Annotated in this window: 92 protein-coding genes, 3 tRNA genes and 3 pseudogenes; 86 read left to right on the plus strand and 12 right to left on the minus strand. The window is 71.7% G+C overall.

Going from position 1 to position 89,042, the window contains the following annotated elements; translation table 11 throughout:
* Positions 1-268: pseudogene (locus BIV57_RS01505) on the minus strand (hydrolase); the annotation flags it as partial.
* Positions 269-362: 94 nt separating this feature from the next.
* Between BIV57_RS01505 and BIV57_RS01510 the strand changes: the two are divergent.
* Positions 363-1,475, plus strand: a complete 1,113-nt coding sequence (locus BIV57_RS01510; RefSeq protein ID WP_071654837.1) for a DUF2330 domain-containing protein — start codon at positions 363-365, stop codon at positions 1,473-1,475.
* A gap of 17 nt (positions 1,476-1,492) precedes the next feature.
* Here BIV57_RS01510 and BIV57_RS01515 read toward each other — a convergent pair whose 3' ends face one another.
* Entirely contained in the window at positions 1,493-2,755 is a 1,263-nt protein-coding gene (locus BIV57_RS01515; protein ID WP_071654756.1) for an amidohydrolase family protein, read from the minus strand.
* Between the two features lie 251 nt (positions 2,756-3,006).
* On the opposite strand from BIV57_RS01515, the gene BIV57_RS01520 reads away from it, so the two are divergent.
* The 8 genes from BIV57_RS01520 (at position 3,007) to BIV57_RS01555 (ending at position 7,781) form a co-directional block, all read left to right on the plus strand.
* Positions 3,007-3,079, plus strand: a tRNA-Thr gene (locus BIV57_RS01520).
* A gap of 57 nt (positions 3,080-3,136) precedes the next feature.
* Positions 3,137-3,209: transfer RNA gene (locus BIV57_RS01525), tRNA-Met, on the plus strand.
* A gap of 85 nt (positions 3,210-3,294) precedes the next feature.
* Complete coding sequence (rpmG, locus tag BIV57_RS01530; protein WP_071654757.1) at positions 3,295-3,459, plus strand: 50S ribosomal protein L33; 165 nt, start codon at positions 3,295-3,297, stop codon at positions 3,457-3,459.
* Between the two features lie 133 nt (positions 3,460-3,592).
* Positions 3,593-4,042 carry a MaoC family dehydratase N-terminal domain-containing protein gene (locus BIV57_RS01535; protein WP_071654758.1) on the plus strand — a complete coding sequence of 150 codons (450 nt, stop codon included), beginning with the start codon at positions 3,593-3,595 and terminating at the stop codon, positions 4,040-4,042.
* 52 nt (positions 4,043-4,094) lie between these two features.
* Positions 4,095-4,526, plus strand: coding sequence for a MaoC family dehydratase (locus BIV57_RS01540; protein ID WP_071654759.1), 432 nt, complete (start codon positions 4,095-4,097; stop codon positions 4,524-4,526).
* 18 nt (positions 4,527-4,544) lie between these two features.
* A complete protein-coding gene (locus BIV57_RS01545; protein WP_071654838.1) occupies positions 4,545-5,624 on the plus strand; it encodes a UDP-N-acetylmuramate dehydrogenase in 1,080 nt (359 codons plus the stop codon).
* A 59-nt stretch (positions 5,625-5,683) separates the two neighbouring features.
* On the plus strand, positions 5,684-6,253 hold the full coding sequence (locus BIV57_RS01550) for a TetR/AcrR family transcriptional regulator (protein ID WP_079169930.1): 570 nt from the start codon (positions 5,684-5,686) through the stop codon (positions 6,251-6,253).
* A gap of 88 nt (positions 6,254-6,341) precedes the next feature.
* Positions 6,342-7,781 (plus strand): DHA2 family efflux MFS transporter permease subunit, encoded by a 1,440-nt coding sequence (locus BIV57_RS01555; protein WP_071654761.1) that lies wholly within the window; start codon positions 6,342-6,344, stop codon positions 7,779-7,781.
* A 102-nt stretch (positions 7,782-7,883) separates the two neighbouring features.
* Here BIV57_RS01555 and BIV57_RS01560 read toward each other — a convergent pair whose 3' ends face one another.
* Positions 7,884-8,942, minus strand: coding sequence for an adenosine deaminase (locus BIV57_RS01560; RefSeq protein ID WP_071654762.1), 1,059 nt, complete (start codon positions 8,940-8,942; stop codon positions 7,884-7,886).
* Positions 8,943-9,024: 82 nt separating this feature from the next.
* The gene (locus tag BIV57_RS01565) at positions 9,025-10,263 is read right to left on the minus strand and encodes a pyridoxal phosphate-dependent aminotransferase (RefSeq protein WP_071654763.1); all 1,239 of its coding nucleotides are present in this window, start codon (positions 10,261-10,263) and stop codon (positions 9,025-9,027) included.
* A gap of 202 nt (positions 10,264-10,465) precedes the next feature.
* On the opposite strand from BIV57_RS01565, the gene BIV57_RS01570 reads away from it, so the two are divergent.
* The 60 genes and pseudogenes from BIV57_RS01570 (at position 10,466) to BIV57_RS01865 (ending at position 61,018) form a co-directional block, all read left to right on the plus strand.
* Positions 10,466-10,538: transfer RNA gene (locus BIV57_RS01570), tRNA-Trp, on the plus strand.
* A gap of 105 nt (positions 10,539-10,643) precedes the next feature.
* Complete coding sequence (gene secE / locus BIV57_RS01575; RefSeq protein WP_071654764.1) at positions 10,644-10,934, plus strand: preprotein translocase subunit SecE; 291 nt, start codon at positions 10,644-10,646, stop codon at positions 10,932-10,934.
* A 175-nt stretch (positions 10,935-11,109) separates the two neighbouring features.
* Positions 11,110-12,066, plus strand: coding sequence for a transcription termination/antitermination protein NusG (gene nusG, locus BIV57_RS01580; protein ID WP_071654765.1), 957 nt, complete (start codon positions 11,110-11,112; stop codon positions 12,064-12,066).
* Positions 12,067-12,250: 184 nt separating this feature from the next.
* Positions 12,251-12,685 (plus strand): 50S ribosomal protein L11, encoded by a 435-nt coding sequence (gene rplK / locus BIV57_RS01585; RefSeq protein ID WP_071654766.1) that lies wholly within the window; start codon positions 12,251-12,253, stop codon positions 12,683-12,685.
* A gap of 85 nt (positions 12,686-12,770) precedes the next feature.
* The gene (rplA, locus tag BIV57_RS01590; RefSeq protein WP_071654767.1) at positions 12,771-13,493 is read left to right on the plus strand and encodes a 50S ribosomal protein L1; all 723 of its coding nucleotides are present in this window, start codon (positions 12,771-12,773) and stop codon (positions 13,491-13,493) included.
* Between the two features lie 169 nt (positions 13,494-13,662).
* Positions 13,663-14,580 carry an SCO4651 family lipoprotein gene (locus BIV57_RS01595; protein WP_071654768.1) on the plus strand — a complete coding sequence of 306 codons (918 nt, stop codon included), beginning with the start codon at positions 13,663-13,665 and terminating at the stop codon, positions 14,578-14,580.
* Positions 14,581-14,877: 297 nt separating this feature from the next.
* Positions 14,878-15,435 carry a 50S ribosomal protein L10 gene (rplJ, locus tag BIV57_RS01600; protein WP_071654769.1) on the plus strand — a complete coding sequence of 186 codons (558 nt, stop codon included), beginning with the start codon at positions 14,878-14,880 and terminating at the stop codon, positions 15,433-15,435.
* 87 nt (positions 15,436-15,522) lie between these two features.
* Positions 15,523-15,906, plus strand: a complete 384-nt coding sequence (gene rplL, locus BIV57_RS01605; protein WP_071654770.1) for a 50S ribosomal protein L7/L12 — start codon at positions 15,523-15,525, stop codon at positions 15,904-15,906.
* A 650-nt stretch (positions 15,907-16,556) separates the two neighbouring features.
* Positions 16,557-20,042, plus strand: a complete 3,486-nt coding sequence (rpoB, locus tag BIV57_RS01610; RefSeq protein ID WP_071654771.1) for a DNA-directed RNA polymerase subunit beta — start codon at positions 16,557-16,559, stop codon at positions 20,040-20,042.
* A gap of 108 nt (positions 20,043-20,150) precedes the next feature.
* Positions 20,151-24,044 carry a DNA-directed RNA polymerase subunit beta' gene (locus BIV57_RS01615; RefSeq protein ID WP_071654772.1) on the plus strand — a complete coding sequence of 1,298 codons (3,894 nt, stop codon included), beginning with the start codon at positions 20,151-20,153 and terminating at the stop codon, positions 24,042-24,044.
* 283 nt (positions 24,045-24,327) lie between these two features.
* Positions 24,328-24,831 (plus strand): DUF1707 and DUF4190 domain-containing protein, encoded by a 504-nt coding sequence (locus BIV57_RS01620; RefSeq protein WP_245797380.1) that lies wholly within the window; start codon positions 24,328-24,330, stop codon positions 24,829-24,831.
* A 299-nt stretch (positions 24,832-25,130) separates the two neighbouring features.
* A complete protein-coding gene (gene rpsL / locus BIV57_RS01625; protein ID WP_071654773.1) occupies positions 25,131-25,502 on the plus strand; it encodes a 30S ribosomal protein S12 in 372 nt (123 codons plus the stop codon).
* Between the two features lie 2 nt (positions 25,503-25,504).
* A complete protein-coding gene (gene rpsG / locus BIV57_RS01630) occupies positions 25,505-25,975 on the plus strand; it encodes a 30S ribosomal protein S7 (protein ID WP_071654774.1) in 471 nt (156 codons plus the stop codon).
* 40 nt (positions 25,976-26,015) lie between these two features.
* Positions 26,016-28,118 (plus strand): elongation factor G, encoded by a 2,103-nt coding sequence (gene fusA, locus BIV57_RS01635; RefSeq protein WP_071654775.1) that lies wholly within the window; start codon positions 26,016-26,018, stop codon positions 28,116-28,118.
* Positions 28,119-28,299: 181 nt separating this feature from the next.
* Positions 28,300-29,493 (plus strand): elongation factor Tu, encoded by a 1,194-nt coding sequence (gene tuf / locus BIV57_RS01640; RefSeq protein WP_071654776.1) that lies wholly within the window; start codon positions 28,300-28,302, stop codon positions 29,491-29,493.
* 433 nt (positions 29,494-29,926) lie between these two features.
* The gene (rpsJ, locus tag BIV57_RS01645) at positions 29,927-30,235 is read left to right on the plus strand and encodes a 30S ribosomal protein S10 (RefSeq protein ID WP_014144312.1); all 309 of its coding nucleotides are present in this window, start codon (positions 29,927-29,929) and stop codon (positions 30,233-30,235) included.
* An 11-nt stretch (positions 30,236-30,246) separates the two neighbouring features.
* Positions 30,247-30,891 carry a 50S ribosomal protein L3 gene (gene rplC, locus BIV57_RS01650; RefSeq protein WP_071654777.1) on the plus strand — a complete coding sequence of 215 codons (645 nt, stop codon included), beginning with the start codon at positions 30,247-30,249 and terminating at the stop codon, positions 30,889-30,891.
* A gap of 5 nt (positions 30,892-30,896) precedes the next feature.
* Entirely contained in the window at positions 30,897-31,586 is a 690-nt protein-coding gene (gene rplD, locus BIV57_RS01655; RefSeq protein ID WP_071654778.1) for a 50S ribosomal protein L4, read from the plus strand.
* The gene (rplW, locus tag BIV57_RS01660) at positions 31,583-31,915 is read left to right on the plus strand and encodes a 50S ribosomal protein L23 (protein ID WP_071654779.1); all 333 of its coding nucleotides are present in this window, start codon (positions 31,583-31,585) and stop codon (positions 31,913-31,915) included. The genes rplD and rplW overlap by 4 nt, the downstream gene beginning before the upstream one ends.
* A gap of 43 nt (positions 31,916-31,958) precedes the next feature.
* Complete coding sequence (gene rplB, locus BIV57_RS01665) at positions 31,959-32,795, plus strand: 50S ribosomal protein L2 (protein ID WP_071654780.1); 837 nt, start codon at positions 31,959-31,961, stop codon at positions 32,793-32,795.
* 9 nt (positions 32,796-32,804) lie between these two features.
* On the plus strand, positions 32,805-33,086 hold the full coding sequence (rpsS, locus tag BIV57_RS01670) for a 30S ribosomal protein S19 (RefSeq protein WP_071654781.1): 282 nt from the start codon (positions 32,805-32,807) through the stop codon (positions 33,084-33,086).
* Positions 33,087-33,128: 42 nt separating this feature from the next.
* The gene (rplV, locus tag BIV57_RS01675; RefSeq protein ID WP_071654782.1) at positions 33,129-33,497 is read left to right on the plus strand and encodes a 50S ribosomal protein L22; all 369 of its coding nucleotides are present in this window, start codon (positions 33,129-33,131) and stop codon (positions 33,495-33,497) included.
* Complete coding sequence (rpsC, locus tag BIV57_RS01680; protein WP_071654783.1) at positions 33,497-34,363, plus strand: 30S ribosomal protein S3; 867 nt, start codon at positions 33,497-33,499, stop codon at positions 34,361-34,363. The genes rplV and rpsC overlap by 1 nt, the downstream gene beginning before the upstream one ends.
* 5 nt (positions 34,364-34,368) lie before the next feature.
* Positions 34,369-34,788: a 50S ribosomal protein L16 gene (gene rplP / locus BIV57_RS01685; protein ID WP_071654784.1), complete on the plus strand. Its 420-nt coding sequence runs from the start codon at positions 34,369-34,371 to the stop codon at positions 34,786-34,788.
* Positions 34,788-35,015 carry a 50S ribosomal protein L29 gene (gene rpmC, locus BIV57_RS01690; RefSeq protein WP_071654785.1) on the plus strand — a complete coding sequence of 76 codons (228 nt, stop codon included), beginning with the start codon at positions 34,788-34,790 and terminating at the stop codon, positions 35,013-35,015. The genes rplP and rpmC overlap by 1 nt, the downstream gene beginning before the upstream one ends.
* On the plus strand, positions 35,012-35,299 hold the full coding sequence (gene rpsQ, locus BIV57_RS01695) for a 30S ribosomal protein S17 (RefSeq protein ID WP_071654786.1): 288 nt from the start codon (positions 35,012-35,014) through the stop codon (positions 35,297-35,299). The genes rpmC and rpsQ overlap by 4 nt, the downstream gene beginning before the upstream one ends.
* A gap of 82 nt (positions 35,300-35,381) precedes the next feature.
* The gene (gene rplN / locus BIV57_RS01700) at positions 35,382-35,750 is read left to right on the plus strand and encodes a 50S ribosomal protein L14 (protein ID WP_071654787.1); all 369 of its coding nucleotides are present in this window, start codon (positions 35,382-35,384) and stop codon (positions 35,748-35,750) included.
* Entirely contained in the window at positions 35,750-36,085 is a 336-nt protein-coding gene (gene rplX / locus BIV57_RS01705) for a 50S ribosomal protein L24 (RefSeq protein ID WP_071654788.1), read from the plus strand. Before rplN ends, rplX begins: the two co-directional genes overlap by 1 nt.
* Entirely contained in the window at positions 36,085-36,660 is a 576-nt protein-coding gene (gene rplE, locus BIV57_RS01710; protein ID WP_071654789.1) for a 50S ribosomal protein L5, read from the plus strand. Before rplX ends, rplE begins: the two co-directional genes overlap by 1 nt.
* A gap of 2 nt (positions 36,661-36,662) precedes the next feature.
* Positions 36,663-36,848, plus strand: coding sequence for a type Z 30S ribosomal protein S14 (locus BIV57_RS01715; RefSeq protein WP_071654790.1), 186 nt, complete (start codon positions 36,663-36,665; stop codon positions 36,846-36,848).
* A gap of 178 nt (positions 36,849-37,026) precedes the next feature.
* Positions 37,027-37,425 carry a 30S ribosomal protein S8 gene (rpsH, locus tag BIV57_RS01720; RefSeq protein WP_071654791.1) on the plus strand — a complete coding sequence of 133 codons (399 nt, stop codon included), beginning with the start codon at positions 37,027-37,029 and terminating at the stop codon, positions 37,423-37,425.
* A 24-nt stretch (positions 37,426-37,449) separates the two neighbouring features.
* On the plus strand, positions 37,450-37,989 hold the full coding sequence (gene rplF / locus BIV57_RS01725; RefSeq protein WP_071654792.1) for a 50S ribosomal protein L6: 540 nt from the start codon (positions 37,450-37,452) through the stop codon (positions 37,987-37,989).
* A 2-nt stretch (positions 37,990-37,991) separates the two neighbouring features.
* Positions 37,992-38,375 carry a 50S ribosomal protein L18 gene (gene rplR, locus BIV57_RS01730; RefSeq protein ID WP_071654793.1) on the plus strand — a complete coding sequence of 128 codons (384 nt, stop codon included), beginning with the start codon at positions 37,992-37,994 and terminating at the stop codon, positions 38,373-38,375.
* Between the two features lie 46 nt (positions 38,376-38,421).
* Positions 38,422-39,027: a 30S ribosomal protein S5 gene (gene rpsE, locus BIV57_RS01735; protein WP_071654794.1), complete on the plus strand. Its 606-nt coding sequence runs from the start codon at positions 38,422-38,424 to the stop codon at positions 39,025-39,027.
* 2 nt (positions 39,028-39,029) lie between these two features.
* Entirely contained in the window at positions 39,030-39,212 is a 183-nt protein-coding gene (gene rpmD, locus BIV57_RS01740) for a 50S ribosomal protein L30 (protein ID WP_071654795.1), read from the plus strand.
* 1 nt (position 39,213) lies between these two features.
* Positions 39,214-39,666 (plus strand): 50S ribosomal protein L15, encoded by a 453-nt coding sequence (rplO, locus tag BIV57_RS01745; RefSeq protein WP_071654796.1) that lies wholly within the window; start codon positions 39,214-39,216, stop codon positions 39,664-39,666.
* A 243-nt stretch (positions 39,667-39,909) separates the two neighbouring features.
* Positions 39,910-41,214 carry a preprotein translocase subunit SecY gene (secY, locus tag BIV57_RS01750; protein ID WP_071654797.1) on the plus strand — a complete coding sequence of 435 codons (1,305 nt, stop codon included), beginning with the start codon at positions 39,910-39,912 and terminating at the stop codon, positions 41,212-41,214.
* Positions 41,214-41,870 carry an adenylate kinase gene (locus BIV57_RS01755; RefSeq protein ID WP_071654798.1) on the plus strand — a complete coding sequence of 219 codons (657 nt, stop codon included), beginning with the start codon at positions 41,214-41,216 and terminating at the stop codon, positions 41,868-41,870. Before secY ends, BIV57_RS01755 begins: the two co-directional genes overlap by 1 nt.
* A gap of 91 nt (positions 41,871-41,961) precedes the next feature.
* Positions 41,962-42,804 carry a type I methionyl aminopeptidase gene (map, locus tag BIV57_RS01760; protein WP_071654799.1) on the plus strand — a complete coding sequence of 281 codons (843 nt, stop codon included), beginning with the start codon at positions 41,962-41,964 and terminating at the stop codon, positions 42,802-42,804.
* Between the two features lie 191 nt (positions 42,805-42,995).
* Complete coding sequence (gene infA / locus BIV57_RS01765) at positions 42,996-43,217, plus strand: translation initiation factor IF-1 (protein WP_003948620.1); 222 nt, start codon at positions 42,996-42,998, stop codon at positions 43,215-43,217.
* Positions 43,218-43,251: 34 nt separating this feature from the next.
* Positions 43,252-43,365 (plus strand): 50S ribosomal protein L36, encoded by a 114-nt coding sequence (gene rpmJ, locus BIV57_RS01770; RefSeq protein ID WP_003956441.1) that lies wholly within the window; start codon positions 43,252-43,254, stop codon positions 43,363-43,365.
* A gap of 197 nt (positions 43,366-43,562) precedes the next feature.
* Positions 43,563-43,943: a 30S ribosomal protein S13 gene (gene rpsM, locus BIV57_RS01775; RefSeq protein WP_071654800.1), complete on the plus strand. Its 381-nt coding sequence runs from the start codon at positions 43,563-43,565 to the stop codon at positions 43,941-43,943.
* 68 nt (positions 43,944-44,011) lie between these two features.
* The gene (gene rpsK / locus BIV57_RS01780) at positions 44,012-44,416 is read left to right on the plus strand and encodes a 30S ribosomal protein S11 (protein ID WP_071654801.1); all 405 of its coding nucleotides are present in this window, start codon (positions 44,012-44,014) and stop codon (positions 44,414-44,416) included.
* A gap of 32 nt (positions 44,417-44,448) precedes the next feature.
* Positions 44,449-45,075: a 30S ribosomal protein S4 gene (gene rpsD, locus BIV57_RS01785; RefSeq protein ID WP_071654802.1), complete on the plus strand. Its 627-nt coding sequence runs from the start codon at positions 44,449-44,451 to the stop codon at positions 45,073-45,075.
* 172 nt (positions 45,076-45,247) lie between these two features.
* Entirely contained in the window at positions 45,248-46,267 is a 1,020-nt protein-coding gene (locus tag BIV57_RS01790) for a DNA-directed RNA polymerase subunit alpha (protein ID WP_071654803.1), read from the plus strand.
* 116 nt (positions 46,268-46,383) lie between these two features.
* Entirely contained in the window at positions 46,384-46,863 is a 480-nt protein-coding gene (gene rplQ / locus BIV57_RS01795) for a 50S ribosomal protein L17 (protein ID WP_071654804.1), read from the plus strand.
* A gap of 93 nt (positions 46,864-46,956) precedes the next feature.
* Positions 46,957-47,778, plus strand: coding sequence for a tRNA pseudouridine(38-40) synthase TruA (gene truA / locus BIV57_RS01800; RefSeq protein WP_071654840.1), 822 nt, complete (start codon positions 46,957-46,959; stop codon positions 47,776-47,778).
* 108 nt (positions 47,779-47,886) lie between these two features.
* On the plus strand, positions 47,887-49,539 hold the full coding sequence (locus tag BIV57_RS01805; protein WP_071654805.1) for an ABC-F family ATP-binding cassette domain-containing protein: 1,653 nt from the start codon (positions 47,887-47,889) through the stop codon (positions 49,537-49,539).
* Positions 49,540-49,765: 226 nt separating this feature from the next.
* Positions 49,766-50,215 (plus strand): 50S ribosomal protein L13, encoded by a 450-nt coding sequence (gene rplM / locus BIV57_RS01810; RefSeq protein ID WP_071654806.1) that lies wholly within the window; start codon positions 49,766-49,768, stop codon positions 50,213-50,215.
* A 40-nt stretch (positions 50,216-50,255) separates the two neighbouring features.
* A complete protein-coding gene (gene rpsI / locus BIV57_RS01815; RefSeq protein WP_071654807.1) occupies positions 50,256-50,753 on the plus strand; it encodes a 30S ribosomal protein S9 in 498 nt (165 codons plus the stop codon).
* A gap of 106 nt (positions 50,754-50,859) precedes the next feature.
* The gene (gene glmM / locus BIV57_RS01820; RefSeq protein ID WP_071654808.1) at positions 50,860-52,221 is read left to right on the plus strand and encodes a phosphoglucosamine mutase; all 1,362 of its coding nucleotides are present in this window, start codon (positions 50,860-50,862) and stop codon (positions 52,219-52,221) included.
* A gap of 73 nt (positions 52,222-52,294) precedes the next feature.
* Entirely contained in the window at positions 52,295-52,903 is a 609-nt protein-coding gene (locus BIV57_RS01825) for a hypothetical protein (protein ID WP_139275380.1), read from the plus strand.
* 74 nt (positions 52,904-52,977) lie between these two features.
* Positions 52,978-54,855 (plus strand): glutamine--fructose-6-phosphate transaminase (isomerizing), encoded by a 1,878-nt coding sequence (glmS, locus tag BIV57_RS01830; RefSeq protein WP_071654810.1) that lies wholly within the window; start codon positions 52,978-52,980, stop codon positions 54,853-54,855.
* A gap of 49 nt (positions 54,856-54,904) precedes the next feature.
* Positions 54,905-56,485, plus strand: a complete 1,581-nt coding sequence (locus BIV57_RS01835; RefSeq protein WP_071654811.1) for an NAD(P)H-hydrate dehydratase — start codon at positions 54,905-54,907, stop codon at positions 56,483-56,485.
* A 125-nt stretch (positions 56,486-56,610) separates the two neighbouring features.
* Entirely contained in the window at positions 56,611-57,087 is a 477-nt protein-coding gene (locus BIV57_RS01840) for a L,D-transpeptidase (RefSeq protein ID WP_107409404.1), read from the plus strand.
* Between the two features lie 139 nt (positions 57,088-57,226).
* Positions 57,227-58,378, plus strand: coding sequence for an alanine racemase (gene alr / locus BIV57_RS01845; protein ID WP_071654841.1), 1,152 nt, complete (start codon positions 57,227-57,229; stop codon positions 58,376-58,378).
* A 26-nt stretch (positions 58,379-58,404) separates the two neighbouring features.
* Positions 58,405-58,674: pseudogene (locus tag BIV57_RS23795) on the plus strand (alanine racemase C-terminal domain-containing protein); the annotation flags it as partial.
* Positions 58,658-59,860: an alpha/beta fold hydrolase gene (locus BIV57_RS01855; RefSeq protein WP_071654814.1), complete on the plus strand. Its 1,203-nt coding sequence runs from the start codon at positions 58,658-58,660 to the stop codon at positions 59,858-59,860. The pseudogene BIV57_RS23795 and the gene BIV57_RS01855, both read left to right, overlap by 17 nt.
* On the plus strand, positions 59,835-60,446 hold the full coding sequence (gene tsaE, locus BIV57_RS01860) for a tRNA (adenosine(37)-N6)-threonylcarbamoyltransferase complex ATPase subunit type 1 TsaE (protein ID WP_079169932.1): 612 nt from the start codon (positions 59,835-59,837) through the stop codon (positions 60,444-60,446). The genes BIV57_RS01855 and tsaE overlap by 26 nt, the downstream gene beginning before the upstream one ends.
* The gene (locus BIV57_RS01865; protein ID WP_071654815.1) at positions 60,443-61,018 is read left to right on the plus strand and encodes a hypothetical protein; all 576 of its coding nucleotides are present in this window, start codon (positions 60,443-60,445) and stop codon (positions 61,016-61,018) included. Before tsaE ends, BIV57_RS01865 begins: the two co-directional genes overlap by 4 nt.
* Positions 61,019-61,022: 4 nt before the next feature.
* Here BIV57_RS01865 and BIV57_RS24815 read toward each other — a convergent pair whose 3' ends face one another.
* The gene (locus tag BIV57_RS24815) at positions 61,023-61,196 is read right to left on the minus strand and encodes a hypothetical protein (protein ID WP_175548629.1); all 174 of its coding nucleotides are present in this window, start codon (positions 61,194-61,196) and stop codon (positions 61,023-61,025) included.
* Positions 61,197-61,335: 139 nt separating this feature from the next.
* Between BIV57_RS24815 and tsaB the strand changes: the two genes are divergently transcribed.
* From tsaB to BIV57_RS01885, 4 genes are all read left to right on the plus strand, one after another.
* Positions 61,336-62,058 carry a tRNA (adenosine(37)-N6)-threonylcarbamoyltransferase complex dimerization subunit type 1 TsaB gene (gene tsaB / locus BIV57_RS01870; protein WP_071654816.1) on the plus strand — a complete coding sequence of 241 codons (723 nt, stop codon included), beginning with the start codon at positions 61,336-61,338 and terminating at the stop codon, positions 62,056-62,058.
* Between the two features lie 8 nt (positions 62,059-62,066).
* A complete protein-coding gene (gene rimI, locus BIV57_RS01875; protein WP_071654817.1) occupies positions 62,067-62,522 on the plus strand; it encodes a ribosomal protein S18-alanine N-acetyltransferase in 456 nt (151 codons plus the stop codon).
* A complete protein-coding gene (gene tsaD, locus BIV57_RS01880) occupies positions 62,515-63,672 on the plus strand; it encodes a tRNA (adenosine(37)-N6)-threonylcarbamoyltransferase complex transferase subunit TsaD (protein WP_071654818.1) in 1,158 nt (385 codons plus the stop codon). The genes rimI and tsaD overlap by 8 nt, the downstream gene beginning before the upstream one ends.
* 136 nt (positions 63,673-63,808) lie before the next feature.
* On the plus strand, positions 63,809-64,696 hold the full coding sequence (locus BIV57_RS01885) for a polysaccharide deacetylase family protein (RefSeq protein ID WP_071654819.1): 888 nt from the start codon (positions 63,809-63,811) through the stop codon (positions 64,694-64,696).
* A gap of 1 nt (position 64,697) precedes the next feature.
* Here the strand turns inward: BIV57_RS01885 and BIV57_RS01890 are convergent, their stop codons facing one another.
* On the minus strand, positions 64,698-65,936 hold the full coding sequence (locus BIV57_RS01890; protein WP_071654820.1) for a class I SAM-dependent methyltransferase: 1,239 nt from the start codon (positions 65,934-65,936) through the stop codon (positions 64,698-64,700).
* A gap of 265 nt (positions 65,937-66,201) precedes the next feature.
* On the opposite strand from BIV57_RS01890, the gene groES reads away from it, so the two are divergent.
* From groES to BIV57_RS01905, 3 genes are all read left to right on the plus strand, one after another.
* Positions 66,202-66,504 carry a co-chaperone GroES gene (gene groES / locus BIV57_RS01895; protein WP_071654821.1) on the plus strand — a complete coding sequence of 101 codons (303 nt, stop codon included), beginning with the start codon at positions 66,202-66,204 and terminating at the stop codon, positions 66,502-66,504.
* A gap of 116 nt (positions 66,505-66,620) precedes the next feature.
* On the plus strand, positions 66,621-68,258 hold the full coding sequence (groL, locus tag BIV57_RS01900; RefSeq protein WP_071654822.1) for a chaperonin GroEL: 1,638 nt from the start codon (positions 66,621-66,623) through the stop codon (positions 68,256-68,258).
* A 132-nt stretch (positions 68,259-68,390) separates the two neighbouring features.
* Positions 68,391-69,254 carry a DUF4097 family beta strand repeat-containing protein gene (locus tag BIV57_RS01905; RefSeq protein ID WP_071654823.1) on the plus strand — a complete coding sequence of 288 codons (864 nt, stop codon included), beginning with the start codon at positions 68,391-68,393 and terminating at the stop codon, positions 69,252-69,254.
* On the opposite strand, the gene BIV57_RS01910 is transcribed toward BIV57_RS01905, so the two are convergent.
* Positions 69,217-69,591: a WhiB family transcriptional regulator gene (locus BIV57_RS01910; RefSeq protein WP_071654824.1), complete on the minus strand. Its 375-nt coding sequence runs from the start codon at positions 69,589-69,591 to the stop codon at positions 69,217-69,219. The genes BIV57_RS01905 and BIV57_RS01910 overlap by 38 nt on opposite strands.
* 413 nt (positions 69,592-70,004) lie before the next feature.
* Between BIV57_RS01910 and BIV57_RS01915 the strand changes: the two genes are divergently transcribed.
* The 9 genes from BIV57_RS01915 to BIV57_RS01955 all read left to right on the plus strand — a co-directional run bounded on the left by BIV57_RS01915 (position 70,005) and on the right by BIV57_RS01955 (position 81,536).
* Complete coding sequence (locus BIV57_RS01915) at positions 70,005-70,616, plus strand: response regulator transcription factor (protein ID WP_071654825.1); 612 nt, start codon at positions 70,005-70,007, stop codon at positions 70,614-70,616.
* 219 nt (positions 70,617-70,835) lie between these two features.
* Positions 70,836-71,516: a sigma-70 family RNA polymerase sigma factor gene (locus BIV57_RS01920; protein ID WP_071654826.1), complete on the plus strand. Its 681-nt coding sequence runs from the start codon at positions 70,836-70,838 to the stop codon at positions 71,514-71,516.
* 151 nt (positions 71,517-71,667) lie between these two features.
* Positions 71,668-73,167: an IMP dehydrogenase gene (gene guaB, locus BIV57_RS01925; RefSeq protein WP_071654827.1), complete on the plus strand. Its 1,500-nt coding sequence runs from the start codon at positions 71,668-71,670 to the stop codon at positions 73,165-73,167.
* Positions 73,168-73,223: 56 nt separating this feature from the next.
* Entirely contained in the window at positions 73,224-74,339 is a 1,116-nt protein-coding gene (locus tag BIV57_RS01930; RefSeq protein WP_071654828.1) for a GuaB3 family IMP dehydrogenase-related protein, read from the plus strand.
* Between the two features lie 135 nt (positions 74,340-74,474).
* Complete coding sequence (locus tag BIV57_RS01935) at positions 74,475-76,184, plus strand: glycerol-3-phosphate dehydrogenase/oxidase (protein WP_071654843.1); 1,710 nt, start codon at positions 74,475-74,477, stop codon at positions 76,182-76,184.
* A 164-nt stretch (positions 76,185-76,348) separates the two neighbouring features.
* On the plus strand, positions 76,349-77,683 hold the full coding sequence (locus BIV57_RS26310; protein WP_071654829.1) for a serine/threonine-protein kinase: 1,335 nt from the start codon (positions 76,349-76,351) through the stop codon (positions 77,681-77,683).
* Positions 77,684-77,789: 106 nt separating this feature from the next.
* Positions 77,790-79,322 carry a protein kinase domain-containing protein gene (locus tag BIV57_RS24820; protein ID WP_071654830.1) on the plus strand — a complete coding sequence of 511 codons (1,533 nt, stop codon included), beginning with the start codon at positions 77,790-77,792 and terminating at the stop codon, positions 79,320-79,322.
* A gap of 67 nt (positions 79,323-79,389) precedes the next feature.
* Complete coding sequence (locus BIV57_RS01950; RefSeq protein ID WP_071654831.1) at positions 79,390-80,958, plus strand: serine/threonine-protein kinase; 1,569 nt, start codon at positions 79,390-79,392, stop codon at positions 80,956-80,958.
* Between the two features lie 269 nt (positions 80,959-81,227).
* Complete coding sequence (locus BIV57_RS01955) at positions 81,228-81,536, plus strand: chorismate mutase (protein WP_071654832.1); 309 nt, start codon at positions 81,228-81,230, stop codon at positions 81,534-81,536.
* Between the two features lie 504 nt (positions 81,537-82,040).
* Here the strand turns inward: BIV57_RS01955 and BIV57_RS01960 are convergent.
* Together BIV57_RS01960 and BIV57_RS01965 are read right to left on the minus strand one after the other, a co-directional pair.
* Entirely contained in the window at positions 82,041-83,648 is a 1,608-nt protein-coding gene (locus BIV57_RS01960) for a succinic semialdehyde dehydrogenase (protein ID WP_079169934.1), read from the minus strand.
* 156 nt (positions 83,649-83,804) lie between these two features.
* Positions 83,805-85,232, minus strand: a complete 1,428-nt coding sequence (locus BIV57_RS01965; RefSeq protein ID WP_245797381.1) for a dihydrolipoyl dehydrogenase family protein — start codon at positions 85,230-85,232, stop codon at positions 83,805-83,807.
* Positions 85,233-85,424: 192 nt separating this feature from the next.
* Here BIV57_RS01965 and guaA point away from each other — a divergent pair, with 192 nt between their 5' ends.
* Complete coding sequence (gene guaA, locus BIV57_RS01970; RefSeq protein ID WP_071654833.1) at positions 85,425-87,011, plus strand: glutamine-hydrolyzing GMP synthase; 1,587 nt, start codon at positions 85,425-85,427, stop codon at positions 87,009-87,011.
* A gap of 53 nt (positions 87,012-87,064) precedes the next feature.
* Here guaA and BIV57_RS01975 read toward each other — a convergent pair whose 3' ends face one another.
* From BIV57_RS01975 to BIV57_RS24825, 3 genes and pseudogenes are all read right to left on the minus strand, one after another.
* Positions 87,065-87,805, minus strand: a complete 741-nt coding sequence (locus tag BIV57_RS01975; RefSeq protein WP_071654834.1) for a hypothetical protein — start codon at positions 87,803-87,805, stop codon at positions 87,065-87,067.
* Entirely contained in the window at positions 87,802-88,470 is a 669-nt protein-coding gene (locus tag BIV57_RS01980; RefSeq protein WP_071654835.1) for a hypothetical protein, read from the minus strand. The genes BIV57_RS01975 and BIV57_RS01980 overlap by 4 nt, the downstream gene beginning before the upstream one ends.
* A 3-nt stretch (positions 88,471-88,473) precedes the next feature.
* Positions 88,474-89,042, minus strand: a pseudogene (locus tag BIV57_RS24825) (hypothetical protein); the annotation flags it as partial.

Genomic DNA, 89,042 nt, shown 5'->3' on the forward strand with positions numbered 1-89,042 from the left:
GCCACGCCGCATCCAACCGCGCCGGCGCCGGCGCGACCCGCTTGCCCGCCGTCCGCCAGGGCTGCTCCACCAGCGCCACCGCCACCCCCCGCGGCGGCAGCCCCTCCGCCAGGGCGGCCAGGTCCCGCGCCCCGATCCCGCCGCCCGCGCCGTGGCCCAGCGCCAGCACCACCCGCGTCCGCACGCCCTTCCGCGGACGGTGCCGGACCACCCGCCCGGGGCCCGCCGCCGTCTCCACCGTCACCTCGTCCACCACCGCGTCGACCATCCCCCCATCCTCCCCTCCGCGGAACCGATCCCCGCGACGCCACGTCAGACAGGCACGCACCACGCCCGTGCCGCCGCAGAACCCAGGGGGACCCATGCCACGCACGCACCGCCACCGACTCCTCAGAGCGGCGCTCACCCTCGCCCTGCTCACCGCCGCCCTCGTCACCGGCGGCCTCGCCAACCCGGCCTGGGCCTGCGGCTGCGGTGCCCTCGTGCCCGGCCCCGGACGGGTCATCAGCGTCGCCCAGGAGACCTCCGCCGTCGCCTGGAACGGGCGCCGCGAGGAGATCGTCATGGAGCTGAACGTCAACGGCACCGCGCCCGACGCCGGTTGGATCATGCCGACGCCCAGCACCGCCACCGTCTCCCTCGGCGACGACGCCCTCTTCGGCGCGCTCCAGCAGGCCTCCGAGCCGCAGTACCGCACCCGCCACTACTTCTGGCCGCGCTCCGGCGCGGACTGGCCCTTCGGCCTCGGCGGCGGCGATGACATGGCGTCCGGCTCGGCCGCGGCCGCCCCGCGCCCCGTCTCGGTGCTCTCCCGCCAGAAGCTCGGGCCGTTCGAGGTGACCCGGCTCGCCGCCACCGACTCCACCGCGCTGCAGAACTGGCTCACCCGCAACGGCTACAGCGAGTCGCCGCGGCTCGCCCAGGGCCTCAAGCCGTACGTGGCGCGGCACTGGCAGTACGTCGCCATCCGCCTCGCCCCGAAGGCGGACGGCAGCACCCTGGACGGCGGGCTCACCCCGCTGCGCATCGGCTTCGCCTCCCGCGAGCTGATCTACCCGATGCGCCTCTCCAGCCTCGCCTCCTCCACCCAGACGCTGCGGCTCTACCTGCTCACCCCGCACCGGATGACCCCCGGCGCGCTCGGCGGCGGGACGGCCACCACCGCCTTCGCGGGACGGCTGAACGCCTCGGACCTGCCCGCGGGCACCGTCACCGCGCCCGACCGGCCCTTCCTCACCACACTCGACCAGGTGATCCCGCAGCCCTGGCGGATCAAGGACGACCTGCACTTCCGCCAGGCGTCCGCGGACACCCCGTACCGGCAGACGATCTACACCGACCGGCTGCTGGAGTTCGCCGGGCTGCCGGCCTGGTTCGTCGTCCTCGGCGGGGCGGCGCTGCTCGGAGGCGCGCTCGCGGTCACCGTCGGCGCGCTCTACCTGGCCCGCCGCAGCCGCCGCCGGATCCGCGTCTGACGCGTCCGGACCCGCGGCTACCCGCCCGCCGACCCGCCGCCCTGCCGCGGCAGCGCCACCCCCACCGCGTCCGTGAACTCCCGCACCGCGCTGGTGCGGCTGACGATCCGCCCGGCGTGCACCACGATCCGGCTGCACGCCCCGGCGAGCGCCTCCCCGATGCCCTGCCCGCGCACCGCCAGCAGGTCCGCGGGGAAGCCCGCCTCCACCCGCACCTCGTCCAGGCCCAGCGCGGCCCGCGCCCCGCCGGCCACCGCCGCGTACGCCTCGTCCGGGCCCAACCGGCCCCCGGCCACCAGCTGGTAGGCGGAGAGCAGCGGGTCGGCCCGGCCCACCGGGTTGGCCGCGTCGCGGATCGCGCCGGCGCCCGCGGCCATCCCGACGCCGGCCGCGCGCAGCATCCGCACCGGCGCCGGGCCGTGCCCGGACATCCCGCAGCCGCCCTGCGGCAGGCAGACCACCCGCACCCCGGAGGCGGCCAGCCGGTGCCCCACCCGGCCCGCCACGTCCAGCGGCAGCCGCCCCAACTCGGCGGCCGGGCCGAGCGCCACCCGGCCGCGCAGCCCGCCGGCCATCGCCGCCACCCGGGTCAGCCGGGCCGGGTCGGCGCCGTCGGTGTGCAGGTCGACGCCGACGCCGAACTCGTCGGCGAGGCCGAGGACCACCTCGGCGTGGCCCACCGGGTCCGGGTCCAGGTCGGGGCAGCCGCCGACCACGTCGGCGCCCAGCTTGAGGGCGTCCCGCAGCAGCGCCCGGCCGTCCGCGCCGGACGGCCCGGTCAACACCCGGGGGACGGCGACCACCTGGAGCTTGGTCAGCCCGAAGAGCAGCCCGCGGGCCTTGACCGCGGCCTCCACCCCGCCCAGCCCGTGCAGCGCGTCGACCCGGACATGGGTGCGCACCGCGGTGGCGCCGTTGCCGAGGAACTCCAGCGCCGCTTCCACGATGCGGCGCAGCACCACCTCGAAGCTCTCGGAGGGGGCCTCGGGGGAGCCGGCGGTGTGCGCGAGCTCCAGATGGGCGTGCGGCTCGGCCGGGGCCGGCAGCAGCAGATAGCCCGTCAGATCGACGGAGCGGACGTCCTCGCCGAGCGCCGGCGCCGCGCCGCCGGAGACGCCGACCGCCTCGATGCGCCCCCCGCCGATCCGGACGTCCACCACGCGGCCGTCCGCCAGCCGAGCCCCCGTCAGCAGCAGCACCGGACCGGCCGGCGCTCCGCCTCCCGCTTCCACCGGGGCGCCGGCCTCCTCGTTCCCGCCGTGCGGGGAGCTCTCAGCCATCGGCGGCCCCTCACCCTGTCTCGTCACGCGACCTCGAAGCGATCAACGGCGCTCACGGTGAGCGTAGGCGCGGCGCCGCCGGGTTCCGGGCGACGCTCCGCCACGCGGCATAAGTCGTACCAAACGAGCGGAAAGTGGGCCGGTTCCGGAGGGCCGCGCGAGCCCCTCGCGTCGCGCCCTCCCCGTGCGTCCACGCCCCCCAAGAACGGATTTCACCTTCGGCGGCGAACCGTGTAATGTCTTCCTCGCTCGCCCCAATAGCTCAGTCGGCAGAGCGTCTCCATGGTAAGGAGAAGGTCTACGGTTCGATTCCGTATTGGGGCTCTGGACACACCGTTCCGTCCCCCGTCCTCGTGGCGGGGGAGGGGGCACGTGTTCCATGGCGGTGTAGCTCAGTCGGTAGAGCAAGCGGCTCATAATCGCTGTGTCACCGGTTCAAGTCCGGTCACCGCTACCCCGCGTAGCCGATTGTGGGGTTCATCCTCCGATCGGCTACTCTTGCGTGTTCGACCACCCATCTGTCCGAGGAAGGCACTCCAGTGGCTGCCACCGACGTCCGTCCCAAGATCACGCTGGCCTGCGTGGAGTGCAAGGAGCGGAACTACATCACCAAGAAGAACCGGCGCAACAACCCGGATCGTCTTGAGATGAAGAAGCACTGCCCGCGCTGCAACAAGCACACCGCGCACCGCGAGACCCGCTGATCTTTGCACCTACCGGTCCGTCCGTTGTGCCGTTCGCGTCACACCGCGGTCCGTCGATCAAGGCCGTCCCCGAACGGGGGCGGCCTCGTTCGCATGCCCGAGTTCACCGCCCTCTTCTAGGAGTCGAGACCCGATGCCCCTGGACACGTCCTTCATCGGGCGGACGTACCCGCCCCGCGCGCCCTACGAGGTCGGCGCCGAGAAGATCCGCGAGTTCGCCGCCGCGATCGGCGACGACAACCCGGTGGTGAACGACACCGAGGCCGCGAAGGCCGTCGGGCATCCCGACCTGATCGCCCCGCCGACGTTCCCGATCGTGCTGACGCTCGTCGAGGGCGAGCGGATCGCCAAGGACCCCGAACTCGGGCTCGACTACAGCAAGGTCGTGCACGGCGACCAGAAGTTCGTCTACACCCGCCCGGTGCGCGCCGGCGACCGCCTGCTCGTCACCACCCACATCGACAACATCCGCTCGATGGCGGGCAACGACATGCTGACCACGCGCAGCGAGGTCACCACCGACACCGGCGAGCACGTGGTCACCGCCTACTCGCTGCTGGTCGCCCGCGGCACCGCGGACTGACGGGCCGACCGCGACCACCAGCACGAGCTCCAGGGGAAGGACGCAGAACACCGTGACCACCACCGCACCCAAGTACGACGAGGTCGAGGTCGGCACCGAGCTGCCGGGCCGCACCGTCTCCGTCGCCCGCGCCGACCTGGTCCGCTACGCGGGCGCCTCCGGCGACTTCAACCCGATCCACTGGAACGAGCGGTTCGCCAAGGAGGTCGGGCTGCCGGACGTCATCGCGCACGGCATGTTCACCATGGCCCAGGCCGGCCGCGTCGTCACCGACTGGCTCGGCGACCCCGGCGCGCTGATCGAGTACGGCGTCCGCTTCACCAAGCCGGTCGTCGTCCCGGACGACGCCTCCGGCGCGGAGATCGCGCTGAGCGCCAAGGTCGCGGAGAAGCTCGACGACCGCCGCGTCCGCGTCGACATCACCGCCACCAGCGAGGGCAAGAAGGTCCTCGGCCAGGCCCGCGCCGTCGTCCAACTCACCTGAGGGCCGCCGAGGATGACCGTGCAGGCAACCGAGAACGCCCCCCTCGCCCCGCTCACCACGCTGCGCTGCGGCGGCCCCGCCCGCCGGCTGGTGGAGCCGGAGACCGACGCCGAGGTCGCCGAGGCGCTCGCCGACGCCGAGCGCCGCGGCGACCCGCTGCTGGTGCTCGGCGGCGGCAGCAACCTGGTGGTCGCGGAGTCCGGCTTCCCCGGCACCGTGCTGCGGCTGGCCACCCGCGGCATCGAGATCGACCGGTCGGCGGGCGTGCTGACCGCGGCGGCCGGCGAGCGCTGGACGGACGTGGTGGACGCCGCCGTCGACGCCGGCCTCGCCGGCATCGAGTGCCTCGCCGGCATCCCCGGCTCCGCGGGCGCCACCCCCATCCAGAACGTCGGCGCGTACGGCCAGGAGGTCGCCGAGACGGTGACCGAGGTCGTCGCCCTCGACCGGCGCACCGGCGCGACGGTCGCGGTCCCCGCCGCCGAGTGCCGCTTCGCCTACCGCGACAGCCTCTTCAAGCAGCTCGCCGCCGTCGGCGACCAGCGCTATGTGGTGCTGCGGGTGCGCTACGCGCTGCAGGACGCGGGCGGCCGGTCGGCGCCGATCGCCTACGACCAGACGGCCCGCGCCCTCGGCGTCGCGCTGGGCGACCAGGTCCCGCTCGGCACCGCCGCGGAGGCCGTCCTCGCCCTGCGCCGCAGCAAGAGCATGGTCCTCGACCCGGACGACCACGACTCCTGGAGCGCCGGCTCGTTCTTCACCAACCCCGTGGTGGACGGCCCCGGACGGGTGGCCTTCCTGGAGCGGGTCCGCACCCGGCTGGGCGCGGAGACCGCGGAGGCGGCCCCCAACTGGCCGGCCCCCGGCGGCCGCACCAAGCTCTCGGCGGCCTGGCTGATCGAGCGGGCCGGCTTCCCCAAGGGGTACGGCACCGGCCCGGCGGGCATCTCCACCAAGCACACCCTGGCGCTCACCAACCGCGGCGGCGCCACCGCCGAGGACGTCCTGGCGCTGGCCCGCGAGGTCCGCGACGGGGTGCGCGAGGCGTTCGGCGTGCAGCTGGTCAACGAGCCGGTGCTGGTCGGCGCCAAGCTCTGACGTGGTACACCGCCCGCGGGGGCTTGCCAAACTAGTAATAGCTCACTAACTTTCTAGGCATGGGAGCCGCCATGGTGCGCAAGAGCGCCGACGAGCGCCGCGCGGAGGTCGTCCGCGCGGCGGTCACCGCCTTCGCGCGCGGGGGCTACGCCGGCACCTCCACCGCGCAGATCGCCGACGCGGTCGGCGTCTCCCAGCCGTATCTGTTCCGCCTCTACAAGAACAAGAAGCAGCTGTTCCTCGCCGCGGAGCTGCACTGCCACACGCGGGTCCGCGATGTGCTGGCGCAGGCCGCCGAGGGCCGCACCGGCGAGGCCGCCGTCAAGGCGATGGGCCTGGCCTACGTCGAGCTGCTGCAGTCCGACAGCGCCCTGCTGCGCTTCCTCATCCAGGCGTACGCGGCGTGCGACGACGAGGAGATCCGGACCGCCGTCACCGACAACTGGACCCGGATGTGGCAGTTCGTGGCGGCGATGGCCGGCGCGGCGTCGCTGGAGGAGGTCCGGCCGATGATCCAGCAGGGGCTGGCCATCACCGTGATCGCGGCGATGAACCCGCCGGAGGGGCATCCGCTCTGGCTCTGCGTCGACGAGATCCGCACCCGTCTGAACGCCCTCGAAGGGAACTGAACCGCGGCGGCCCTGCGCCGGGCCGTTCTCTGTCCACCTAAGTTAGTGACCAATCACTACTTATAAGCCACCTTGACCTGGGGGATCCATGACCGCCACCGAACCCGGAGCCGTCGCGGCGACCACCGCCGACGCCGCCTCCCCGCCCTCCGGGGCCCGGCACCCCGGCCTCGTCTGGACGTTCGTCATCACCAGCCTCGCCGGCTTCATGGCCGGCCTCGACAACCTCGTCGTCGTCACCGCGCTGCCGGCCATCTCCAAGGACCTCGGCGCCCACCTCGGCGCCCTGGAGTGGACGGTCAACGGCTACACGCTGCCGTTCGCCACCCTGCTGCTGATCGGCGCCACCGCCGGCGAACGCTTCGGCCGGCGCCGGGTGTTCACCCTCGGGCTGGCGATCTTCACCCTCGCCTCCGCGGGCGCCGCACTCGCCGGCGGCAGCGGGACGCTGATCGCGGCGCGCGCCGTCCAGGGGGCGGGTGCGGCCCTGCTGATGCCGCTCTCCCTGACGATCCTCACCGCCGCTGCCCCGGCCAACCGGCGCGGCCTGGTCTTCGGCGGCTGGGGCGCCGTCAACGGGCTCTCCATCGCGGTCGGCCCGCTGGTCGGCGGCGCGCTGGTGGACCACGCCTCCTGGCACTGGATCTTCTGGCTGAACGTCCCGATCGGGCTGGTCCTGGTCCCGCTGGCCCGGCTGCGGCTCGCCGAGGGCCGCGGCCCGGCCCGCCGCCTCGACCTGCCGGGCGTCGCCCTCGCCGGCGCGGGCCTGTTCGGCCTGGTCTTCGGCATCGTCCGGGCCGACTCGCACGGCTGGACGAGCGCGGGCGTGCTCGGGCCGCTGATCGGCGGGGGAGTGCTGGTGATCGCCTTCCTGCTCTGGGAGCGGCGCGCGCCGCATCCGATGCTGCCGCTGCGGCTCTTCCGCGACCGCACCTTCACCTTCGCCAACGCGGCGACGCTGCTGATGATGTTCGGCATGTTCGGGGCGGTCTTCTGGCTCACCCAGTACCTGCAGAACATCCAGGGCTTCTCGCCGCAGGAGGCGGGGGTGCGGATGCTGCCGTGGACGGCGGTGCCGATGGTGGTCGCCCCGGTGGCGGGGGTGCTCGCCGACCGGATCGGCGGACGCCCGGTGATCGCGCTGGGCCTGCTGACGCAGGCGGTGGCGCTGGGCTGGCTCGCCCAGCTGGCCTCCCCGACGGCCGGCTACGGGCCGGAGGTGATCCCGCTGATCCTGGGCGGCATCGGCAACGCGCTCTTCTTCGCTCCGATGGCGGGGGTGGTGATGGGCACCGTCCCGGAGGCCGACCAGGGGATGGCGTCCGGCACCAACAACATGCTCCGCGAGCTCGGCGGTGCGCTCGGCGTCGCCGTCCTCAGCAGCGTCTTCGCCGCCCACGGGGCCCTCACCTCCCCGTCCCGGTTCGTCGACGGCCTCACCCCCACCGTCTGGACCGGCGCGGCGGTGGCCGCCCTGGCCGCCGCCACCATGCTCCTCGCCAGGCCCCGCCCCCGAGCCGGGGCCTGACGGCGAACGCCCCGGCCCCCCGCACCCCTTCGGACGCGCAGCGTCCGGGCGGGGTGCCGGGGCGGAGGGGCGGCGGACCGCGGCCGCCGCGGACCGCGACCGTCAGGACGAGCCGTCCACCCACTCGCCGATCCCCGCCAGCATCTCCGCCCGCAACGCGTCCGGCACCGCCGACCCCTCCACCGACTGCCGCGCCAGAACCCCCAGCTCGGCGTCCGAGAACCCGTGCACCTCCCGGGCGAGCGCATACTGCTCGGCCAGCCGCGACCCGAAAAGCAGCGGATCGTCCGCCCCCAGAGCGATCTTCACGCCCGCCTCGAACAGGGCCCGCAGCGGCACGTCCTCCGCCTTGTCGTACACGCCCAGCGCCACGTTCGACGCCGGACACACCTCGCACACCACCCCCGACTCCGCCAACCGCCGCACCAGCGCCGGATCCTCCGCCGAGCGCACCCCGTGCCCCACCCGCGCCGCGCCCAGGTCGTCCAGGCAGTCCCGGACGCTCTCCGGCCCGGCCAGCTCGCCCCCGTGCGGCACCGCCCGCAGCCCGCCCCGCCGGGCGATCGCGAACGCCCGGTCGAAGTCCCGCGCCATGCCGCGCCGTTCGTCGTTGGAGAGCCCGAACCCGACGACGCCCTCGTCCGCGTAGCGCACCGCGAGCCGCGCCAGTGTCCGCGCCTCCAGCGGGTGCTTCATCCGGTTCGCCGCGATCACCACGCCGATCCCCAGGCCGGTGTCCCGCTCCGCCGACCGCACCGCGTCCAGGACGATCTCCATGGTGGGCGTCAGCCCGCCCAGCCGGGTGGCGTACGAGGTCGGGTCGACCTGGATCTCCAGCCAGCGCGCCCCCGCCGCTACGTCCTCCTCCGCGGCCTCGCGCACCAGCCGGCGGATGTCGTCCGCCGTGCGCAGGCACGACCGCGCCGCGTCGTAGAGCCGCTGGAAGCGGAACCAGCCGCGCTCGTCGGTGGCCCGCAGCTTCGGCGGGGTGCCGGAGGAGAGCGCCTCCGGCAGCCGGATGCCGTAACGATCCGCCAGCTCCAGCAGGGTGCTGGTGCGCATCGAACCGGTGAAGTGCAGATGCAGATGGGCCTTCGGCAGCAGCCGGACGTCCTTCGGCGCGGCGGGGGAGGGAGGCGCGGGGGGCGAGGGTCGATCCATTCCAGGATCCTGCCGCACCGCACACCCTGCGCGTAACCGCATTCCCCGAACGAGCGCTTGCCCGAACAGCATTCCGCAGCCGCTACCCCTCCGACAGCAGCTTCCCGATCCGGGAGACGCCCTCCGCCAGGTCCTCGTCGCCCAGCGCGTACGACAGCCGCAGGTACCCCGGTGTGCCGAACGCCTCGCCCGGCACCACGGCCACCTCCGCCTCCTCCAAAATCACCTCGGCGAGCTCCAGCGACGTCGCCGGCCGCCGCCCGCGCAGCTCCCGCCCGAGCGCGGCCTTCACCGACGGGTAGGCGTAGAACGCCCCCTCGGGCACCGGGCACCGCACGCCCGGCACCTCGTTGAGCATCCGCACGATCGCCCGCCGCCGCCGGTCGAACGCGGCGCGCATCCGCGCCACCTCCGACTGGTCGCCCGTCAGCGCCTCCAGCGCCGCGGCCTGGGCGACGTTGTTCACGTTCGAGGTGGCGTGCGACTGCATGTTCGCCGCCGCCTTCACCACGTCCTTCGGGCCGATCAGCCACCCCACCCGCCAGCCCGTCATGGCGTAGGTCTTGGCGACGCCGTTGACGATCACCGTCCGGTCGGCGAGCTCCGGCACCTCGGCCGGCATCGAGGAGAACCGGGCGTCGCCGTAGACCAGGTGCTGGTAGATCTCGTCGGTGAGCACCCACAGCCCGTGCTCCGCCGCCCAGCGGCCGATCTCCGCGACATCCCGCGGCGCGTACACCGCGCCGGTCGGGTTGGACGGCGAGACGAAGAGCAGCACCTTGGTGCGCTCCGTGCGGGCCGCCTCCAACTGCTCGACGGAGACCCGGTACCCGGTGGTCTCGTCCGCGACCACCGGCACCGACACCCCGCCCGCCAGCGCGATCGACTCGGGGTAGGTGGTCCAGTACGGCGCCGGGACGATCACCTCGTCGCCCGGGTCCAGCAGCGCGGCGAACGCCTCGAAGATCGCCTGCTTGCCGCCGTTGGTCACCAGCACCTGGGACGGCTCCACCTCCGGCCCGCCGTTCCGCCTCGTCGCCACGGCGATCGCCTCGCGCAGCTCCGGCAGCCCCGCCGCGGGGGTGTAGCGGTGGAACCGCGGCTCCCGGCAGGCCCGCGCGGCGGCCTCCACGATCCGCTCCGGCGTCGGGAAGTCCGGCTCGCCCGCGCCGAACCCGATCACCGGGCGCCCGGCCGCCCGGAGCGCCTTGGCGCGGGCGTCCACCGCCAGCGTCGCGGACTCCGCGATCGCCGCCAGCCGCCCGGAGACCCGTCCCGCACCCGCTGCCGCACCCGCGCCGATTCCCGAAGCATCCGTCATACCCGCATCGTCCCCGCCGCGACCCGCCCCGGCAAAGCGGTTCGACCAACAGGCCGCCGACCCTTTACACTCGCCGTGGTGCCGAGGCTGCTTGTCCTCACATCCGCGTCACCCGCCCCGCCGGGGATGGCCAAACGGGCGCGCGGATGCTGTAACTTGTTCCGAGGCCAACCTGGCGAGCCGACATGGTCGGCCCACCCCAAGGGCAATAGCTCAATTGGTAGAGCACCGGTCTCCAAAACCGGCGGTTGGGGGTTCGAGTCCCTCTTGCCCTGCTACGCGCACTGTTCAGCAGCGCGCCCCGTCCACCCGGGCGGCCGCGCTCGCCGGATCGCGACACCCAGCGAATCTCGGCACGACCCGGATTCAGGTGAGGACCAGTGACGGAGACGATGGGCTCCACCGCGACGCCTGAGCACGACGGCCGCGGCGAGAAGTCCGACGACGGCAAGGGCGGACGGCGGCGCGATCGCCGCAAGCTCGGTCCGCTCGGCCGGTTCGCCCTGTTCAACCGTCAGATTGTCGCGGAGCTGCGCAAGGTCGTCTGGCCCAAGAAGCAGGAGCTTCGCCAGTACACGACGGTCGTCATCGTCTTCGTGATCGTCATGATCGGTCTCGTCTACGGGATCGACTACGGCTTCAGCAAGCTCACCTTCTGGATCTTCGGCTGATCCGGTTTCCCGCCCGGGCGCGCGGCACTGCCGTGCGCGCCCGTCCGGCGCCTGCGCGTCCAGTGCCCGGGGCCCCGATCGGCCGGACGGCGCCCGACGCGCCACCACAGCCACCCCGGACCCCGTACTCTTGAGCCCGACCCCCCTTTCGTTTCCCCAGGAAGAAGCAGTCACCGTGTCAGACCCGAGCCTGAACGACGAAGCCGCCGACGCCGCCGAGGCCGCTGCCGCCGCCGCGGAGACGGCCGGCGAGGCTCCCGCTTCGGACGAGGCCGCGGGCGACGACACCGAGGTCGAGATCGTCGAGTCGGCGGACGCCGAGGAGCCGGACGAGGCCGAGCTGGCCGACGCCGCCGCCGGCGGGGCCGCCGAGGAGTCCGCGCTGCACGTCGAGGACGGCGCCGAGCTCGAGGCCGAGGAGCAGTCCGACGAGGACGAGGACGGCGCCCCCGAGGACGGCGAGGAGGCCGCCGAGGCCGTCGTCGAGTCCGCGCCCGCCGAGCCCGTCGACCCCGCGGCCGAGTTCCGCGAGTCGCTCCGCTTCCTCCCCGGCGACTGGTACGTGATCCACACCTACGCCGGATACGAGAACCGCGTGAAGTCGAACCTCGAGACCCGCGCCGTCTCCCTCAACATGGAGGACTACATCTTCCAGGCCGAGGTGCCGCAGGAAGAGGTCGTCCAGATCAAGAACGGCGACCGCAAGACCGTCCGCCAGAACAAGCTGCCCGGCTACGTGCTGGTGCGCATGGAGCTGACGAACGAGTCCTGGGGCGTCGTCCGCAACACCCCGGGCGTCACCGGCTTCGTCGGCAACGCCTACGACCCGTACCCGCTCACGCTGGACGAGGTCGTCAAGATGCTGGCCCCCGAGGACGAGCAGCCCGCGGCTGCCGCCGCGGGCGGCGAGGGCGAGGCCGCCGAGGGCGGCGCGCAGCCCCGCAAGGTCGAGGTCCAGGTGCTCGACTTCGAGGTCGGCGACTCGGTCACCGTCACCGACGGTCCGTTCGCCACCCTCCAGGCGACCATCAACGAGATCAACCCCGACTCCAAGAAGGTCAAGGGCCTGGTCGAGATCTTCGGCCGGGAGACCCCGGTCGAGCTCTCCTTCGACCAGATCCAGAAGAACTGACGCGTCGCCCCCGGCGACGCTCCCGCAGACCTCTGCGAACCCCGGGTCAGGCCGGTCTTCGGACCGGCCTGACCTGCGCGGTTCCAAGGACGACCACCTTGTCCGTTAAGGTGGTCCGATGTGTCTCCGCCCGAATCGGACGGCGGGGACGATTCCCCTCTCAGAAGGACCCGGAGAGAGAGCAATGCCTCCCAAGAAGAAGAAGGTCACGGGGCTGATCAAGCTCCAGATCCAGGCCGGCGCCGCGAACCCGGCCCCGCCGGTCGGCCCCGCGCTGGGTCAGCACGGCGTCAACATCATGGAGTTCTGCAAGGCGTACAACGCGGCCACCGAGTCGCAGCGCGGCATGGTGATCCCGGTGGAGATCACGGTCTACGAGGACCGCTCCTTCACCTTCATCACCAAGACGCCGCCGGCCGCCAAGCTGATCCTCAAGGAAGCCGGGATCGAGAAGGGCTCCGGCGAGCCCCACACCAAGAAGGTCGGCACCATCTCGCGCGACAAGATCCGCGGGATCGCCGAGCTGAAGATGAAGGACCTCAACGCCAACGACCTGGACGCCGCCGAGAAGATCATCGCCGGCACCGCCCGCTCCATGGGCGTCACGGTCGAGAGCTGACGAAGCCCCCTCTTCAGTACCCGTGGCAGGGCCGCGCGCGGCCCGCATCCCACGACTCCTAGATCAAGACACACCAGGAGAAGCAGTGAAGCGCAGCAAGAACCTCCGCGCCGCCGACGCCAAGGTCGACCAGACGCGGCTCTACTCCCCGCTGGAGGCGGTCCGTCTCGCCAAGGAGACGACCTCCGTGAAGTTCGACGCGACCGTCGAGGTCGCCATGCGGCTGGGCGTCGACCCCCGCAAGGCCGACCAGATGGTCCGCAGCACCGTCTCCCTCCCCAACGGCACCGGCAAGACCGCCCGGGTCCTGGTCTTCGCCACCGGTGACCGTGCCGAGGCGGCGGAGGCCGCCGGCGCCGACATCGTCGGCGCCGACGAGCTCATCGCCGAGGTGCAGAACGGCCGTCTGGACTTCGACGCGGTCGTCGCCACGCCGGACATGATGGGCAAGGTCGGTCGCCTGGGCCGCGTGCTCGGCCCCCGCGGCCTGATGCCGAACCCGAAGACCGGCACCGTCACCCCGGACGTGGCCAAGGCCGTCACCGACATCAAGGGCGGCAAGATCGAGTTCCGCGTCGACCGGCACTCGAACCTCCACTTCATCATCGGGAAGGCGTCCTTCGACGAGAAGGCGCTGATCGAGAACTACGCGGCCGCGCTGGAGGAGATCCTCCGTGCCAAGCCGGCCGCGGCCAAGGGCCGTTACATCAAGAAGATCGCCGTCACGACGACGATGGGCCCCGGCATCCCGGTCGACCCGAACCGCACCCGCAACCTCGACGCCGAGGACGACGTCCTCGCGGTCTGACACGCGGCACGCAGCTGTACCGGCACCCCATCGGCCCGCATCGCGGGCGGGTGGGGTGCCCGCGTTTGGGGCGGCGCGCCCGGGGCAGCCGCCGCAGGGAAGGCAACCGTCCCACCCCGCCAGGAGTCGAACCGGCGACCACATCCGACTCACAGGGAGCCGAATCCCCATGCGTTCCCCTGATCTGCGCACCACCGCCGCTGCAGCGGCCACCGCCGCCCTCGCCGTCGCCCTCACCGCCTGCGGAGCCTCCGGCTCCGGCGGCCACGGCGCCATCCGCGGCGCCGGCGGGTCCGGCAGCCCGTCCGCGGCCAGGGCGGCCAAGGCGGCCCACCCGGCCGCCGCGAGCGCGGTCGTGCTGCGCACCGTCGCGGCCAACACCCGCAAGGCAGCCACCGCCCACGTCCGGATGACGATGTCCTCGCCCGGCCAGGCGGCCTCCGTCGGCTTCGCCGGGACGATGGGCTGGGGCGCCCGCAGCGGGACGGACGGCGCCTACACCGGCATCCCGGCGGCTCCGTTCCAGCAGCCGGACGGCAAGGTCTACGCCAGGTCCAGCGGCCTGGTCTTCTACTACAAGCTCTCGCCCGCCGCGGCCGCGAAGTCCGGCAAGCACTGGATGAAGTTGGACATGGCGGCCCTGGCGGCCCGCAGCGGCGCCTCGGGCCTCTCCTCCGGCCTGCAGAACCAGGTCGCCCAGGACCCGTCCGCCGATGTCGCGGCGCTCGCCACGGCCGGCGTCATCAAGGACCGCGGCACCACCACGCTCGACGGCCGGACCGTCCACGAGTACTCCGGGGACGTCCCCGCCTCCCGACTCGTCGCGGCCCGCCCCGGCCTGACGCCGGCCCAGCGCCGCGCCGAGCTGAAGGCGCTGACCGGGGCGGGCCTCACCAGCACCTCGGTCGACGTCTGGGTGAACGCCGACCACTACCCGGTCAAGCTGGACCAGACCGTGCACGGCAGCACCGCGCTCCGCATCGTCGCGACGTTCGACCACTACGGCACGGCCCTGGACACCACTCCGCCGCCGGCCTCCGACACGATCGACGCGAACCAGCAGCCCGCCGCCGGCTCGGGCGCCTGAGGCGGCAGAGGCACCCGAGGCACCGCCCCGGGCACGGATTTGCTCCGGCCCGGGGCCGTCCCGTACTCTGAGCAACGCCGAAGACCGCTGGTCATTGCCGAGCTCCCAAGCCCGGCAACCGAAGGTTCTGCCGAGGCAGGCGACCCGCGCAGGTGTGAACGAGGATCTCCCGCTTCCCGCAAGGGAATTGCGAGCCCGCCCCGTGCGCCCTGCGCCCGGGGCTTTCTGTTTTGTCTCAAGTGCACTTCCTTCCCGGCGCATTACCACCCCGCACACCCGGAAGGAGGCCGAGGCAAGATGGCGAACCCCGAGAAGGCCGCCGCGGTCAAGGAGCTGACGGAGCGCTTCCGCGGCTCGAACGCCGCCGTGCTGACCGAGTACCGCGGTCTCACCGTGGCCCAGCTCAAGGACCTGCGCCGCTCGCTCGGCGTGAACGCGCAGTACGCGGTGGTGAAGAACACGCTCACCAAGATCGCCGCCAATGAGGTGGGGATCTCCGAGTTCGACGCCGACCTCCAGGGCCCGACCGCGGTCGCGTTCGTCACCGGTGACCCGGTGGAGGCCGCGAAGAGCCTGCGTGACTTCGCCAAGGAGAACCCCGCCCTCGTCATCAAGGGCGGCTACCTCGACGGCAAGGGTCTCACCGCCGACGAGATCAAGAAGCTCGCGGACCTCGAGTCCCGCGAGGTGCTGCTCTCCAAGCTGGCCGGTGCCATGAAGGCTAAGCAGTCCCAGGCTGCCGCGCTCTTCCAGGCCCCGCTCTCGAAGTTCATCCGCACCGCGGAGGCGCTTCGTGCCAAGCAGGACGAGCAGGGCGGTGCCGGTTCGCCGGCGCCCGAGGCCGACGCGGAGTAACTGCCCCGCAAGGCCCAGCGGGCCCGACCGACGCCCGCCGCACACGACAAACCCGGCACCAGCCGAATAGCAGGAAGGACCGCCACCATGGCGAAGCTGTCGCAGGACGAGCTGCTGGCCCAGTTCGAGGAGATGACCCTGATCGAGCTCTCCGAGTTCGTGAAGGCGTTCGAGGACAAGTTCGACGTCACCGCCGCCGCGCCGGTCGCCGCCGTCGCCGCCGCCGTCCCGGGTGCGCCGGCCGAGGCCGCCGCCGAGCAGGACGAGTTCGACGTCATCCTCGAGTCGGCCGGCGACAAGAAGATCCAGGTCATCAAGGAGGTCCGCAGCCTGACCTCCCTCGGCCTGAAGGAGGCCAAGGACCTGGTGGACAACACCCCGAAGCCGGTCCTGGAGAAGGTCAAGAAGGAGGAGGCCGACAAGGCGAAGGAGTCCCTCGAGGGCGCCGGCGCCAAGGTCACCGTCAAGTGACCTCGCCTCGACTCTGAGCGAGCCTCCCCCGGGAGGCACCGCTTCGGCCCTGGGGCCCGCCATCACTCCGATGGCGGGCCCCAGGGCTTTCTGGCGCGGGCTCAAAGCCTGTAGTGTGATCGGCGCTTGTCCCGAAGGACGTCCCTCCTCCTCCCGGCGATTGCCTGGTCGGAGGGGTACCTCTTGACGAACAGGCACCGGCGCGCAATGTTATGGACGCCGGTGAAGGCGGTCCCGGGCAGCGCGGACCGCCGGACGCCCGGGGCCGCGGTCGGGGATCGCGGTCGACGGAGGTCGACCCGGTCGGCCGATCGCGGGCATGGAATCGGCTCGCGCTGGGCAGTACTCAAGCGGTCGGAACAACAACGGCGCCCCGACGGGGGCGCGACGAGCGAGACAGTGTGACGGAGGCAGCGATTCGGATCCCCGGATCCCGCTGGTGGACAACAGTGTGCTTTGTGGCTACACTGTCCCTTTGCGCTGCCTAATAGCTGTTTCGCGTCGTCGTCCGGACCGCCCTCCGGCGCTCGTGCGCGTCGCGGCTCTGCCCTGATTGTCGAGTGACACCCAACCGTCGGTCGTGTCCATCGATGCCCAGCGGCGGCTCAGGTACGCGCGTAGTGAGTCCGAGCCCTCGGAAGGACCCCCTCTTGGCCGCCTCGCGCAACGCCTCGACTGCCATCTCGACCAACGGCGCATCCACTGCACCGAAGCGTATTTCTTTCGCGAAGATCCGTGAGCCCCTGGAGGTGCCGAACCTCCTGGCCCTCCAGACCGAGAGCTTTGACTGGCTGCTCGGCAATGAAGCATGGAAGACCCGGGTCGAAACCGCCCTCGACTCCGGGCAGGACGTCCCCACCAAGTCCGGCCTCGAGGAGATCTTCGAGGAGATCTCCCCGATCGAGGACTTCAGCGGGTCGATGTCGCTGACGTTCCGCGACCACCGCTTCGAGCCGCCGAAGAACTCGATCGACGAGTGCAAGGAGCGCGACTTCACGTTCGCCGCCCCGCTCTTCGTCACGGCGGAGTTCACCAACAACGAGACCGGCGAGATCAAGAGCCAGACCGTCTTCATGGGCGACTTCCCGCTCATGACGAACAAGGGCACCTTCATCATCAACGGCACCGAGCGTGTCGTGGTGTCCCAGCTGGTCCGCTCGCCCGGCGTCTACTTCGACAAGCAGATCGACAAGACCTCCGACAAGGACGTCTTCAACGCCAAGGTCATCCCGTCCCGTGGCGCCTGGCTGGAGCTGGAGGTCGACAAGCGCGACACCGTCGGTGTCCGCATCGACCGCAAGCGCAAGCAGTCCGTCACGGTGCTGCTGAAGGCCCTCGGCTGGACGACCGACCAGATCCTGGAGGAGTTCGGCGAGTACGAGTCGATGCGCACCACCCTGGAGAAGGACCACACCCAGGGCCAGGACGACGCGCTCCTCGACATCTACCGCAAGCTCCGCCCGGGCGAGCCGCCGACGCGCGAGGCCGCCCAGACGCTGCTGGAGAACCTCTACTTCAACCCCAAGCGCTACGACCTGGCGAAGGTCGGCCGCTACAAGGTGAACAAGAAGCTCGGCGTCGAGCAGCCGCTCGACTCCAGCGTGCTCACCGTCGACGACGTCATCGCCACCATCAAGTACCTGGTGAAGCTGCACGCCGGCGAGACGGAGATGCCGGGTGCCGAGGGCCGCGAGATCGTCGTCGAGGCCGACGACATCGACCACTTCGGCAACCGCCGCATCCGCAACGTCGGCGAGCTGATCCAGAACCAGGTCCGCACGGGTCTCGCCCGTATGGAGCGCGTCGTGCGCGAGCGCATGACGACCCAGGACGTCGAGGCGATCACCCCGCAGACGCTGATCAACATCCGGCCGGTCGTCGCCTCCATCAAGGAGTTCTTCGGCACCAGCCAGCTGTCCCAGTTCATGGACCAGACCAACCCGGTCTCGGGCCTGACCCACAAGCGCCGCCTCAACGCGCTGGGCCCGGGCGGTCTCTCCCGCGAGCGGGCCGGCTTCGAGGTGCGCGACGTCCACCCGTCGCACTACGGCCGCATGTGCCCGATCGAGACGCCGGAAGGCCCGAACATCGGCCTGATCGGCTCGCTCGCCTCCTACGGCCGGATCAACCCGTTCGGCTTCATCGAGACCCCGTACCGCAAGGTCGTCGAGGGCCAGGTCACCGACGAGGTGCACTACCTGACCGCCGACGAGGAGGACCGGTTCATCGTCGCGCAGGCCAACGCGACGCTCACCGAGGACAACCGGTTCGCCGACGACCGCGTGCTGGTCCGCCGCCGCGGCGGCGAGGTCGACCTCGTCCCCGGCACCGACGTCAACTACATGGACGTCTCGCCGCGCCAGATGGTCTCCGTCGCCACGGCGATGATTCCGTTCCTGGAGCACGACGACGCCAACCGCGCCCTGATGGGCGCGAACATGATGCGCCAGGCCGTGCCGCTGCTGAAGGCGGAGTCCCCGCTGGTGGGCACCGGCATGGAGTACCGCGCCGCCGTCGACGCGGCCGACGTGGTCGCCGCCGAGAAGCCCGGTGTCGTCCAGGAGGTGTCGGCCGACTACGTCACCGTCGCCAACGACGACGCCACCTACACCACCTACCGGATCGCCAAGTTCCAGCGCTCCAACCAGGGCACCTCGTTCAACCAGAAGGTCCTGGTGGACGAGGGCAGCCGGGTGGTCGCCGGCCAGGTGCTGGCCGACGGCCCCTCCACCGACGAGGGCGAGATGGCCCTCGGCAAGAACCTGCTCGTCGCGTTCATGCCGTGGGAGGGCTACAACTACGAGGACGCGATCATCCTCTCCCAGCGCCTGGTGCAGGACGACGTCCTCTCCTCGATCCACATCGAGGAGCACGAGGTCGACGCCCGCGACACCAAGCTGGGCCCGGAGGAGATCACCCGGGACATCCCGAACGTCTCCGAGGAGGTCCTCGCCGACCTCGACGAGCGCGGGATCATCCGGATCGGCGCCGAGGTCGGCACCGGCGACATCCTGGTCGGCAAGGTCACGCCCAAGGGCGAGACGGAGCTGACCCCGGAGGAGCGCCTGCTGCGCGCCATCTTCGGCGAGAAGGCCCGCGAGGTCCGCGACACCTCCCTGAAGGTGCCGCACGGCGAAGAGGGCAAGGTCATCGGCGTCCGCGTCTTCGACCGCGAGGAGGGCGACGAGCTTCCCCCGGGTGTCAACCAGCTGGTGCGCGTCTACGTCGCGCAGAAGCGGAAGATCACCGACGGTGACAAGCTCGCCGGCCGCCACGGCAACAAGGGCGTCATCTCCAAGATCCTCCCGGTCGAGGACATGCCGTTCCTGCAGGACGGCACCCCGGTCGACATCGTCCTGAACCCGCTCGGTGTCCCGTCCCGCATGAACCCGGGCCAGGTCATGGAGCTGCACCTCGGCTGGCTGGCCAAGGCCGGCTGGCACGTCGAGGGCACGGACGAGGAGTGGCAGGCCCGTCTCCACGAGATCGGCGTCGCCCACTCCGACCCCGACACCAACGTCGCCACCCCCGTCTTCGACGGCGCGCGCGAGGACGAGCTGGCCGGCCTGCTGTCCAGCACCATCCCCAACCGCGACGGCGACCGGATGATGCAGCCCACCGGCAAGGCCCGGCTCTTCGACGGCCGCTCCGGCGAGCCGTTCCCGGACCCGATCTCGGTCGGCTACATGTACATCCTGAAGCTGCACCACCTGGTCGACGACAAGCTCCACGCCCGCTCCACCGGCCCGTACTCGATGATCACCCAGCAGCCGCTGGGCGGTAAGGCGCAGTTCGGCGGCCAGCGCTTCGGCGAGATGGAGGTCTGGGCGCTGGAGGCCTACGGCGCCGCCTACGCGCTGCAGGAGCTGCTCACCATCAAGTCCGACGACGTGACCGGCCGCGTGAAGGTCTACGAGGCCATCGTCAAGGGCGAGAACATCCCGGAGCCCGGCATCCCGGAGTCCTTCAAGGTGCTCATCAAGGAGATGCAGTCGCTGTGCCTCAACGTGGAGGTGCTGTCGTCCGACGGCATGTCCATCGAGATGCGCGACACCGACGAGGACGTCTTCCGCGCCGCGGAAGAGCTGGGTATCGACCTGTCCCGGCGCGAGCCGAGCAGCGTCGAAGAGGTCTGACGGGTCGGTAGGCCGGTCCGCCTCCCCACCCCGGGAGGCGGTCCGGCCGACCACCCCCTCCGACCCTGATCAGACCATCAGACACGACCCTGAGAGGGATTGACGAGAGTGCTCGACGTCAACTTCTTCGACGAGCTGCGGATCGGCCTGGCCACCGCTGACAACATTCGCCAGTGGTCCCACGGCGAGGTCAAGAAGCCCGAGACCATCAACTACCGCACCCTCAAGCCCGAGAAGGACGGCCTCTTCTGCGAGAAGATCTTCGGTCCGACTCGCGACTGGGAGTGCTACTGCGGCAAGTACAAGCGCGTCCGCTTCAAGGGCATCATCTGCGAGCGCTGCGGCGTCGAGGTCACTCGCGCCAAGGTGCGCCGTGAGCGGATGGGCCACATCGAGCTGGCCGCGCCCGTCACGCACATCTGGTACTTCAAGGGCGTTCCGTCGCGGCTGGGCTACCTGCTCGACCTCGCCCCCAAGGACCTCGAGAAGGTCATCTACTTCGCCGCCTACATGATCACGTGGGTGGACGACGAGCGCCGCCAGCGCGACCTGCCCTCCCTGGAGGCCCAGGTCTCCGTCGAGCGCCAGCAGGTCGAGCAGCGCCGCGACTCCGACCTGGAGGCCCGGCAGAAGAAGCTGGAGACCGACCTGGCCGCCCTCGAGGCCGAGGGTGCCAAGGCCGACCAGCGCCGCAAGGTGCGCGACGGCGCCGAGCGCGAGATGAAGCAGCTCCGCGACCGCGCCCAGCGCGAGCTCGACCGCCTCGACGAGGTGTGGAGCCGCTTCAAGTCCCTCAAGGTCCAGGACCTCGAGGGCGACGAGCTGCTCTACCGCGAGCTGCGCGACCGCTTCGGCACCTACTTCTCCGGGGCCATGGGCGCCGCGGCGCTGCAGAAGCGCCTGGAGTCCTTCGACCTCGACGAGGAGGCCGAGAAGCTCCGCGAGATCATCCGCACCGGCAAGGGCCAGAAGAAGACCCGCGCCCTGAAGCGGCTGAAGGTCGTCTCCGCGTTCCTGCAGACCCGCAACAGCCCGACCGGCATGGTGCTGGACTGCGTCCCGGTGATCCCGCCGGACCTGCGTCCGATGGTGCAGCTGGACGGCGGCCGCTTCGCGACCTCCGACCTGAACGACCTGTACCGCCGCGTCATCAACCGCAACAACCGCCTGAAGCGGCTTCTCGACCTCGGCGCGCCCGAGATCATCGTGAACAACGAGAAGCGCATGCTCCAGGAGGCCGTGGACGCGCTCTTCGACAACGGCCGGCGCGGCCGTCCGGTCACCGGGCCGGGCAACCGCCCGCTGAAGTCGCTGTCCGACATGCTCAAGGGCAAGCAGGGCCGGTTCCGCCAGAACCTGCTCGGCAAGCGCGTCGACTACTCGGCCCGTTCGGTCATCGTGGTCGGCCCGCAGCTGAAGCTGCACCAGTGCGGCATCCCCAAGGGCATGGCCCTGGAGCTGTTCAAGCCGTTCGTGATGAAGCGCCTGGTGGATCTCAACCACGCGCAGAACATCAAGTCGGCCAAGCGCATGGTGGAGCGGTCCCGCCCCGTGGTGTGGGATGTCCTCGAAGAGGTCATCGCCGAGCACCCGGTGCTGCTGAACCGCGCCCCCACGCTGCACCGCCTGGGCATCCAGGCCTTCGAGCCGCAGCTGGTCGAGGGCAAGGCCATCCAGATCCACCCGCTCGTCTGCACCGCCTTCAACGCGGACTTCGACGGCGACCAGATGGCCGTGCACCTGCCGCTGTCCGCGGAGGCCCAGGCCGAGGCCCGCATCCTGATGCTGTCCTCGAACAACATCCTGAAGCCGGCGGACGGCCGTCCGGTCACCATGCCCACCCAGGACATGGTGCTGGGGCTGTACTTCCTCACCATGGACCGGGACGAGCGCAACGGCGAGGGCCGCGCGTTCACCTCCGTCGCCGAGGCCCAGATGGCCTTCGACGCCGGCGGGCTCGACCTCCAGGCCCACATCGACCTCCGGCTGCCGGCGGGCACCGTCCCGCCGCGCGGCTTCGAGACCCCGGTCGACGAGGACGGCAACCCGACATGGCAGCCCGGTGAGGTGCTGCGGCTCAACACCACGCTGGGCCGCGCGCTCTTCAACGAGCTCCTGCCGGACGACTACCCGTTCATGGACCAGGAGATCGGCAAGAAGCAGCTCTCGCAGATCGTCAACGACCTGGCCGAGCGGTACCCCAAGGTCATGGTCGCGGCGACGCTGGACAACCTGAAGGCGGCCGGCTACCACTGGGCGACCCGCTCCGGCGTCACCATCGCGGTGTCGGACATCGTGGCGCCCGGCGAGAAGCCGGAGATCATCGCCGGCTACGAGGCCCAGGACGCCAAGGTCCAGAAGCAGTACGAGCGCGGTCTCATCACGCACGACGAGCGGTCCCAGGAGCTCATCGCCATCTGGACCAAGGCGACCAGCGAGGTCACCGAGGCCATGGAGAAGAACTTCCCCAAGACCAACCCGATCGCGATGATGGTGGGCTCGGGTGCCCGAGGCAACATGATGCAGATGCGTCAGATCGCCGGTATCCGAGGCCTGGTGTCCAACGCCAAGAACGAGACCATCCCGCGGCCGATCAAGTCGTCGCTGCGCGAGGGCCTCTCCGTGCTGGAGTACTTCATCGCCACGCACGGCGCCCGCAAGGGTCTGGCGGACACGGCTCTGCGTACCGCCGACTCCGGCTACCTGACGCGTCGTCTGGTCGACGTCTCGCAGGACGTGATCATCCGCGAGGAGGACTGCGGCACCGAGCGCGGCCTGCTCCTGAAGATCGCCGACAAGGGCGCCGACGGCCGCCTCGTCAAGGACGAGAACGTCGAGACGGCCGTGTACGCGCGCTGCCTCGCCGAGGACGTCGTGGTGGACGGCAAGGTCATCGCCCCCGCCAACGTCGACCTGGGCGACGTCCTGATGGACGAGCTGGTGGCCGCAGGCGTCGCCGAGGTGAAGGTCCGCTCCGTGCTGACCTGCGACTCGGCCGTCGGCACCTGCGCCCGCTGCTACGGCCGCTCGCTGGCCACCGGCAAGCTGGTGGACATCGGCGAGGCCGTCGGCATCATCGCGGCCCAGTCCATCGGTGAGCCCGGCACCCAGCTGACGATGCGTACCTTCCACACCGGTGGTGTGGCCGGTGACGACATCACGCAGGGTCTGCCCCGTGTCGTCGAGCTCTTCGAGGCGCGCACCCCCAAGGGTGTCGCCCCGATCAGCGAGGCGGCCGGCCGGGTCCGCATCGAGGAGACCGAGAAGACCCGCAAGGTCGTCGTCACCCCCGACGACGGCTCGGACGAGATCGCCTACCCGGTCTCCAAGCGCGGCCGTCTGCTCGTCGGCGAGGGCGACCACGTCGAGGTCGGCGAGAAGCTGCTCGTCGGCGCCACCAACCCGCACGACGTGCTGCGCATCCTCGGCCAGCGGGCCGTCCAGGTCCACCTGGTCGACGAGGTGCAGAACGTCTACCGGAACCAGGGCGTGTCGATCCACGACAAGCACATCGAGATCATCGTCCGGCAGATGCTCCGCCGGGTGACGATCATCGAGTCGGGCGACGCCGAGCTGCTCCCGGGCGAGCTGGTGGAGCGCACCCGCTTCGTCGCCGAGAACCAGCGTGTGGCCACGCAGGGCGGGCACCCGGCCTCCGGCCGCCCGCAGCTGATGGGTATCACCAAGGCGTCGCTGGCGACCGACTCCTGGCTCTCCGCGGCCTCCTTCCAGGAGACCACCCGGGTGCTCACCGAGGCGGCGATCCACGCCAAGTCGGACCCGCTGCTGGGCCTCAAGGAGAACGTCATCATCGGCAAGCTGATCCCGGCCGGCACCGGTCTTCCCCGGTACCGCAACATCCGGGTGGAGCCCACCGAGGAGGCGAAGGCCGCGATGTACTCGACCGTCGGCTACGACGACATCGGGTACTCGCCGTTCGGCTCCGGCTCCGGCCAGGCCGTCCCGCTGGAGGACTTCGACTACGGCCCCTACAACGGCTGACGAACCCCCGGCGCCGCGGGCCCGGTTCCCCTTCCGGGGAACCGGGCCCGTCCCGTTTTCGTCCATCAGAGAACAGCTGTCTGCGCAGGGGAGAGCCCGGGTAGCTCCAGTTCGGCCCACTGATCGCCGAACTCGACTCCCACTCGGGGCGAAAGTCCTGCAATATGGATGACGAACTCTTCTGGGCTGTACCGGACGAGGAGGTGGCGGGGTGCCTGTCGAACCGTGGCGCGGTGGCGCGCGACCGGAGTATGGGCCGCAGCCCTGGCAACAGGGCGGTGGCGTGCAGCCGTGGCAGTACGGGATGCGGGCCGCACAGGCCGATCGCGACCGCACGCTGGACCTCCTCAGAGCGGCGTACGGCGAGGGCCGGCTCGACGAGGCCGAGCACCAGCAGCGCACCGAGATGGTGCTGCGCGCGAAGACCTACGGCGAGCTCTCGCAGTTGGTCGCGGATTTGCCGCAGGGCCCGATGGGGATGCCGCCCATGCAGGCGGCGCCGACCCTGGGGCCGACGCAGGCGGTGCCGGGCACCTTCCGCCCGCTGCCGCCGCCGGCGAAGACCAACAGCATGGCGGTGGGCTCGCTGATCTGCGGGCTGGTCCAGCCGTTCACCTTCGGTGCCTCGGCGATCCCGGCCATCATCCTGGGCCACGCGTCCAAGTCGCAGATCCGCACCTCCGGCGAGGAGGGCGACGGCATGGCCACCGCCGGCCTCGTGCTGGGCTGGCTGGGCGTGGCGTTCTGGCTGATGGTGGCGTTCTTCGCGCTCGTCGTTCCGGGCTAACGCGTCGTCGAAATCCAATCATTTTGACCCGCGGGGCTTCGCTGGGTACCCTCTGTCTTTGTGCCTGGGGTGTCCCCGGGTCTTCTGTGTGTGCGAAAGCGGCTGGACCGGTCGAGCCACTCGACCTCGCCGTTGGAAGCACGTCATGGGAAACCGCATCGGACGGCTGCGTCAAAGATGGCGCGGCTGCCGCCGCAGCGCCCTGGTCGGCGCGACACTCCCGACCGCGTGGGCCGAAGCCAGGCGGAACGCACCAGGTTAGCTTCATCAGACGTGGCACGAGGAATACGGAGACGCGAGTGCCTACCATCCAGCAGCTGGTCCGCAAGGGCCGGCAGGACAAGGTCGACAAGAAGAGCACACCGGCGCTGAAGGGAAGCCCGCAGCGTCGGGGTACCTGCACCCGCGTCTACACGACGACGCCGAAGAAGCCGAACTCGGCTCTGCGGAAGGTCGCCCGTGTGAAGCTCACCTCGGGTATCGAGGTCACCGCCTACATCCCGGGCGAGGGCCACAACCTGCAGGAGCACTCCATCGTGCTGGTCCGCGGCGGTCGTGTGAAGGACCTGCCGGGTGTTCGCTACAAGATCATCCGTGGTTCGCTCGACACCCAGGGTGTCAAGAACCGCAAGCAGGCCCGCAGCCGCTACGGCGCCAAGAAGGAGAAGTAAGCATGCCTCGCAAGGGTCCTGCCCCGAAGCGCCCGGTCATCGTCGACCCGGTCTACAACTCCCCGCTCGTCACCTCGCTGGTGAACAAGGTGCTGCTGAACGGCAAGCGCTCCACCGCCGAGCGGATCGTGTACAACGCCCTGGAGGGCTGCCGCGAGAAGTCCGGCACCGACCCGGTGGTGACGCTCAAGCGCGCCCTGGAGAACGTGAAGCCGACCCTCGAGGTCAAGTCCCGCCGCGTCGGCGGTGCCACGTACCAGGTGCCGATCGAGGTCCGTCCGGGCCGCGCCACCACCCTGGCGCTGCGCTGGCTGGTCGGCTACTCGCGCGCCCGCCGCGAGAAGACCATGACCGAGCGCCTCATGAACGAGATCCTCGACGCCAGCAACGGCCTGGGTGCCGCTGTGAAGCGCCGCGAGGACACGCACAAGATGGCCGAGTCCAACAAGGCCTTCGCGCACTACCGCTGGTAGTCCCCCCGCAACGACGAGAACCGAGAGAAGACTGAGCCATATGGCCACCACTTCGCTTGACCTGGCCAAGGTCCGCAACATCGGGATCATGGCCCACATCGACGCGGGCAAGACGACCACCACCGAGCGGATCCTGTTCTACACCGGCGTCAGCTACAAGATCGGTGAGGTCCACGACGGCGCCGCCACGATGGACTGGATGGAGCAGGAGCAGGAGCGCGGCATCACCATCACGTCCGCCGCGACGACCTGCCACTGGCCGCTGAACAACGACGACTACACCATCAACATCATCGACACCCCGGGCCACGTCGACTTCACCGTCGAGGTGGAGCGTTCGCTGCGCGTCCTCGACGGTGCCGTCACGGTGTTCGACGGTGTCGCCGGCGTCGAGCCGCAGTCCGAGACGGTGTGGCGTCAGGCCGACCGCTACAACGTGCCGCGCATCTGCTTCGTCAACAAGCTGGACCGCGTGGGTGCCGAGTTCCACCGCTGCGTCGACATGATCGTCGACCGGCTGGGCGCCACCCCGCTGGTGATGCAGCTGCCGATCGGCGCCGAGGCGGACTTCAAGGGCGTCGTCGACCTGGTGAAGATGAAGGCCCTGGTGTGGTCCGACGACACCAAGCTCGGCGAGATGTACGAGACCGTCGAGATCCCGGACACCCACGCCGAGGCCGCCCAGGAGTGGCACGACAAGCTCATCGAGACGGTCTCCGAGGCCGACGAGGAGCTCATGGAGCTGTACCTCGAGGGCCAGGAGCCCACCGAGGAGCAGCTGTACGCGGGTATCCGCCGTGCCACCATCGCCGGCAACCTGACCCCCGTGTTCTGCGGCACCGCGTTCAAGAACAAGGGCGTCCAGCCCCTGCTCGACGCCGTGGTCCGCTACCTCCCGTCCCCCACGGACGTCGAGGGCGTCACCGGCCACAAGGTCGGCGACGAGGACACCGAGATCTTCCGCAAGGCGTCCGTGGACGAGCCGATGTCGGCTCTGGCGTTCAAGATCGCGAGCGACCCGCACCTCGGCAAGCTCACGTTCATCCGCGTCTACTCCGGCACGCTCAACGCGGGCACCGCGGTCCTCAACTCCGTCAAGGGGAAGAAGGAGCGCATCGGCAAGATCTACCGGATGCACGCGAACAAGCGTGAGGAGATCCCGAGCGTGGGTGCCGGCGACATCGTCGCCGTCATGGGTCTGAAGGACACCACGACCGGAGAGACCCTCAGCGACGCCGCGAACCCGGTGATCCTGGAGTCGATGAACTTCCCGGCCCCGGTCATCCAGGTCGCCATCGAGCCCAAGTCGAAGGGCGACCAGGAGAAGCTGGGCACCGCGATCCAGCGCCTGGCCGAGGAGGACCCGTCCTTCCAGGTCCACACGGACGAGGAGACCGGGCAGACCATCATCGCCGGCATGGGCGAGCTTCACCTCGACGTCCTGGTCGACCGCATGAAGCGGGAGTTCAAGGTCGAGGCGAACGTCGGCAAGCCGCAGGTGGCCTACCGCGAGACCATCCGCAAGGCGGTCGAGCGGATCGACTACACGCACAAGAAGCAGACTGGTGGTTCCGGCCAGTTCGCCAAGGTGCAGATCGCGATCGAGCCCCTCGAGGGCGACGGTTACGAATTCGAGAACAAGGTCACCGGTGGCCGCATCCCGCGGGAGTACATCCCGTCCGTGGACGCGGGCTGCCAGGAGGCCATGGAGTTCGGCGTGCTGGCCGGCTACCCGCTGACCGGCGTGAAGGTGACGCTGCTCGACGGCGCCTACCACGACGTCGACTCGTCCGAGCTCGCCTTCAAGATCGCCGGTTCCATGGCGTTCAAGGAGGGTGCCCGGAAGGCCAGCCCGGCTCTGCTCGAGCCGATGATGGCGGTCGAGGTGACGACGCCCGAGGACTACATGGGCGACGTCATCGGCGACATCAACTCCCGCCGTGGCCAGGTGCAGGCCATGGAGGAGCGCAGCGGCGCCCGGGTCGTCAAGGCCCTGGTTCCGCTCTCGGAGATGTTCGGCTACGTCGGCGACCTGCGCAGCAAGACCTCGGGACGGGCCAGCTACTCCATGCAGTTCGACTCCTACGCCGAGGTTCCGCGGAACGTCGCGGAGGAGATCATCGCGAAGGCCAAGGGCGAGTGATCGGCGCCCCGACCGGGTCCTCCCGGTCGGGGCACCCCTCCCGACCCCGTAGCCTGTAAAGCGGCATTCCTGGCAAACGGCGCGTATTCCGCGCGGCGCGAGCCGGGGGTGCCGGCCCCCACCCCGTTCTGACCAACTGTCGTCGTACGGCGCAGAAGAACCAGTCCACAGGAGGACCCCAGTGGCGAAGGCGAAGTTCGAGCGGACTAAGCCGCACGTCAACATCGGCACCATCGGTCACGTCGACCACGGTAAGACGACGCTGACCGCGGCGATCACCAAGGTGCTGCACGACGCGTACCCGGACCTGAACCCCTTCACGCCGTTCGACGAGATCGACAAGGCGCCGGAGGAGAAGCAGCGCGGCATCACGATCTCGATCGCGCATGTCGAGTACCAGACGGAGAACCGTCACTACGCGCACGTCGACTGCCCCGGTCACGCCGACTACATCAAGAACATGATCACCGGTGCCGCCCAGATGGACGGCGCGATCCTGGTGGTCGCGGCGACCGACGGCCCGATGCCGCAGACCAAGGAGCACGTGCTCCTGGCCCGCCAGTCCGGCGTGCCGTACATCGTGGTGGCCCTGAACAAGGCCGACATGGTGGACGACGAGGAGATCCTGGAGCTCGTCGAGCTCGAGGTGCGTGAGCTCCTCTCCGAGTACGAGTTCCCGGGCGACGACGCTCCGGTCGTCAAGATCTCCGCGCTGAAGGCGCTGGAGGGCGACGCCGAGTGGGGCAAGACCGTTCTCGACCTCATGAAGGCCGTCGACGAGACCGTTCCGACCCCGGAGCGCGACGTCGACAAGCCCTTCCTGATGCCGATCGAGGACGTCTTCACCATCACCGGTCGCGGTACGGTCGTCACCGGCCGTATCGAGCGCGGTGTGCTGAAGGTCAACGAGACCGTCGACATCGTCGGTATCAAGGAAGAGAAGACCACGACCACGGTCACGGGCATCGAGATGTTCCGGAAGCTGCTGGACGAGGGTCAGGCCGGTGAGAACGTCGGTCTGCTGCTTCGCGGTATCAAGCGCGAGGACGTGGAGCGCGGCCAGGTCGTCATCAAGCCGGGTTCGGTCACGCCGCACAACGACTTCGAGGCGTCCGTCTACATCCTGTCCAAGGACGAGGGTGGCCGTCACACGCCGTTCTTCAACAACTACCGTCCCCAGTTCTACTTCCGGACGACGGACGTGACCGGCGTGGTGACCCTCCCCGAGGGCACCGAGATGGTCATGCCGGGCGACAACACCAACATGACGGTCGCGCTGATCCAGCCGGTCGCCATGGAGGAGGGCCTGCGGTTCACCGTCCGCGAGGGCGGCCGCACCGTGGGCGCCGGCCAGGTCACCAAGATCCTCAAGTGACCTTGCGCGCCTAGCGCTTCAGAAGGGGTCCGCGGGTCCGCCCGCGGGCCCCTTCGGCGTTGCACGATCCCCCGATTGGCCAGGGGGGTGCCCGATATGGCACACTAACCAGGTTGCTCGGTTGAGCACCGATGTTGCGTGCCTCCCGTCGGGAGGGTCGGGAGCTAGTCCCGCAGTACTCGTCGTCCCCGCGCGGGGCGGAAGTACGGGAATCTCCCGGTGGAGCGCGAGCCGGTGCCTACCAGGCGCCCGGCGGGTGTCGATCCCGTCCGGTTCTCGCGGTTCGTCGATCGCACACCCCCTGCGGGGATTCTCCGTGTCCGGAGAGTTTTCCGGAAGGTTCGCGACACACCCGACCGCGTGGGTCGGAGAGGAGCGACGCTCCCCCCTCCGGGACCAGAGCGTTCACAAGAGACAGGACTACGAAGTAGCCATGGCGGGACAGAAGATCCGCATCAGGCTCAAGGCCTACGACCACGAGGTCATCGACTCCTCGGCGAAGAAGATCGTCGAGACGGTGACTCGTACGGGTGCGCAGGTCGCAGGCCCGGTGCCGCTGCCGACCGAGAAGAACGTGTACTGCGTCATCAAGTCCCCGCACAAGTACAAGGACTCGCGGGAGCACTTCGAGATGCGCACGCACAAGCGCCTCATTGACATCCTCGACCCCACGCCGAAGACCGTCGACTCGCTGATGCGGCTCGACCTCCCGGCCGGTGTCGACATCGAGATCAAGCTCTGAGGGCACGTCAGATGGCTAAGCAGATGAAGGGCGTCCTGGGCGAGAAGCTCGGCATGACCCAGGTCTGGGACGAGAACAACCGGATCGTTCCGGTGACCGTCGTCAAGGCCGGGCCCTGCGTCGTGACCCAGGTCCGCACCAACGACAGGGACGGCTACAGCGCCGTCCAGATCGCGTTCGGCGAGATCGACCCGCGCAAGGTGAACCAGCCCATGAAGGGCCACTTCGCCAAGGCCGACGTCACCCCGCGCCGCCACCTCGTGGAGCTGCGCACCGACGACGCCTCCGAGTACACCCTGGGCCAGGAAGTCACGGCCGAGGTGTTCGAGAGCGGCGTCAAGGTCGACGTGACCGGCAAGAGCAAGGGCAAGGGCTTCGCCGGCGTCATGAAGCGCCACGGCTTCGGCGGTCTCGGCGCCTCGCACGGCACCCAGGCCAAGCACCGCTCGCCCGGTTCCATCGGCGGATGCGCGACCCCCGGTCGCGTCTTCAAGGGCCTTCGCATGGCCGGCCGCATGGGCGGGGAGCGCGTCACCACCCAGAACCTGACCGTCCACGCGGTCGACGCGGAGAAGGGGCTGCTCCTCATCAAGGGCTCCGTTCCCGGGCCGAACGGTGGGCTGGTCCTGGTCCGCAGCGCCGCGAAGGGGGCCTGAAGGACATGAGCAGCATTGACGTTCTCTCGCCCGCCGGCGAGAAGTCCGGGACCGTCGAGCTCCCGGCCGAGATCTTCGACGCCAAGGTCAGCATCCCGCTGATCCACCAGGTCGTCGTCGCCCAGCTGGCCGCGGCCCGCCAGGGCACCCACAAGACGAAGACCCGCGGCGAGGTCCGAGGCGGCGGCAAGAAGCCGTACCGCCAGAAGGGCACCGGCCGCGCCCGCCAGGGCTCCGTCCGCGCCCCGCAGTTCGCCGGCGGTGGCGTCGTGCACGGCCCCCAGCCGCGCGACTACTCGCAGCGGACGCCCAAGAAGATGAAGGCCGCCGCGCTCCGCGGTGCCCTCACCGACCGGGCCCGCAACGACCGCATCCACGTGGTCACCGGCCTGCTGGAGGGCGACGCGCCCTCGACGAAGGCCGCGAAGTCCCTGCTGAAGAAGATCAGCGAGCGCAAGCACGTGCTGCTGGTCATCGAGCGGGACGACGAGCTGGCGACGCTGTCCGCGCGCAACCTCCCCGAGGTGCACGTGCTGGACGCCGGTCAGCTGAACACCTACGACGTGCTCGTCTCGGACGACGTCGTCTTCACCAAGGACGCGTTCGAGCGGTTCATCGCCGGCCCCGCCACGGGCAAGAGCGCGACCGCTACCGCTCGTTCCGGCGAGCTCGAGGCCGAAGGGAGCGCGGCATGAGCGAGTCCGCCGCGACCGCGGTGACCAGCAAGACGTTCACCGACCCGCGTGACGTGCTGCTCAAGCCGGTCATCTCCGAGAAGAGCTACGCGCTGATCGACGAGGGCAAGTACACCTTCCTCGTGGACACGCGCGCCAACAAGACCCAGGTGAGGCAGGCCGTCGAGGCCGTCTTCGGGGTCAAGGTGGCAGGCGTCAACACGATCAACCGGCAGGGCAAGCGCAAGCGCACCCGCACCGGCTACGGCAAGCGCAAGGACACCAAGCGCGCCATCGTGACGCTGGCTCCCGGCGAGACCATCGACATCTTCGGCGGTGCGACCTCCTGACGGAGGACGCTCCCGTCGATACGGACGAGGACTGAAAAAAGCCATGGGCATCCGCAAGTACAAGCCGACGACCCCGGGCCGTCGTGGTTCCAGCGTCGCCGACTTCGTCGAGATCACGCGGTCCGAGCCGGAGAAGTCGCTGGTCCGCCCCCTGCACAGCAAGGGCGGTCGCAACAACCACGGCCGTGTGACGGCTCGCCACCAGGGTGGCGGCCACAAGCGCGCTTACCGGGTGATCGACTTCCGTCGTCACGACAAGGACGGCGTGCCGGCGAAGGTCGCGCACATCGAGTACGACCCCAACCGCACCTCGCGCATCGCGCTCCTGCACTACGCGGACGGCGAGAAGCGCTACATCCTGGCTCCGGCCGGCCTCAAGCAGGGCGACCGGGTCGAGAACGGCCCCAGCGCCGACATCAAGCCGGGCAACAGCCTCCAGCTGCGGCACATGCCGATCGGTACGGTCATCCACGCCATCGAGCTCCGGCCCGGTGGCGGCGCGAAGATCGCCCGCTCGGCCGGCGCCGGTGTGCAGCTGCTGGCCCGTGAGGGCCAGTACGCGCACCTGCGCATGCCGTCCGGTGAGATCCGGCTGGTCGACGTCCGCTGCCGCGCCACTGTGGGCGAGGTCGGCAACGCCGAGCAGTCGAACATCAACTGGGGCAAGGCCGGCCGCATGCGCTGGAAGGGCAAGCGCCCGACCGTTCGTGGTGTGGTCATGAACCCGATCGACCACCCGCACGGTGGTGGCGAGGGCCGCACCTCCGGTGGCCGCCACCCGGTGAGCCCCTGGGGCAAGCCCGAGGGCCGGACGCGCAAGCCTAAGAAGGCGAGCAGCAAGTACATCGTCCGCCGCCGCAAGACGAACAAGAAGCGCTAGGAGCAGGCGATGCCGCGCAGTCTCAAGAAGGGGCCCTTCGTCGACGACCACCTGATCAAGAAGGTGGACACGCAGAACGACGCAGGCACCAAGAACGTCATCAAGACCTGGTCCCGCCGCTCCATGATCGTCCCGGCGATGCTGGGCCACACCCTCGCGGTGCACGACGGCCGGAAGCACATCCCGGTGTTCGTCACCGAGTCGATGGTCGGCCACAAGCTCGGCGAGTTCGCGCCGACCCGCACCTTCCGTGGGCACGACAAGGACGACCGCAAGTCGCGTCGCCGCTGACGGGCCGGAAGGTAAACGACTGAGATGAGCAAGGGAACAGCGATGGAAGCCAAGGCGCGGGCGCGGTACATCCGCGTCACGCCCATGAAGGCCCGCCGCGTCGTGGACCTGATTCGTGGCATGTCGGCCACCGAGGCGCAGGCTGTCCTGCGGTTCGCGCCGCAGGCCGCGAGCGAGACGGTCGGCAAGGTGCTGGACGCCGCGATTGCCAACGCCGGGCACAACTACAACATGGGCAACGCCGACGCTCTCTTTGTGAGCGAGGCGTATGTCGACGAGGGCCCGACCCTGAAGCGGATCCGTCCGCGCGCCCAGGGCCGTGCCTACCGCATCAACAAGCGGACGAGCCACATCACCATTGTTGTGGCCGAGAAGTCCGATGCTGCCGCTTCGAAGGGGAGGACCCGATAGTGGGGCAGAAGGTCAACCCGCACGGGTTCCGACTTGGCATCACCACGGACTTCAAGTCCCGGTGGTACGCCGACAAGCTGTACAAGGACTACGTCAAGGAAGACGTCGCGATCCGCCGCATGCTGACCAATGGCATGGAGCGGGCCGGCATCTCCAAGGTGGAGATCGAGCGCACCCGTGACCGGGTCCGCGTGGACGTCCACACCGCCCGGCCGGGCATCGTCATCGGCCGCCGCGGCGCCGAGGCCGACCGCATCCGGGGCAACCTGGAGAAGCTGACGGGCAAGCAGATCCAGTTCAACATCCTTGAGGTGAAGAACCCGGAGATCGACGCCCAGCTGGTCGCCCAGGGCGTTGCCGAGCAGCTGTCCTCGCGTGTCGCGTTCCGTCGCGCCATGCGCAAGGCGATGCAGTCGGCCATCAAGGCCGGCGCCAAGGGCATCAAGATCCAGTGCGGCGGCCGCCTCGGCGGCGCCGAGATGTCGCGCTCGGAGTTCTACCGCGAGGGCCGTGTGCCGCTGCACACGCTCCGTGCGAACGTCGAGTACGGCTTCTTCGAGGCCCGCACCACCTTCGGCCGCATCGGCGTGAAGGTGTGGATCTACAAGGGCGACGTGAAGAACCTGCGCGAGGTCCGCGAGGAGAACGCGGCCGCGCGCGCCGGCAACCGCCCGTCCCGTGACGGCGGCCGTGGCGGCCGCGGTGGCGGCGGCGGCGAGCGCGGTGGCCGCGGTGGTCGCGGTGGCGGCGGCGGTCGTCGTCCGCAGCAGGGTGGCAGTGCCGCCGGTGCCGAGGCGAAGGCCCCGGCTGCCGAGGCTGCTGCCGCTCCGGCCGCGGCCGAAACGAGCACCGGATCGGAGGCCTGACCCTCATGCTGATCCCTCGTAGGGTCAAGCACCGCAAGCAGCACCACCCGAAGCGCACCGGCATGGCGAAGGGCGGCACCGAGCTGGCCTTCGGCGAGTACGGCATCCAGGCGCTGACGGCTGCTTATGTGACCAACCGGCAGATCGAGGCCGCGCGTATCGCGATCACCCGGCACATTCGCCGTGGCGGCAAGGTGTGGATCAACATCTACCCGGACCGCCCGCTGACGAAGAAGCCGGCCGAGACCCGCATGGGTTCCGGTAAGGGCTCGCCCGAGTGGTGGGTCGCGAACGTCAAGCCCGGACGGGTGATGTTCGAGCTGTCGTTCCCGAACGAGAAGGTGGCTAAGGAGGCGCTGCTGCGTGCCTCCCACAAGCTTCCGATGAAGTGCCGGATCGTCCGGCGCGAGGCAGGTGAGTCGTGATGGCGGCCGGTACCAAGGCGTCCGAGCTGCGCGAGCTGGGCGACGAGGAGCTCGTGGCCAAGCTGCGTGAGGCCAAGGACGAGCTGTTCAAGCTCCGTTTCCAGGGTGCGACCGGTCAGCTGGAGAACAACAGCCGGCTGAAGGCCGTCCGCAAGGACATCGCCCGCATCTACACCCTGATGCGCGAGCGCGAGCTCGGCATCGTGACGGTGGAGAACGCCTCATGAGCGAGAAGACGGAAATGACTGAGAAGACTGCCGAGCGCGGGCGTCGCAAGGTCCGCGAGGGCCTGGTCGTCGGCGACAAGATGGACAAGACCGTTGTGGTCGCCGTCGAGGACCGGGTCAAGCACGCGCTGTACGGCAAGGTCATCCGCCGGACGAACAAGCTCAAGGCGCACGACGAGCAGAACGCCGCCGGGATCGGCGACCGGGTCCTCCTGATGGAGACCCGTCCGCTGTCCGCGACGAAGCGCTGGCGCGTCGTCGAGATCCTCGAGAAGGCCAAGTAATCAGTTCCGCCAGGCTCGGCGCGGGCCCCTGCTGCAACAGGGGCCGACAGCCGGGAACCAGCGCGACGATCAGGAGATAGACGTGATCCAGCAGGAGTCGCGGCTCAAGGTCGCCGACAACACGGGTGCCAAGGAGATTCTGTGCATCCGCGTTCTCGGCGGCTCGGGCCGGCGCTACGCGGGTATCGGTGACGTCATCGTGGCCACCGTCAAGGACGCGATCCCCGGTGGCAACGTGAAGAAGGGCGACGTCGTGAAGGCGGTCGTCGTGCGGACCGTCAAGGAGCGCCGGCGTGTCGACGGCTCCTACATCCGCTTCGACGAGAACGCCGCCGTCATCCTCAAGAACGACGGTGACCCCCGCGGTACCCGTATCTTCGGCCCGGTGGGCCGTGAGCTGCGCGAGAAGAAGTACATGAAGATCATCTCGCTTGCGCCGGAGGTGCTGTGATGCCGAAGACGCTCAAGGTGAAGAAGGGTGACCTGGTTCAGGTCATCACCGGCAAGGACAAGGGCAAGCAGGGCAAGATCATTCAGGCCTTCCCTGCCGACGACAAGGTCCTGGTCGAGGGTGTCAACCGGGTCAAGAAGCACACCAAGGTCGGTCAGACCGAGCGTGGTGCCAAGACCGGCGGCATCGTCACCACCGAGGCCCCGATCCACGTCAGCAACGTGATGCTGGTCGTGGAGAAGGACGGCAACAAGGTCCCGACGCGGATCGGTTACCGGTTCGACGAGGACGGCAACAAGATCCGGGTCGCCAAGCGGACCGGTGAGGACATCTGATGACTACTGCCACTGAGCCCCAGGCGAAGGTGACTCCCCGTCTGAAGCAGCGGTACCGCGCGGAGATCGCGGGCAAGCTGCTCGAGGAGTTCAAGTACGAGAACGTCATGCAGGTGCCCGGGCTGACCAAGATCGTGGTCAACATGGGTGTGGGCGACGCCGCCCGCGACTCCAAGTTGATCCAGGGCGCCATCACGGACCTGGCCACGATCACCGGTCAGAAGCCGGCCGTGACCAAGGCCCGTAAGTCGATCGCGCAGTTCAAGCTGCGCGAGGGGCAGCCCATCGGCGCCCATGTCACCCTGCGCGGTGACCGGATGTGGGAGTTCCTGGACCGCCTGCTCTCGCTGGCGCTTCCGCGCATCCGCGACTTCCGCGGGCTGTCGCCGAAGCAGTTCGACGGCAAGGGCAACTACACCTTCGGTCTGACCGAGCAGGTCATGTTCCACGAGATCGATCAGGACAAGATCGACCGCGTGCGGGGCATGGACATCACGGTCGTGACCACCGCTGAGAACGACGATGAGGGACGGGCCCTGCTGCGTCTCCTCGGCTTCCCGTTCAAGGAGAACTGACCGTGGCGAAGAAGGCCCTGATCTCTAAGGCCGCCCGCAAGCCGAAGTTCGGTGTGCGCGCGTACACCCGCTGCCAGCGCTGCGGGCGTCCGCACTCCGTGTACCGCAAGTTCGGCCTGTGCCGCGTGTGCCTTCGCCAGATGGCGCACCGGGGCGAGCTGCCGGGCGTGACCAAGAGCTCCTGGTAATTCCAGTAGCCCGCAAGTTGGGTGGCGGAGTGCACCCCTTCCGGTCCACTAGGCTGGAGGGGTTGGGCTCCGCCCCCCATGACCACTACTACGCCGTAGGTCCGGCGGTCAGCCGAGCGCGTTGCGCGCATCGACGAACTGCCAGTGGAAACCGCGGTGAGAGAGGCCGTAGGCCATCATGACCATGACTGACCCGATCGCAGACATGCTTACACGTCTGCGTAACGCCAACTCGGCGTACCACGACACCGTCTCGATGCCGTTCAGCAAGATCAAGTCGCACATCGGCGAGATCCTCCAGCAGGAGGGTTACATCACGGGCTGGAAGGTCGAGGACGCCGAGGTCGGCAAGAACCTCGTCGTCGAGCTGAAGTTCGGCCCGAACCGCGAGCGCTCGATCGCCGGCATCAAGCGGATCTCCAAGCCGGGCCTGCGGGTCTACGCAAAGTCCACCAACCTGCCGAAGGTCCTCGGCGGTCTCGGCGTCGCGATCATCTCGACGTCGCACGGCCTCCTGACCGACAAGCAGGCCGCCAAGAAGGGCGTGGGTGGGGAAGTCCTCGCCTACGTCTGGTAACAACGGGAAACGGAGGTACACGGCATGTCGCGCATCGGTCGGCTGCCCATCCCGGTTCCCGCCGGCGTGGACGTCACCATCGATGGCCGCACGGTCCAGGTGAAGGGCCCCAAGGGATCCCTCGCCCACACCGTCACCGCGCCCATCGACGTCGCGAAGGCTGAGGACGGCACCATCAGCGTGACCCGTCCCAACGACGAGCGTGAGAACCGGGCCCTGCACGGTCTGAACCGCACGCTGGTGGCGAACATGATCACCGGCGTGACCGCGGGATACCGCAAGACGCTCGAAATCAGCGGCGTCGGCTACCGCGTTCTGGCGAAGGGCTCCAACCTGGAGTTCTCGCTGGGCTACAGCCACACGATCACGGTGGAGCCGCCGGAGGGCATCACCTTCCAGGTCGAGACCCCCACCAAGCTCCATGTGGACGGAATCGACAAGCAGCGGGTCGGCGAGGTCGCCGCGAAGATCCGCAAGCTGCGGAAGCCCGACCCGTACAAGGCCAAGGGCGTCAAGTACGAGGGCGAAGTCATCCGCCGCAAGGTCGGAAAGGCTGGTAAGTAGTCATGGCGTTCGGTGTGAAGGTCGGCAAGGGCGACGCCAAGAAGGCGGTCTCCCGCAAGCGCCGGCACATCCGGGTGCGCAAGCGGGTGGCCGGAACGGCTGTGCGTCCCCGCCTGGTGGTTACCCGGTCCAACCGGCACATGGTTGCCCAGGTGATCGACGACGCCAAGGGTCACACCCTGGCGTCGGCGTCCTCGATGGACACGTCCATCCGAGGTGCCGAGGGCACGAAGAGCGACCAGGCCAAGCAGGTCGGGTCGCTGGTGGCGGAGCGGGCGAAGGCCGCGGGCGTCGAGTCCGTTGTCTTCGACCGCGGCGGCAACAAGTACACGGGCCGGGTGGCGGCGGTTGCCGACGCTGCCCGTGAGGCCGGGCTCAAGTTCTGAGCCGGTACGTCGCTAGGAATCCGATTACTCCAGGAAGGTAAGTCCAATGGCTGGACCCCAGCGCCGCGGCAGCGGCGCCGGCGGCGGCGAGCGACGCGACCGGCGGGACCGGCGGGACGGCGGCGCTGCCGCCGAGAAGACCGCTTACGTCGAGCGCGTCGTGAAGATCAACCGTGTCGCCAAGGTCGTCAAGGGTGGCCGTCGCTTCAGCTTCACCGCGCTGGTCGTGGTGGGCGACGGCGAGGGCACCGTCGGCATCGGCTACGGCAAGGCGAAGGAGGTGCCGGCCGCCATCGCCAAGGGTGTTGAGGAGGCCAAGAAGCACTTCTTCAAGGTGCCGCGGATCCAGGGCACCATCCCGCACCCGATCCAGGGCGAGGAGGCTGCGGGCGTCGTCCTGCTGAAGCCTGCTTCCCCCGGTACCGGTGTGATCGCGGGTGGCCCGGTGCGTGCCGTGCTCGAGTGCGCCGGCATCCACGACGTGCTGAGCAAGTCGCTCGGCTCGGACAACCCGATCAACATCGTGCACGCCACGGTGGCGGCGCTGAAGGGCCTCAACCGCCCCGAGGAGATCGCCGCTCGCCGCGGGCTGCCCCTTGAGGACGTCGCTCCCGCCGCCATGCTGCGGGCGCGCGCCGGGGCGGGTGCGTGACGATGTCCAAGCTGAAGATCACTCAGGTCAAGTCCGTGATCGGCGCGAAGCAGAACCACCGCGCCACGCTGCAGACCCTGGGTCTGAAGCGGATCAACGACTCGGTCGTGCGCGAGATTCGGCCGGAGGTCGTCGGCATGGTTCACACCGTGCGGCACCTCGTGACGGTCGAGGAGGTGGACTGACATGGCGGAGCAGAACCCGCTGAAGGTCCACGACCTGCGTCCGGCCCCCGGCGCCAAGACCGCCAAGACCCGTGTGGGTCGCGGTGAGGCGTCCAAGGGCAAGACTGCCGGTCGTGGTACCAAGGGCACGAAGGCCCGTTACCAGGTTCCGCAGCGCTTCGAGGGCGGGCAGATGCCGCTGCACATGCGGCTGCCCAAGCTCAAGGGCTTCAAGAACCCGGCCAAGGTCGAGTTCCAGGTCGTGAACCTCGACAAGCTGAGCGCCCTCTTCCCCGAGGGCGGCGAGGTCACTGTCGAGGGCCTCGTGGCCAAGGGCGCGGTCCGCAAGGACCGTCCCGTGAAGGTCCTCGGCACCGGCGAGATCACCGTCGCGCTGCAGGTGAAGGTCGATGCCTTCTCCGGCTCCGCGAAGGAGAAGATCGCTGCTGCCGGCGGTTCCGTCTCGGAGCGCTGAGCCTACGGCGTGGGGCGTCATCGGGTTGCGACCCGGTGGCGCCCCACGGTCGTTCCCGGCTTCGGGTGTTCGCCGTTTCGGGTGAGGTTCGCGGCCGGCTGACCGGTTCGCCCTTCTCACCCGCGCAGTTCCCCGCGCCCCTGCGGGGCGCCAACTAAGCTGACGCTGTTAAAGTCCCGACTGATCTGTCACCGAACCGACACGAACCTCCCGAGCTTCGGGCCGGGAGGCGCAGGAGGCACCGTGCTGACCGCGTTCGCCAAGGCGTTCAAAACGCCCGACCTGCGCAAGAAGCTGCTGTTCACCCTCGCGATCCTGGTGGTGTACCGGCTGGGGTGCAACATCCCCGCGCCCGGCGTGGACTTCCGGTACGTCAAGGAGTGCGTCTCGCAGGCCAGTACGTCCGGCGGTTCGCTGTTCGGCCTGGTGAACCTCTTCAGCGGCGGCGCGCTGCTGCAGCTGACCATCTTCGCGCTCGGCATCATGCCGTACATCACGGCGAGCATCATCCTGCAGCTGCTGACGGTGGTGATCCCGCGGCTGGAGGCCCTGAAGAAGGAGGGCCAGGCCGGCCAGACGAAGATCACCCAGTACACCCGGTACCTGACGCTCGCCCTCGGCGTGCTGCAGGCGACGGGCCTGGCGGCCACCGCGCGCTCCGGCAACCTCTTCAGCCAGTGCTCCGTGGGCTCCCAGGTGGTCTCCAGCCAGAGCTACATGACGATCGTGACCATGGTCGTCACGATGACCGCGGGCACCGCGATCATCATGTGGCTGGGCGAGCTGATCACCGACCGGGGCATCGGCAACGGCATGTCGATCCTGATGTTCACCTCGATCGCGGCCGGCTTCCCGGGGCAGATCTGGCAGATCAAGCAGCAGAAGGGCTGGCTGCCCTTCACGCTGGTCATCGTCCTCGGCCTGTGCCTCGTCGGCCTGGTGGTCTTCGTGGAGCAGGCGCAGCGGCGCATCCCGGTGCAGTACGCGAAGCGCATGATCGGGCGCCGCGCGTACGGCGGGACCTCGACGTACATCCCGCTGAAGGTCAATCAGGCGGGCGTCATCCCCGTCATCTTCGCGTCCTCGCTGCTGTACATCCCTGCGCTGGTGGTGCAGTTCAGCGGGTCGACCGCGTCCTGGGCGAACTGGGTCGAGCAGAACCTCACCAAGGGCGACCACCCCATCTACATGGTGATCTACTTCCTGCTGATCGTGTTCTTCGCCTTCTTCTACGTCGGCATCTCCTTCAACCCCGAAGAGGTTGCTGACAATATGAAGAAGTATGGTGGGTTCATTCCCGGGTACCGGGCGGGGCGTCAGACGGCGGAGTACCTGCAGTACGTGCTCACCAGGATCACCTGGCCTGGCTCGCTCTACCTGGGTCTGATCGCCCTCGTGCCGCTCGTGGCGCTCGTGGCGTTCAACGCGAACCAGAACTTCCCGTTCGGTGGCACCACGATCCTCATTCTGGTCGGTGTCGGCCTCGAGACGGTCAAGCAGATCGACAGCCAGCTACAGCAGCGCAGCTACGAAGGGTTCCTCCGCTGATGCGAATCGTCCTCGTCGGACCGCCCGGGGCAGGCAAGGGGACCCAGGCGCAGTACATCGCCAAGCACTTCTCCGTGCCGCATGTCTCCACCGGCGACCTCTTCCGCGGCAACATCGACCGCGAGACGGACCTGGGCAAGCAGGTCAAGGGCCTGCTGTCGGCCGGCGAGCTGGTGCCGGACGAGATCACCAACGCGATGGTGGAGAACCGGCTCGCCGAGGAGGACGCCCGCGGCGGCTTCCTGCTCGACGGCTTCCCCCGCAACCTCGGCCAGGCCGACTGGCTGGGCGACCTGCTGGCGGGTCAGGGCACCGCGCTCGACGTGGTCGTCGAGCTGCAGGTGCCGCAGGAGGAGATCGTCAAGCGGCTCTCCGGCCGCCGCACCTGCCGCTCCTGCGGCGAGGCCGCGCACGTCGTCTTCAACCCGCCGAAGACCCCCGGCGTCTGCGACAACTGCGGCGGCGAGCTCTACCAGCGCGACGACGACCGCGAGGACAAGGTGCAGCGGCGCCTGGAGGTCTACGCGGAGCAGACCGCCCCGATCGTCGGGTACTACCGCGAGAAGGGCCTCCTGGTGGAGGTCCCGGCAACGGGCGAGGTCGAGGCCGTGACGCAGCGCGCGCTGGCCGCGATCAAGGACCGGGCCGGCAACTGAGTGCAGTGACATGGCCGTGCGGAGGACCGCACGGCCCTCGGACGGCCCCGGCGGAATGCGCCGGGGCCGTCGTGGTCGAGAGGATGGCGCCATGTTGGGCGGCCGCAAGAGGATTCAGCTGAAGACCCCCGAGCAGGTGGCGAAGATGCGCGCCGCCGGCCTCGTCGTGGCGCGCGCGCTGGAGGCCGTCCGCGCGGCGGTGCGCCCCGGCGTGACGACGGCGCAGTTGGACGAGGTCGCCGCCAAGGTGATTCGAGACCACGGCGCGAAGTCCAACTTCCTGGGCTACTACGGGTATCCCGCGACGGTGTGCGCCTCCCCGAACGACACCATCGTGCACGGCATCCCCAACGACATCCCGCTGCAGGACGGCGACCTGCTGTCGGTCGACTGCGGCGCGATCGTGGACGGCTGGCACGGCGACTCGGCGATGACCGTGCCGGTCGGCGCCGCGGACGCGGAGTCGCTGGAGCTGAGCCGGGTCACCGAGGAGTCGATGTGGCGCGGCATCGCCGCGATGCGGGACGGCGGCCGGGTGTCGGACATCTCCCACGCGGTGGAGTCCTACGTCCGCTCGCAGACGCCGCCGGCCGGCCGCTCCTACGGGATCACCGAGGACTTCGGCGGGCACGGCATCGGCACCGCGATGCACATGGACCCGCACGTGCTGAACTACGGCCGCCCCGGCCAGGGCGCTCGGCTGCGCACCGGGATGTGCCTGGCGATCGAGCCGATGGTGACGCTGGGCACGGCCAAGCACGTCACGCTCGAGGACGAGTGGACGGTGAAGACCACCGACGGGTCGCGCGCGGCGCACTGGGAGCACAGCGTGGCGCTGACCCCGGAGGGGCTGCTGGTCCTGACGGCGTTCGACGGCGGCCGCGAGAAGCTTTCCGAGCTCGGCGCCACGGTGGCCCCGGACCCCGCGGCGTAGCGCTGAGCTGCCACGTTCGGCCCGGTTTCGGTTTTCCTGGGGCGCTGACGTACACTGCTGTGTCGGTCCATTCGCGACCGTTCACGATCCACCCCGCGGCTGGCTCCCGGAATCCGGGAGGGGGGCGTCGTGCGCGTCGTACCAGGGCCGGTATCCCGGTAGCCGAACCCGGAAGGGGTAGCACACACAACATGGCCAAGAAGCAAGGGGCCATCGAGATCGAGGGCACTGTCGTCGAGTCTCTCCCGAACGCCATGTTCAAGGTGGAGCTCCAGAACGGGCATCAGGTCCTCGCGCACATCAGCGGCAAGATGCGCATGCACTACATCCGCATCCTGCCCGACGACCGCGTCGTCGTTGAGCTGAGCCCGTACGACCTGACCCGTGGGCGCATCGTCTACCGGTACAAGTGATCCAGATTCGTCTGAGCCCGGAGTTGTCCATCTCATGAAGGTCAAGCCGAGCGTCAAGAAGATCTGCGACAAGTGCAAGGTGATCCGCCGTCACGGCCGGGTCATGGTCATCTGCGACAACCTGCGCCACAAGCAGCGCCAGGGCTGATCGCGGCTCCAGAGCCTTTCGCACCGCACATCTCGCGACGCGACATTTGAGCAAGCACGCAGCATCCCGACCCCCGTCGGCCCTTAGTCAGGTCGTCGGGACGCCACCCCCGGATCGAAGGCCGGGGACCCGCGGCGAAGGAAACGCCAGGGACCGGTGCTGCACCATACCTTCGTACGATTCACAGGAGCCATCAGATGGCACGCCTCGCCGGCGTTGACCTCCCCCGCGAGAAGCGGGTCGAGGTCGCCCTCACCTATGTCTTCGGTATCGGCCGCACGCGGTCCCAGGAGTCCCTGGCCGCCACCGGCGTCAGCCCGGACACCCGTGTCCGGGACCTCACCGAGGACGACCTGGTCAAGCTGAACAAGCACATCGAAGAGAACTACCGGATCGAGGGCGACCTGCGTCGCGAGATCCAGGCCGACATCCGCCGCAAGGTCGAGATCGGCTGCTACCAGGGCCTGCGGCACCGCCGCGGCCTGCCGGTGCACGGTCAGCGCACGCACACGAACGCGCGCACCCGCAAGGGCCCGAAGCGCGCGATCGCCGGTAAGAAGAAGCCGGGCAAGAAGTAGTCCTCAGCGGACAGCAGTTACCCGGTCCCCGCTGCAGGACCGACCACCTCCACAGGAGAAACCAGCACATGCCTCCGAAGAGCCGTACCGCCGGCGCCAAGAAGGTGCGCCGCAAGGAAAAGAAGAACGTCGCTCACGGGCACGCCCACATCAAGAGCACGTTCAACAACACGATCGTCTCGATCACCGACCCGCAGGGCAACGTGATCTCCTGGGCCTCGGCCGGGCACGTGGGCTTCAAGGGCTCGCGCAAGTCCACGCCGTTCGCCGCGCAGATGGCCGCCGAGAACGCGGCCCGTCGCGCGCAGGAGCACGGCATGCGCAAGGTCGACGTGTTCGTCAAGGGCCCGGGCTCGGGCCGTGAGACCGCCATCCGTTCGCTGCAGGCCACCGGCCTGGAGGTCGGGTCCATCCAGGACGTGACCCCCACGCCGCACAACGGCTGCCGCCCGCCCAAGCGCCGCCGCGTCTGAGCGCCTGAAGCGAATCTAGGAGAAGCGAAACCATGGCTCGTTACACCGGCGCTGACTGCAAGCGCTGCCGCCGCGAGAAGCAGAAGCTGTTCCTCAAGGGCGCCAAGTGCGAGAGCGCGAAGTGCCCGATCGAGATCCGTCCCTACCCCCCGGGTGAGCACGGCCGTAACCGGACCAAGGAGTCCGAGTACCAGCTGCAGATGCGCGAGAAGCAGAAGTGCGCGCGCATCTACGGCGTCCTGGAGCGCCAGTTCCGCGGCTACTACCAGGAGGCCAACCGCAAGCAGGGCAAGACCGGCGAGAACCTGCTGCGCATCCTGGAGTCCCGGCTCGACAACGTGATCTACCGCGCCGGCTTCGCCAAGTCGCGCGACCACGCCCGTCAGCTGGTCCGCCACGGGCACATCGTGCTCAACGGCACCAAGACCGACATCCCGTCGGCGCGCGTGACCGCCAACGACATCATCGAGGTGCGCGCGAAGTCGCACGAGATGACGCCGTTCGTCGTCGCCCGTGCGGAGGCCGGCGAGCGCCCGGTTCCGGCGTGGATCGAGGTCATCCCGAACAAGATGCGGATCCTGGTGCACAACCTGCCCGAGCGGCAGGTCATCGACACCCAGGTCCAGGAGCAGCTGATCGTCGAGCTCTACTCGAAGTAACGCGCTCCCCGCGGGGGGCTCCGCCCCCCGCACCCCCGGTTGCCGCCCTCGCCCCGGCACCCCGCCCGCGCGGCCCCGCCGCGCGGGACGGGGTCCGGGGCGTCGGGCGGTAGCATGGCCATAGCCCTCGGCGTCAAATAGCGGTCGCCGATGACATGGAGGAAACCTCTCAATGCTGATCTCTCAGCGCCCCACCCTGACCGAAGAGGTCGTCGACGAGTTCCGCTCCCGGTTCATCATCGAGCCGCTGGAGCCGGGCTTCGGCTACACCCTCGGCAACTCCCTGCGTCGTACGCTCCTCTCCTCGATCCCCGGTGCCGCCGTGACGAGCATCCGGATCGACGGCGTCCTGCACGAGTTCACCACCGTGCCGGGCGTCAAGGAGGACGTCACCGACCTGATCCTCAACATCAAGCAGCTGGTCGTCTCCTCGGAGCACGACGAGCCCGTGGTGATGTACCTGCGCAAGCAGGGCCCCGGCGAGGTCACCGCCGCGGACATCGCCCCGCCGGCCGGCGTCGAGGTCCACAACCCGGACCTGCACCTGGCCACGCTGAACGGCAAGGGCAAGCTGGAGATGGAGCTGACGGTCGAGCGCGGCCGCGGCTACGTCTCCGCCGTCCAGAACAAGCAGCAGGGCCAGGAGATCGGCCGCATCCCGGTCGACTCCATCTACAGCCCGGTGCTCAAGGTCACCTACAAGGTCGAGGCGACCCGCGTCGAGCAGCGCACCGACTTCGACAAGCTGGTCGTCGACGTCGAGACCAAGCAGGCCATGCGCCCCCGCGACGCCGTCGCGTCGGCCGGCCGCACGCTGGTCGAGCTGTTCGGCCTGGCCCACGAGCTCAACGTGGAGGCCGAGGGCATCAACCTGGGCCCGTCCCCGGTGGACGCGGCCCTCGCTGCCGACCTGGCGCTGCCGATCGAGGAGCTGGAGCTCACGGTCCGCTCCTACAACTGCCTCAAGCGCGAGGGCATCCACACCGTGGGTGAGCTCGTGGCCCGCTCCGAGGCGGACCTGCTCGACATCCGCAACTTCGGTGCGAAGTCGATCGACGAGGTCAAGGCGAAGCTGGCCGGCATGGGCCTGGCCCTCAAGGACAGCCCGCCCGGATTCGACCCGACCGCCGCTGCCGACAGCTTCGGCGGCGACGAGGGCGACTCGGGCTACGCCGAGACCGAGCAGTACTGATCGCCTGACGGCGGTCGGAACAGAGCCCCCGCGAGTGGCTGGACTGACACCGGTACCTGACACGGCCGGTGCAGCCCTGCGGGGGTAAAACAGCCAGAACACCAAGGAGAAGCACGATGCCTACCCCCACCAAGGGTCCCCGTCTCGGCGGCAGCCCGGCCCACGAGCGGCGCATCATGGCCAACCTGGCCACGCAGCTGTTCGAGCACGGCCGGATCACCACCACCGAGGCCAAGGCGAAGCGGCTGCGTCCGCTCGCCGAGAAGCTGATCACCAAGGCCAAGCGCGGTGACCTGCACGCTCGGCGCACGGTGCTGCAGACCATCACCGACAAGAGCGTGGTGCACACCCTCTTCGAGGAGATCGGCCCGCGGTACGAGAACCGTCCCGGCGGCTACACCCGCATCACCAAGATCGGCCCGCGTCGCGGCGACAACGCCCCGATGGCGGTCATCGAGCTGGTCGAGGCGCTGACGGTGCAGCAGTCGGCGGTCGGCGAGGCCGAGGCGGCGACCAAGCGGTCCGCGGCCGACGCCGAGGCGGCTCCGCAGGACGCGGCTCCGGAGGACGCCAAGCCGGCGGACGCCGAGGCCTGAGCCTGTAGGTAGTGGTGCGGCCCGCCTTCCCTTCGGGGGAGGCGGGCCGCTCCTCGTTCCCCGTTCGGAGGCAGTGTGGTGGGTGTGGAGACGGTGCGGGTACGGCTGGACCTGGGGTACGACGGGTCCGGCTTCTCCGGGTGGGCCCGGCAGAAGGACGGCCGGCGGACGGTCCAGCAGGAGCTGGAGGACGCCATCGGCATCGTGCTCCGGCTGGGCGGGCCCGTCGCGCTGACCGTCGCCGGGCGGACGGACGCTGGGGTGCATGCGCGCGGCCAGGTCGCGCACGTCGACCTGCCGGCCGAGGTGTGGGCCGAGCAGGAGGACGGCGACAAGCTCGTCAGGCGGCTCGCTGGGCGGCTGCCGGGGGATGTGCGGGTGTTCCGGGCGTCGGTCGCGCCGGAGGGCTTCGATGCCCGGTTCTCGGCGGTTTGGCGCCGGTATGCGTACCGGGTCTGCGACACCAACGCGGGGCCGGATCCGCTGATGCGGAATCAGGTGCTGTGGCACGACCGCCCGCTCGATCTGGAGCGGATGAACGCGGCCGCTTCGGAGCTGCTGGGGGAGCACGACTTCGCCGCGTACTGCAAGCGGCGGGAGGGCGCGACGACCATCAGGGAGCTGCTGGACGTGGGGTGGTCGCGGTCGCGGGAGGGCTATGCGGTGGCCACGGTGAAGGCGGACGCGTTCTGCCACAACATGGTGCGGGCGCTGGTGGGGGCGATGCTGTGCGTGGGGGACGGGCGGCGCGGCACGTCCTTCCCCGGTGAGGTGCTGCGGTCGGGGGAGCGGAACTCGGCGGTGAACGTGGTGCGGGCGCACGGGCTGGTGCTGGAGGAGGTCGGGTATCCGGCGGACGCGCTGCTGGCGGCGCGGGTGCGGGAGGCCCGGCGGATGCGGTCGCTGAGCGGCTGAGTCCGCCGCCCCTCGGCCCCGGCACCCCGCCCGAGGTGCGCGGGGGCGAGGGGCCCGTCGGTGGAAAACCGGTTTCGGGGTGGGGGAGATCGAACGAGAATCTTCGGCATGGGTCGCAGCGGGCATGTCGAGGTCTCTCACCTGGAGTACCACCTGCCGGACGGGCGGACGTTGTTCGACGACGCCTCGTTCCGGGTGGGCGAGGGGGTGACGGCCGCCTTGGTGGGGGCCAACGGGGCCGGGAAGACCACGCTGCTGCGGCTTCTCGCGGGCGACATCGAGCCGCACGGCGGCTCGGTGGTGGTCTCCGGCGGCCTGGGGGTGATGCGTCAGTTCATCGGCGTCACCGGGAATGCCCAGGGGCAGCTTCCCGCCGACGCGGGGGTGCGGGACCTGCTGGTCTCCGTCGCCCCGGAGCGGATCCGGCGGGCGGCGGCCGCGGTGGACGCCGCCGAGCTGGAGGTGATGGCGCGGGACGACGAGCCCGCCCAGCTGCGCTACGCGCAGGCCCTCGCCGACTGGTCGGACGCCGGCGGCTACGACGCCGAGGTGGTCTGGGACGCCTGCACCGAGGCAGCGCTGGGCGTCCCGTTCGAGCGGGCGCAGTGGCGCTCGCTGGGGACGCTCTCCGGCGGCGAGCAGAAGCGCCTCGTCCTGGAGGCCCTGCTGCGCGGCCCCGACGCGGTGCTGCTGCTGGACGAGCCGGACAACTACCTCGACGTCCCCGGCAAGCAGTGGCTGGAGGAGCAGCTTCGGGCGTCGTCCAAGACTGTGCTCTTCGTCTCCCACGACCGCGAGCTGCTGGCCCGCGCCGCCGACCGGATCGTGAGCGTGGAGGCGGGCCCGCCGAACAGCACGGTGTGGGTGCACGGCGGCGGCTTCGGCACCTTCCACCAGGCGCGCGAGGAGCGATTCGAGCGTTTCGACGAGCTGCGCCGGGTGTGGGACAAGAAACACACCCAGCTCAAGGAGCTGGTCGCGCGGCTCCGGCAGCAGGCCGCGAACAGCGCCGACATGGCGAGCCGCTACCACGCGGCGCAGACCCGGCTGCGGAAGTTCGAGGAGGCCGGCCCGCCGCAGGAGCGGCCGCGCAAGCAGGACATCAGAATGCGGCTCAAGGGCGGCCGCACCGGGGTGCGGGCCGTGATGTGCGAGCAGCTCGAACTCACCGGCCTGATGCGCCCGTTCGACCTCGAGGTGTTCTTCGGGGAGCGGGTGGCGGTGCTGGGCAGCAACGGCTCGGGCAAGTCGCACTTCCTGCGGCTGCTGGGCGGTGATCCGTCGGTGGCGCACACCGGGGAGCACCGGCTGGGGGCGCGGGTGGTGCCGGGACTCTTCGTCCAGTCGCACGCCCATCCGGAGCTGCACGGCAGGACGTTGGTCCAGGTCCTGTGGGAGGAGCATGCGATGGACCGGGGGCGCGCGATGTCCGCGCTGCGCCGCTACGAGCTGGACCAGCGCGGCGACCAGCCCTACGAGAAGCTCTCCGGCGGGCAGCAGGCGCGCTTCCAGATCCTGCTGCTGGAGCTGGGCGGGGCGACGGCGCTGCTGCTCGACGAGCCCACCGACAACCTGGACCTGGAGAGCGCCGAGGCGTTGCAGGAGGGGCTGGAGTCCTTCGAGGGAACGGTGATGGCGGTCACCCACGACCGCTGGTTCGCCCGGGGATTCGACCGGTTCCTGGTCTTCGACGAGGACGGCAGGGTGCGCGAGGCGGCCGAGCCGGTCTGGGACGTGGCTCGGGTCCGCCGGGCCCGGTAGTACGATGGTGGCCGGGCGGCAGGTCCGCCCGTACACCCGTTTTGACCACACCCGCTGTCGCCCGGTAGTCTGCCAGTTCGTTGTGCGTATTGGCTTGCTTGAGATGGGAAGTCGGTACGCCGGAGTTCCCCCCGAGTGCGGCGGCCGGCTCAGCCCGGTGCTCAGCCAGTGAATCGGGTGGACCCCAAGTAAGGACCCCACTCACTGAAAAGCGAAGGCTACGACCGTGCGCACGTACAGCCCTAAGCCCGGCGATGTCCAGCGTCAGTGGCACGTCATCGACGCGACCGACGTCGTGCTCGGCCGCCTGGCATCCCAGGCCGCCATTCTGCTCCGGGGCAAGCACAAGCCGGTGTACGCGCCGCACGTGGACGCCGGTGACTTCGTCATCATCGTCAACGCGGACAAGGTGCACCTGTCCGGCAACAAGCGGACGCAGAAGCTTGCCTACCGCCACTCCGGCTACCCGGGTGGTCTCCGGTCGGTCCGTTACGACGAGCTGCTGGAGAAGAACCCCGAGCGGGCCGTCGAGAAGGCGATCCGCGGCATGCTCCCGAAGAACTCCCTCGGTCGCCAGATGCTCTCGAAGCTGAAGGTGTACTCGGGTTCCGAGCACCCGCACGCCGCGCAGCAGCCGGTGCCCTACGAGATCAGCCAGCTCGCGCAGCAGGCGTGACGGCCACTACCCGAATCACAAGAAGCAGCTGAGGAGAACCGTGGCCGAGACCACTGTCGAGACCGTCTCCGAGGTCGTCGAGACCGTCGAGAGCGACGCGGCGCCGGAGAGCTACACCAGCGAGTCGCTGTCGTCCCGCTTCGGCGAGGCGCTGCCGGGTGCCGCGACGGGCCGCCGCAAGGAGGCCATCGCCCGCGTCCGCATCGTCCCGGGCTCCGGCCGTTGGAAGATCAACGGTCGCACCCTGGAGCAGTACTTCCCGAACAAGGTGCACCAGCAGATCGTGAACGAGCCGTTCAAGATCCTTGAGCTGGACGGCCGTTACGACATCATCGCCCGCATCAGCGGCGGTGGCACCTCCGGCCAGGCCGGCGCCCTGCGCCTCGGCGTGGCCCGTGCCCTGAACGACGCGGACGCGGACAACAACCGCGCCCCGCTGAAGAAGGCCGGCTTCCTGACCCGCGACGCGCGCGCCGTGGAGCGGAAGAAGGCCGGTCTGAAGAAGGCCCGCAAGGCTCCGCAGTACAGCAAGCGCTGACGACGCAGCAGCGTCGCCGGTTGGCGCCCCGGAGGCACGTATCGTGCCTCCGGGGCGCTTTCTTTTTTGGGCAACCGAGTCAGGCAAGTGGAGAAGGGAACCACCGGTGGGACGACTCTTCGGGACGGACGGCGTGCGCGGGCAGGCGAACGGGCTGCTGACGGCGGAGCTGGCGCTCGGCCTGTCGACGGCCGCGGCGCAGGTGCTGGGGGAGGCGGGGCGCTCGGGCAGCCACCGTCCGACCGCGGTGGTCGGGCGCGATCCGCGGGCCTCGGGCGAGTTCCTGGAGGCGGCGGTGGTCGCCGGCCTGGCCGGCGCGGGCGTGGACGTGCTGCGGGTGGGTGTGCTGCCGACGCCGGCGATCGCGCATCTGACGGCCGCTCTGGGGGCGGACTTCGGCGGGGTGCTTTCGGCGAGCCACAATCCGATGCCCGACAACGGCATCAAGTTCTTCGCCCGCGGCGGGCACAAGCTGGAGGACGAGCTGGAGGACGCCATCGAGGCGCGCTACCGGGAGCTCGCCGAGGGCAAGCCGTGGAACCGCCCGACCGGCGCCGATGTGGGCCGGGTCTCCGTCCACGACGAGGGGCTCGACACCTATGTCGCGCACCTGGTGGGCGTGCTGCCGAACCGGCTGGACGGGCTGAAGGTGGTGCTGGACGGCGCCAACGGCGCGGCCTCGCGGGTCTCGCCGGAGGCGTTCGCGCGGGCCGGCGCCGAGGTGGTGCCGATCTGCACGGACCCGGACGGCCTCAACATCAACGAGGGCTGCGGCTCGACGCACCTGGAGAAGCTGCAGGCCGCGGTGGTCGAGCAGGGCGCCGACCTGGGCATCGCGCACGACGGCGACGCGGACCGCTGCCTGGCGGTGGACGCCGAGGGCCGGGTCGTGGACGGCGACCAGATCATGGCGGTGCTCGCGGTGGGGATGCGGGACGCCGGCGCGCTGCGCCGGGACACCGTGGTGGCGACGGTGATGTCGAACCTCGGGTTCAAGCTGGCCATGCAGCGCGAGGGCATCCGCGTGGTGGAGACGGCGGTCGGCGACCGCTACGTCCTGGAGGAGATGCGGCGCTCCGGCTACGCGCTGGGCGGCGAGCAGTCCGGCCATGTGATCCTTCTCGACCATGCGACGACCGGGGACGGCACGCTGACCGGGCTGGCGCTGGCCGCGCGGGTGGCGGCGACCGGCCGCTCGCTGGCGGAGCTGGCGTCGGTGATGACGCGGCTGCCGCAGGTGATGGTGAACGTCCGGGGCGTGGACAAGGACCGCACGGCGGAGTCCGCGGAGATCGCCGCGGCGGTGGCCGGGGCCGAGGCGGAGCTGGGCGAGACCGGCCGGGTGCTGCTGCGTCCGTCGGGCACGGAGCCGCTGGTGCGGGTGATGGTGGAGGCCGCCGAGGAGGCGCATGCCGCGCTCATCGCCGAGCGGCTCGCCGCGGTGGTGCGCGCCTCGCTCGCCGTGTGAGTAACTGCACCTTCCGGGAAATCGGTGGGGCTCAGGCATTCCGTTGGCGGGGGCGATGGGCCAGGATCGGCGGTTGTCCAACGGCGATGGGGAGATGACGAAGATGGCGATCGGCAACGGCATGGATGTGGAGCCCGGACGGGTGGCCGAAGCCCGACAAGGCGCCTATACCACCACGGGAGTGCTCTTCCTGCTGTTTGCGGTGATTCAACTGGGCTGGACGGTCAAGGGAATCACCGATCTGAAGGACCACCCGGGGCCGAAGGACTATCTGCTGGCCCTGGGTGACCCCGCGTCCGGATACGCTCGCTATTTCCTCGGCTCCCCGGAGGACGTCGCCCTGTCGCTGGCGCTGCTGATCGTCGCCTTCGTGGCGTTCGCCAAGCGCCGGGCGGCGCGCGGCGCGGCCGTCGCGCTGGCCTTTGTGACGCTCTTTCTGGAGGCCCGCGGCCTGGTCGGATTGCACAACACGATGTACCGCAGCATCTTCCTGCACTCCGGCACCGAGAACATGCTGCGGGTGGCGACGTGGGGCGTCGGGGTGCTCTTTTCGGTGATCGTGCTGATCGTGATGCTGCGCGCCAGCGAGAGCTCGGAGATGGAGGCGATGGGGATGTCGCCCGGCGCGGCCTACGGCTCCTCCTCGGGCGGCTACAGCGACGGTCCCCAGACCCAGTGGTGACGCGGCATCCGCTGTCCCCTGTGTGGCGGCGGATGCTGACGGTGCGTCGGAGGTCATCCCCTTAGGCTGGCCCCATGTGCGGAATCGTGGGTTACACGGGCGCGGACGACGCGCTCGAAGTCGTGGTGAACGGGTTGAAACGGCTGGAGTACCGCGGGTACGACTCGGCCGGCGTCGCCCTTCAGACGCCCGATGACGACGGTACCCTCGCCGTCGCCAAGCGGGCCGGAAAGCTCGTCAATCTGGAGAAGGCCCTCCAGGAGGAACCCCTTCCGGCGGCGACCGCCGGTATCGGGCATACCCGATGGGCCACTCATGGCGCTCCGAATGACGCGAATGCGCACCCGCATGCGGATAATTCGGGGCGCTTCGCGGTCGTGCACAACGGGATCATCGAGAATTTCGCGGTACTGCGCACGGAATTGACGGACCGTGGGCATGAGCTGGTGTCCGAGACGGACACCGAGGTCGTGGCGCATCTGCTCGCCGAGGAGTCCCGGGACATGGCGGCGGCCGGAGCGGCCGCCGGCGGCCTCGCCGAGGCGATGCGCCGGGTCTGCCGGCGCCTGGAGGGCGCCTTCACCCTGGTCGCGGTGGACGCCGCCGAGCCGGGCGTGATCGTCGCCGCCCGCCGGAACTCCCCGCTGGTGGTCGGGCTGGGCGAGGGCGGGAACTTCCTCGCCTCGGACGTCGCCGCGTTCATCGCGTACACCCGCCGGGCCGTGGAGCTGGGCCAGGACCAGGTGGTGCGGCTCACCCCGGACGGCATGGAGGTGACCGGCTTCGACGGCGCGCCGGGCGAGGTCCGCGAGTACCACGTCGACTGGGACGCGTCGGCCGCCGAGAAGGGCGGCTACGACTACTTCATGCTCAAGGAGATCGCCGAGCAGCCGAAGGCGGTGGCCGACACCCTGCTGGGGCGGATCGGCGCGGACGGCCGGCTGACGCTCGACGAGATCCGCATCCCGGACCGGGCGCTGCGCGAGGCCGACAAGATCGTCATCGTGGGCTGCGGCACCGCCTTCCACGCCGGCCTGATCGCCAAGTACGCCATCGAGCACTGGACCCGCATCCCCTGCGAGGTCGAGCTGGCCAGCGAGTTCCGCTACCGGGACCCGATCCTGGACCGGCGCACGCTGGTGGTGGCGATCAGTCAGTCCGGCGAGACCATGGACACCCTGATGGCCCTTCGGCACGCGCGCGAGCAGGGCTCGCGGGTGCTGGCGATCTGCAACACCAACGGCTCGACGATCCCGCGGGAGTCCGACGCGGTGCTCTACACCCACGCCGGGCCGGAGGTCGCGGTGGCGTCCACCAAGGCGTTCCTCACCCAGCTGGTGGCCTGCTACCTGGTGGCGCTCTACCTGGGCCAGGTGCGGCAGACCAAGTGGGGCGACGAGATCGGCGCGGTGGTGCGTCAGCTCGCCGACAGCGGGCGCCTGGTGGAGCAGGTGCTGCACACCATGGAGCCGGTGCGGGAGCTGGCCAGGTCGCTCGCCGACGCGCGGTCGGTGCTCTTCCTGGGGCGGCATGTGGGCTACCCGGTGGCGCTGGAGGGCGCGCTGAAGCTCAAGGAGCTGGCGTACATGCACGCCGAGGGGTTCGCGGCGGGCGAGCTGAAGCACGGCCCGATCGCGCTGATCGAGGACGGGCTGCCGGTGGTGGTCGTGGTGCCGTCGCCGCAGGGGCGGTCGGTGCTGCACGACAAGATCGTCTCCAATATCCAGGAGGTCCGGGCGCGGGGTGCGCGCACGATCGTGGTGGCGGAGGAGGGCGACACCGCGGTGGAGCCGTACGCCGACCACCTGATCCGCGTCCCCGCGGTGCCGACGCTGCTGCAGCCGCTGGTGGCGACGGTGCCGCTGCAGGTCTTCGCGTGTGAGCTGGCGACCGCGAAGGGGCATGAGGTGGATCAGCCGCGGAATCTGGCGAAGTCGGTGACGGTGGAGTAGCACGGGCGGCGGGGACGCCCGCCGGGGCGGACGAGCGGAGGAGGCCGGGATGCGGGTCGCGCACAGCGTGGCGAAGGTGCGGGAGGCGGAGGAGGCGCTGATGGCGCGTCTTCCGGAGGGGGCGCTGATGCAGCGGGCGGCGGCCGGGCTGGCCGCCGTCTGCGCCCGGCTGCTGCGGGAGTCGGGGCGGGTGCGCGGCCGAGTGGTGGTGGTGCTCGCTGGCAGCGGCGGGAACGGCGGCGACGCGCTGTACGCGGGCGCGCGCCTCGCCGGGCGCGGCGCGGAGGTGCACGCCGTGCTGACCGCCCCGAAGCGCGCCCACCCCGGCGGCCTCGCGGCGCTGCGCGCGGCGGGCGGGCGGGTGGCGGAGCTGGGCGACGTCGACGGTGCCGCCGCGGCGGCGCTCCTCGGCCGGGCCGAGCTGGTGCTGGACGGGATCGTCGGGATCGGCGGCCGCGGCGGCCTGCGCGACGAGGTGATGCCGCTCGTCCGGGTCCTGCGCGGGGTGCGGCGTCCGCTGGTGGTGGCGGTGGACGTGCCCAGCGGCGTGGACGCCGACACCGGCGCCGTCGTCCCCGAGACCGCCGCCGCCGGCCCGGACGGGGAGCCGGCGGGGCTCGGGGCGCGGGCCGTGCGCGCGGATGTCACGGTCACCTTCGGGACCGGGAAGCCCGGGCTCTTCGTCGACCCCGGAGCGCAGCACGCCGGGGCGGTGGAGCTGGTCGACATCGGGCTGGAGCCGTGGCTCGGAGCCGCCGACCTGCTGATCCCTCAGCATGCCGACGTGGCCCGCCGGTTGCGCGGCATCGCGCCGCGCCCGGAGAGCGACAAGTACCGCCGCGGGGTCGTCGGCATCGCCGCCGGCTCGGCGCGCTACCCGGGCGCCGCGCTGCTCTCCGTGGCGGGCGCGGCGCGCGGCGGGGCGGGCGCGGTGCGCTACGCGGGCGCCGCGGCCCGCGAGGTGGTGCGGGCGCATCCCGAGACGCTCGTCTCGGACGGGCTGCCGGGCGGGGCGGGCCGGGTGCAGGCCTGGGTGGTCGGGCCCGGTCTGTCGCGGGACGAGCACGCGGCGCGGATCGTCGACGACGTGCTGGCGCTGGAGGCCGTCCTGCCGAAGCTCTTCGACGCGGACGCGCTGGCGCTGGTCGCCGAGCGCGGCCCGCAGGTGCTGCGCGGCCGCCACCCGAACGCGCTGCTCACCCCGCACGCGGGCGAGGCTGCGCGGCTGCTCGGCGAGGGCTGGTCGGCGGCCCGGGTGGAGGCCGAGCGGATCGCGGCGGTGCGCGAGCTGGCGGGGCGCTACGGCGTCGCGGTGCTGCTCAAGGGGTCGACGACGCTGCTGGCGGCGCCCGGCGACGGCCCCGTGCACGTCAACCCGACCGGGACGGGCTGGCTGGCGACGGCCGGCAGCGGGGACGTGCTCGCCGGCCTGGCGGGCGCGCAGCTCGCCGCCGGCGGGAGCGCGCTGGGGGCGGGCGCGACGGCGGCGTACCTGCACGGCCTCGCGGGCCGGCGGGCGGCTTTCGGGGACGGGGCCGTCGGAGCGCCGATCACGGCGGGGGACGTGGCCGCGGCGCTGCCGGAGGTGTGGCGTCAGGTCGTCAGCTCGGGGGCGTCGGACGGCGTCTGACGGAGTGCGGGGCGCCGCGGGGCGACGCATGGTGGAGTCCGCGGGCCGGCCTGCTGCGGGCCGGACGACTCCCTCAGGAAGGTGCGGCGATGCGGTGGTCTCGGTGGTCTCGGTGGTCTCGGTGGATGCGGCGGGGTGTCGGGGGCGGGCTGGCGGGGGCGGCGCTGGCCGTTGCCGCGGCGGGCGGTGCGCAGGCGGCGGCGCCGGCGGGCGCGCCGGCGTACGGCGGCGGGCGGTGTCCGACGCACATGGGGCGGATCGCCTGCGTCGACCTCGGCGCGCAGCGGATGTGGGTGCAGAACGGCTCGAAGCTGGTCTACGGTCCGGTGCCGATCCGGTCCGGGCGGGCGGCGTTCCCGACCCGGGACGGGCTCTTCCACGTGTACTGGCGGGACCGGCACCACTGGTCGACGATCTATCACGTCTCGATGCCGTACTCGCAGTTCTTCTCGGGCGGGCAGGCGTTCCACGCGGTGGCGATGCCGCTGTCGACCCCTCCGGGGTCGCACGGGTGCGTGAACATGACGTTCTCGGGTGCGCGGGGGCTGTGGAACGTGCTGCACCTGAAGGACCCGGTGTACGTGTGGGGCCACAAGCGCTGACCGCGCGGCGGCGGCGTCCGCGGGGCGTGGGCGGTGGCGGGGCGCGGTGACGGGGGCGTTGCCCGCTCAGGACCGGGCGGAGATCAGGGCGTGGAAGACTGGCGGGGTGGAGATTGGGAACGTCGCGCTGCCGCGCGGGATGAGGGCCGCCGCCACCGTCGAGCTGGACGCGATCCGGCAGAACGTCGCGGCCCTGCGCCGCCGCGCCGGCGGCCGTCCGCTGATGGCCGTGGTCAAGTCGGACGCCTACGGCCACGGCATGGTGCCCGCCGCGCGCGCCGCCCTGGAGGGCGGCGCGTCCTGGCTGGGCACGGCCGTCCCCGAGGAGGCGTTCGGGCTGCGCGCGGCCGGCGTCACCGCTCCCGTGCTGTGCTGGCTGTGGACGCCGGGAGGGCCGTTCCGCACCGCCGTCCAGAACGACGTCGACATCTCCGTCAGCGCCCGCTGGGCCCTCGACGAGGTGGTGGACGCGGCCCGCGAGGCCGGCCGTCCCGCCCGCGTCCACCTCAAGGCCGACACCGGTCTGGGCCGCAACGGCTGCATGCCGGCGGACTGGCCGGAGCTGGTCGCCGCGGTGCGCGCGGCCGAGGCCGAGGGCAGCGTGCGGGCCGTCGGCGTCTGGTCGCACTTCGCCGCCGCCGACGAGCCGGGCCACCCCTCGATCGCCGCGCAGCTCACCGCCTTCCGGGACGCCGTGGCCGCCGCCGAGGCGGCCGGGCTCCGCCCGGAGCTGCGGCACCTGGCCAACTCCCCGGCGACGCTGCTGCTGCCCGAGTCGCACTTCGACATGGTGCGGACCGGCATCGCCGTCTACGGCATCTCGCCGGTGCCCGACGAGGGCGGGCCGGCCGACTTCGGGCTGCGCCCCGCGATGACGCTCTCCGCGGCGCTCGCCAACGTCAAGGAGGCGCCGGCCGGGCACGGCGTCAGCTACGGCCACACATACCGGACGCCGGGCAGCACCACGCTCGGCCTGGTGCCCCTCGGCTACGCGGACGGCATCCCGCGGCACGCCAGCTCGGCCGGCCCGGTGCTGGTGGGCGGCAAACTGCGCACGGTTGCGGGGCGGGTGGCGATGGATCAGTTCGTGGTCGATCTGGGTGGGGATCTGCCCGTGGTGGGGGATGAGGCGGTGCTGTTCGGGCCGGGTGATCGGGGTGAGCCGACGGCGGAGGAGTGGGCGCGGGCGGCGGGGACGATCGCCTACGAGATCGTGACGCGTATCGGTGTCCGCGTCCCCCGCCGTTATGCGGGGCGGGGCCCTGCGGCTTCGGGGGAGGTGGGGTCGTGACCGCGGTGGTTCGTGGGGGTTCGGGGGGTCGCTCCCCGATGGGTCGCAGCGTCGTCGATCTGGGTGGGGATCTGCCCGTGGTGGGGGATGAGGCGGTGCTGTTCGGGCCGGGGGATCGGGGTGAGCCGACGGCGGAGGAGTGGGCGCGGGCGGCGGGGACGATCGCCTACGGGAGCGGCCTCCGCGCGGGTGGCGGGGTTGGTGGGCGGTGCCGCTACTTCGGCGGGCGGGCGGGGAACACTTCCAGCGGGACGACAGCAGGAATCGAACCGCTCGGGGATGGTCGCCGTGGGTGATGTGGTGCAAGGGAAGGTCGCGGGCGCGGTGGAGGCCGTTCGGCGGGCCGCCGACGGCAACCGCCGCCTCGGCCGGCTCGCCGGCAATGTGGGGCTCAACCTCGGTCTGGCCGTGGTCGGCGCCGCCGCGGGGGTGGCGGCCGAGCGGCTCACCGTGGGGCTGGTCACCCGCCGCCGGGCGCGCGCCGAGCTGGACGCGGTCGCGCCGTTCGGGACGCTCCGCGGCACGCCGCACCTGATCGAGGCGGACGACGGCACCGAGCTCTACGCCGAGGTCGAGGAGGCCGATCCGGCCGTCGCCGGCGAGGCCCCGGTGACCGTGGTCTTCAGCCACGGCTACTGCCTCGACCAGGACTCCTGGCACTTCCAGCGGGCCGCCCTGCGCGGCCGGGTCCGGATGGTCTTCTGGGACCAGCGCAGCCACGGCCGCTCCGGCCGCGGCCCGCTCGGCGACTCCCGCTTCGAGCGGCTCGCCCGCGATCTGCACGCCGTCGTCGGGGAGTTGGCGCCGGACGGCCCGCTGGTGCTCGCCGGCCACTCGATGGGCGGCATGACGGTGATGGCGCTCGCCGCCCACGACCCGGAGCTGTTCGCCGAGCGCGTCGCCGGGGTGGCGCTGCTGTCGACCACCGCCGGCCAGTGGGCCAGCACCACCCTGGGCCTGCCCGGCCCGGCCGGCAGGCTGGTGCTGCGCACAGCCCCCGCGGTGCTCAAGCTGCTGGGCCGCCAGCCGGCGCTGGTGGAGCGGGCGCGGCGGCTGAGCGCCGACGCGATCGCCCCGTTCGTCAAGCGCTACTCCTTCGCCTCGGACGTCGACCCTGCGGTGGCCCGGTTCGCCGAGCGGATGATCGAGGAGACGCCGGTGGACGTGGTGGCCGAGTTCCTCCCGGCCTTCTACGGCCACGACACCTCCGCCGCGCTGGAGGCCTTCGCGGGCATACCCGCGCTGGTGCTGCACGGCGACGGTGATCTGCTGGTGCCGCCCGACCAGGGCGCGGCCATCGCGGACGCGGTGCCGGGCGCCCGTTTCGTGCTGGTGGAGGAGGCCGGCCACCTGGTGCTGCTGGAGCGTCCCGCGCAGGTGGACGCGGAGCTGGTGGCGCTGATCGAGGACGCGTCGACGACCGTGGACGCCGAGCAGGAGAGGACGTCGGAGCAGGATGGAACAGGAGCGGCCCGCCGGTGAGCCCGGCGTTGCGGACGGTGTCGAGGACGGCGCCCGGCAGGCGGAACTGCGGGTGCCCGACCCGTCCGCGATGCGGGACCTCGGGCGGGAGCTGGCGGACGCGCTGCGCCCCGGCGACCTGGTGCTGCTGACCGGCGAGCTGGGCGCCGGCAAGACGACGCTGGCCCGCGGCGTGGGCGAGGGCCTGGACGTGCGCGGCGCGGTGACGTCCCCGACGTTCGTCATCGCCCGGGTTCACCCGCCGCTCGGCGACGGCCCGGCGCTGGTGCATGTGGACGCCTACCGCCTCGCCGGCGGCCTCGACGAGATGGAGGACCTGGACCTGGACGCCAGCCTTCCGGAGTCGGTGACGCTGGTGGAGTGGGGCGAGGGCCGCGTCGAGGAGCTGACCGACGACCGGCTGCACGTGATGATCGAGCGGGCGGTCGGCGCCGAGGCCGGCCCGGAGGGCGGCGACGACGTCCGCACGGTGCGCCTGCTGGGCGTCGGCGCGCGCTGGTCGGCGGGTGACGGCGCCGAGCGGCTGCGGCGCCTGGCACGATGGGCCCCGTCGGCGACAGCTTCGAGGAAGGGCGACCGGGGATGAGGATCGGGTCGGGCGCGATCGTGGCCGGGCTGACGGTGGCCGCGATGGCGGTCCTCGGCGGGCTCGCGTACCAGGCGCAGAGCTCCGCGCCCGACCGTGCGACGTACCCCAAGGCGGGCGCGAGCGCGTCGGCTTCGCCGGGGGCGTCCAAGGGCTCGGCGTCCAAGGGCGGTTCGCCGTCGCCCGCGCCGGTCGCCGTCCCGGCGGACTCGGGGACGGGCAAGCGGGTGGTGTATTCGCTGGGCCAGCACCGGGTGTGGCTCGTGAAGGCGGACGGCAAGGCGTCGACCGTCTTCGCGGTGGCGCCGAGCGGGGTGAGCCCGGGGGTGGGCCGCTACGCGGTGCAGTCCCGGTCGGAGGCGGTGACCGGCTCGGACGGCGTGCCGATCGAGCACGTGGTGCGGTTCACCGTGGTCAACGGCGTGACGATCGGCTTCAGCGCGGCCGTCAGCGGAGCCTCGCCGAACCCGGAGAAGGCCGCGAAGACGGGCGGCATCCGCGAGAAGCGCGCGGACGGGGCGAAGCTGTGGGAGTTCGCGCCGGTGGGCACGGGCGTCGTCGTTGTGCGCTGACCCGTCAGGCCGCGGGCTGCTTCTGCTCGCGCGCGCCACTTTCCGGGCGCGGCGGGGGTGTGGAGACGGTGCGGGCGGCGCGGTTGGCGGTGAGCAGCGTGCTGAGCCGGATTCCGGCGGGGGGCGTCGACGGCTCGGGTTCGGGCTGCTGGGGGCACTGGGGCGCGGTGCGGGGCATCGGGGCCTCCCTTCAAGTTAGGTCTACCTAACTTCTCTCATGGGACCATGCGATGGCGGGCCTGTGCAAGCTCTTGCCGACATTCTGTCGGAAAGCCGCGCCGTCCGGAATGGGTGCCTCGCGCCGTTAACCTGGTCGGGTGCTGCTGCTCGCCTTTGACACCGCCACCCCCGCTGTCACCGCCGCCGTCCACGACGGCGCGCGGGTGCTCGCCGAGCGGACCACCGTGGACGCCCGCCGCCACGGTGAGCTGCTCATCCCGTCGGTCGACGCCGTGCTGGACGAGGCCGGCGCCGGCCGCGCGGACCTGACCGGGATCGTGGTCGGCACCGGCCCCGGCCCCTACACCGGCCTGCGGGTGGGCCTGGTCACCGCCGCCGCGCTCGGCGACGCGCTGGGCATCCCCGTCCACGGGCTCTGCTCGCTGGACGGCCTGGCGCACGCCGCGCTGCGCGCCGGGCTGGCCGCCGAGGAGTTCCTGGTGGCGACGGACGCCCGCCGCAAGGAGGTCTACTGGGCCCGCTACACGGCGCGGCCCGACGGCACCGGCCTCGCCCCCGCGCTGCGCACCGAGGGCCCGTCGGTCGACCGCCCCGGCCAACTGCCCGAGGAGCTCGCCGTGCTGCCGTGCGTCGGCGCCGGGGCGGGGCTCTACCGGGACGGGGCACTCAACGGGTGGGGCACCGGCGCGCTCGGCGGGGACGACCGCATGCCGGTGCATCAGAGCGCCGCCGCGCTGGCGGAGTTGGGCGCCGAGGTGCTCGCCGCCGGCGGCGCGGGGTTCGTCGAGGCGCGGCCGATGTACCTGCGCCGTCCGGACGCCCAGGTGCCGGCCGGCTACAAGGCGGTGCTGCCGAGTTGATCCGGGAGATGCGCTGGTGGGACATCCCGGACGTGCTGGCGCTGGAGCGCGAGCTGTTCCCGGAGGATGCCTGGTCGGCGGGGATGTTCTGGTCGGAGCTGGCGGATGCGCGGCATCCGGCGGCCGGCCGCCGCTATCTGGTCGCCGAGGACGGCGGCGGGCGGATCGTCGGCTACGCCGGGCTCTGGTCCAACGGCGAGGAGGCGGACGTGCAGACCATCGCCACCGCCCGCGACCAGTGGGGCGGCGGCCTGGGCCCGGCGCTGCTGGAGGAGCTGCTCGCCGAGGCGGAGCGGCGCGGCTGCGGCCGCGTCCTGCTGGAGGTGCGCGTCGACAACAAGCGCGCCCAGCGGATGTACGAGCGCTACGGGTTCCGGCCGATCGGCGTGCGCCGCAACTACTACGTCGAGGCCGGCATGGACGCGCTGGTCATGCAGCTGAAGGGAAACGGATCCGATGGCTGACGAGCCGCTGGTGCTGGGCATCGAGACGTCCTGCGACGAGACCGGCGTGGGCATCGTCCGCGGGCACACGCTGCTCGCGGACGCGGTGGCCTCCAGCGTCGACGAGCACGCCCGCTTCGGCGGGGTGGTCCCCGAGGTGGCCAGCAGGGCGCACCTGGAGGCGATGGTGCCCACCGTGCGCCGCGCGCTGGACGAGGCCGGGGTGAAGGCCTCCGACCTGGACGGCATCTCCGTCACCGCGGGCCCGGGGCTCGCCGGGGCGCTGCTGGTGGGCGTCTCGGCGGCGAAGGCGTACGCCTACGCCCTGGGCAAGCCGCTCTACGGGGTGAACCACCTCGCCTCGCACATCTGCGTCGACCAGCTGGAGCACGGGCCGCTGCCCGAGCCGACGATGGCGCTGCTGGTCTCCGGAGGGCACTCCTCGCTGCTGCTCTCCCCGGACATCACCAGCGATGTGCGGCCGCTCGGCGCCACCATCGACGACGCGGCCGGCGAGGCCTTCGACAAGGTGGCGCGGGTGCTGGGGCTGGGCTTCCCGGGCGGCCCGGCGATCGACCGGCAGGCGCGGGAGGGCGACCCGGAGGCGATCCTCTTCCCGCGCGGGCTGACGGGCCCGCGCGACCCGGCGTTCGACTTCTCCTTCTCCGGGCTGAAGACCGCGGTGGCCCGCTGGGTGGAGGCCCGGCGGCGGGACGGCGAGCCGGTGCCGGTCGCCGATGTGGCCGCGTCCTTCCAGGAGGCGGTGGCGGACGTGCTGACCCGCAAGGCCGTCAAGGCGTGCAAGGAGCAGGGCGCCGGGCATCTGATGATCGGCGGCGGGGTGGCGGCCAACTCGCGGCTGCGGGCGATGGCCGAGCGCCGCTGCGAGGACGCCGGGATCGTGCTGCGGGTGCCGCGGCCGAAGCTGTGCACCGACAACGGGGCGATGGTGGCGGCGCTCGGCGCCGAGATGGTCGCCCGGGGGCGCACGCCCTCGGCGCTCGACCTGCCAGCCGACTCCTCGCTGCCGGTGACCGAGGTGTCGGTGCCGGACGCGTCCCTCGACGGCCACGGCCACGGGCACACGCACGGCCACACGCACGGTCATACGCACGACCACGTCCACGAGTTGAGCCGGCAGAACCTCTACGGGCAGCAGGACGGGAAGTAGCGTCCGCGGGGCCTTCGTCCGTGTCGCGCAATCACCTGAACGGCTAGTTCGGCGCCGTTCGGGGTGACCCGCCCGCGGCCGGTCGCGTTCTGGCTTTGGTAGCGGGGACAGCCAGGATGCGGACGGCGGAACGCGGATGCGGGGACGACACAGGTACATCGCGGGCATGGTGCGGGCGCGGCGCGCCTGGACCGCCGGGCTGGTGGCGCTGGCGGCCGGAATCATCACCGTCGCGCTGCTGCCCGGGCCCGGCCAGAAGGCCCCGGGGGCGCAGGTCGCCGCGGCGGGCCGTCCCACCGCGCCCGCCGACGGGGCGCCGGCGGCCGGCGGCGCGGCGCCGGGCAGCGCGGCCGCCTTCCGCGCCTGGCACCTCGACCCGCTGCCGCCGGCGCCGCCCGCCCCGACCACCCGGCCGGTCGTGCTGGGCGCCGGGATCCCGCCGGCCATCAGCCGGGTGCCGACCACCGACAAGGTGGTCTTCGTGACCATCGACGACGGGGCGGTGAAGGACCCGGAGTTCGTCCGGATGATGGGCGACCTGCGGATCCCGTTCACGATGTTCCTCACCGACGGGGTGATCCGCGGCGACTACGGCTACTTCGCGAAGCTGAAGCAGCTGGGCGGCCGGATCGAGAACCACACCATGACCCACGCCGACCTGCCGCACGTCCCGGACGACCGGCAGCGCGCCGAGATCTGCGACGAGCAGCAGAAGCTCTCCCAGGTGTACGGCGTGCGGCCGGAGTTGATGCGCCCCCCGTACGGCGCCTACGACGACGGCACCAAGCGGACGGCCCAGCAGTGCGGCATCAAGGCGCTGGTGCTGTGGCGGGAGACGATGCAGATCCAGTCGCTGCGCTACCAGCGCTCGGACGACCGGCTGCACCCCGGGGACATCGTGCTCGCCCACTTCCGCGGCCCGCGGGAGCTCAAGGGCCGGACGATGACGCAGATGATGGCGTCGCTGCTGCGGGAGATCGGCCGGCAGGGCTTCGCGGTGGCCCGCCTGGAGGACTACGTGTAGCTCAGCGCGCGGACCGGCCCGTGGCCCGATCCGCGGCGTCCGCGGCCGGCGCCCCGACCAGCATCGCGCGGTCGCCGGCGACCCGGGTGAGGAAGACCGTGGCCCGGTTGGGGCCGGACGGCTTCAGCTTCTTCAGCAGCTCCTCGGGGAGCACCGACGAGCCGCGCTTCTTCACCGTCACGGTGCCGGCGCCGCGCTCGCGCAGCAGCGCCTTCAGCCGCTTGATGTTGAACGGCAGCACATCGGTGATCTCGTAGGCGGCGGCGAAGGGGTGATCGGCCGTCAGGGTGTCCGAGGTGAAGTAGGCGATGGTCGGGTCGATCAGGGTGCCGCCGACCGGCTCGGCCGCCTCCGCGACGAGATGGGCGCGGATCACCGCGCCGTCCGGCTCGTAGAGGTAGCGGCGGACGGGCGCCGGCTCGGGGTCGGGCAGGCCGCGGGAGACGAGGGTCCGTCCGGACGGGAGCAGCGTCGCGGAGGGGCCGCGGCCGGCGTTTCCGCTGCCCGTGCCGGTGCCGAACCAGATCACCGCCTCCTTGACGTCGCCGCCGTCCGAGACCCACTCGGCGGCGGCCTCCTCCGGCACCGCCTCGTGCGGGATGCCCGGGGCCACCTTCAGCGCGGCGAGCGGCGCCTGACGGGCCGTCTCGACGGCCCAGGAGAACGGCGGGGAGTACGCCTCGGGGTCGAAGACGCGGCCGCGTCCGCCGCGCCGCGCCGGGTCGACGAAGACCGCGTCGCAGCCCTCCGTGGCGGGGTCGACGGCGGTGACGTCGGCGCAGCGCACCTCGATGAGGTCGGCGAGGCCGAGGGCGGCGGCGTTGGCCTCGGCGGCGGCGCAGGCGAGCGGGTCGCGGTCGACGGCGAGGACGGGGATGCCGGCGCGGGCCAGGGCGAGGGCGTCTCCGCCGATGCCGCAGCAGAGGTCGGCGACGCGGGTGGGGCGGAGGTCGGCGAGGCGGGCGGCGCGGTGGGCGGCGACGCTCGTACGGGTGGACTGCTCTACCCCGTTCGGGGTGAACCAGAGGCGGGCGGCGTCCTCGCCGAACTTGGCGGCGGCGCGCTGGCGGAGGCGCTCCTGGTGGAGGGCGGCGGTGACGAGGCTCGCGGGGTGGGTGCGGCGCAGCCGGGTGGCGAGGGCGAGTTCCTCGTCGGGGCGGTAGCCGGTGACGGCGTGCAGGACGGCGCGGCCGTCCTCGGTCAGGAGCTGCTTGAACTCGTCGATCTCCACGGGGTCCATTGTGGTTGCTGTTGCCGCCCCTGGGCGCCGGGGCCGGGGGCCGCGGGGTCGGCTTCGGGCGGCTGCGGGGGGCGGGGGAGGGGGCGGGATGCGGCGCGCGCTGGCACTCTGCTTGACCGAGTGCTAATGGTCGTCCTAGGCTCCGCATTGGCACCCTCGCAGTGAGAGTGCCAACGCGACGGGCAGGTTCGGCACCCGCGACGACGGACATGCCAGGTCGCCACCCAAGACATCCCGTGAGATCTCCGAAGGGGGAGGTCGGACCGTGACGACCACCAAGGTTGCCATCAAGCCGCTCGAGGACCGCATCGTCGTCCAGACCCTGGACGCCGAGGAGACCACCGCCTCTGGCCTGGTCATTCCGGACACCGCCAAGGAGAAGCCCCAGGAGGGCACCGTCCTGGCGACTGGTCCGGGGCGCTTCGAGGACGGCAAGCGCCTTCCGCTCGACGTGAAGGTCGGCGACGTCGTGCTCTACAGCAAGTACGGCGGCACCGAGGTCAAGTACAACGGCGAGGAGTACCTCGTCCTCTCGGCGCGCGACGTCCTCGCCGTCATCGAGAAGTAAGACCTCCCGTCTGCCCCGGGTGCGAGCCTCCTCCGATCCGGGGGAACCGCCCCGGGGCAGACGTGCATCCGAACCCGCACAGCAGCGCCCGTAGCGAGAGGACGAACGGCCCAGCCATGGCCAAGATTCTGCAGTTCGACGAGAGCGCCCGCCGCTCCCTGGAGCGCGGCGTCGACGCGCTCGCCAACACCGTGAAGGTGACGATCGGCCCCAAGGGCCGCAACGTCGTCATCGACAAGAAGTTCGGCGCGCCGACCATCACCAACGACGGCGTCACCATCGCCCGCGAGGTCGAGGTCTCCGACCCGTACGAGAACCTCGGCGCGCAGCTGGTGAAGGAGGTGGCGACCAAGACCAACGACATCGCGGGCGACGGCACCACCACCGCCACCGTGCTCGCCCAGGCCCTGGTCAAGGAGGGCCTGCGGAACGTCGCCGCCGGCGCCAACCCGTCCGCGGTCAAGAAGGGCATCGACGCCGCGGTCGCCGCGGTCTCCAAGAACCTCCACGAGCACGCCCGCGAGATCGAGGGCAAGGAGGACATCGCCGCCGTCGCCGCGCTGTCCGCCCAGGACCCGCAGGTCGGCGAGCTGATCGCGGAGGCCTTCGACAAGGTCGGCAAGGACGGTGTCATCACCGTCGAGGAGTCCCAGACCTTCGGCCTGGAGCTCGACTTCACCGAGGGCATGCAGTTCGACAAGGGCTACCTGTCCCCGTACTTCGTCACCGACCAGGAGCGCATGGAGGCCGTCCTCGACGACCCCTACATCCTGATCTTCGACGGCAAGATCTCCGCCATCCAGGACCTGCTCCCGGTGCTGGAGAAGGTCATCGGCGAGAGCTCCTCGAAGCCGCTGCTGGTCATCGCGGAGGACATCGAGGGCGAGGCCCTCTCCACGCTGGTCGTCAACAAGATCCGCGGCACCTTCAACGCCTGCGCGGTGAAGGCCCCCGGCTTCGGCGACCGCCGCAAGGCCATGCTCGGCGACATCGCCACCCTCACCGGCGGCACCGTGGTCTCCGAGGAGGTCGGCCTCAAGCTCGACCAGGTCGGGCTGGACGTGCTGGGCACCGCCCGCCGCGTCACCGTCACCAAGGACGACACCACGGTCGTCGACGGCGCCGGCGACAGCGCCGAGGTCCAGGGCCGGGTCAAGCAGATCAAGGCCGAGATCGAGGCCAGCGACTCCGACTGGGACCGCGAGAAGCTGCAGGAGCGCCTGGCCAAGCTGGCCGGCGGCGTCTGCGTCATCCGGGTCGGCGCCGCCACCGAGGTGGAGCTGAAGGAGAAGAAGCACCGCCTGGAGGACGCGATCTCCGCGACCCGTGCCGCGGTCGAGGAGGGCATCGTCTCCGGCGGCGGCTCCGCGCTGGTGCACGCGGCCAAGGGCCTGGAGAGCGGCCTCGGCCTCGCGGGCGACCAGGCGACCGGCGTCGAGATCGTGCGCCGCGCCGCCGTCGAGCCGCTGCGCTGGATCGCCGAGAACGCCGGCCAGGAGGGCTACGTCATCACCTCCAAGGTCGCCGACCTGGGCCCGAACGAGGGCTACAACGCGGCCACCGGTGAGTACGGCGACCTGGTGAAGCAGGGCGTCATCGACCCGGTGAAGGTGACGCGCTCCGCGCTGGAGAACGCGGCGTCCATCGCCTCGCTGCTGCTCACGACCGAGACGCTCGTCGTGGACAAGCCGGAGGAGGACGAGGACGAGGCCGGCCACGGCCACTCGCACGGCCCGGGCGGTCACTCGCACTGAGCGGGTCGCGCGCCGCGGGGTAGCTGTTGCCGCCCCTGTTCGGACTTCGGCGCCTCTGCACCCCGGCACCCCGTCCGGACGGCTTCGCCGTCCGCCGGATGGGGTGCCGGGGCCTTTTCGTAGGATGGGCGGGTGCGGAAGATGAGGGCGGCCTGCGCGGCCGGTGCGCTGGCGGTGGGCGCGGGGCTGCTCGCCGGCTGCTCGACCACCACCGACACCAACCACAAGCTCTTCGAGTTCAGCGGCAAGGAGCTGACCATCAGGACGGACAGCCCCGTCTCGGTGGTCCCCGCCACCGGGGGCCAGCCGCTGCACGTCAAGGAGACGCTGAAGGGCACCGGCAAGTCCAAGCCGGACCCGTCGATGTCGCTCCGGGGCGACACCCTCGGCCTCTACGGCCGCTGCCCGCGCGGCACCGGCAAGGTGGAGCTGCCGTGCGGCGCGACCTATGTGGTGGCGCTGCCCCCGGACGTCGCTCTGACGGTCCGCAGCAACCAGCAGCCGGTGCTGGTCAAGGACATCCGCACCGACATCGACGTGCAGACGTCGAACCAGCCGATCACCGTGGAGAACACCGCGCCCGGCACCAGCCTCCGGATGGTGAGCAGCAACGGCTGGCTGCAGGGGCAGGGGCTGCGCTCCTCCAAGGTGCGGGCGACCACCAGCAACAAGGTCGTCACGCTGAACTTCGCCGCTCCGCCGGACCAGGTGCGCACCAAGGTGAGCAACGACCGGGCGACCATCACGGTGCCCCGCGGCGGCCCGGACTACCGGGTGACGACCCATCTGGACTCGTACGGCAAGCGCTGCATCGAGGTGCCGCAGAACGCGAAGTCCGACCACACCGTCGACGTGACGACGACGCGCGGCAACGCGCGGGTCTTCGCCAGCACCCAGGTGGCGGCGAAGCCGGCCTGGCCGGCCGGGGCGATGGACGAGAACATGCCGGACGGGTGCCTCAATGCTGCGGAGAAGAAGGTCCGCGGACTGAAGTGAGCGCCGCGGCGGCGGCCGCCGGGGAGACCGGCGCCGACCCGGGGGCGCGGCGACTGCGGCGGCGGGCCCTGGCGTACATCTCCTCGCGCTCGTCCTCGGTGAGGCCTCCCCACACGCCGTAGGGCTCCTTGACGGCAAGGGCGTGGGCCGCGCACTGGGCCCGCACCGGGCACCGCATGCAGACCTCCTTGGCAGCCGTCTCGCGCGAGCTGCGGGCCGCGCCGCGCTCGCCTTCGGGGTGGAAGAAAAGAGAGCTGTCGACGCCGCGGCAGGCGGCGACGAGCTGCCAGTCCCACAGGTCGGCATTGGGCCCGGGGAGGCGGGAGAAGTCAGCCATCGGTGATCCCCTCGAGGGTGCTGATCGATGTTGGTAGTGACACTGGGGCAGGTTGCCCATATATGACCTGATGAAAATATGACTCATCAGACAAAAACGGACAAGGTTCCCGAAGGGTGAAGGTGGGCAGGTGTCGGTCGTGGCCCGTCCGAACACCGCTGAAGTCCGAGGGGCGCTGTTGTCCTGCCGGGGCTGCCGTGTCCTACGTGCGGGTGCACTCGTTGGGCCTATCGGCGAGCCTCGTAGCTGGGCTCGCAGGGATCCGTAACTCTTTCGAGTGACCCTCGTTGGAAGAGACGGAGACGGTCGGCGCCCGGCGTCCGGCCGTTCGGTGAAGGTACGTAGGTCTGGCTGTGTAACTGTGTGCAACCCAGGAGGCTCAACGTGACGCGGATCAGCTGGGGAGGGCGTCGATGACTTCCGTCCTCGTCTGCGACGATTCCCCCCTCGCACGGGAGGCGCTGCGGCGCGCCGTGGCGACCGTCCCCGGAGTGGAGCGGGTCACGACGGCGACCAACGGCGAAGAGGTGCTCCGCCGCTGGGCCACCGATCGGTCCGATCTGATCCTGATGGACGTTCGGATGCCCGGGCTCGGCGGCGTGGAGACCGTCCGCCGGCTGCTCTCGGCGGACCCCGGGGCCCGGATCATCATGCTGACGGTCGCCGAGGACCTCGACGGGGTGGCGCTCGCCGTCGCCGCCGGCGCCCGCGGCTACCTGCACAAGGACGCCTCGCGCGCCGAGCTGCGCGCGACGGTCGCCCAGGCGCTCGCCGACCCGACGTGGCGGCTCGCGCCGCGCCGGCTGCGCGCCGCCGAGATGGGCGCCGCGCCCACCCTGACGGCCCGTGAGATCCAGGTCCTGGAGGGCATGAGCCACGGCCGCAGCAACGCCGAGATCGGCCGCGAGCTGTTCCTCTCCGAGGACACCGTGAAGACGCACGCCCGGCGGCTGTTCAAGAAGCTCGGCGCGTCCGACCGCGCCCACGCGGTGGCGCTCGGCTTCCGCTGGGGCCTGGTCCGCTGACCCGGCTTCGATGACCGCGGTGACCGGCAGGTGGGCGGCGGGTGGGCCCACTCCCGGTTCCCGGGCGGAGGGCGCACCATGGATCCCATCGGCATGGGGTGCGGAGGTGCGCAGTGATCGGCGCAGGACACGCAGGACGGGGCCGCGGTGCGTAACGTTCCGATGCACAACTCCGAGCCGGATTCTTCGGTTCCCGCCTCGGCGAGGCACTATGGACCGATGCGCGAGGGAGACGGCGGCGACGGGGAGCCCGGTGACACTGGTGCGACCGGTGCCGCAGGGGTCGACGAGCGCACCCGCGAACTGGTGCAGCGCGCGGCCGCGGGCGACGACCAGGCGATGCACGAACTCCTCTCCCACGTCTACCCGCTGGTCGTCCGTTACTGCCGGGGCCGGCTCGGGCGGATGCCCGGCGCGGCGCGGCACTCCGTCGACGACGTCGCCCAGGAGGTGTGCATCGCCGTCCTGGTCGCGCTGCCGCGCTACCGCGACGAGGGCCGCCCGTTCGAGGCGTTCGTCTACGGCATCGCCGCGCACAAGGTCGCGGATCTGCAGCGGGCGGTGCTGAGGGGGCCGACGAGCGCGGCCGTCTCGGCGGACGAGCTGCCCGAGAAGCCGGACGAGGCGCTCGGCCCCGAGGAGCGCGCGCTGCTGTCCAGCGACGCCGCGTGGGCGCGCGAGCTGCTGGAGCTGCTTCCGGAGCATCAGCGGGAGCTGGTGCTGCTGCGGGTCGCGGTGGGGCTCAGCGCGGAGGAGACGGGGCAGGTGCTGGGGATGTCGCCGGGTGCGGTGCGGGTCGCCCAGCATCGGGCGCTGTCGCGCCTGCGCTCGCTCGCGGAGGAGGCGGCCGAGGCGGCGGGACGGGCGGGGGACGGGTCCGTCCGCGGGCTTTCCGCGTGAGGTTCGCTACAGCCCCCGGGCCGCTGCCCGCCCCTGACGGGGCGCCCGGTCCGGACCGCCCTTTCGGCCGATAGGATGGAGCTCCCGTCCGGTTTATCCGTTGTACGGGGTGGCCGTCCGCGCACCTGCGAAACTCCCCGAAGGAACAAGGATGTCTGTCGCCCCCTCCGGCGTACCCGAGAAGTTCTCCACCCTCGGCCTCACCTACGACGACGTGCTGCTGCTGCCGGGCGCGTCCGAGGTGCTGCCGAACGCCGTCGACACGCGGTCCAGGGTCTCGCGCAACGTCTCCGTCAACATCCCGCTGCTCTCCGCGGCGATGGACAAGGTGACCGAGGCGCGGATGGCCATCGCGATGGCGCGCCAGGGCGGCGTCGGCGTGCTGCACCGCAACCTGTCCATCGAGGACCAGGCGAACCAGGTCGACCTGGTGAAGCGCTCCGAGTCCGGCATGGTGACCGACCCGATCACCGTCCACCCGGAGGCCACCCTCGCCGAGGCCGACGCGCTCTGCGCCAAGTTCCGGATCAGCGGCGTCCCCGTCACCGACCCGAACGGCAAGCTGCTCGGCATCGTCACCAACCGCGACATGGCCTTCGAGACGGACCGCACGCGGCGCGTCTCCGAGGTGATGACGCCGATGCCGCTGGTCACCGGCGAGGTCGGGATCTCCGGCACCGAGGCGATGGCCCGGCTGCGCAAGCACAAGATCGAGAAGCTGCCGCTGGTCGACCCGGACGGCAAGCTCCGCGGCCTGATCACCGTCAAGGACTTCGTCAAGGCCGGCCAGTACCCCAACGCCGCCAAGGACGCCGAGGGCCGGCTGCTGGTCGGCGCCGCGATCGGCGTCGGCGGGGAGCAGCTGGAGCGGGCGCAGGCGCTCGTCGCGGCCGGCGTCGACTTCCTGATCGTGGACACCTCGCACGGCCACAACAGCGGCGTGCTGGAGATGATCTCCAAGGTGAAGGGGAACGTCCCGGTCGACGTCATCGGCGGCAACGTCGCGACGCGGGACGGCGCCCAGGCGATGATCGACTCCGGCGCGGACGCGGTGAAGGTGGGCGTCGGCCCCGGCTCGATCTGCACCACCCGCGTGGTGGCCGGCGTGGGCGTGCCCCAGGTGACGGCGATCTACGAGGCGGCGCTGGCGGCCCGCGCGGCCGGCGTCCCGCTGATCGGCGACGGCGGCCTGCAGTACTCCGGCGACATCGGCAAGGCGCTCGCCGCCGGCGCCGACACCGTGATGCTGGGCAGCCTGCTGGCCGGCTGCGAGGAGTCCCCGGGCGAGTTGCTCTTCATCAACGGCAAGCAGTACAAGTCCTACCGGGGCATGGGCTCGCTGGGTGCGATGCAGTCCCGCGGCGGCAGCAAGTCCTTCTCCAAGGACCGCTACTTCCAAGCCGAGGTGGCCACCGACGACAAGCTGGTGCCCGAGGGAATCGAGGGCCAGGTCGCCTACCGCGGCCCGCTCTCGGCCGTCATCCACCAGCTGATCGGCGGGCTGCGGCAGACGATGGGCTACGTCGGCGCGCAGGCCGTGTCCGAGATGGAGTCCAAGGGCCGGTTCGTCCGCATCACGGCGGCCGGGCTGAAGGAGAGCCACCCCCATGACATCCAGATGACCGTCGAAGCGCCCAACTACCATGGCTGACGGCCGGCGCCGCCGACGCGGGCCGGACTTCGACAGGTCAGGACGGTAAGAGGACTGTGACAGAGATCGAGATCGGGCGGGGCAAGCGCGGCCGCCGGGCCTACGCCTTCGACGACATCGCCGTGGTGCCGAGCCGGCGTACCCGCGGCCCCGAGGAGGTGTCGATCGCCTGGCAGATCGACGCCTACCGGTTCGAGCTGCCGTTCCTTGCGGCGCCGATGGACTCCGTCGTCTCGCCGGCGCAGGCCATAAGGATCGGCGAGCTGGGCGGCCTCGGGGTGCTCAACCTCGAGGGCCTGTGGACGCGGTACGAGGACCCCGCGCCGCTGCTGGAGGAGATCGCCGAGATGGGCGACCAGCAGGCGGCGACGCGGCGGCTCCAGGAGATCTACCAGGCGCCGATCAAGGAGGAGCTGATCGGCCGCCGGATCAAGGAGATCCGCGACTCGGGCGTGGTCACCGCGGCGGCGCTCTCCCCGCAGCGGACGGCGCAGTTCTCCAAGGCCGTGGTGGACGCCGGCGTCGACATCTTCGTGATCCGCGGGACGACGGTCTCCGCCGAGCACGTCTCGTCGCAGGCCGAGCCGCTCAACCTGAAGCAGTTCATCTACGAGCTGGACGTCCCGGTGATCGTGGGCGGCTGCGCGACGTACACCGCGGCGCTGCACCTGATGCGCACGGGCGCGGCCGGCGTGCTGGTCGGCTTCGGCGGCGGCGCCGCGCACACCACGCACAACGTCCTCGGCATCCAGGTGCCGATGGCGACGGCGGTGGCGGACGTGGCGGCGGCGCGGCGCGACTACATGGACGAGTCGGGCGGCCGGTATGTGCACGTCATCGCGGACGGCAGCGTCGGGCACAGCGGTGACATCGCCAAGGCGATCGCCTGCGGCGCGGACTCGGTGATGCTGGGCGCGGCGCTGGCGCGGGCGAGCGACGCGCCGGGGCGCGGGCACCACTGGGGTTCGGAGTCGGTGCACGGGGAGCTGCCGCGCGGCAAGCGGATGCACCTGGGCACGGTCGGCACCACCGAGGAGGTGCTGCTGGGGCCGTCGCACACGCCCGACGGGACGATGAACCTGTTCGGGGCGCTGAAGCGGGCGATGGCGACGACCGGGTACTCGGAGCTGAAGGAGTTTCAGCGGGTGGAGGTCACGGTCCGCGGTATGTGAGCGGTGGGTCGTGCCCGCTGTCGCCGCCCCGCCGCACCGCTGGGGTGCCGGGGCGTTCGGCGGGTACGGTCGGAAGGGGTCGGGTTCCATGCCCGGCCCCTTTTCGCAATGCTCGTGGGGAAGGGTGTGGCGTCGATGAGGACAGCGTCCATGGGACCGCAGGAACGGGCCCTCTCGCTGGCGAGAATGGCCGAGCGCGAGCTGGATGTCCTGGTGGTGGGCGGCGGGGTGGTCGGCGCCGGCACGGCGCTGGACGCCGCCACCCGGGGCCTGACGACCGGGGTGGTGGAGGCGCGCGACTGGGCGGCGGGCACCTCCAGCCGCAGCAGCAAGCTGATCCACGGCGGGCTGCGCTACCTGGAGATGATGGACTTCGGGCTGGTGCGGGAGGCCCTGCGGGAGCGCGCGCTGCTGACGCAGCGTCTGGCGCCGCACCTGGTGCGGCCGGTGCCGTTCCTGTACCCGCTGACGGGCCGGGCCTGGGAGCGGGCCTACGTCGGCTCGGGCGTGACGCTCTACGACACCATGGGCTGGTCGTCGGGGATGAACCGCGGGATGCCGCACCACCGGCACCTCACCCGCCGGCACGCCCTGCGGGTGGCGCCCTGCCTGAAGAAGGACGCCATGGTGGGGGCCGTCCAGTACTACGACGCGCAGGTGGACGACGCGCGCTACTGCATGTCGCTGGTGCGCACCGCGGCCGCGTACGGGGCGCTGGTGGCGAACCGGGCCGAGGTGGTGGGCTTCCTCCGGGAGGGCGAGCGGGTGGTGGGCGCCCGCGTCCACGACCTGGAGCAGGGCGGCACGTTCGAGGTGCGGGCCCGGCAGGTGGTCAACGCCACCGGGGTGTGGACGGACGAGACGCAGGCGATGGTGGGGGAGCGGGGGCAGTTCCACGTCCGGGCGTCCAAGGGCATCCACCTGGTGGTGCCGCGGGACCGGATCCAGTCGTCCACCGGACTGATCCTGCGCACCGAGAAGTCGGTGCTCTTCGTCATCCCGTGGGGCCGGCACTGGATCGTGGGAACCACGGACACCGACTGGGAGTTGGACAAGGCGGACCCGGCGGCGTCCAGCACCGACATCGAGTATCTCCTTGAGCATGTCAACAGCGTGCTGGCCACGCCGTTGACCAGGGAGGACGTCGAAGGGGTGTATGCCGGTCTGCGGCCGCTGCTGGCCGGCGAGTCGGACGCCACGAGTCGCTTGAGCCGGGAGCACCAGGTGGCGCACCCGGTGCCGGGCCTGGTGGTGGTGGCGGGCGGCAAGTACACCACCTACCGGGTGATGGCGAAGGACGCCGTGGACGCGATCGTCCACGGGCTCGACCTGAAGGTGGCGCCGTGCTGCACGGAGACGATTCCGCTGCTGGGCGCGGAGGGGTACCGCGCGCTGTGGAACGCCCGGGTGCGGATCGCCGCGCGGGCCGGCCTGCACGTGGCGCGCATCGAGCATCTGCTCAACCGCTACGGGACCTTGGCGGAGGAGGTGCTGGCGCTGGTCGCGGAGGACCCGAAGCTGGGGGAACCGTTGTCGGGCGCGGACGACTACCTGCGGGCCGAGGCGGTCTACGCGGTGCGCGCGGAGGGGGCGCGGCATCTGGAGGACGTCATCTCGCGGCGGATGCGGATCTCGATCGAGACGTTCGACCGCGGGACGCGGTGCGCGGAGGAGGTGGCGCGGCTGATGGCTCCGGAGCTCGGGTGGGAGGAGGAGCAGGTGGAGAAGGAGGTCGCGCACTACCGGGCCCGGGTGGAGGCGGAGCGGGTCGCGCAGCGGCAGGTGGACGACCGGGCGGCGGACGCGGCGCAGTTGGGGGCGCCGGAGATCGTTCCGGTGGAGTGAGCGCCCGGGGCGGTGCCGGGCCGCGGCGGCCCCGCGGACGGTGACCTAAATGTGAGGTCGTTTTCCTGGGCGGGGGGCGGTCCGATACCGTCATAGGGTTCGAAGGGCGGCGGAGTGGGGTGGCGGCCGCTGACTCGGCGGCACAAGGGCGGATAGAGGGGACGATGACCCAGGGGCAGGATGCGAGCAGGCTGCTTGCCGGCCGCTATCGGCTGACCGGGATGGTCGGCAAGGGCGGCATGGGCACCGTCTGGCGCGCCACGGACGAGATGCTGGGCCGGACCGTCGCCGTCAAGGAGGTCCGGATCCACGCCGGCATCGACGAGGAGGAGAAGCGCCGCCTGTACACCCGCACGCTGCGGGAGGCGAAGGCGACGGCGCTGATCCGCCATCCCGGTGCCGTGACGATCTACGACGTCGTCGAGGAGGACGACCGGCCGTGGATCGTGATGGAGCTGGTGGAGGGCCGGGCGCTCTCGGACATCCTGCGGGAGGACGGGCTGCTGACGCCGCAGCGCGCCGCCGAGGTGGGCGTCCAGCTGCTCGGCGTGCTGCGCAAGGCGCACCAGCGGGGCATCCTGCACCGCGATGTGAAGCCGTCCAATGTGCTGATCACCGAGGCCGGCCGGGTGGTGCTCACCGACTTCGGCATCGCCACCGTGGAGGGCGACCCGTCCGTCACCTCGACGGGGATGCTGGTGGGCGCCCCCTCCTACATCGCGCCCGAGCGGGCGCGGGGCCGCAAGGCGGGCCCCGGCTCCGACCTGTGGTCGCTGGGCGCCACCCTGTGGGCGTCGCTGGAGGGCAGGGCGCCGTTCGACCGGGGCACGGCGATGGCCACCCTCACCGCGGTGCTCACCGAGGACCTCCCCGAGGCGCAGCGCGCCGGGGCGATGGGCCCGGTGCTGGCCGGGCTGCTGGCCCGGGATCCGGGCGAGCGCACCGAGCACGGGCACGCCGAGCAGCAGCTGCGGCGGATCGCGGACGGCTTCGGCGCGGAGCCGGCGGCCGAGCCGGACGCGACGCCGGAGCGGACGGCGATGCTGCCGGTGGTGACGGACGACCGGCTCGCGCAGGAGCAGCAGAAGGCGAAGGCGCCGCGGCGCCCGTCCTGGGCGGCGCCGTCGGGCGGTCGGCGGGCGGCGCAGCCGCAGGCGCCCGCCGCGCCGCCGCGGCCCGCGCATCCGCCGCGGCAGCCCGCCCGGGGGCCGGCGGGGCCGGCGGGGTCGGCGGTGCCGGCGCAGCCGTCCGGCGGCCCGGGAGGCTCCGGGAGTTCCGGGGGCAAGCACGCCGCCGACTCCGCGGCCGCCGAGTCGGCGCGGCAGGCGGTGCGGGCGCTGGCGGCGGCCGGCTCCTTCCAGAACGCCGGCTCGGGGCTCGTCGCGGATCTGCAGCGGGTGCTGGAGGGCGAGCGGCCCAGCGCGCGGGCGCTGGCGTTCCTGCTGTGCGTGGCGGCGGCGATCGTGGTGATCGTCGTGCTGCTGGTCGCCGTGGTGTGACACGGTGCGGGGGCGCATGCCACGGAGGGCCTGATGAGCTGCACCCAGGGCAATACTCCGGGTAGCCCCCGCGCACGGTCTGCGGAGGGGTAGAGGGGAGGGAGCCGTGGAGACGCGTCGGGATCCGGGCCGTTACCGGCTGACGGGGGCGGCGGTGCCGCGCGGCGACGGCCTCTCGGGCGCGGTGGCGTTCGACGCCGAGCGGGAGTGCGAGGTGGTGATCACCCGCGTCCCGCTGCCCGAGGTGGTCTCCGGGACGCTCCTGGCGGACGAGTGGGCGCAGCGGGTGGCCGGCCGCGGCCGGGGCCGCCGCCGGGCGCCGGACGCGGCGGCGCTGCCCGCCGGCTCGGTGTCGGGGACGGTGGGCTTCCGGGCGCTGGCCGCCGCGCGGGACGCGGCTGAGCAGCCCGAGCACCGCAATCTCGTGCGGGTCTTCGACGTCTTCCAGGAGTCCGGCTCGGTGCAGGTGGTCTCCGAGCTGGTGTCGGGCGCCGAGCCGCTGGGCGCGCTGCTGGAGCGGGAGGGCCCGCTGACGCCCTATCGGGCGGCGGAGGTCGCCGCGGATCTGCTGGAGGCGCTGCGGGCGGTGCACGCCGGCGGCCGGGTGCACCGCAATCTGAGCCCGTGGACGGTGCTGGTCTGCGCGGACGGCACCGCGATGCTGGGCGGCGCGGCGGAGGGCGCCGCCCAGGAGGCGACCTGCGGGGGCGGCGGCGTCCGGGTCGGCCCGCCGCCCGCCGAGGACGGCGACGGCGGGACGGGGCCGCGCTGGGGCGTGGTGGAGGCCCGCGACCGGGAGGCCCGGATGGGCGAGGTCGGCCCGTGCGCGGAGCGCTGGTCGCCCGAGCAGTGCGGCCCCGCGCTGAGCGCCGCAACGCCGGAGCGCTCCGGCGCGGGCCCGCAGGGCGCGTCCGGGGTGGGCTTCGCCAAGGGCGAGCCGGGCTGGCCGCCGCCGGTGGCCGGGCCGGAGACGGACCTGTGGGCGCTCGGGGTGCTGGTCTTCCGCGCGGTGCACGGCCGCGCGCCGTTCCCGGAGGAGGACGTGGAGCGCCTGCTGCGGGCCGTGCGGGAGCGCCGCGGGGTGCCCCGTCCCGAACCGGGCCGCCCGGACCGGCTGCTGGCGCTGCGTCCGGTGGTGGCGGCGCTGCTGTCGGTGGATCCGGCGCGGCGGCCGTCGGCGGAGGAGCTGCGTGAGCGGCTGCTGGAGCTGGTGGCGCGCTCGCCGCAGCCGGACGCGGCCGAGCCTGGCGCCTGGGCCGGCGCGGGGGCGGGCGGCGACCGGCTTCCGGTGCCGCGGGCCCGGGGCACGGTGCAGGTGCGGCCCAAGGGGCGAAAGAACGTTCCTGCGCCGCGAGGGGGTTCGAGGCGCGGCGACGGCGGCCGCGGCCGCCGGGCAGCGGGCGCGGACCGCTCCGGGGGCCGCCGCAGCGGGCTGGTCACCGGCGTGCTGCTGGTGCTCCTGGTGCTGGTGCTGGTCGCCGCGGGGCTCGCCGCCGCGGTCTTCCTGCTGCCGCGGTCGGGGTCCGCGAAGGGCGCACCGGGCCCGGTTCCGATACAGGTACCAAGTACGCGTCAGGCGACAGTTGAGCAACAAAGCCCCACGCGGGCTGCCCCGGTGCCGGACCCTTCGCTTTACTGATCAATCGAATCATTCGAACGGGCCGTTGCGGTCCGCACCACGACGAGGGGCGACGGGGGGCAGACACGTGACCGATCAGGACGGTCCGCTGATCGGCGGCCGGTACCGGCTGTTGGAGCGGCTCGGCCACGGGGGCATGGGCACCATCTGGCGGGCCGTCGACGAGACGGTCCGCCGCGATGTGGCGGTCAAGGAGCCGCGGCTGCCCGAGAACCTGACGCCCGATCAGCGCACCCGGTTCTTCGAGCGGATGCTGCGCGAGGCGCGCGCCGCGGCCGGCGTCGCCAACCCGCACGTGGTGACGCTGCACGACGTGGTGATCCACGACGGCCGGCCGTGGCTGGTGATGGAGCTGGTGCGGGGCCGCTCGCTCGCCGACGTCCTGGACGAGGGGACGCTCTCGCCCCGCGAGGCGGCCCGGATCGGCGCGGCGGTCGCCGAGGCGCTGCGCGCCGTGCACGCCAACGGGGTGCTGCACCGGGACATCAAGCCCGGCAACGTGCTGCTCGCCGACGACGGCCGCGTCATCCTCACCGACTTCGGCATCGCCCAGGTGGAGGGCGAGGCGCCGATGACCGAGACCGGCGCGGTGGCCGGCTCGCCGGAGTACGTCGCCCCGGAGCGCGTCAACGGCCTGCGCCCCGGCCCGCCGTCCGACCTGTGGTCGCTGGGCGTGCTGCTCTACCAGAGCGTCGAGGGCTGGTCGCCGTTCCGCCGCTCCAACTCGATGACCACCATGCTGGCGGTGCGGGACGAGATCCCGCCGCCGCCGGCCCGGGCGGGCGAGCTCGCCCCGCTCGTCACCGCGCTGCTGCAGAAGGACCCGGCGGCGCGGCCCGAGGTGGGCGCGGTGCTCGCCGGGCTCAAGCACGTCGCCGAGCCGCCGCCCGCCCCGCAGCTCACCCCGCCGCCCGGGGTCGCGCCGCCCGTCGGCCCGGGCGGCACCCGCCTGGACACCGGCGGCCCGGTGCCGTTCGCCGCGCCGCCGCAGGCCTGGCACCGGCGCCCCCGCAACCGCCTGATCGGGGCGGGCCTGGCGCTGCTGGTGATCGCCGGGGCGGCGCTGGCCGTCGCCGATCCGTGGGCCGGCCCCTCCGGGGTGCCGTCCACGTGGGTCACCAACGACGAGGCGGCGGTGAAGATGACCATCCCGACGCCGTCCGGCTACTCGCGCTCCAACTCCAGTTCCTACTCCACGCCGGGGGTGCTCTGGACGTCCCCCAAGGCGGAGGACAGGAAGACCGGCCTGGGCATCGTCGTCGGCAGCGCCTACCAGGACAGCACCAACGACAAGTCGGCCGGCGCGGCCGCGGACAGCGGGGTCGGCAACTACAGCACCACCGCCTACAGCAACCCGATCCTGGAGCGCGAGAACTACACGATCGACTACCAGGTGCCGTTCAAGGGCCGGAAGGCGAGCGTGCTGGACCTCACCTACTGCGCCAACAAGAAGGACAAGGCGGCCGGGAAGCTCAGTCGGGTGATCAACTTCTATGTCCTGGACAAGAGCGGCAAGGCCGAGTACCAGGTCTGGGTCTCGTTCTACGGGGACGCCAAGCAGGTCGGCGGGGAGGCGCCCCGGGCGATCTACGACAAGGTCGTCGCCGGGCTGAAGATCCCCGGCCTGGACGCCTGACGGCCCCCGCCGCGACGCGGTCCGTCTCACTCCTCGGGAAGGGGGGCCCGAGGAGTGGGGCGTCCGGCATAATGGGGGACATGTTCAGCACTGCTCAGCGCTTCTTTTTTTATGGCACCGGCGGGTCCGCGTGCCATCGAAGCCGCTTGAGCTGAACGAGCTTCCGAAGGCGCCCCGGCCCACCGGCCGGGGCGCCTTCGCCGTATCCGGCCGGTCCGACCGACGCCGAGGCCGACACCCCTCAGCCGACGAATCCAGGAGACGGACCCATGAACGCCACCACCGCACCGGCGAGCTCGACCTGCGTGCCCTCCGACGCCCCCGGCGCCGCCGAGGCCAACGCCGTGATCGCGGGCGCCCGCGAGCGGATCGACGCCCTCGACGCCGAGATCATCGCCCTCATCCGCCGCCGGATGGCGGTCTCCGACGAGGTGAAGCAGGCCCGCCTGGCGGTGGGCGGACCGCGGCTCGCGCTCGCCCGCGAGATGGAGATCCTCGCCACCTACCGGGACGGCCTCGGCGGCGACGGCACCACCATCGCGATGACCGTGCTGGAGCTGTGCCGCGGAAAGCTGTGAGCGCTTCACCCGTTAAGGGCCGTGACCCCGCCGGGCGGTCTTCGTTGAGCCTGGTGTCCGCGTCACCGCGTGGGCAGACCCAGTCCATCGGGGCGATGAGGCGTGCTGCGCGCGCCGTGGGACCTCGCCCCGGTGCTGTGGCCGGTCAGCAGGGGACAGCAGCCCGGCCACGACTGTAGGGGCGGTCGGCGCCCGGGGACGCCCGGGTCCGGCCGCCCATCCCCAAACGTTTGCGTGCGGGTGTGCCCCAACTCGTGGGCGGCAATTGCCCGGAACGGGTTGCGGGACGCCAGCCGCTCGACCACGATGCAGTCAGGCGGCCTTGCGGCCGCCGCGACCGACCACCACAGAAAGCCGCAGGGCGCTCACCCCCCCCAGCGCCCGGGCGGCGAGCCAGCACCGGCGCTGCCCTGACGTCGAGTGCTGACGGAACAAAGGGCCCCGCCGCACGGCGGGGCCCTTTGCCGCGGTGCCGGCCCGGGGTGGCCGCGTCGCCCCGGGCGGTCAGCGGACCTGAAGCACCTTCAGGGCGCGCAGCGCCGACGTCATCAGCCGCGCGTACTGCTCGTCGTCGGCGCCGAAGGACGGCCGCAGCGGCAGCAGCCGCTGCGCGGCCACCGTCTGGGCCTCGGTGAACTTCAGGATCCCCTCGGCGCCGTGCCGCCGGCCGACGCCCGAGTCGCCCATGCCGCCCATCGGCGCCCCCACGCTCGCATACCCGGCGGCGTAGCCCTCGTTGATGTTGACGGTGCCGGTGCGCAGCCGGGTGGCGATCCGCCGGGCCCGTCCGGCATCCTTCGACCAGACGCTCGAGTTGAGGCCGTAGCGGGTGGCGTTGGCCTGGCGCACCGCATCCTCGTCGTCCCGGAACGGGTAGACGGAGACCACCGGGCCGAACGTTTCCTCGCCGCAGACCGCCATCTCCGGCCGCACCCCGGTGAGCACCGTCGGCTCGTAGCAGAGCGGGCCGATGTCCGGACGGGCCCGCCCGCCGGTGCGCACCGTCGCGCCCTTCTCCACGGCCTCCTCGACATGGCGGGCGACCGTCTCCAACTGCCTGTCGGAGACGAGCGAGCCCATGTCGGTGCCCCAGCCGAGCCCGGCGCCCAGCCGCATCGACCGCACCCGGGCCGTCAGCCGCTCGGTGAACTCCTCGAAGATCTTCTCGTGCACATAGATCCGCTCGATCGACACGCACAGCTGGCCGGCGGAGGAGAAGACCGCGTGCGCGGCGCCCGGCACCGCCTTCGCCAGGTCGGCGTCCTCCAGCACCAGCAGCGGGTTCTTGCCGCCGAGTTCGAGGGAGGCGCCCACGAGCCGCGCCGCCGCCTGCTGGGCGACGAGCCGGCCGGTGGCGGTCGACCCGGTGAACGAGACGTAGTCGCCGCCCTCGACGACCGCGCCGCCGACGCCGGGGCCGTCGCCGATGACGATCTGCCAGAGGTCGGCCGGCAGGCCCGCCTCGACGGCGCGGGCGCGGCCCCACAGCGCGGCGAGCGCGGTCTGGCTGTCCGGCTTCATGACGATGCCGTTGCCGGCGACGAGCGCGGGCAGGGCGTCGCCGATGGAGAGCTCGAACGGGTAGTTCCACGGCGCGATCCAGCCGATCACGCCCTTGGGGTGCTGGTGCTGCACCGCCTTGGTGAGGACGGGGACGGCGCCCGCGCGGCGGCGCGGCCTGAGGTAGCCGGCGGCGCGGCGGCCGTAGTGCCGGGCGACGATCGCGACCGACTGCACCTCCTCGTGGGCGTGCAGGCGGGCCTTGCCGGTCTCCAGCTGGATGAGGTCCAGCACCTCGTCCTGGCGGGAGAGGACGAGGTCGTGGAGGCGGAGCAGCACCGCGGCGCGCTCGCGGACGGAGCGCATCGCCCACTCCACCTGGGCGGCGCGGGCCTTCTCGAAGGCGCGGTCGACGTCCTTGGGGGTGGAGAGGGGGAGGGTGGCGACGGACTCCCCGGTGAAGGGGGTGCGGGAGGCGACGGTCTCCTCGGCGGCGGGGTCCGCGGCGACGGTCGCGGCGAGGGCCGCGATCAGCGGTTCCCGCTGGGCGAGGGCCTCCGAGGGGCGGCGAAGGGCGTCGGTGTGGTCGGGGTTCCCGGGCGCGTCAACCATGCGGGTAGCGTACGGCGTTCGGTTGCGGTTGTGTACTGGTCGGTAAGTACGGGTGCGGTTCGCTGGGGCCGCGGTTGCCGCCCCTTCGCCCCGGCGCCCCGTCCGGGGCGGGCGGGGCGAAGGTACGGCGGGTGCGTTGCAGGACCATCGGGTGCGTTACAGCACCATCTTGACGGCCTCCGCGATGGTGCGGTGGAAGGTGGGGAAGGCCCAGGTGACGCGGGCGAGGTCGGAGACCGGGACGCGGGCGTGGACGGCGAGGGTGAGGGCGGAGACCATCTCCCCGCCGGCGCCCGCCGGGCCCGCCGCGGTGGCGCCGACCAGGGTGCCCGCCGCGGTGTCCGCGACCACCTTGACGAAGCCGTCGCCGCCCGGTCCGTGCAGCCGGCCGCGGGCGCCCGAGCGCAGGTCCGCGGTGCCCGTCCGCACCTGGAGGCCCTGCTCCACCGCCTGGTGCTCCGTCAGCCCGACCGCGCCGACCTCCGGCTCGGTGAACGTCACCCGCGGCGTCGCCCGGTCCGACCAGGGCGGGCCGCCCTCGCCGAGGATGCCGCGCACCGCCACGTCCGCCTGGGCCATCGCCACATGCGTGAACGCGCCGCGCCCCACCGCGTCGCCGATCGCCCACACCCCGGGACGGGAGCCCAGCGGGGGCAGCACCCGCATCCGGTCGTCCGCCGGGACGGCGTGCAGCCCCGAGGCGTCGCCCAGGCCCAGCGCGGCGAGGCCGGTGCCCTCGACGTCCACCCGGCGGCCCGTCGCCACCAGCAGCCGCTCCGCCGTCACCCGGTCGCCGCGGTCGGTGTCCACGGTGAACGCCGAGCCGTCGTGGCCCACGGCCGCGGCCAGGGAGCCCAGATGGACCGTCAGCCCGGCCTCGGTGAGCACCCGCAGCAGCAGCTCGCCCGCCTCCGGCTCCTCCGCCGGCAGCAGCCGCGGCGCCGCCTCCACCACCGTCACGTCCGCGCCGAACCGGGCGAAGACCTGGGCCAGTTCGAGGCCGACCGCGCCGCCGCCCAGCACCGCCAGCGAGCGCGGCACCTCCTCGGCGGCCACCGCCTCGCGGTTGGTCCAGAACGGGGTGCCGGCCAGCCCCGGGATCGGCGGGACCGCCGGCTCGCTCCCCGTCCCCAGCACGATGGCCCGCCGCGGGCGGATGACGATCTCCCGGCCGGACTCGTCCTCGACCGTCACCTCGCCGGGGCCGGTGATCCGTCCCCGGCCGCGCAGGAAGCGGCCGCCGCGCGCGGTGAACCGGTCCACCGCGGCCTTGTCGCTCCAGTCGGCGGTGGCCTCCCGGACGTGCCGGGCGACCGGCGCCCAGGACGGCTCCACCATGCAGGTGCCCGCCATGCCCGGCACCCGCCAGGCCTCGGCGAGCAGGTCCGCGGCCCGGACCATCGCCTTGCTCGGGATGCACCCGTAGTAGGGGCACTCGCCGCCCAGCAGGCGCTGGTCGACGCCGACGACGTCCAGCCCCGCGTCCGCGAGCCGGCCGGCGACCTCCTCACCGCCCGGGCCCATGCCGACGACCACGGCGTCCACCGGGTCGCGCCAGTTGTCGACGATCATCTGCTCGGCCATGGCCGACCACCTCGTTCGTCCGGATTCTCCCCGGCTGGGTCCCCCGTCCGCCAAGCTACCGGCGGGGGCGGGGCGCGGCACCCGGGCAGGGGCGGGGCATCGGCCCCGGATCGGTAGAATCGAGTCCGTATCCCCCATGGCGGCTCGGCGCCCCGCGCTCGCCCGCCGAACCACGAGCCGAAAGGCCCGCCCGTGTCATCCCCCCAGTCGGACGCGACCGACACCGTCCTCGTCGTCGACTTCGGCGCCCAGTACGCGCAGCTCATCGCGCGCCGCGTGCGCGAGGCGCGGGTCTACAGCGAGATCGTCCCGCACACCATGCCGGTGTCCGAGATCCTCGCCAAGAACCCGAAGGCGATCATCCTCTCCGGCGGCCCCTCGTCGGTCTACGAGCCGGGCGCGCCCACCGTCGACCCCGCGCTGTTCGAGGCCGGTGTTCCGGTCTTCGGCATGTGCTACGGCTTCCAGCTGATGGCGCGGGCCCTCGGCGGCACGGTCGACAACAGCGGGGCCCGCGAGTACGGCCGCACCCCGATGGCCGTGACGCGGCCGGACTCCACGCTCTTCGAGGGCACCCCCGACCGGCAGACGGTCTGGATGTCGCACGGCGACGCCTGCTCGGCGGCGCCGGAGGGCTTCACCGTCACCGCGAAGACCGACGTCGTCCCGGTGGCGGGCTTCGAGAACGACGAGAAGAAGCTGTACGGCGTGCAGTACCACCCGGAGGTGATGCACAGCCAGCACGGGCAGCAGGTGCTGGAGCACTTCCTGTACCGGGGCGCGGGGATCAGCCCCTCGTGGACCACGACGAACGTGGTGGAGGAGTCGATCGCGGCGATCCGCGAGCAGATCGGCGACAAGCGGGCGATCTGCGGCCTCTCCGGCGGCGTCGACTCCGCGGTGGCGGCGGCGCTGGTGCAGCGCGCCATCGGCGACCGGCTGACCTGCGTCTACGTCGACCACGGGCTGATGCGCAAGGGCGAGTCCGAGCAGGTCGAGAAGGACTTCGTGGCGGCGACGGGGGTGCGCCTGAAGGTCGTCGACGCGGAGGAGCGGTTCCTCACCGCGCTCGCCGGGGTCTCCGACCCCGAGGAGAAGCGCAAGATCATCGGCCGGGAGTTCATCCGGGTCTTCGAGCAGGCCGCGAGCGAGATCGTCGCCGAGGGCCGCGAGGCCGGCGGCGGGGACGTGGAGTTCCTCGTCCAGGGCACCCTCTACCCGGACGTGGTGGAGTCCGGCGGCGGCACCGGCACGGCCAACATCAAGTCCCACCACAACGTCGGCGGCCTCCCCGAGGACCTGACGTTCCAGCTGGTGGAGCCGCTGCGGAAGCTCTTCAAGGACGAGGTGCGGATGGTCGGCACCGAGGTCGGCCTGCCGGACGAGATCGTCCAGCGGCAGCCGTTCCCCGGCCCGGGCCTCGGCATCCGGATCGTCGGCGAGGTCACCAGGGCCCGGCTCGACCTGCTGCGCGAGGCGGACGCGATCGCCCGTCACGAGCTGACGGCGGCCGGCCTGGACCGCGAGATCTGGCAGTGCCCGGTGGTGCTGCTCGCCGATGTGCGCTCGGTGGGCGTGCAGGGCGACGGCCGGACGTACGGGCACCCGATCGTGCTCCGTCCGGTCTCCTCCGAGGACGCCATGACGGCGGACTGGTCGCGGCTGCCGTACGAGGTGCTGGAGCGGATCTCCACGCGGATCACCAACGAGGTGGACGAGGTCAACCGGGTGGTGCTCGACGTGACGTCGAAGCCGCCGGGGACGATCGAGTGGGAGTAGCCGCGCGCGGCTACTCCGGGCGCGGGGACGCCTGACCACCGGGTGACCGGTCGTCAGGCGTCCCCGCGCTTCTTGCGTTTGGCGCGCCGCTGGAGGGTGGCCATGGCGGCGTAGCCGAGGGCGAGGGCGGCCAGCAGGGCCGCGGCCGGCGGCCAGAGGTCGGTGGCGGGGGCCGGGGTGCGGCTCTCGTCGCGGCGGGCCGCCGGGGGCGTGCCCGGGTCGAAGGGGGACGCGGTGTCGGCGCGCGGGGTGCCGCCGAGCGCGAAGTCCACGGTGAGCGCGGCGCGCCAGCGCCGGGCGGGGGCGAGCGCGCGGGCGTCGGGGTGGGCCAGGGAGGCGGCGATGTAGTAGTCGCCGGCGGCCGTCGCCGTGGGGCCGACGCAGGAGAGGTCGAGGGTCGCGCTGTTCCCTCCGGCGGTGCTGCCGGGGCTGAGCGGCACGGTGGCGTCACCGGTGCACGGGAGCGGGTCGAGGTCGGCGTCGAGCAGCCGGACGGCGAAGACGTCGTGGTCGCCGATGGGATAGCCGGCGGGCAGGCGGGCCTCCGGGCGGACGTCCAGGAACTGGCCGCGGGTGAGGTGGACGCGCCAGTAGAGGGTGGTGCCGGGGGCGGCGGACTGCCGGGACGTCACCGGGTCGGGCCCGGTGAGGCGGCTGGCCCCGGCGAGCGTGGTGGCGCCGGGCGGGGCGCTGCCGTTGGGGGCGGGGGCGGCGTGCGCGGGGCTGGCCGCGCCGACGGCGAGGGCGGCGAGGGCGGCGGCGGAGAGGCGCCGCAGGTGGTGACGGCGCGTCATGGGGCCTCGCCCCCGGTGCGGTCGGGGCGGGCGCGGCGCCACACGGCGACGCGGACGGCCGCCCCGCCGAGCAGGCCGACGGCGGCGAGCGCGGCGATCAGCGCCGGGTCGGGGGAGGACGACCGCGGCGGCGCGGCGATGCCGTCCTGGGAGCCGGAGGCGCTGGGCGCGGGTTTCGGCGTCGCCAGCGGGCTGCCCACCGAGGCCAGGGTCAGCTCCACCGGTCCGGCGACGTCGCCGCGCAGCTGGACGCAGAGCGGGACGACGCTGCCGCCGGCGGGCAGCCGGTCCCAGCCCAGGCGGGCGGTGGTGGCGCCCGCGGTGACGGCGTCGCCCCAGCCGAGCGCGTCGGTGGCGCCCACGGCCAGCGGGCGCTGCCCCTGGCGGATCGTCAGGGTGAGGGAGGCGCGGGAGGTGATCCCGCCGGGCGGGACGGCGACCGCGACGGCGCGGGCGGCCGCGCCGGGGGCCACCGAGAAGCGGTAGGAGGCGGTGCGGCCCGGGGCGAGGCTGTCGGTGTAGGTGCCGGCGGCGAGCGCGGGGGCGGTGCCGCAGCCCGCGGTGGCGCCGTGCGCGGGGGACGGCGAACCGGTCGCCGCGGGGGTGGCCGAGGGCCCGGCGGCGAGCAGGACCGCGGCGAGTGCGGCTGCGACGGGGGCGGCCATCGGCTAGTTGCCCGTCCGGTGGATCCGGGCGTGGTTGAACGCGGCGGGCGCGGGCGCGCCCGCCGGGCCGGACTGCGACTCGTCGTACTGCAGCACGCCCGGGCGGACCCTGGTGAGGGTGACGGTCATGCCCTGCGGGCAGGCCTCGCCGGGCTTCGACTGGGCCCCGTCGACGGGCCGGTCGTTGAAGGACTTGAGGACCAGGGAGTTCGGCTCGACCTTGGTGAGGCGGACGGCGTAGCGGCAGCCCAACATGCGTCCGCTGCCCTGCTCGCGCCGCCGGTTGTTGCCGCCGCCCACCGCGGCGGTCACCTTGCCGCGCTTCACCGTCAGGGATATCCGGGTCCATTGGGTGGCGGGGGTGGCACGGGTGGCGGGCTCGGCGCCGACGGATCCGTTCCAGGTGCCGAGGTAGGCCTCGGGTACGGCGTTGGCGGGCTTGGCGGACGGCCGCACGACGGCGAGCAGGACGCCGGCGGCGGCGAGGACGGCCACGACGGTGATCAGGACGCCGACGCGGGCGCCGCGGCGGCGCCGGGGCGCCCGCGTCGGCGGTGGCGGTGGCGTGGGGG

It is taken from the genome of Mangrovactinospora gilvigrisea, from assembly GCF_001879105.1.
In the GTDB taxonomy this organism is placed as follows: domain Bacteria; phylum Actinomycetota; class Actinomycetes; order Streptomycetales; family Streptomycetaceae; genus Mangrovactinospora; species Mangrovactinospora gilvigrisea.

Coding starts and splice junctions, on each gene's coding strand:
- BIV57_RS01510 (WP_071654837.1), top strand. CDS start 363: ATGCCACGCACGCACCGCCACCGACTCCTCAGAGCGGCGCTCACCCTC.
- BIV57_RS01515 (WP_071654756.1), bottom strand. CDS start 2,755: ATGGCTGAGAGCTCCCCGCACGGCGGGAACGAGGAGGCCGGCGCCCCG.
- BIV57_RS01535 (WP_071654758.1), top strand. CDS start 3,593: ATGCCCCTGGACACGTCCTTCATCGGGCGGACGTACCCGCCCCGCGCG.
- BIV57_RS01550 (WP_079169930.1), top strand. CDS start 5,684: ATGGGAGCCGCCATGGTGCGCAAGAGCGCCGACGAGCGCCGCGCGGAG.
- BIV57_RS01555 (WP_071654761.1), top strand. CDS start 6,342: ATGACCGCCACCGAACCCGGAGCCGTCGCGGCGACCACCGCCGACGCC.
- BIV57_RS01560 (WP_071654762.1), bottom strand. CDS start 8,942: ATGGATCGACCCTCGCCCCCCGCGCCTCCCTCCCCCGCCGCGCCGAAG.
- BIV57_RS01565 (WP_071654763.1), bottom strand. CDS start 10,263: ATGACGGATGCTTCGGGAATCGGCGCGGGTGCGGCAGCGGGTGCGGGA.
- rplK (WP_071654766.1), top strand. CDS start 12,251: ATGCCTCCCAAGAAGAAGAAGGTCACGGGGCTGATCAAGCTCCAGATC.
- BIV57_RS01595 (WP_071654768.1), top strand. CDS start 13,663: ATGCGTTCCCCTGATCTGCGCACCACCGCCGCTGCAGCGGCCACCGCC.
- rplJ (WP_071654769.1), top strand. CDS start 14,878: ATGGCGAACCCCGAGAAGGCCGCCGCGGTCAAGGAGCTGACGGAGCGC.
- rplL (WP_071654770.1), top strand. CDS start 15,523: ATGGCGAAGCTGTCGCAGGACGAGCTGCTGGCCCAGTTCGAGGAGATG.
- rpsG (WP_071654774.1), top strand. CDS start 25,505: ATGCCTCGCAAGGGTCCTGCCCCGAAGCGCCCGGTCATCGTCGACCCG.
- fusA (WP_071654775.1), top strand. CDS start 26,016: ATGGCCACCACTTCGCTTGACCTGGCCAAGGTCCGCAACATCGGGATC.
- rpsJ (WP_014144312.1), top strand. CDS start 29,927: ATGGCGGGACAGAAGATCCGCATCAGGCTCAAGGCCTACGACCACGAG.
- rplC (WP_071654777.1), top strand. CDS start 30,247: ATGGCTAAGCAGATGAAGGGCGTCCTGGGCGAGAAGCTCGGCATGACC.
- rplD (WP_071654778.1), top strand. CDS start 30,897: ATGAGCAGCATTGACGTTCTCTCGCCCGCCGGCGAGAAGTCCGGGACC.
- rplW (WP_071654779.1), top strand. CDS start 31,583: ATGAGCGAGTCCGCCGCGACCGCGGTGACCAGCAAGACGTTCACCGAC.
- rplB (WP_071654780.1), top strand. CDS start 31,959: ATGGGCATCCGCAAGTACAAGCCGACGACCCCGGGCCGTCGTGGTTCC.
- rpsS (WP_071654781.1), top strand. CDS start 32,805: ATGCCGCGCAGTCTCAAGAAGGGGCCCTTCGTCGACGACCACCTGATC.
- rplV (WP_071654782.1), top strand. CDS start 33,129: ATGGAAGCCAAGGCGCGGGCGCGGTACATCCGCGTCACGCCCATGAAG.
- rplP (WP_071654784.1), top strand. CDS start 34,369: ATGCTGATCCCTCGTAGGGTCAAGCACCGCAAGCAGCACCACCCGAAG.
- rpmC (WP_071654785.1), top strand. CDS start 34,788: ATGGCGGCCGGTACCAAGGCGTCCGAGCTGCGCGAGCTGGGCGACGAG.
- rpsQ (WP_071654786.1), top strand. CDS start 35,012: ATGAGCGAGAAGACGGAAATGACTGAGAAGACTGCCGAGCGCGGGCGT.
- rplX (WP_071654788.1), top strand. CDS start 35,750: ATGCCGAAGACGCTCAAGGTGAAGAAGGGTGACCTGGTTCAGGTCATC.
- rplE (WP_071654789.1), top strand. CDS start 36,085: ATGACTACTGCCACTGAGCCCCAGGCGAAGGTGACTCCCCGTCTGAAG.
- rpsH (WP_071654791.1), top strand. CDS start 37,027: ATGACCATGACTGACCCGATCGCAGACATGCTTACACGTCTGCGTAAC.
- rplF (WP_071654792.1), top strand. CDS start 37,450: ATGTCGCGCATCGGTCGGCTGCCCATCCCGGTTCCCGCCGGCGTGGAC.
- rplR (WP_071654793.1), top strand. CDS start 37,992: ATGGCGTTCGGTGTGAAGGTCGGCAAGGGCGACGCCAAGAAGGCGGTC.
- rpsE (WP_071654794.1), top strand. CDS start 38,422: ATGGCTGGACCCCAGCGCCGCGGCAGCGGCGCCGGCGGCGGCGAGCGA.
- rpmD (WP_071654795.1), top strand. CDS start 39,030: ATGTCCAAGCTGAAGATCACTCAGGTCAAGTCCGTGATCGGCGCGAAG.
- rplO (WP_071654796.1), top strand. CDS start 39,214: ATGGCGGAGCAGAACCCGCTGAAGGTCCACGACCTGCGTCCGGCCCCC.
- BIV57_RS01755 (WP_071654798.1), top strand. CDS start 41,214: ATGCGAATCGTCCTCGTCGGACCGCCCGGGGCAGGCAAGGGGACCCAG.
- map (WP_071654799.1), top strand. CDS start 41,962: ATGTTGGGCGGCCGCAAGAGGATTCAGCTGAAGACCCCCGAGCAGGTG.
- infA (WP_003948620.1), top strand. CDS start 42,996: ATGGCCAAGAAGCAAGGGGCCATCGAGATCGAGGGCACTGTCGTCGAG.
- rpmJ (WP_003956441.1), top strand. CDS start 43,252: ATGAAGGTCAAGCCGAGCGTCAAGAAGATCTGCGACAAGTGCAAGGTG.
- rpsM (WP_071654800.1), top strand. CDS start 43,563: ATGGCACGCCTCGCCGGCGTTGACCTCCCCCGCGAGAAGCGGGTCGAG.
- rpsK (WP_071654801.1), top strand. CDS start 44,012: ATGCCTCCGAAGAGCCGTACCGCCGGCGCCAAGAAGGTGCGCCGCAAG.
- rpsD (WP_071654802.1), top strand. CDS start 44,449: ATGGCTCGTTACACCGGCGCTGACTGCAAGCGCTGCCGCCGCGAGAAG.
- BIV57_RS01790 (WP_071654803.1), top strand. CDS start 45,248: ATGCTGATCTCTCAGCGCCCCACCCTGACCGAAGAGGTCGTCGACGAG.
- rplQ (WP_071654804.1), top strand. CDS start 46,384: ATGCCTACCCCCACCAAGGGTCCCCGTCTCGGCGGCAGCCCGGCCCAC.
- BIV57_RS01805 (WP_071654805.1), top strand. CDS start 47,887: ATGGGTCGCAGCGGGCATGTCGAGGTCTCTCACCTGGAGTACCACCTG.
- glmS (WP_071654810.1), top strand. CDS start 52,978: ATGTGCGGAATCGTGGGTTACACGGGCGCGGACGACGCGCTCGAAGTC.
- BIV57_RS01835 (WP_071654811.1), top strand. CDS start 54,905: ATGCGGGTCGCGCACAGCGTGGCGAAGGTGCGGGAGGCGGAGGAGGCG.
- BIV57_RS01840 (WP_107409404.1), top strand. CDS start 56,611: ATGCGGCGGGGTGTCGGGGGCGGGCTGGCGGGGGCGGCGCTGGCCGTT.
- alr (WP_071654841.1), top strand. CDS start 57,227: ATGAGGGCCGCCGCCACCGTCGAGCTGGACGCGATCCGGCAGAACGTC.
- BIV57_RS01855 (WP_071654814.1), top strand. CDS start 58,658: ATGGTCGCCGTGGGTGATGTGGTGCAAGGGAAGGTCGCGGGCGCGGTG.
- tsaE (WP_079169932.1), top strand. CDS start 59,835: ATGGAACAGGAGCGGCCCGCCGGTGAGCCCGGCGTTGCGGACGGTGTC.
- BIV57_RS01865 (WP_071654815.1), top strand. CDS start 60,443: ATGAGGATCGGGTCGGGCGCGATCGTGGCCGGGCTGACGGTGGCCGCG.
- BIV57_RS24815 (WP_175548629.1), bottom strand. CDS start 61,196: ATGCCCCGCACCGCGCCCCAGTGCCCCCAGCAGCCCGAACCCGAGCCG.
- rimI (WP_071654817.1), top strand. CDS start 62,067: ATGCGCTGGTGGGACATCCCGGACGTGCTGGCGCTGGAGCGCGAGCTG.
- tsaD (WP_071654818.1), top strand. CDS start 62,515: ATGGCTGACGAGCCGCTGGTGCTGGGCATCGAGACGTCCTGCGACGAG.
- BIV57_RS01885 (WP_071654819.1), top strand. CDS start 63,809: ATGCGGGGACGACACAGGTACATCGCGGGCATGGTGCGGGCGCGGCGC.
- BIV57_RS01890 (WP_071654820.1), bottom strand. CDS start 65,936: ATGGACCCCGTGGAGATCGACGAGTTCAAGCAGCTCCTGACCGAGGAC.
- groL (WP_071654822.1), top strand. CDS start 66,621: ATGGCCAAGATTCTGCAGTTCGACGAGAGCGCCCGCCGCTCCCTGGAG.
- BIV57_RS01910 (WP_071654824.1), bottom strand. CDS start 69,591: ATGGCTGACTTCTCCCGCCTCCCCGGGCCCAATGCCGACCTGTGGGAC.
- BIV57_RS01915 (WP_071654825.1), top strand. CDS start 70,005: ATGACTTCCGTCCTCGTCTGCGACGATTCCCCCCTCGCACGGGAGGCG.
- BIV57_RS01920 (WP_071654826.1), top strand. CDS start 70,836: ATGCGCGAGGGAGACGGCGGCGACGGGGAGCCCGGTGACACTGGTGCG.
- guaB (WP_071654827.1), top strand. CDS start 71,668: ATGTCTGTCGCCCCCTCCGGCGTACCCGAGAAGTTCTCCACCCTCGGC.
- BIV57_RS01935 (WP_071654843.1), top strand. CDS start 74,475: ATGAGGACAGCGTCCATGGGACCGCAGGAACGGGCCCTCTCGCTGGCG.
- BIV57_RS26310 (WP_071654829.1), top strand. CDS start 76,349: ATGACCCAGGGGCAGGATGCGAGCAGGCTGCTTGCCGGCCGCTATCGG.
- BIV57_RS01955 (WP_071654832.1), top strand. CDS start 81,228: ATGAACGCCACCACCGCACCGGCGAGCTCGACCTGCGTGCCCTCCGAC.
- BIV57_RS01960 (WP_079169934.1), bottom strand. CDS start 83,648: ATGGTTGACGCGCCCGGGAACCCCGACCACACCGACGCCCTTCGCCGC.
- BIV57_RS01965 (WP_245797381.1), bottom strand. CDS start 85,232: ATGGCCGAGCAGATGATCGTCGACAACTGGCGCGACCCGGTGGACGCC.
- BIV57_RS01975 (WP_071654834.1), bottom strand. CDS start 87,805: ATGACGCGCCGTCACCACCTGCGGCGCCTCTCCGCCGCCGCCCTCGCC.
- BIV57_RS01980 (WP_071654835.1), bottom strand. CDS start 88,470: ATGGCCGCCCCCGTCGCAGCCGCACTCGCCGCGGTCCTGCTCGCCGCC.